This is a genomic window from Pseudomonas sp. GD03862, from assembly GCF_029840855.1.
GTDB lineage: Bacteria > Pseudomonadota > Gammaproteobacteria > Pseudomonadales > Pseudomonadaceae > Aquipseudomonas > Aquipseudomonas alloputida.
Window position 1 is genome coordinate 1 of record NZ_JAOCDI010000017.1, and the last position, 114,277, is coordinate 114,277.

A 114,277-nucleotide genomic window follows, 5' to 3' on the forward strand; every position below is an offset into this window, starting at 1 on the left:
CCATCGCAGGTCCCGACGACCATGTTCTGGTCCTTGACCTCGCTGTTGGGCACGATCTCCAGCGTGTAGGACGAAACCCCTTGGGCCTGGATCTTGGCCTCGATCTCGGCTTTCAGCTCCTCGCAAGGCTTGACGGCCGCCAGCGCAGACGTGGCGACAAGGGAAGCCAACACAGCGATAGCTACGCGAATCATGGAACGGCTCCTGGAAAGGGCAGTGGCGCTGCCGACGTTCTTTAGACTACAGCAAACCACCACCGTTGCACCGTTTCACCCCACCAATGCCGCATCCAGGCTGATCTTCGCATTCAAAACCTTGGACACCGGGCAGCCTTCCTTCGCCTTGTTGGCAATCTCCAGGAACTGAGCCTCGCTGGCCCCAGGTACCTTGGCCCTGAGCACCAGATGCACCGCGGTAATGGCAAAACCGTCAGCTTGCTTGTCGAGCGTCACCTCTGCAGCCGTGTCGATCCGCTCTGCGGTAAGCCCCGCCTCGCCGAGCATCATGGATAGCGCCATCGAGAAACAACCGGCATGGGCCGCGCCAATCAGCTCCTCCGGGTTGGTGCCGGGTGTGCCCTCGAAACGTGTGTTGAAGCCATAAGGGTTCTGCTTGAGTGCGCCGCTTTCGGTAGAAAGCAGGCCTTTTCCATCCTTCAGGCCACCTTGCCAGATCGCCGATGCTGTCTTTTTCATGATGCCTCCTGGTCACTGGGTTGCTTACCTAGGGTTCAGAGGCCTGCCGCCCGCCGCAAGTTCAGAGCAATATGCTTGCAGGCATTGAATCCAACGAACGCGCCCATACAGAGTCAAAAAGGCCTCTGGCCAATCACTTTTGCGGAGGCTCCATGACGCAGCTGCGTGACCTGAAGATTTCCACCCTGGACCTGGTGCCCGTACGCGCCGACGCTGGCCCCGCGCAATCGCTGCGCAACTCGCTGGACCTGGCGCAGCATGTCGAGCGCTTTGGCTATAACCGCTTCTGGGTGGCCGAGCACCACAACATGGACGGCATCGCCAGTTCGGCGACTGCGGTGCTGATCGGCTACCTGGCCGGGGGGACCTCACGTATTCGCGTGGGCTCTGGCGGGGTGATGCTGCCCAACCATGCGCCACTGGTGATCGCCGAGCAGTTCGGCACCTTGGCCAGCCTGTATCCGGGGCGTATCGACCTTGGTCTGGGGCGTGCGCCGGGTTCGGACCAGATGACGGCCTATGCCCTGCGACGCGACCGCGCTGGCGGCCCGGACGACTTCCCGGACGATGTCGAGGAGCTTTCGCGCTACCTCGGGCCACGCACTGATGATCAAAAAGTGATCGCCGTACCGGGGTACGACACCGACGTGCCGATGTGGTTGCTGGGATCCAGCCTGTTCAGTGCCCAGCTGGCGGGCATGCGCGGCATGCCCTACGCCTTCGCCTCGCATTTCGCGCCACGCTACATGCACGAGGCCATTCGCGTGTACCGCAACCATTTCAAGCCCTCGACCACGCTGGACAAGCCGTATGTGATGCTGGGCATTCCCATGGTGGTGGCGCAAACCGACGAGAAGGCCGAATACCTGGCCACCTCGGTCTACCAGCGCATCCTGGCGCTGATTCGTGGACAGAGCCTGATGCAGAAGCCACCCGTGGAAAGCATGGATGGGCTGTGGTTGCCCCATGAGCGAGAGACGGTGGGCAGCTTCCTGGGGCTGGCCATGATCGGCAGCCCGCAGAAGGTAAAGGCCAAGGTAGAAGTGCTGCTGGAACAGACGGGTGCGGATGAGCTGATCTTTACCTGTGACCTGTATGAGCATGCGGACCGCATTCGGTCATATGAGCTGACGGCGCAGGCCCTCAAGACCGAGTGACCCTCGTCGCGGGCTCGCCCGCTCCCATAGGTTGACTTGGGAGCGAGCAAGCCCGCGAATGAGCAAACACATTAGCCGCGGCGGTAAACAATCTCCTTGGTACCGGCCTCGCAGCTACCAATCACCTTGCCCGCCGGCTCGCCTTTCTTGACGATCTCCAGCTTGTAGCCAGTGACGCCCTTGGCATCCAGCTTGGCCGCAATTTCCGCCTTCAGTTCCTCGCACGGTTTGCCCGCTGCCAGCGCACCACCGGCCAGGGTCATCAGGCCCAGCGCCAGAATCAGTTTGTTCATCACTCGCGTTCCTTGTGCAGATGAAATCAGAAGGGGCCCCACCAAGGCGCCCCTTTTCTGAATACCTCATCACGCCGGGATCATACAACCCGACGTTGTTTCAGCTATTGGCGATACGGAAGCCGACCTTCAGCGTGACCTGGAAGTGCGCCGCTTTGTTGTCGCGGATATGGCCGCGGGTATCGACCACTTCGAACCATTCCAGGTGCTTGATGCTTTTAGCGGCTTCGGCCAAAGCATTGTTGATCGCCTCTTCGATACTGGTGGGCGAAGACCCGACAAGTTCGATTTTCTTGTAGGTGTGATGATCGGTCATGAGTGCTCTCCATGGGTGACAGTGAGATTCAGCCTAGCAGCGCAGGCCTGGTTTACCTGCGAGCGGTCACTGTCAGCGAAAGTTCGATCGCACTTTCACGCAGCCCAAGGGTCGCAATCTTACAGCCCATACTGCAAAGGAGAGTCAACATGCACCGCAACTCGCTGCGTAAAACGTCCCTGGAAAGCATGGAAGCGGAGATCGAGAGCCTTCTGAAAAGCTTGGAAAACCTCAAGCATGATGCGTCGGAAGAGTCCCAGAAGTCGGTGAAGGCAATCCGCAGCAACGCTGAAAGCGCACTGCGTCATTCGCGCAGCCTACTGAGCGATGCGTACGAGGAAGTGAAGCAGCGCACCCGCCAGACCGGCAAAGCCACCCGGGACTACGCCCAGGAACACCCCTACACCACCGCCGGTGTGGCCATTGGTGCGCTGGGCCTGCTGGCGGCCTACCTGATATGCAAGCGAAACTAAGCGCTCTGCCGCGCAAGTTCCGCCCTTAACCACTGCGCCAACTGCTCGGCGCGCCCGTCTGCGGCGCGCCGTGGCACCCACAATGCCAGCGCCGCCTGGGTAGGTGAAAAGCCCCAAGGCGCACTCAAACGGCCCGCCCGCAGGTCATCAGCGACGAGCGGCTGCGGTGCTATCGCCACGCCCAATCCGGCCACGGCAGCCTCCAGCAGGTAATACAGGTGCTCGAAGGCCTGGCCATAGTGAATGGCCGCCGGGTCCAGGCCCTGTTGCACCGCCCAGGTCGGCCAGGCTTGTGGGCGTGACGTGGTGTGCAACAAGGCTTCGCCCAGCAGTGCCTTGGCGGGTGCGCCCTGCAAGCGCTGGAAGCCTGCGAAATGCGGGCTGAGCACCGGCCCGATGCATTCCTCGGCCAGCACATGCACCTGCATGTCCGCCGGCCACGGTGGCTCGGCATACACCAGCAACGCATCCAGCCCAGGCCGCCGCGGGTCAAGGTCGCCCTCACCCGCCGACAGGTGCAAGCGCAGCTCAGGCAGATCCGCCTGCAACCGGCCCAGCCGCGGGATAAACCACCGCGCCAGCAGGCTGCCCGAGCAGCCCAGCACGAATGGCGCCTCGCTCACATCACGGCTGAGCTCGGAACACACGCTGCGCAGCCGGTCGAAGGCCTCACCGCTGGCATCGCGCAGACGCACACCGGCATCTGTGAGTTTGATGCCACGCCCGTCCTTGACGAACAGGGCTACGCCCAGATGCTCCTCAAGCACCTTGATCTGCCGGCTGACAGCGCCGTGGGTGACGTGCAGCGCTTCCGCCGCCTGGCTGACACTGTTCAGCCTGGCTGCAGCCTCGAAGGCGCGCAGGGCATTGAGGGGAGGGAGGTCGTGGGCCATTTTACCTGTGAGTTTTCCTGACAAGTTTACGCAATCTTATCGGTTTTCAGCCGAGCTTGCCGTGGTTAGAGTAAAGCCCATCACTCATTCACTACGCCTTGGAGCGCCCCATGACCCAGTCCCAATACCGCCCCGGCCCCGACGCCAATGGCCTGTTCGGCTCGTTCGGCGGCCGCTACGTGGCCGAAACCCTGATGCCACTGGTGCTGGACCTGGCCCGCGAATACGAAGCGGCCAAGGCAGACCCTAAGTTCCTTGAAGAGCTGGCTTACTTTCAGCGCGACTACATCGGTCGCCCCAACCCGCTGTACTTCGCCGAGCGCCTGACCGAGCATTGCGGCGGGGCGAAGATTTTCTTCAAGCGTGAAGAGCTCAACCATACCGGCGCGCACAAGGTGAACAACTGCATCGGCCAGGTGCTGCTGGCCAAGCGCATGGGCAAAAAGCGCCTGATCGCCGAAACCGGCGCCGGCATGCACGGTGTCGCCACCGCCACCGTCGCCGCGCGCTTCGGCCTGCCTTGCGTGATCTACATGGGCGCCACCGACATCGAGCGCCAGCAGGCCAACGTGTTCCGCATGAAGCTGCTGGGCGCCGAGATCGTGCCGGTTACCGCCGGCACCGGCACCCTGAAAGACGCCATGAACGAAGCCCTGCGTGACTGGGTTACCAACGTCGAAGACACCTTCTACCTGATCGGCACCGTGGCTGGCCCACACCCGTACCCCGCCATGGTCCGCGACTTCCAGTCGATCATCGGCAAAGAGACCCGTGCCCAGTTGCAAGAGAAGGAAGGCCGTCTGCCAGACAGCCTGGTTGCCTGCGTCGGCGGTGGCTCCAATGCCATGGGCCTGTTCCATGAGTTCCTCGAAGAGCCGAGCGTGCAGATCATCGGCGTTGAAGCCGGTGGCCACGGCGTACACACCGACAAGCACGCCGCCAGCCTGAACGGCGGCGTACCGGGCGTGTTGCACGGCAACCGCACCTACCTGCTGCAGGACCAAGACGGCCAGATCACCGATGCCCACTCGATTTCCGCAGGCCTGGACTACCCGGGCATCGGCCCGGAGCACGCCTATCTGCATGAGGTGAAGCGCGTCGAGTACGTCAGCATCACCGATGACGAAGCATTGGATGCGTTCCACGCAACCTGCCGTCTGGAAGGCATCATTCCAGCCCTGGAAAGCTCCCACGCCTTGGCCGAAGCGATCAAGCGCGCACCGAAGCTGCCCAAGGACCACCTGATGGTCGTGTGCCTGTCGGGCCGCGGCGACAAAGACATGCAAACCGTCATGAACCACATGGCCGCCCAGGAGAAACAGGCATGAGCCGTCTTGAACAACGCTTCGCCGAGCTGAAGGCCGAAGGCCGCTCGGCACTGGTCACCTTCGTCACAGCTGGCGACCCGGGCTACGACGCCTCGCTGCAGATCCTCAAGGGCCTGCCGGCTGCTGGCGCCGACGTGATCGAGCTGGGCATGCCGTTCACCGACCCGATGGCCGATGGCGTGGCCATCCAGCTGGCCACCCTGCGCGCCCTTGAAGCTGGCCAGACCTTGGCCAAGACCCTGCAGATGGTTCGCGAATTCCGTGTGGATAACCAGACCACGCCGATCGTGCTGATGGGTTACTACAACCCTATCCACCGCTTTGGCGTGGACACGTTCGTGGCTCAAGCCAAGGAAGCGGGCGTCGATGGCCTGATCATCGTCGACCTTCCGCCAGAGCACGACGCCGAACTGGCTACCCCGGCCCAGGCCGCAGGCATCGACTTCATCCGCCTGACCACCCCGACCACCGACGACGCGCGCCTGCCGCGCGTGCTGGAGCGCAGCTCCGGGTTCGTCTACTACGTGTCGGTGGCTGGTGTGACCGGTGCCGGTTCGGCGACCACCGAGCATGTGACCGAAGCCATTGCCCGCCTGCGCCGGCATACCGATCTGCCGATCAGCGTTGGCTTCGGCATTCGCACGCCGGAACAGGCTGCGAACATTGCCCGCTTGGCGGATGGTGTGGTGGTGGGCTCGGCACTGGTCGACAAGATCGCCCAGGCCAAAAGCGCCGATCAGGCGGTGACCGATGTATTGAGCCTGTGCTCGGCATTGGCTGAAGGGGTGCGTGGCGCACGCCGCTAAACCGCGTCGTCTGCTTCGCGGGTAAACCCGCTCCTACGGGGCCAGTGCCACCCTCTGGCTCTGCGATATCGTTGTAGGAGCGGGTTCACCCGCGAAGAGGCCAGCACAGGCAACCCCCGCCTAGCCCCCAAAAACCGATAGATTCAATGGCCGCACGGCCCCCATCCAGATCGCATGATCCCGGTGATCCGCCAGTTCATCCCCGGTTTCCGGATGCATGAATACCACCAGGCCCTTGCGGTACAGCGCCAACCAAGGCAAAACCACCCCCACCACTTCCGGCCCGAACGCCAGCTGGCAACTCCAGTCCGGATGCGGCCCAACCGGTTTCTGATGCATGCGCCCCATGGTCACCGGGAACAGCCGCGCCGCCTCCTCGCACAGTTCGCGGGCCTGCTCCATGGTGGCTGCGTCGTAATAAACGTGGGCGTGATAACCCTTGATCCTCTGCACGATAACTCCTGATTGCGGTCCAACCATCACCACCTGCAACGGGAGTGATGCAGTGAAAAACGCCGAAACCCCAGTGTTCAAACTGGTCCTGTTCGGGCCTGAAAGCAGCCTGGGCAATGCCCTGATGGTCGAGCTGCTGTCGCGCCAGCACGAAGTCATCGCCGTGGTCGACGACCTCAACCGCCATTCGCCGCGCCCGGGCCTGCACTTCAAGATAGGGGGGCTGGGTGATGCCCACCAGGCGGAGCAGGGCGCAGCGGGCGGCTCGGCGGTGATCGCCCTGTTACCAGCGCTGGCGCCGGGTGACCTGCCGGGGCAGGCACGCTTGAGCGAGGCGCTGGTGGCGGGGCTTGCGCGTACGACTATACGCCGGCTGCTGCTTGTGGGCGATTTCGATGTGCTGGATGAACCGGGCAAGTACAGCGAGGTGGAGCGGGAATGCGTGGCCCAGGTGGTTGATGGGTTGCAGCGCAGTGCCTTGCACTGGACGCTGATCAATGCACCGCAGGAACTGGCCGGGTTGGGCATGGAGCATTTTCGCAGTACCGAAGGCACGCTGGAGCCTGGGCTGGCTGAGCCGTTGCGGCGCTTGTCCAGGATCGCAGCGGGGATGGTGGACATGCTGGAGCTGGACTTGCACCGGGGCGAGCACCTGAACTTCGTGGTCTAAATTGCCGGGGGCTGCTGCGCAGCCCATCGCGACGCAAGGCCGCTCCCACATGGGCCGGCATGTGCAGTGTCTTTCTGGGAGCGGCCAAAATCTCGTAATAGCCGCGTTTCGAGCGCAAACTCCCCTCCAGCGGCCGACACAGCAACCCCCACATGGGCCGGTGTGCGCAGTGCCACTGTGGGAGCGGCCTTGTGTCGCGATGGGCCGCAAAGCGGCCCCAAAATCTCAAAGGCTGCGCTCCTGCTCCAACCAATCCACGAACCGCTCGATCAACGCCCCACGCCGCTTGCGCGGCGGTAAGACTACGTAATAGCCGCGTTCCGAGCGCAAACTCCCCTCCAGCGGCCGACACAGCAACCCTTGCTCCACCAACCCGTCCACCAGGTGCGCCCAGCCAATCGCCACCCCTTGCCCGGCAATCGCTGCCTGAATCAGCAAGGTATAGTTATCAAACCGCAGCTGCCCCGCCGGCGGTGAGCTTTCCACACCAAACCCACGAAATACCCCCGCCCAGTCAAACCAGCGGCTGGCCTGCTCGCCCTTCAAATGCAGCAGCGGCAATCGTTGCAAAGCCACAGCTGACAAGGCTTTGCCATGAGTCAGATGGGGGCTGCACACCGGGAACACTTCCTCATCGAATAGCCAGCGGCTTTCTCCTTGGTGAAAGCGTCCATCGCCAAACAGCACCGCCACATCAATGTCCGGGCGCAACATGCCCTGGCTGCGCTCACCCGTCACCAGACTCACATCCACCTGTGGATAAGCCTCATGAAAGCGCTGCAGCCTTGGCATCAGCCAGAACGCCGCAAAGGCAAAGTCGGTGGCGACCTGCAGCACTTCGCGCTGGCCGCGCCCGCCGGCCTGGGCAATACCGTCATCCATGGACTGCAGCCCCTGATGCACCTGTTCGAACAGCAACTGGCCAGCCTCGGTCAGCTCGATGCCCCGGTAAATGCGGTCAAACAGGCGCGTGCCCAACTGTGCCTCCAGGCGCTTCACCTGCTGGCTCACTGCCGGCTGCGTGGTACCCAACTCCAGCGCCGCAGCGGTAAAGCCACGCAGGCGCGCAGCAGCCTCGAATACGCGCAAGGTATCCAGCGACAACCCGGCAAGGTGCTCAAACATAAGCTTGGCTAATCCCAGTCATTGCCCGCCATGGGCTTTACCCATGTTATCCACAGTCGCATCTTGGTAGGCAAGCGGTTCGCATAACTCTCAACGATGGAAGCCACCATGACGCGTCCGAATATCCTGTTCATCATGGCCGACCAGATGGCCGCGCCCTTGCTGCCGATCTACGGCCCTTCGCCCATCAAGATGCCGCACCTCGGCCGCCTGGCCGAGCAAGCCGTGGTGTTCGACTCGGCCTACTGCAACAGCCCACTGTGCGCGCCATCACGCTTCACCCTGGTCAGCGGTCAGTTGCCCAGCCGCATTGGCGCCTACGACAACGCGGCCGACTTCCCTGCCGATGTGCCGACCTACGCCCATTACCTGCGTCGCCTGGGCTACCGCACCGCGCTGTCGGGCAAGATGCACTTCTGCGGCCCGGACCAGTTGCACGGCTATGAAGAACGCCTGACCAGCGACATCTACCCGGCCGACTACGGTTGGGCGGTGAACTGGGACGAACCCGATGTGCGTCCAAGCTGGTACCACAACATGTCCTCGGTGCTGCAGGCCGGTCCATGCGTGCGCACCAATCAGCTGGATTTCGACGAGGAGGTGGTGTTCAAGGCGCGCCAGTACCTGTACGACCATGTGCGCGAAAACGATGGCCGGCCATTTTGCCTGACCGTTTCGATGACGCACCCGCACGACCCCTACACCATTGCCAAACGCTACTGGGACCGCTACGAAGGTGTGGATATCCCCATGCCCCGTGCCGAGTTCAGCCAGGCAGCACTCGACCCGCATTCGCAGCGCCTGCTGAAAGTCTACGACCTGTGGAACAAGCCACTGCCTGTGGATAAGGTTCGTGATGCCCGCCGCGCCTACTTCGGCGCGTGCAGCTATATCGATGACAACATCGGCCAATTGCTGCAGACCCTGGAGGAATGCAACCTGGCCGATGACACACTGATCGTGTTTTCCGGCGACCACGGCGACATGCTTGGCGAGCGTGGCCTCTGGTACAAAATGCACTGGTTCGAAATGTCGGCGCGGGTGCCGCTGCTGATCCATGCGCCGAAGCGCTTCGCAGCGGGCCGGGTCACTGCCTCGGTGTCGACCTGCGACCTGTTGCCAACCTTGGTCGAACTGGCTGGCGGCGCTGTGGATAAAGACCTGCAGCTGGACGGCCGCTCACTGCTGGGCCACCTGCAAGGGCAGGGCGGTCACGACGAGGTGATCGGCGAGTATATGGCCGAAGGCACCGTCGGCCCGCTGATGATGATCCGCCGCGGGCCCTACAAGTTCGTGTACAGCGAAGACGACCCATGCCTACTCTATGACCTGAGCCGCGACCCGCACGAGCGGGAGAACCTCACCGGCAGCCCGGACCACCAGGTGCTGCTGCAGGCATTTGTCGATGAAGCACAACAGCGCTGGGACATCCCCAGCCTGCGCCAGCAGGTGCTGGCCAGCCAGCGCCGCCGCCGGCTGGTGGCCGAAGCGCTGGCCATCGGCAAGCTGAAAAGCTGGGATCACCAACCACTGGTGGATGCCAGCCAACAGTACATGCGCAACCACATCGATCTCGATGACCTCGAGCGCAAGGCACGTTATCCACAGCCCGCCCCCCTGGATTGAGAAGAGAGGCCGCCATGCACAAGTTCTCCGCCGCCGTGTTCGTCCTGGCCCTGAGCGCCACCACGGCCCACGCCGCAGACAGCGATGCGCAATGCAGTACCGTGAAAATGGCCGACCCCGGCTGGAGTGATATTGCCTCGACCAATGCCGTGGCACGCCTGTTACTGGAAAGCCTGGGTTACCAGGTGAAGATCGACAGCCTGGCCGTACCGATCATCTACGGCGGCCTCAAGGACGGCCAGGTCGACGCCTTCCTCGGCAACTGGATGCCGGCGCAGCAAGGCTTCCATGACAAGTTCATCGCCAACGGCGATGTGCAGCAGCTGTCGCGCAACCTGGAGGGAACCGAGTTCACCCTCGCAGTGCCCGACTATGTGTGGAATGCCGGGGTGAAGGACTTCGCTGACCTGCAGAAACACGCCGGGCAGTTCGACAGAAAGCTGTACGGAATCGGCTCCGGCGCCCCGGCCAACCTGTCGCTCAAGGCAATCATCGACAAGAATGAATTCAACCTCGGCCAGTGGAAGCTGGTGGAGTCCAGCGAGCAGGCGATGCTGGCCCAGGTCGACCGGGCGGTGAAGAAGCAGCAATTCATCACCTTCCTTGGCTGGACCCCGCACCCGATGAACGTGAAACTGAAAATGCATTACCTGACCGGTGGGGAAAAGTGGTTCGGCAGCAAGGGCGAGGTATACACGCTGACGCGCAAGGGTTATCCACAAGCCTGCCCGAATGCCGCGAAGCTGCTGGGTAACCTCAAGTTCACACTGGACATGGAAAACAGCATCATGGCCGAGGTGGTAGACAAGAAGATCAGCTTCGATGAAGCGGCCAAGGCCTGGGTGAAAGCGCATCCTGAACGGTTGGATGGGTGGTTGGCCGGAGTTACCACCAAGGCCGATGGGGATGCCCTGGAGGCCGTCAAAGCCAAACTGTAATCTCACAAAGCAACACACCAACCCTGTGGGAGCGGGCGCGCCCGCGAACACCGGCAAAGCCGGTGCCAAGCAACGCGTTGGCTTTTTCGCGGGCATGCCCGCTCCCACAGGGCTTGGCGACCCCTTAAGGATTGTGGATAACCCATGCATCGCCTCTCTTTACTGCTGCCCTTCCTCACCTGGCTTCCCCGCCAATCGGGCCGCAGCCTGCGCCAGGACCTGCTGGTAGGCCTGAGCGGCGCCATCCTCGCCCTGCCGCAATCCATCGCCTACGCCCTGATCGCCGGCCTGCCCGCCGAATACGGGCTTTACGCCGCCATCGTGCCGGTACTGATCGCCTGCCTGTGGGGTTCTTCCTGGTACCTGATCTGCGGCCCGACCGCTGCCATTTCCATCGTGCTCTACGCCAGCATCAGCTCGCTGGCCGTGGCCGGCAGCGCTGACTACATCACGCTGGTGTTGCTGCTGACCTTCCTCGGCGGCATTTTCCAGCTGCTGCTCGGGCTATTGCGCTTCGGCGCGCTGGTCAACTTCGTCTCCCATTCCGTGGTGCTCGGCTTCACGCTGGGTGCCGCCATCGTCATTGCCTTGGGCCAGCTACCCAACCTGCTGGGCATGGCCCTGCCCAGCCAGGCCACCGCGCTGATGACCGTACAGGACCTGGCCAGCCACGCAGGCGAGGTCGACCTGCCTTCCTTGCTGCTGGGCCTGGCCACCGTAGTGATCGGTGTGGCCTTCAAACTCTGGCGCCCACGCTGGCCGAGCCTGTTGATAAGCCTGATCCTGGTCAGCTTGCTGGCCTGGCTGATGCCGGGCTTCTTTGGCCATGTACCGCGGGTGGCAGCGTTCACCGGGCAACTCCCGCCTTTCAGCCCGCTGCCTTTGCTGGACGTGGAGCTCATGTTGCGTCTGCTGCCCAGCGCTGTGGCGGTAGGCATGCTGGGGTTGGTCACCAGTCTGTCGATTGCCCGTTCGTTGTCGGCACGTTCAGAACAACTAATCGACCCGGACCAGGAAATACGCGCACAGGGCCTGTCGAACATTGCCGGTGCATTTTTCTCTGGTTACCTGTCTGCCGGTTCCTTCACCCGCTCGGGCCTGAGCTACGAGGCGGGCGCCCGCTCGCCCATGGCCGGGGTGTTTTCAGCGCTGTGGGTGGCGTTGTTCGCGGTGACCGGCGCCGGCCTGATCGCGCACCTGCCGATACCGGCCATGGCCGGCAGCATTCTGCTGATCTGCTGGGGGTTGGTGGACCACCGAGGGATCCGTGCATTGTTCCGGGTCAGCCGCTCGGAGTTTCTGGTGATGGCGCTGACGGCTGCAGCGACATTGCTGCTGGAGCTGCAGACAGCCATCTATGCCGGCGTGCTGGCTTCGCTGTTCTTCTATTTGAAGCGCACCTCACGACCACGGATCCAACAAAGCCGTGAAGGGGACGCGGATGTATTGCGGGTAGGTGGGTCGATTTTCTTTGGTGCGGCGCATTACCTACAAGTGCGCTTGCAGCGCTGCCAAGGGCCGCATGTAGTGATCGATGCCCGGCAGGTGAATTTCATCGATTACTCGGGTGTGGACATGTTGCACCGCGAGGCGCGGCGGTTGCGGCGATTGGGGGGGAGTTTGACCTTGCACCGGGCCAGGCCGCAGGTGATCGAGGAGTTGCAGAAGCTGGAAGGGGTGGAGTTGTGCCCGATCCGGTTTGAGGAATGAGGTTGGGATTCTGGGGCTGCTTTGCAGCCCATCGCGACGCAAGGCCGCTCCCACAGAGGATCGGCGTACGACGTACTTTGTGGGAACGGCCTTGCGCGCGATAGGGCCGCCAAGCGGCCCCGGCCATCTCAGCCCCGAGCGAGTTGCCGGCGCAGTTCAGCCAACACCGGCGCCGTATCCGGCCTCACGCCACGCCAGATAAAGAAGGCTTCAGCCGCCTGCTCAGCCAGCATCCCCAACCCATCCAGTACCTTGGCAGCCCCCAGCTTGGTAGCCCACTGGCAAAACGGCGTCGGCTCCTTGCCATACATCATGTCGTAGCAAACCGTACGACCCGCCTCGACCAGGCTGTCGGCAATCGGTGGCAATTCCCCGACCAGGCTCGCCGAGGTGGCGTTGATGATTACATCCACAGGCTCCTGCAACCAGGCAAATCCGCTGGCCACCACCGGCCCCAGTTCATCGAACTCGCGCGCCAGCTGCTCGGCCTTTTCCACGGTACGGTTGGCAATCACCAGCGACTGCGGCTTGTGCGCCAGAATAGGCTCCAGCACGCCGCGCACGGCGCCACCGGCACCGAGGATGAGAATGCGCTTGCCCGCCAGCTCGACCCCGGCATTCACCGTCAGGTCGCGCACCAGGCCAGCGCCGTCGGTGTTGTCGCCCTGCAGGGTGCCATCAGCCAGCTTGCTCAGCGTGTTCACTGCGCCTGCGCGCCGGGCACGTGGGGTCAGGCTGTCGCACAGGCGGAAGGCCTCTTCCTTGAACGGCACGGTGACATTGCCGCCACTGCCTTGCTTGAAGAAGCCGCGCGCGCAGTCGCTGAACTCGTCCAGTGGCGCCAGCAGCGTGGCATATTCCAGGTCCTGACCGGTCTGCTCGGCGAACAGGCGGTGGATCAGCGGCGACTTGCTGTGGCCGATGGGGTTACCAAAAACGACGTACTGGTCCATGACGGCTCCTTGTTTATCCACAGGCTTACTGGCCGAGCCAGTCGCGGTCTTGCAGGAAGTACTCTGTCAGGCGCGCTTCTTCACTGCCGGGCGCGGCCTTCCAGTCATAGCCCCAACGCACCTGCGGTGGCAGCGACATGAGGATGGATTCGGTGCGGCCACCGGACTGCAGGCCGAACAGGGTGCCGCGGTCATAGACCAGGTTGAACTCCACGTACCGGCCACGGCGGTATTCCTGGAACTCGCGCTGCTGCGGGGTGTAGGGCGTGTTCTTGCGGCGCTGGACGATTGGCAGGTAGGCGTCGACGAAGGCATCGCCGATGGCGCGGATGAAGGCGAAGCAAGTGTCGAAGTCCCACTCGTTCAGGTCATCGAAGAACAAGCCGCCGATACCGCGTGGCTCGCCACGGTGCTTGAGGTGGAAGTAGCGATCGCACCAGGCTTTGTAGCGCGGGTACACGTCGGCGCCAAACGGCGCGCAAGCCTGCTCGGCCACTCGGTGCCAGTGAATGCAGTCTTCTTCGTTGCCATAGTATGGCGTCAGGTCAAAGCCGCCGCCAAACCACCATACGGCCTCTTCACCTTCCTTTTCGGCGATGAAGAAGCGAACGTTGGCGTGGGAAGTGGGCACATGCGGGTTGTGCGGGTGTATCACCAGCGACACACCCAAGGCTTCGAAGCCACGGCCTGCCAGTTCGGGACGGTGGGCACTGGCCGACGGCGGCAGGCCGCTACCAAACACATGGGAGAAGTTGACCCCACCTTTTTCGATCACTTTGCCCTCACCGATAACCCGCGTGCGGCCCCCGCCACCGGCTTCGCGCACCCAGGCGTCCTCGACGAAGCGGGCACCGCCGTCTTCTGTTTCGAGGGCAGAGCAGATGCGGTCTTGCAGGTCGAGCAGGTAGGCTTTCACGGCCTCGGTGCGGCTAGTCATCGGGTCACCAGGAACGGGCAGGGAAGAATTCGCCGCGTAGCATACCACCGCCAGCGCGCGCGCCGCAGTTGACGACGACCAAGCAAAGGCGTCCGATAGAAGGCCTTTCCCGATCCCGACTACAGGAGTGCGAGATGGCCAAGCGTATCCAGTTCAGCCAGCATGGCGGCCCGGAAGTGCTGCAGTTTGTGGAATTCGAACCCACCCCGCCTGGGCCACAGCAGGTGCGTGTGCGTAACCATGCGATCGGCCTGAACTTCATCGATACCTACTTCCGAAGCGGGCTGTATGCGCCGCCGTCCCTGCCTTCTGGCCTGGGTACCGAAGCAGCAGGTGTGGTAGAGGCCGTGGGCGAAGGCGTGTCCCGGCTGAAGGTAGGAGACCGTGTGGCACATGCCGGCGGCCCGCTGGGCGCCTACAGCGAGGTGCATACGCTACCGGAAGCCAACCTGGTCAAGCTGCCGGACACCATCAGCTTCGAGCAGGCGGCGGCGGTTATGCTCAAGGGTTTGACCGTACAGTACCTGTTGAAGCAGACCTATGAGGTGAAGGCGGGTGATGTGATCCTGTTCCATGCCGCAGCCGGTGGTGTAGGGTCGCTGGCCTGCCAATGGGCCAAGGCCCTGGGCGCCAAGCTGATCGGCACCGTGAGCTCTGCCGAGAAGGCCGAACGGGCCAAAGCGCTGGGGGCTTGGGCGACCATCGACTACAGCCGTGAAGACGTGGCCAAGCGCGTACTGGAGCTGACCGACGGCAAGAAATGCCCGGTGGTGTATGACGGCGTGGGTGCCGACACCTGGCTGACCTCGCTGGACTGCCTGCGCCCGCGTGGGTTGATGGTGAGCTTTGGCAACGCTTCCGGTGCGGTGAGCGGGGTGAACCTGGGGATCCTGGCGCAAAAGGGCTCGCTGTATGTCACCCGGCCGACCTTGGCCACCTATGCCAACAATGCCGAGAACACCCAGGCCATGGCCGATGACCTGTTTGCGATGATTACGAGCGGGAAGCTGGTTGTGGATATCCAGCAGCGGTATCCACTGAGCGAGGCGGCCAAGGCGCAGGCAGAGCTGTCGGCGCGGCGGACTGTAGGATCGACTGTACTAATCCCCTGAGCCACACACATCCCCTGTAGGAGCGGGTTTACCCGCGAAGAAGCCACCGCAATGGATGGCACCGGCTTTGCCGGTGTTCGCGGGCAAGCCCGCTCCCACAGGTACTGCGTCGGCTTCGATAGCTTCGCTATGCCTGTGAGGGTCGGTTTGTCGGCGGTGGAGACGACTCGATGCCATCGAGTATCGCCTCGATCACACCCTCTGCCATCTCAATCGCATGCAGGTTCGACCAGAACATGCCACGGCCTTCTTCACGCATGTAGTCCAAAGCTTTGTAGCCGGTTTCGTAAGCGCTGCGCAGGTAAAGGGCTACGTGGACCAGAGCGTCCTCGGCAGAAATGTTTGGGTTGACGGTGAAGAGTGGATCGTGGCCGGCATCGCAGTGGCCGAAGGGGCGGGTGGAGGTGCATGGGAGAGGTGGATCGGGGACTATTTTCTTCATCATTGGAAAATGCTCCTCAAGGCCGCCAACCCTCACTACCACGTGAATGGGTGGCGACTGTACGCGAGGTGGTAGACCTGGGCATTTTCCAATCCAGGCAGGCTCGAAAGCCTCCCACGCACAGCCACCATAGACTGTCATGGAAAAAATGCATCCGGGCTACCACACCCGATCGCCAAGTTATTCGGCGACGGATAGAGCCTAGAGGCAGAGGTTCCCACTTAGAAGGTGATGGAAGGAGACGCGGGTCGTAGGATATTTCCCAATCCTCAAACCGGACAACCATTCGAGACAAAATCAGAAAAATCTCCGGTGGCTAGGCCCGAACCTGTGGGAGCGGGCATGCCCGCGAACACGGGCGAAGCCCGTGCCAGGCACCGAGTTGTATTCTTCGCGGGCGCGCCCGCTCCCACAGGGGCCCGAGTCCCGAGCCAGGCCTGTGGATAGGTATCAACCCGGGCGAACGACTTCGCCGGTTGCCAGGTTGCGAATCACACTCGGGTTCTTCCGCCCGCCCAGCGCCCCGCCAAGCACCAGGTCCAACTGGCCATGGAAGTACTGCTCAACTCGCAAGCGGGTCTTCGCCGCCGGGCGCCCGCCAGGGTTGCACGAGGTGGAAATCAGCGGCCCCACCAGCGCGCACAGCTCACGCACCACCGGGTGATCACTGACCCGCAGCGCCACCGTGTCATGCTGCCCGGTCACCCATTCGGGCAACAGGTCCTGGTGCGGCACCAGCCAGGTGTTCGGCCCCGGCCAGGTGCTGCTCATGCGGTCGATCCAGTCTTCGGGGAAGTCCTCGAACAGGAAGTCGAACTGACGGATGTTGTCAGCGATCAGAATCAGCCCTTTATCCACAGGACGCGACTTCAGCGCCAACAGGCGATACACCGCATCCTCGTTCCATGGGTCGCAGCCCAGGCCCCAGACCGCTTCCGTCGGGTAGGCGATCACCGCGCCCGCCCGGATCTCACGTGCGGCTTGTTGCACACGAAAACTGCTCACCATTGCTGTTTCTCCGCCTATATACCTTGCATGTGAGCAGTGTACTTAGCCCGCGCGGGCAAACCAACGCCCGGCTTCATTGCTGACCCGGCCTTCCAGCTCCAGCTCGGTCAACTGCGCCAGCACGTCGGCCAGCGGCTGCTCGCTGCAGTGGGCCAGGCTTTCACTGGTCTGGGGTGCGGCATGCAGCAGGGCGAGCAGGGGGTGGTCGAATCTGTCCACAACCGCAGGCGGCAGGTTCTGCCAACCCTGCAAGCTTTCCAGGATCTGTTCCACAGTTTCCACCAGCAGCGCCCCATCACGGATCAGCTGGTGACAGCCCTTGGCCCCCGGGTGATGAATGGAGCCCGGAATGGCGTACACCTCGCGGCCTTGTTCCGCCGCCAGACGCGCCGTGATCAGCGAGCCGCTGGCGAGGCTTGCCTCGACCACCAGCACACCGAGCGACAGCCCACTGATGATGCGGTTGCGCCGGGGGAAGTTGCCGGGCAGCGGCCCGGCATCCAGGGGATACTCGGAAACCAGCGCGCTGCCGTTGTCGATCATCGCCTGCGCAAGGTCCCGATGGCGCTGTGGATAAAGTTTTTGCAACCCCGTCCCGAGCACGGCAATCGTGCCGCCGCCAGCCTGCAACGCGGCCCGATGAGCGGCACCGTCGACACCTACCGCCAGCCCGCTGGTAATGGTGAAACCAGCCTGCGCGAGGTAGCGGGAAAATGCCCGGGCGGTGTCGAGCGCCGGGGGTGTGGCACGTCTGCTGCCCACGATGGCCAGCTGAGGACGATCGAGCAAGGCAGGTTCGCCAGCGACAAAAAGCAGCGGCGGGGCATCGTCGATTTCTGCCAGCAAGGCTGGGTAGTCTGGGCCGTCCCACATCAGCAAATGCTGGCCAGGGCGCTCCAGCCAAGCCATAGCAGCCAGTGCGCCATCGCGTACCTCGGCACTGCGCCGGGCATCGATGGTGGCTTGGGGAATGCCCAACGCTCGCCAGGCCGAAGCGGGAGCACTGAGCGCGGAGGAGGCACTGCCGAAGGCTTCGAGCAACGTTCGAAAGCGTCGCAGTCCAGCATCGGGGAGGCGATGCAGGCGTAAGCGTGCCTCCAGTTCGGCAGGCGGGCAGGGCGACGAATGGTGACTGGGCATTGAGATCATCCTTGATCGAAAGGGGGCCAATTACGTGGCACAACCTGTGGATAACTCTGTGAGTAACACTTTGAAAAGCTGTCCATTGATTGGGGGCTATCAAGCCCATAGTCACCCTAGACGAGCTTGCCAGGTGCCGAAATCCCCGTTTCCCTTTATTATGTGTGCTCAGTTTTCAACCGAACGCACAGTGACTGCCTGACCTTATGGCCATCTTGAACATTCTCGAATTCCCGGACCCGCGCCTGCGCACCCTCGCCAAACCGGTGACGGAGTTCGACGACGCCCTGCGTCAGCTGATCGACGACATGTTTGAAACCATGTACGAAGCCCCTGGCATCGGCCTGGCCGCTACCCAGGTGAACGTGCACAAGCAGGTTGTGGTCATGGACCTCAGCGAAGACCGCAGCGAACCGCGCGTCTTCATCAACCCGTCGGTCGAAGAGCTGACCCATGACATGGGCCAGTACCAGGAGGGCTGCCTGTCGGTACCGGGCTTCTACGAGAACGTCGACCGTCCGCTGCGTGTCCGGGTCAAGGCCCAGGACCGCGACGGCAAGCCGTTCGAACTGGAATGCGAAGGCCTGCTGGCGGTGTGCGTACAGCACGAATTCGATCACCTCAACGGCAAGCTGTTCGTCGACTACCTGTCGCAGCTCAAGCGCGACCGGATCAAGAAGAAGCTGGAAAAGCAGCATCGCCAGCAAGCCTGATCCCCACCTTCCTGAAGGCTTGCTCCGGCAAGCCTTTTTCTTTTTTGAAGCGAGAACTCCATGCGCATCGTCTTTGCAGGCACTCCAGAGTTTGCCGCCGAACACCTCAAGGCCCTGCTCGACAGCCCCTACGAGATCGTGGCCGTCTACACACAGCCCGACCGCCCGGCCGGCCGTGGCCAGAAGCTGATGCCAAGTGCGGTCAAGGCACTGGCCGTGGCCCATGACATCCCGGTGTTCCAGCCGCAGACCCTGCGCAACGCCGATGCGCAGGCCGAACTGGCCGCACTCAAGCCAGACCTGATGGTAGTGGTCGCCTACGGCCTGATCCTGCCGCAGGTGGTGCTGGATATCCCGCGCCTGGGTTGCATCAACAGCCACGCTTCCCTGCTGCCACGCTGGCGCGGTGCCGCGCCGATCCAGCGTGCCGTGGAAGCCGGCGACGCCGAAAGCGGCGTGACCGTGATGCGCATGGAAGCCGGCCTGGACACCGGGCCGATGCTGCTCAAGGTAGTCACCCCGATCAGCGCCGAGGACACCGGCGGCACCTTGCACGATCGCCTGGCCGAAATGGGCCCGCCCGCAGTGGTTCAGGCCATCGCCGGCCTGGCTGACGGTTCGCTGCAAGGCGAAATACAGGACGATGCCCTGGCCACCTACGCGCACAAACTGAACAAGGACGAAGCGCGTATCGACTGGACCCGCCCAGCCGTCGAGCTGGAACGCCTGATCCGCGCCTTCAACCCATGGCCGGTGTGTCACAGCACTCTGGATGGTGAAAGCGTCAAGGTGCTGGCCGCCAACCTGTCCACAGGCCAAGGCGCCCCGGGCGAGATACTTTCCGCCAGCAAGGACGGCCTCGTAGTTGCGTGCGGGGACCAAGCCCTGAGCCTGACCCGCCTGCAACTGCCTGGCGGCAAGGCATTGAGCTTCAGTGACCTGTTCAACAGCCGCCGCGAGAAGTTCGCCGCCGGCAAGGTGCTGGGCCAATGAACCCACGCCTCGCCGCCGCCCGTGCGCTTGCTGCTGTGCTCAGCGGCAAGGCTTCGCTGAACAGCTCGCTGCCGGCGCAACTGGACAAGGTAGATGAACGCGACCGCGGCCTGACCCAAGACCTGGCGTTCGGCACCGCACGCTGGCAGCCACGCCTCGACCTGCTGGCCGCACAGCTGCTGCAAAAACCCTTCAAAGCAGCCGATGCCGATGTTCAGGCGCTGCTGCTGGTCGGCCTGTACCAGCTGTTCTACACGCGCATTCCGGCCCATGCCGCCATCGGCGAGACCGTGGGCTGTGCCGACAAACTGAAGAAGCCGTGGGCCAAGGGCCTGCTCAATGCCGTACTGCGCCGTGCACAGCGCGAAGGCGAGGAACTGCTCGCCGGCATGGAGCGCGACCCGGTGGTGCGTACCGCGCACCCGCGCTGGCTGCAGAAGGCGCTGAAAGCCTTCTGGCCAGAGCAGTGGGAGGCCATCTGCGCCGCCAACAATGCCCACCCTCCGATGATTCTGCGGGTCAACCGCCGTCACCATAGCCGCGATGCCTACTTGGCACTGCTGGCCGAAGCAGGCATTGGCGCCAGCGCATGTCAGTACAGCCGGGATGGCATCGTGCTGGCTGAAGCCTGCGACGTGCGCGGCCTGCCAGGCTTCGCCGAAGGCTGGGTGAGCGTGCAGGACGAAGCCGCGCAGCTATCTGCCGACCTGCTGGAACTGGCCCCCGGCCAACGCGTGCTCGATGCTTGCTGCGCACCGGGCGGCAAGACCTGCCACCTGCTGGAGGCCGAGGCTGGCCTGGCGCACATGGTGGCCATCGACCTCGAAGCCAAGCGGCTGACCCGCGTGCGAGAAAACCTCGACCGCCTGCAGTTGGACGCCGAGCTGATCGCCTGCGATGCCCGCGACACTGCCAGCTGGTGGGACGGCAAGCCATTCCAGCGCATTCTGCTCGACGCGCCGTGCTCGGCCACCGGCGTGATTCGCCGCCACCCGGACATCAAGATGACCCGCCAAGCCGACGACATCCCGGCTTTGGCCACGCTGCAAGGCGAGCTGCTCGATGCCCTGTGGCCGACCTTGGAAGTGGGCGGCATGCTGCTATACGCCACCTGCTCCACATTGCCGACCGAGAACACTGAAGTGATCAAAGCCTTCCTCGCGCGCACCCCGGGCGCTCGTGAGCTGGACCTGGCGACCGAAGCCGGCCTGCGCCAGCCCCACGGCCGTCAGTTGCTGGCCCAGGAAGGCGGCCACGACGGTTTCTACTATGCCAAGCTGATCAAGATCGCCGCCTCGCGCGGATAAGAACAAAGGATAGGGAGTAGCGCATGAAGATCATCATCCTCGGCGCAGGGCAGGTAGGCGGTACGCTGGCTGAACACCTGGCCAGCGAAGCCAACGACATTACCGTGGTCGACACCGACGGCGACCGCCTGCGCGACCTCGGCGACCGCCTGGACATCCGCACCGTCCAGGGCCGTGGCTCACTGCCGACGGTACTGCGTCAGGCCGGTGCCGACGACGCCGACATGCTGGTGGCGGTAACCAACAGTGACGAGACCAACATGGTTGCCTGCCAGGTGGCCTATTCGCTGTTCCATACCCCGACCAAGATTGCACGGGTGCGCGAATCGTCCTACCTGACCCGCGAAGAGCTGTTCGACAACGACCATATCCCGGTCGACGTTCTGATCAGCCCCGAGCAGGTGGTGACCAATTACATCAAGCGCCTGATCGAACACCCAGGCTCGCTGCAGGTGATCGATTTCGCCGAGGGCAAGGCCCAGCTCGTGGCAGTGAAGGCCTACTATGGCGGCCCGCTGGTCGGCCAGCAATTGCGCCAGATCCGCGCGCACATGCCCAACGTAGATACCCGCGTGGCGGCCATCTTCCGCCGTGACCGGCCGATCACCCCGCGTGGCGACACAGTGATCGAAGCCGACGACGAGGTGTTCTTCATTGCCGCGAAGAAGGATATCCGTGCGGTGATGGGCGAACTGCGCCGCATCGACGAAACCAATAAACGCATTGTCATCGCCGGCGGCGGGCAGATCGGCGAGCGCCTGGCGGAGGCCATCGAAAGCCGATATCAGGTGAAGATCATCGAGATGAGCCCGGCGCGTTGCCGGCACCTCTCCGATACCCTGGAAAGCACTGTGGTGCTGCAGGGCAGCGCCTCGGACAAAGACCTGATGCTCGAAGAGAACATCGCCGACGCCGATATTTTCCTGGCCCTGACCAACGATGACGAAGCCAACATCATGTCGTCCTTGCTGGCCAAGCGCCTAGGCGCAGGCAAGGTGATGACCATCATCAACAACCCGGCTTATGTCGACCTGGTACAGGGTGGCGATATCGACATTGCCATCAGCCCGCAGCTCGCCACCATCGGCACACTGCTGGCGCACGTCCGTCGTGGCGACATCGTCAGTGTGCACTCGCTGCGCCGTGGTGCAGCCGAGGCTATCGAGGCGGTGGCACACGGTGACTCGAAGTCGAGCAAGGTGGTCGGCAAGGCAATCGAGGACATCACGCTGCCACCGGGCACCACTATTGGTGCGATCATCCGTGATGAAGAGGTGATGATTGCCCATGACGACACCATGATCGAATCAGGGGACCATGTGATCCTCTTCGTTGTGGATAAAAAGCATATTCGCGATGTGGAGAAGCTGTTCCACGTCGGCTTGAGTTTCTTCTAGGAGAAGAGGGCATGCGCGAATCGCTGGAGAAGATGCTGGCCAAAGGTGTGGATAACCCGCTGCTGAGGTTTGGCCTGGGCAAGGCCTGGCTGGATGAAGGCAACGGCGCTGAAGCAGCGGTGCACCTGGCGCGCTGTGTAGAGCAGGACCCGAAATACTCGGCAGCATGGAAGCTGCTGGGCAAGGCCTATCAGCTGCAGGGCGAGCTGGCGGCGGCGCGCAAGGCGTGGGAAGACGGGATCGTGGCGGCGCAGGCCCATGGTGACAAGCAGGCCGAAAAAGAAATGACCGTATTCCTGAAGAAGCTCAACAGAGCAGCGGGTTGACGCGGCCCCTGTAGGAGCGGGTTTACCCGCGAATGCGATGTTGGATTCACCGACGCATTCGCGGGTAAACCCGCTCCTACAGGGGCGGTGAATGGCTTAATACCAGCGCGGCTCGCCAGCCGGGCGCTTCTTGAAGCGCTTCATGCTCCACATGTACTGGCTGGGGTACTCGCGCACATAGCGTTCGACCACCTTGCTCATCGCCGCCGCCGACACATTCACATCGGTGCTGTACATCTCTTCCGGCGCAGCTTCGAGGAACACCTTGAAGCCCGAGCCATCCGGCAACCGCAGCGCATGCAGGAACACACCTACCGCCTTGCCACCGGCCAGCATGTTCGGCACGAACTTGCTGGTCAGCGCCTGGGTGCCGAGGAACGGTACGAACACGCCCGCCGATTCCGCCGGCTCCGGGTCGGCAGGAATACCCACCTGGCCACCACGGCGCACTTCCTTGATCACGCTGAGGATGCCTTCCTTGGTCGACGGTGCCACGCGATTGCCCATCTGTACGCGCTGCTCGCGCAGCAGGTCATCCACCGCCTTCAGCTTCGGCGGGCGGTAGAAGATGATCGGTTTGCACTGGTTGCAGTAGAAGTGGTTCAACACTTCCCAGTTGCCCAGGTGGCTGGTGATGCCGACCACGCCTTTACCCGAGGCCAGGGCCTGCTCCAGCACTTCCAGGCCATGCACTTCCTTGACCAGCTCCAGCGAGCGTTGCGGCGGCCAGATCCAGGCACAGGCACTTTCGACAAAGGATTTACCGATATCCCGCAGCGCCTGGCCCACCAGTTGCTCACGGGCAACCGGGTCCATCTCCGGGAAGCATTTGGCCAGGTTGATCCGTACCACGTTGCGCGAACTGTTGGGGATTTTCCACATCAGCCAGCCAATACCGGCGCCGACACGCTGCACAGCGCCCCAGGGCAGCTTGGCAAACAGGCGCAGCACCCCGACCATCAGGGCGCCCTTGAACTTTTCCACAGGCGAATTCCTTATTTCAGCAAGGCGCGCATTGTAACCCCTCAGCGCAACAAGGCGGCGTAGCGATCGCAGTCGGTGGTGTGGTCCATGACCATGCCGGTGGCCTGCATGAAGGCGTAGCAGATGGTCGGACCGACGAACGTGAAGCCAGCTTTCTGCAAGGCCTTGCTCATTGCCTTGGCTTCATCGGTAACAGCTGGCACGTCGCCGCGCGCCTTGAAGTGGTTGATCTTCGGCGAGCCGCCGACGAACGACCACAGCCATTCGGCGGGGTTATCCACAGCCAGCCAGGCCTGGGCATTGCGCCGCGCAGCCTTGAGCTTGAGGCGATTGCGGATGATGCCTGCATCCTGCATCAATTCTTCGATGCGTTCGTCGCTCATGGCCGCCAGCTTTACCGGGTCGAAGCCGTACATCACCTCGCGATAACGCTCGCGTTTGCGCAAAACGGTAATCCACGAAAGCCCCGCCTGGAACCCTTCGAGCAAAAGCATCTCGAAGAGCAACGCCGGGTCGCGCTGTGGCATTCCCCATTCCTGGTCGTGGTAGGCCTGGTACAACGGATCGTCGGTACACCAAAAGCAGCGTGGCATAAGGCTCCAATGAGTAGAGGGCGAGGCGAATCAGGTTATACTCCCGCTCTTTACATCCGCATCCCCAGATACAGGTGAATTTCGTGAGCCAGCCTACGCCAGCCGTGCGTACCTTCCAAGACCTGATCCTCGCCCTGCAGAACTACTGGGCAGCTCAAGGTTGTGTGGTACTTCAGCCCTACGATATGGAAGTAGGCGCCGGCACTTTCCACACCGCTACATTCCTGCGCGCCGTGGGTCCAGAAACCTGGAACGCCGCCTATGTGCAGCCTAGCCGTCGTCCTGCCGACGGGCGGTATGGCGAAAACCCCAACCGCCTGCAGCACTACTACCAGTTCCAGGTGGTGCTCAAACCGAACCCGGCCAACTTCCAGGAGCTGTACCTCGGCTCGCTGAAAGCCATCGGTCTGGATCCGCTGGTGCACGACATTCGTTTCGTCGAAGACAACTGGGAATCGCCGACCCTCGGCGCCTGGGGTCTGGGCTGGGAAATCTGGCTCAACGGCATGGAAGTCACCCAGTTCACCTACTTCCAGCAGGTTGGCGGCATCGAGTGCTACCCGGTCACCGGTGAAATCACCTACGGCCTGGAGCGCCTGGCCATGTACATCCAGGGCGTCGATTCGGTGTACGACCTGGTGTGGGCCGACGGCCCGTTCGGCAAGGTCACCTATGGCGACGTGTTCCACCAGAACGAGGTGGAGCAGTCGACCTACAACTTTGAACATGCCAACGTCGACAAGCTGTTCGAACTGTTCGATTTCTACGAAAGCGAAGCCAACCGCCTGATCAAGCTGGAGCTGCCGCTGCCGACCTATGAAATGGTCCTGAAGGCCTCGCACACCTTCAACCTGCTGGACGCCCGCCGCGCCATCTCGGTAACCGAGCGCCAGCGTTACATCCTGCGTGTACGTACCCTGGCCCGGGACGTGGCGCAAAGCTATCTGCAAGCCCGCGCACGCCTGGGCTTCCCGATGGCCACCCCTGAACTGCGTGACGAAGTGTTGGCTAAGCTGGAGGCTGCACAATGAGTGCTCAAGATTTCCTGGTAGAACTGGGCACCGAAGAGCTGCCACCCAAGGCCCTCGCCAGCCTTGGCGACGCCTTCCTGGCCGGTATCGAAAAAGGCCTGCAGGCTGCTGGCCTGAACTACACCGGCAAGCAGGTGTACGCCGCGCCGCGTCGTCTGGCCGTGCTGATTCGCCAGCTGGACGTGCAGCAGCCTGACCGCAGCATCAACATCGACGGCCCGCCCCTGCAGGCTGCCTTCAACGCCGAAGGCGAGCCGACCCAGGCTGCGCTGGGCTTCGCCAAGAAGTGCGGTGTGGAACTGGCCGAGATCGACCAGAGCGGCCCCAAGCTGCGCTTCTCCCAGCACATCCCGGGCAAGGCTACCGTTGGGCTGCTGCCGACCATCGTCGAAGATTCGCTGAACGACCTGCCGATTCCCAAGCGCATGCGCTGGGCGGCCAGCCGTGAAGAGTTCGTGCGCCCGACCCAATGGCTGGTGATGCTGCTGGGCGATCAGGTGGTCGATTGCACCATCCTGTCGCAGAAGGCCGGGCGTGAATCCCGTGGCCACCGCTTCCACCATCCGGAAAACGTGCTCATCACCACCCCGGCCAACTACGTCGAAGACCTGCGCAAGGCCTACGTCCTTGCCGACTTCGCCGAGCGCCGCGAGCTGATCAGCAAGCGTACCGCAGAGCTGGCCATGCAGCAGGAAGGCACGGCCATCGTGCCACCGGCGCTGCTGGACGAAGTGACCGCTCTGGTCGAGTGGCCGGTGCCGCTGGTGTGCTCGTTCGAGGAGCGTTTCCTCGAGGTGCCGCAAGAAGCCCTGATCACCACCATGCAGGACAACCAGAAGTACTTCTGCCTGCTGGACAGCGAAGGCAAGCTGCTGCCGCGCTTCATTACCGTGGCCAACGTCGAAAGCCGCGACCCGAAGCAGATCGTGCAAGGCAACGAAAAAGTCGTGCGCCCGCGCCTGACCGACGCCGAGTTCTTCTTCAAGCAGGACAAGAAGCAGCCGCTGGAAACCTTCAACGAGCGCCTCAAGAACGTGGTGTTCCAGGCTCAGCTCGGCACCGTGTACGACAAGGCCGAACGTGTTTCCAGGCTGGCCGCCTTCATTGCTCCGCTGATCGGCGGCGACGCCCAGCGCGCTGGCCGTGCCGGCCTGCTGTCGAAGTGCGACCTGGCCACCGAGATGGTCGGCGAATTCCCTGAAATGCAGGGTGTTGCCGGTTACTACTACGCGCTCAACGACGGTGAGCCGGAAGACGTAGCCCTGGCCCTGAACGAGCAGTACATGCCGCGCGGTGCAGGCGCCGAGCTGCCGCAGACCCTGACCGGTGCTGCCGTGGCCATCGCCGACAAGCTCGACACCTTGGTGGGTATCTTTGGCATCGGCATGCTGCCTACCGGCAGCAAGGACCCGTACGCCCTGCGCCGAGCTGCTCTGGGCGTGCTGCGTATCCTGATCGAGAAGCAACTGGACCTGAACCTGACCGGTGCGGTCGAGTTTGCGGTCAAGCAGTTCGGCGCCAAGGTCAAGGCCCCCGGCCTGGCCGAGCAAGTACTGGAGTTCATTTTCGACCGCCTGCGCGCACGTTACGAAGACGAAGGCATCGACGTCGCCACGTACCTGTCGGTACGCGCACTGCAGCCAGGCTCCGCCCTGGACTTCGACCAGCGCGTACAAGCCGTGCAGGCGTTCCGCAAACTGCCGGAAGCCGAGGCCCTGGCCGCGGTGAACAAGCGCGTGTCGAACCTGCTGAGCAAGGCCGAAGGTGCCATCGCCGAGCAGGTCGAGCCGAAGTACTTCGACAATGCCAACGAGTTCTCCCTGTACTCGGCCATCCAGCAGGCTGACCAGGCCGTGCAACCGATGGCTGCAGCACGTCAGTACAGCGAATCGCTGGCCCGCCTGGCGGCCCTGCGTGACCCGGTCGATGCCTTCTTCGAGGCGGTCATGGTCAACGCCGAAGACGCCAAGGTACGTGCCAACCGTTATGCCCTGCTCAGCCGCCTGCGCGGCCTGTTCCTGGGCGTGGCTGACATTTCGCTGCTGGGGTAAGCCTTGAAACTGCTGATTCTCGACCGTGACGGGGTGATCAACTACGACTCCGATGCGTACATCAAGACGCTGGAAGAATGGGTGCCGATCCCCGGTTCGGTCGATGCGATCGCGCAGTTGAGCAAGGCGGGCTGGACGGTGGCCGTGGCCACCAACCAGTCCGGCATTGCCCGTGGCTACTACCCGCTTGCAACCCTTGAGGCCATGCACGCGCGCCTGCGCGCGCTGGTGGCCGAGCAGGGCGGCGAGGTGGGCCACATCGTGTATTGCCCGCATGGGCCGGACGAAGGGTGCGATTGCCGCAAGCCCAAGCCCGGCATGCTGCGGGCGATCGCCGAGCATTACCAGATTGGCCTTGAAGGCGTCTGGTTCGTCGGCGACAGCAAAGGTGACCTGGAGGCCGCCCTGGCCGTCGGTGCACAACCCGTGCTGGTGAAGACCGGCAAGGGCGAGCGGACCCTGGAAAAAGGCGTCCCGGAAACTACACTGATTTTCGACGATCTGGCAGCTATCGCCAGAGAACTAATTTAAACAGTGCGCCTTCTGGCGCATTTTTCTCAGGCGGGCATGCCCCGCAATGGTACAAGCCACTATGTCGATCCTGCAGGCGATCAGAATCTTTCTTTTTTACCTGCTGCTGGGCACCAGTTCGCTGCTGTGGTGCTCGCTGAGCTTCTTCGTCGCGCCGTTCCTGTCGTTCCCCAAGCGCTACAAGTTCATCAACGTGTACTGGTGCCGCTGCGCGCTGTTTCTGGTGCGCACCATCCTGGGCATCGACTACAAGATCACTGGCGCCGAGAACGTGCCAGCTGAGCCTTGCGTGATTTTGTCCAATCACCAGAGCACCTGGGAAACCTTCTTCCTTTCCCAGTACTTCTCGCCGCTTAGCCAGGTGCTCAAGCGCGAGCTGCTGTATGTACCGTTCTTCGGCTGGGCCATGGCCATGCTGCGGCCCATCGCGATCAACCGCGACAACCCCAAGGAAGCGTTGCGCCAAGTGGCGAGCAAGGGTGACGAACTGCTCAAGCAGAAGACGTGGGTGCTGATTTTCCCAGAAGGCACCCGTGTGCCGTTCGGCACCATCGGCAAGTTTTCCCGCGGCGGTACGGCACTGGCCGTGAATGCCGGGCTGCCAGTGCTGCCGATTGCCCACAACGCCGGCAAGTTCTGGCCCAAGACCGGTTGGGGCAAGCGCGCCGGTACAATCGAAGTGGTAATTGGTGAGCCGATGTACGCCAACGGCACAGGGCCACGTGCCATCGCCGAACTCAACGACCGCGCTGCAGCTTGGAACGAAGCGACCCAGCGGGCCATGGGATCGCTGCCGCCAGCGGCGGAAAAACCTCAGGAGCAGATGGCTTGACCTTCTGTGGATAACTTGTGTGCAGTTTTTGGATTAAATGCTTGAATTGATATCTAAGTGTATGAATTTGCTAGTTATTTCTTTGTATGAATTTTTTCTGAAAATCGTGCATAAGTTTTTTTGAGGCATAAAAAAACCGGCTTTTACAGCCGGTTTTTTTATGGCATGTGGACATCAGACTTTGTCGATATCTACATCCTTGGTTTCTCTCAGACAGAAGATCCCAACCACCAGGCTGATCCCGGTCACCAGCACCGGGTACCACAGCCCGTAGAAGATATCCCCGGTATAGACCACCAGCGCAAACGATACGGTAGGCAGGAAACCACCAAACCAGCCATTACCAATGTGATAGGGCAGCGACATCGAGGTGTAGCGGATGCGGGTCGGGAACAGCTCGACCATCACCGCCGCCAACGGGCCATAAGTCATGGTCGCGATCAGGATCATCGCCACGATCAGTACCACCACCATTACCTGGTTGACCTGCGCAGGGTCCGCCTTGGCCGGGTAACCAGCCTGCTCGATTGCAGTACGCATGGCGGTTTCGTCAAAGCCGTTGATGGTCTTGTCACCGATGTTGACCACCACCTCACTGCCGGCCACGCTTACCGAGCTGTACGGCAGGCCCTGCTTGACCAGGAAGGTCTTGACCTTGTCGCACGGGCTGTCAAAACGAGCCTTGCCCACTGGGTCGAACTGGAATGTGCAGCCTTGCGGGTCGGCGGTGACCACGATCGGCGCCTGACGGCTGGCAGCGTCGATCTGCGGGTTGGCGTAGTGGCTCAGCGCCTTGAACAGTGGGAAGTACAGTACCGTGGCCAGCAACAGGCCGAGCATCAGGATCGGCTTGCGGCCGATACGGTCGGACAACCAGCCGAAGAACACGAAGAACGGTGCGCCAATCACAACGCTGATGATGAGCAGGGTGTTGGCCTGAGCCGAGTCCATTTTCAGCATCTGGGTCATGAAGAACAGAACGTAGAACTGCGCCGTGTAGAAGGTCACGGCCTGCCCCGCGTTGATGCTGAACAGGGCGGTAAGCACCACTTTCAGGTTTGGCCAGGAGGTGAATGACTCACGGATGGGCGACTTGCTGACCTTGCCCTGAGCCTTCATTTTCACAAAGGCCGGCGACTCGTGCATGCTCATGCGAATCCAGGTGGAGATCGCCAGCAGCACGATCGACAGCAGGAACGGCAAGCGCCAGCCCCAGGTTTCGAACTGGTCGCCACTGATATACCGGCTACCCAGCACCACCAAGAGCGACAACAACAGGCCCAGCGTTGCGGTGGACTGGATGAAACCAGTGTGCAAGCCCCGCTTGCCGGGCGGCGCATGCTCGGCCACGTAAGTGGCTGCACCGCCATACTCGCCGCCCAGCGCCAGCCCTTGAAGCATGCGCAGGATCACCAGGATGATCGGTGCGGCGATGCCGATGCTGGCGTAGGTGGGCAACAACCCCACAGCGAAAGTGGACAGGCCCATCAGCACGATGGTGACCAGGAAGGTGTACTTGCGCCCGATCATGTCACCCAGGCGGCCGAACACCAGCGCGCCAAACGGCCGCACCAGAAAGCCCGCAGCGAAGGCCATCAGGGCGAAGATGAAAGCGGTGGTATCGTTCACGCCAGCGAAGAACTGCTTGCTGATGACCGCTGCCAGCGCACCATAGAGAAAAAAGTCATACCACTCGAAAACCGTCCCGAGGGATGACGCGAAAATGATCTTGCGTTCTTCACGGCGGCTGGAGCTGCTGGCCGCCGCCCCCTGCTCTTGGATGTAATCCGACATCGTTGCTGTCCTCGGCCCTTAGGCCACAGTGATTATTCTTGTTGTTCCACTGTCGGCGACTTCTGACCGCAAGCCGCCGGTACTGCACGCACCCGGGTCAGGGCGTCGGTAACGCGTCTTGGTTCAGGTAGGTCTGGGTAGCAGCTCCTTTGAGGATCAGTTGCGCCGCCTTTTCGGCGATCATCAGGGTGGGGGAACACGTATTGCCGGAAGTTATCTGCGGCATGATCGAAGCATCGGCTACACGTAGACCGGGGATGCCATGCACGCGCAGCTGGTTATCCACAACGTCCATGGCACCGTTGCCCATGCGACAGGTACCGACCGGGTGGAAGATGGTGGTGCCGATCTTGCCAGCGGCCTCGAACAGTTCTTCCTCGCTTTGCAGCGCCGGGCCCGGCAAATATTCCTTGGGCTCGAAAGCGGCGAGGGCAGGGGCCTGGACGATGCGCCGGGTAAGGCGAATGGCATCGGCAGCAACCCGCAAGTCCTGCGGAGCACTGAGGTAATTGGGGTCGATCCGCGGCGTGCTGTTCATGTCGGTGCTGCAGATGTCGATGCGCCCGCGGCTGGCCGGGCGCAGGTTGCACACCGAGGCAGTAAAGGCCGGGAACTGATGCAACGGCTCACCGAAGCGTTCCAGTGACAGCGGCTGCACGTGATACTGAAGGTTGGCGGTGGCCTGTTCAGGGCTTGAACGCACGAACGCGCCTAACTGGCTCGGCGCCATGGCCAGCGGCCCGCTACGGTCGTAGAGGTAACGCAGGCCCATGCCCATCTTGCCCCACAGGCTGTTGGCGATCTGGTTCAAGGTACGGGCGTTGCGGATCTGGTAGATCAGGCGCAGTTGCAGGTGGTCCTGCAAGTTGCCACCAACGCCTGGCATGTCGTGGCGAACACCAATACCCAAGCTTTCCAGCAACTGACGCGGGCCGATGCCGGAGCGCTGTAGGATGCCCGGTGAACCTACCGCCCCAGCACAGAGGATGATCTCGCGGCGCGCCGCAAACTCATGCCAGGCCCCTTGCCAGAGCGCCTTCACCGCCCTTGCGCGGGTGTTGTCGAGCAGTACCTGGTCAACCTGCACGCCGGTCAGCACAGTGAGGTTGGCGCGATCCTTGATCGGCCGCAGGAAAGCTTTGGAAGCATTCCAGCGCACACCACTGCGCTGGTTGACCTGAAAATATCCACAACCCTGGTTGTCGCCGGTGTTGAAATCGTCGACCTTGCCAATACCGCTCTGCTCGGCGGCATCTCGGAAAGCATCAAGGATCGGCCAGCTGTAGCGTTGCCGCTCGACCCGCCATTCGCCCTCCGCGCCGTGGTGCTCGCTGGCGCCTGCAAAGTGGTTTTCGCTGGCCTTGAACAGCGGTAACACATCTTTCCACGCCCAGCCGTCGTTGCCTTGCGCGGCCCAATGGTCGTAGTCGGCGGCTTGGCCCCGCATGTAGATCATGCCGTTGATCGACGAACAGCCACCTAGCACCTTGCCCCTTGGATAACCCAAAGCGCGACCGCCGAGGCCAGGTTGTGCCTCGGTCTTGAAGCACCAGTCTGTGCGCGGGTTGCCGATGCAGTAGAGGTAACCAACGGGAATGTGGATCCAGGGATAATTGTCACGACCACCCGCCTCCAGCAGCAGCACGCGGCAGGAAGGGTCGGCGGACAAACGATTGGCCAGTAGGCATCCGGCAGGACCGGCCCCTACGACCACGTAGTCGAAGACAGAATCGGCTGATGGCATGTGCAACCTCGCGCCTGTTTTTTATTCTTGTCCCGATCCATCTTAGTGAGTAATTTCGTGGATGAAACACGAGATTTCGCGCAGCCGCTGTGCGTTTTAGCACAGTGGCAAGCCTGTACCGACCTCTTCACGGACTCGCCCGCAGCTCAGGGATCACGTTACCTTCAGGGTGTTCACCGCACCTGTGGGGCATGCCCGTGAAGAGGCCGGAACGAACTGCCATAAAGGACAAGCATGTTCGACTGGAATGATCTGCGGTTTTTCCTCGAGTTGCAGCGCAGCGGCCGCCTGCTGACCGCCGCCAAGCGCCTGAACACTACCCACAGCACCGTGGCCCGCCATATCGAGAGCATCGAGCAGAGCCTGGGGACCGCGCTGTTCGTGCAACATGCCCAGGGGTACGAGCTGACCCCCTCGGGCCAAGCCCTGCTCAAGCATGCCGAAGCCATGGAGAACGTCGCCCTGCTGGCACAGGAGGAAATCACCCAGGCCATCACCCCGCTGGGCAAGATTCGCCTGGGGGTAACCGAAGGCATCGGCATCATGTTCTTCACCCCACGCATGAACGCGTTGTTCGAGCGCTACCCCGGCCTGGAGGTGGAACTGGTAGCGGTGCCGCGCTTCGTCAGCATCCTCAACCGCGAGGCAGAAATCAGCATCCATCTGGAGCGGCCCAACGCCGATCTGCTGATCACCCGCAAACTCACCGACTACCGCCTGGCGCTATACGCCAGCCAGGCCTACCTGGACCGCGCGCCGCCACTGCGCCACCGCGAAGACCTGGCCCGGCACAGCTGGATCGGCTACGTTGACGATTTGCTGTTCAGCCAGGAACTGCTGTTTCTCAACAGTTTCTGCCGAGCACCCAACGTGGTGTTTCGCAGCACCAGCGTGATCGCCCAGCAAGCCGCCGCCCGCGCCGGGCTGGGCATCGCCGTGCTGCCCAACTACATGGCCCGCCACGACCCGACACTGGTGCGCGTGCTGCCGGGTGAAACCATCCAGCGCAGCTACTGGATCTGCACCCGCCGTGAGCTGCACAAGTCTGTGCGCCTGCGGGTGGTGTGGGATTACCTGCTGGCGTTGTGCGCGGCCGAACAAAGCGAGTTGCTAGCCGAGTAGTGCCTTGCCGGCCAACAACAGGGCAGCGGCCCAACCTGCCACGGCAAACATCTGCTGCAGACGCGGCCCGGCCAACCTGGCTGCCAAGGGCCGCGCCAGCAGCAGACCGAGCACTGCGCCGACGGCAAACGGGGCGCCAACCTGCCAGTGCATGACGCCCGCAAGGCTGGCGCTGACCACACTGCCGGTAGAGACCAGGGCAATCACCGCCAGCGAAGTGGAAACGATGCTGGCCATGCGCAGGTTGGTGTAGCGGTTCAGGGCAGGGATGATGACGAACCCCCCACCCACGCCCAGCAAGCCGGACAACAACCCGGACAAGGCTCCCGTGAATGCCAGTGCGCGCGCACAGGGCAGAGTCCAGCGCAAACGCCCCTGCAGCGGGTTCAGCACACACGGCTCGATAAAGCGATGAGCGTCATTGGCTTCGCCACGCAGTTCTTTGGCCGCCTTGCGCCAGATGCGCAGGCAGGCATAAACCAGCACGCCGGCGAATACCACCTGCAACGGTGCATTCGGCAGGCGGTGCGCCAGCATCAGCCCGAACGGCGCTGCTGCCACACCAACCAACGCAATGAACAGCGCAGCCCGATAACGCACCAGCCCTTGTCGCAAGCCCAGCACCGCACCCACCGCTGCAGCCATACCTACAGCCAACAGGCCCACCGGTGCCGCTTCGACCATCGATAGCCCCAGGCCGAACACCAGCAAGGGTACTGCGAGAATGCCACCGCCTGCGCCGGTCAGCGCCAGCACCGCGCCGATGATTGCGCCCAGGCCCGCCCCTAACAGTTGATGCTCGATCACTGCCCACCCTCGGCTACCAGCTGCGGGCGTGCCAACCACTCGCGCCCCTTGAGCATGCCTTGCCAGTACAGCGGTGGCAGCGCCTGTGCCTTGAGCAGCCAGGCCAGGCGGGTCGGCTTGCGGCCATCCAGTAACCAGTTGGGGAAGCTCGGTGCCAGCTTGCCGCCATAGGTGAACTCGGCCAGGACGATCTTGCCGCGCTCGACGGTAAGCGGGCACGAGCCATAGCCGTCGTACTGAGCCAGGGTCGCCAGCCTGCCCAGCGCCACCAGCACATTGTTGGCGACCACCGGTGCCTGCTTGCGCGCCGCAGCGGCGGTCTTGGCATTGCTGGTGTTAGCCACGTCACCTAGGGCATGAACGTTGGTGTATTTGCGATGGCGCAGGGTATGCGGATCGACGTCAACCCAGCCGGAGCTATCAGCCAAGGGGCTTTCGCGAATGAAGTCTGGCGCCACCTGTGGCGGTACCACGTGCAGCATGTCGAAGGCCTCGATGCGCGTTTCGCTGCTGCCATCGGGCAGGGTACGCAAGAATGTAGCGCGCTTTCCCGGGCCGTCTACTGCAACCAACCTGTGGGAGAAGTTGAGGTCGACGGCGTATTTCTCGATGTACTTCATCAGCGCGGGCACATAGTCGGCGACACCGAACAGTACGGCACCCGCATTGTAGAAGCTGGCTTTCACCGCCCCCAAATGGCCATGGCGCAGCCAGTGGTCGCAAGACAGATACAGCGCCTTCTGTGGTGCACCGGCGCACTTGATCGGCATGGGCGGCTGGCTGAACAACGCGCGTCCTTGCTTGAGCTTTTGCACCAGTTCCCAGGTATAGGGTGCCAGGTCGTAGCGATAGTTGGAGGTGACACCGTTGCGGCCCAGGGTCTCGCTGAGCCCATCAATGGCCGCCCAGTCCAGCTTGAGGCCGGGGCAGACGATCAGCTGTTCATAGCTGATGGCGCGACCATCATCGAGGATGACCAACTGGGCCAATGGGTCGAATCCCTTTACCCGCGCCTTGACCCAGCGCACACCGCGAGGAATGGTCGACGCCATGGTGCGGGCAGTGCTGGGTGCCTTGAACACACCGGCACCGACCATGGTCCAGCCGGGTTGGTAGTAGTGCACTTCGGCAGGGTCGATCAAGGCGACGTCCAACGATGGGTCGCGGCTGATCAGGCTGGAAGCAGTGGCGATCCCGGCGGCACCGGCACCGACGATGACCACCTTGTGGTGGTCGGTATTGGCAGGGGACAACAAGGCAGGCATGGCGGTAAATCCTGGAAATCTGATTATGGGGGCAGGGCGCTTACAGCTTGTTCAGCGGGATCTTCAGATAGCTCACACCGTTCGCCTCCGGTGGGGGCAGTTGGCCGCTACGCATGTTCACCTGCACTGAAGGCAGGATCAGCACAGGCATTTCGAGCGTCTTGTCGCGGGCTTCGCGCATGGCAACGAAGCTGTCCTCATCGATACCCTGATGGATGTGAATGTTGTGGGCGCGCTGCTCGGCGACAGTTGTGACGTACTGCATGTCGCGGCCACCTGGCAGGTAGTCGTGGCACATGAACAACCGCGTCTGATCGGGGAAAGCCAGCAGGCGACGGATTGAGCGGTACAAGGTGCGGGCATCGGCCCCGGGGAAGTCGCAGCGGGCGGTGCCATAGTCGGGCATGAACAAGGTGTCTCCAACGAACACCGCGATCTCGCCGGCATCTTCGATCATGAAACTCATGCACGCGGGTGTGTGCCCAGGCGTGTGCAACGCACGGGCCTGCAGGTTGCCAATCCGGAAACCTTCCTCGTCTTCGAGCAGCACATCGAACTGGCTGCCATCACGGGCGAAGCCGGGCTCTGCGTTGAACAAGGCGCCAAACACTTTCTGCACCTGGGTAATGTGCGCGCCAATTGCGGTATGGCCGCCCAGCTTTTCCTTCAGGTAGGCAGCGGCTGAAAGGTGGTCGGCGTGTACATGGGTTTCCAGCACCCACCGCACACTGGCATTCAGCTCGTTCACACGCTCGATCAGGCGATCAGCCGAAGCGCTGCAGGTGCGCCCGGACTTGGGGTCGTAATCCAGCACGCTGTCGATCAATGCGCATTGTCGGGTTTCACGGTCCATGACCAGGTAGCTGATGGTCGAGGTCGCCTCGTCGTAGAAGGCGTCCACGTGAAGGTTGTTGCCGATGATCATCACGTTCTCCAATTTATCCGCCCCGCCTTGTACAGGCGTAGGCAGTGACAGGAGCTTTATCAAGATGCATGCCAGGCTTTTTGCCACTCACTGGCCAATAAAACCGGCCAGTTGCAGACTGCTGCCGGCAAAACTGGCAGCCCAGTTGGCAGTCGACTGACAGCCAATGGCAGTGTTTGGCAGTCCTTGCTACCCTGCGTCGGCCATCCATACGGTGCCGTCATGCCTGAAGCCCATCCCCTCATCCTAGCTCTGGTTTCCTACCTCGAGCACGATGCCCTCCCGACCATCGTGTTGGACACCGACTACAACATCCTCGCGGCCAATGCGGCCTATCGCCGTCAGTTTGGGCGGCATGATCAGGCCCCACTGGGCGAGAAGTGCCACAGGGTTTCGCATCACTACGCTGTGCCGTGCGACCAGGCTGGCGAACATTGCCCGATGCGCAAGGCGTGGGACAGCAAGGTACCGGAGCGGGTATTGCACATTCATCACACACCACGCGGCCCGGAGCATGTGGATGTCGAGTTGCGGCCGATCCTGGATGAACAGGGCAAGGTAGTGGCCTTTGTCGAACGCCTCACCACCATCACCCTCGCCTCGGCGCAGCCTCAGGAGCAAGGGTTGGTCGGCCGCGCGCCAACCTTCAAGGCCGCGCTGGCCAGCCTGCAGCGTGCGGCACCGGCGCAGATCCCGGTGTTGTTGCAGGGGGAGTCGGGGACCGGCAAAGAGCTGTTCGCCCGCGCAGTGCATATGGGCAGCCCCAGGGCCAACGGCCCACTGGTGGTGGTCGACTGCACCGGCCTGACCGAGTCGTTGTTCGAGAGTGAACTGTTCGGCTATGAGAAGGGTGCGTTCACCGGGGCGAATCAGCGCAAGATCGGCTTGGCCGAGGCGGCGCATGGCGGCACCCTGTTCCTCGATGAAATTGGTGAAGTGCCGCTGGCGATGCAGGTGAAGTTGCTGCGCCTGATAGAGTCCGGGAGTTTCCGTCCCGTGGGCAGCCTGCGCACTGTGCATTCGGATTTCCGCCTGATATCGGCCACCCATAAACCACTTAAACAAATGGTCGCGGATGGCTCCTTCCGGGAAGACCTGTATTACCGCATCAGCGGCTTCCCGATTCGTCTGCCTGCATTGCGCGAACGGGTGGAAGATCTGCCGCTGCTCGCACAGAGCCTGCTGCAGCGCATGGCCGGCCAGCCGACGCCCAGGCTGAGTGAAGACGCCTTGCAGCAACTTGCGTTGCATCCGTTTCCGGGCAATATCCGCGAGCTGCGCAACATTCTGGAACGCGCGCGTTTGTTTGCCGATGACGGAGTAATCAGACCGGAGCATTTACCGGAAGACACTGGGCTGACTGGCGCGGCTAAAGGAAGCGGCCGTCGCAATGACTTGGGTGAGCTGGCGCAGGCGCTGGAGCAGTTCAAAGGCTCGCGCAGTGAACTGGCCAGTCATCTTGGCATGAGTGAACGCACGCTGTATCGCCGCTTGAAAGCGCTCGGGCTGAACTGAAAGAACGCCAGACTTTACCGGACCTTTACCTGCGCCCTGACATTGAAAGGGAAAAATCGTGGTCTGATCAGTTAACCGAACCTGGCACTCAATACCTGCCAGGCGATTAACAGGCAGAGGACCGCATCAAATGAAGAAAGCCCTAACCGTGATCTGCGCCGCGCTCATGCTCAGCACACCGCTGGCAAGCTTCGCGCAACCGGGCCCGCCTGATCGGCATGATGGCGGCCCATCGCACCAAGGCAACCCGCCACATGGTCAACCACAGCACCAGGGCCGACATGACAATGGCCGCGGACCTGCTTACCGTGATCCAAACTTCCGCCCACAACAAGGCATGCCGATACCTCATAAGCAGTGGCAGCGTGGTCATGCCGTTGATCCACATTACCGTGGGGACCGTTACTGGGTAACTGACTGGAAAGCGCGCCACCTGTATGCGCCACCTCGTGATCATCGTTGGCTGTATGTGAATGGCGACTATGTGCTGGTGGCCATTGCCAGCGGTGTGATCGTGAACATTCTCACCGGCTACTGATTGTTTGCAGGCACTAAAAAGCCCGCATCAGCGGGCTTCTTAGTGTCTGGCGAATTACACCTGATCAGAAGTCCAGGTTCGACACCGACAGCGCGTTACTTTCGATGAAGTCACGACGCGGCTCGACCGCATCACCCATCAGGGTGTTGAAGATCTGGTCAGCGGCGATGGCATCTTCGATAGTGACCTTGAGCATACGGCGAACGGTCGGGTCCATGGTGGTTTCCCACAGCTGGTCCGGGTTCATCTCACCCAGCCCTTTGTATCGCTGAATCGTATGGCGCTTGGTGGTCTCGTTCATCAGCCAATCCAGGCCCTCTTTGAACTCGACGATTGCCTTGCGGCGTTCACCGCGCTGCACGTACGCACCTTCACCCAACAGGCTCGAAAGCTTGGCACCAATGTTGACTACGGTACGGTAGTCATTGCTGCCGAAGAAATCGCGGTTGAAGGTGATATAGCTGGCCAGACCGTGAGAGGTAATTTCCACTTCAGGCAGCCATACGTTGCGCTCTTTGTCTTCACGCAGGCTGGCGTTGTAAGCCAGGCCAGACTTCTGGCTGGAGTTCAGACGCGCCTGGAACTGGGCCAGCCAGGCCTGCATCACTGCGTGGTCACCCAACTGCTCCAGGGTCACCTCAGGCAGGTAGACAAAGTGCTCAGTCAGCTCTTCGGGGTACAAGCGCGACAGGCGCTTGAGAGTCTTCATGACACTACGGAACTCATTCACCAGCGCTTCCAGCTGCACACCGGAAACTGCTGGCGCCGATTCGTCCAGGTGCAGGCTGGCATCTTCCAGAGCCGACTGGGTCATGTACTCTTCCATGGCCTCATCGTCCTTGATGTACTGCTCCTGCTTGCCTCGTTTCACCTTGTACAGCGGCGGCTGGGCAATATAGATGTAACCACGCTCGACCAGCTCCGGCAGCTGACGGAAGAAGAAGGTCAGCAGCAGCGTACGGATGTGCGAACCGTCAACGTCAGCATCGGTCATGATGATGATGTTGTGATAACGCAGTTTCTCGATGTTGTACTCTTCGCGGCCGATGCCACAGCCCAGCGCAGTGATCAGCGTGCCCACTTCCTGGGACGAAATCATCTTGTCGAAGCGCGCTTTCTCGACGTTGAGGATTTTACCCTTCAGCGGCAAGATCGCCTGGGTACGACGGTTGCGGCCTTGCTTGGCCGAGCCACCCGCAGAGTCACCCTCCACCAGATACAGTTCGGAGAGAGCAGGATCCTTCTCTTGGCAGTCGGCCAGTTTGCCCGGCAGACCCGCGATATCCAGCGCACCTTTACGGCGGGTCATTTCACGGGCTTTACGGGCGGCTTCACGGGCGCGAGCCGCGTCGATCATCTTGCCAACGACGGCCTTCGCCTCGTTCGGGTTTTCCAAGAGGAAATCGGCGAAGTACTTGTTCATCTCCTGTTCCACGGCGGTTTTCACCTCCGAGGAGACCAGCTTGTCCTTGGTCTGCGAGCTGAACTTCGGGTCCGGTACCTTCACCGAGATGATTGCGGTCAGGCCTTCACGGGCGTCGTCGCCAGTGGTTGCCACCTTGTTCTTCTTGGCCAGGCCTTCCTGCTCGATGTAGCTGTTAAGGCTACGGGTCAGCGAGGAACGGAAACCCACCAGGTGGGTACCGCCATCACGCTGCGGAATATTGTTGGTAAAGCACAGCAGGTTTTCGTTGAAGCTGTCGTTCCATTGCAGGGCGACTTCAACACCCACGCCATCGTCACGCTGAACGTTGAAGTGGAACACCTGGGAGTTGACCGGCGTCTTGTTGGTGTTCAAGTACTCGACAAACGCACGCAGACCGCCTTCGTACTTGAAGAACTCTTCCTTACCGCTGCGCTCATCCTTCAGCAGAATGCCAACGCCCGAGTTAAGGAACGACAGCTCGCGGATGCGCTTGGCCAGGATGTCCCAGCTGAAGTGAATGTTCTTGAAGGTTTCAGCCGATGGCTTGAAGTGGATGTGGGTACCCGTGGTTTCACTGTCACCAACAACCGCCATGGGCGCTTGTGGAACACCGTGAACGTAAGTCTGTTCCCAGATCTTGCCGCTACGGCGAACGGTCAGAACCAGCTTCTCGGACAGGGCGTTCACAACCGACACACCTACACCGTGCAGACCGCCGGATACTTTGTAAGAGTTGTCGTCGAACTTACCGCCGGCGTGCAGCACAGTCATGATGACCTCGGCTGCGGAAACGCCTTCTTCCTTATGCACATCGACCGGAATGCCGCGACCGTTGTCGCGCACACTGATAGATTCGTCCGGGTGGATGATGACAGTGATGTCATCGCAGTGACCGGCGAGGGCTTCGTCGATCGAGTTGTCGACCACCTCGAAGACCATGTGGTGCAGGCCACTACCATCATCGGTGTCGCCAATGTACATGCCGGGACGCTTGCGTACGGCATCCAAACCTTTCAGCACCTTGATGCTGGAGGAGTCGTACGTTTGATTTTCGCTCATGCCTTCACTCCCGATGGTCGTGGGTCTGGGTGATACGGCCTTGTTCCACGTGGAACAAAGCAACTGGCGTTTCCGTCTGCCAGCCTTCCCTCAGTAATTCGTGATCTACACAGGTGATGAACACCTGGCAGCGTAATTCTTCAAGCAAGCGGCACAGTGCGCGGCGATGCTGGTCATCCAGTTCGGACGGCAAGTCATCCACGAGATAAATACAGTGACCGCGGCGAGCCTGACTAACGAGGTGGCCTTGGGCAATGCGCAATGCGCATACCACCAACTTTTGCTGACCACGCGACAGGATGTCGGCTGCATTGTTGCCAGCCAACCGCAAACGCAGATCAGCACGCTGCGGACCGGCTTGGGTATGGCCCATCTGCTGATCGCGAAGGAGGGAGGAGGCGAGCACTTCTTGCAGTTCCCGGTCCTTGTCCCAGCCTCGGTAGTAGCTCAGGGTCAACCCGTCCAGCTCGACCAGTTCGCTCAGGGTTCGCTCGAAGACGGGCTTCAAGGCCTTGATGTAGTTGCGACGGTATTCATCTATTTCCGCGCTAGCCAGGCACAATTCCCGGTCCCAGGCGGCTTGCGAAGCTGGGTCAAGTGTACCATGACGCAACCATGAGTTCCGCTGCCGCAGCGCCTTCTGAAGGCGTTGCCAGGCTGGCAGAAAACGAGGTTCCACGTGGAACACCCCCCAGTCCAGAAACTGGCGGCGTATTTTTGGGGCACCTTCCAGCAGCCGGAAACTGTCTGGGTTGATAAGCTGAAGCGGCAGTAACTCAGCCAATTGCGCGGCGCTGCGCGCATTCTGCCCATCAATGCGAATAGTAAACTCCCCTTGTCGCTCACGGGACACACCCAGGTTGCTCGTACCACCCTCCGTCAGCTGAACCTCGCCGAACACAGTACAGGCAGCCTGTTCGTACTGAATAACCGGATTCAGGCGGGTGCTGCGAAATGAACGGGCCAGGCCGAGCAAATGCACGGCTTCGAGCACGCTGGTCTTGCCGCTGCCGTTGGCGCCGTAAAGGATGTTGATGCGGGGGGAGGGTAAGAGTGTCACCGGGTGCAAGTTGCGCACCGCGGTGACCATGATACGTCGAAGGGACATTTCGCCTGCTACAGGTTACAGGCGCATCGGCATGACAACGTAGGAAGAATCGTCATTGCCAGCTTCCTGCAGCAGCGCACTGCTGTTTGAATCGGACAAGATCAGACGAACTTGCTCAGTAGTCATCACGCCCAGCACGTCCAGCAAATAGCTGACGTTGAAACCGATCTCCAGCGAGCTACCGTCGTAGTCCACGCTGATTTCTTCTTCAGCTTCTTCCTGCTCGGGGTTGTTAGCCTGGATCTTCAGTTGACCGGCAGCCAGCTGCAGGCGAATACCGCGGTACTTTTCGTTGGAAAGAATCGCAGTACGGCTGAAGGCTTCACGCAGCGCCTGGCGGTCTCCGACGACCAGCTTGTCACCGCCTTTGGGCAGTACGCGCTCGTAGTCCGGGAATTTGCCGTCCACCAGCTTGGAGGTAAAGGTGAACTCGCCAGTAGTGGCGCGGATGTGATGCTGACCCAGCACGATGCTGACCATGCCTTCAGGATCGGTCAGCAGGCGCGCCAACTCCAGGATACCTTTACGCGGCACGATGACCTGGTGTCGATCTTCCTGCTCGATCGGCGCGCTCATCGAGCAAAGCGCCAGGCGGTGACCGTCGGTGGATACAGCGCGCAACGTGTTGCGGGAAACCTCAAGCAGCATGCCGTTGAGGTAATAGCGCACATCCTGCTGGGCCATGGCGAAGCTGGTTCGCTCGATCAGGCGGCGCAGCTTGCTCTGCTCCAGGTTGCAGGTCAGCGAACCCGGGCCTTCTTCCACAGTCGGGAAGTCATTGGCAGGCAGGGTCGACAGGGTGAAGCGGCTGCGGCCGGCCTTTACCAACAATTTCTGCTCATCGACCTTGATATCGATCAGGGCGTCGTTAGGCAGGCTTTTGCAGATGTCCATCAGCTTGCGCGCAGGAACAGTGATCTCGCCAGGCTCGGCCGGCTCTTCCAGTTGCACGCGGCCTACCAGCTCGACTTCCAGGTCGGTACCGGTCAACGACAGTTGCTGGCCTTGTACGACCAGCAATACGTTGGACAGGACCGGCAAGGTCTGACGGCGCTCGACGACACCGGCGACCAGTTGCAGGGGTTTCAACAGGGCTTCGCGTTGAATGGTGAAATGCATGGTCTAGTCCCTTGCCTTCAATTAGCTGCGCAGACGGCCATCAGGTCGTCAGCGTCCGCAGCAGGTTCTTGTAGTCCTCGCGGATGTCCGCGTCGGATTCCTTCAGTTCATTGATTTTGCGGCAGGCGTGCAGCACGGTCGTATGGTCGCGACCACCGAACATGTCGCCGATTTCCGGCAGACTGTGGTTGGTCAACTCCTTGGACAGGGCCATGGCTACCTGACGCGGGCGCGCGACAGAACGCGAACGACGCTTGGACAACAGATCGGAGATCTTGATCTTGTAGTACTCAGCGACGGTACGCTGAATGTTATCCACACTGACCAGTTTGTCTTGCAGCGCCAACAGATCCTTGAGCGATTCACGAATCAGCTCGATGGTGATGTCACGCCCCATGAAGTGCGAGTGAGCGATAACCCGCTTCAGTGCACCTTCCAGCTCACGGACGTTGGACCGGATGCGCTGAGCGATGAAAAAGGCTGCGTCATGCGGGAGCTCGACTTTGGCCTGGTCGGCCTTCTTCATCAGAATCGCTACGCGGGTCTCCAGCTCTGGTGGCTCGACAGCCACCGTCAGGCCCCAACCAAAGCGCGACTTCAGACGCTCTTCCAGGCCTTCGATTTCCTTGGGATAGCGGTCAGAGGTAAGGATTACCTGCTGGCCGCCCTCAAGCAAGGCGTTGAAGGTGTGGAAAAACTCTTCCTGCGAGCGCTCTTTGCGAGCGAAGAACTGGATATCGTCGATCAACAACGCGTCCACCGAGCGGTAGAAGCGCTTGAATTCGTTGATGGCATTGAGTTGCAGCGCTTTAACCATGTCCGCGACGAAACGCTCCGAATGCAGGTACACCACCTTGGCGTTCGGATTTTTCTTCAGCAGATGGTTACCCACAGCATGCATAAGGTGGGTTTTACCCAAACCCACACCGCCATAAAGGAACAGTGGGTTGTAGCCATGCTTAGGGTTGTCCGCAACCTGCCAGGCAGCCGCGCGGGCGAGCTGGTTCGACTTACCTTCGACGAAGGTGTCAAAGGTAAAGGTCCGGTTCAGGTAACTGGTGTGCTTGAGCGCACCTTCAACCTGCACGGTGCGTTGTTCAGCCCGGCCACCACCACTGGGCGGCGCCGCAGCGGGCTCGGCCATGGCATCAAAGCTGTCACGCGAAGACGTCTCGACCAGTACAGGCTCGGCTGCAGCCACGGCAACGGGTTCAACCGCTGCGGCCGGGGCCGTCTTGTGTGCCTGAGTCTGCGCCAGCGAAGCCGCAACGGCAGCGCTGACCGGCGCGTTGGGCGCAGCCCTTGGGGCCGAGCTGCGACGGCTACCTATTAATAAGGAAAGGGCTGGTGCAATGCCGCTACCGTTCTCACCCAACAGCTCGAGCAAGCGACCCAGGTACTTTTCATTGACCCAATCGAGAACGAAACGGTTAGGCGCATAGACGCGCAACTCGTCGCCTTCGGCTTCGACCTGTAGCGGACGGATCCAGGTGTTGAATTGCTGGGCAGGCAGTTCATCGCGCAGAAGCTCCACGCACTGCTGCCAAAGTTCCACTGACACGGATATCCCCTGAGTTTGAAAGCCGGATGAGGCAAAAACAAACCGCCATTGTACCGGTCGAGCGTTCAGTTATCCACATGTGGACACGTTAGGAACCACGACAAAACAGCCATTTATCGACCAAAACGGCTTTTCGCCTCTGTGAATAAGCCCTGTGGATAAACGACCATGAGGGCTATGCACAACCCCACCCCTTAGCCTGTTGATAACTCCTCTGTGGATAACAGGTGTTTTCATCCACAGCTTTCGCTCACGATGGGAACAAGCGCAGCACGGGATCAGAACAAAGTTGTAAAACTCTGTACACCCCGTAATTCATGGGCCAGCGCAGGTTATCCACAGAAGGTTATCCACTTAAGAGTTATAAGTTCTTCAAAAAAGCTTTTTATATGTCTCTTCTTTTTTTTCATGTTGTCCCTGATCCGTGTGTCCGATCAAGCACCCCTTGGGCACTGATCAACAGGCACCGTCCATCACATGCTCTATATGGAAAGACTGGTTGGAAATTGACCTATGGGCTTGCTTTCTCTAGAATCGCCGGTCTCTTAAAAAGGGGGCCATCCCGGCCCGTCGTCGACAAACCAGGTAACACGCCATGAAACGTACTTTCCAACCAAGCACCATCAAGCGCGCCCGCACCCACGGTTTCCGTGCCCGTATGGCTACCAAGAACGGCCGTGCTGTTCTGTCGCGTCGTCGTGCCAAAGGCCGTAAGCGTCTGGCCATTTGATTTTTCGGCACAGGTGGTGAGTCAGGACTTCAGTCGGGAAAAGCGACTGCTTACACCCCGGCATTTCAAAGCGGTCTTCGACTCCCCAACCGGCAAGGTTCCAGGGAAAAACCTGCTGATCCTTGCTCGCGAGAACGGTCTCGATCACCCACGCCTTGGCTTGGTAATCGGCAAGAAGAGTGTCAAGCTCGCCGTTCAACGCAACCGCCTCAAGCGCTTGATGCGCGATTCCTTTCGTCTGAACCAGCAATTGCTTGCCGGTCTGGACATCGTGATCGTCGCGCGCAAGGGATTGGGTGAGATAGAAAACCCGGAATTGCACCAACACTTTGGCAAGCTCTGGAAACGCCTGGCGCGCAGCCGGCCGACACCAGCAGTCACCGCCAATTCCGCAGGGGTAGACAGCCAAGATGCGTAAACTGGCACTCGTTCCGATCCAGTTTTACCGTTATGCCATTAGTCCTCTGATGGCCAATCACTGTCGGTTTTTCCCCAGTTGCTCCTGTTACGCGTATGAAGCCATCGAAAACCATGGCATCTGGCGTGGTGGGTGGCTGGCCGTTCGTCGCCTGGGGCGTTGTCATCCGTGGAATGACGGCGGTTTCGACCCCGTTCCACCCGCTCCTTCCTCCCGAACTTCTTCGATAGCCGAGTAATCATGGATATTAAACGCACGATCCTGATCGCCGCGCTGGCAGTCGTGTCCTACGTCATGGTCCTGAAGTGGAACGATGACTACGGCCAGGCTGCCCTGCCGACTCAGAATACTGCTGCCAGCACTGTTGCTCCGGGCTTGCCCGATGGCGTGCCGGCCGGTAACAACGGTGCCAGCGCCGATGTACCGAGCGCCAACGCCGAATCGAGCCCTGCCGAACTGGCACCGGTCGCACTCAGCAAGGACCTGATCCGAGTCAAGACCGACGTTCTGGAACTGGCTATCGATCCGGTCGGTGGTGACATCGTCCAGCTGAACCTGCCGAAGTACCCACGCCGTCAAGACCACCCGAACATTCCATTCCAGCTGTTCGACAACGGTGGTGAGCGTGTTTACCTGGCACAAAGCGGTCTGACCGGTACCGACGGCCCGGATGCCCGCGCCAGCGGCCGTCCCCTGTATGCCGCCGAACAGAAGAGCTACCAGCTGGCCGATGGCCAGGAACAACTGGTGGTAGACCTGAAGTTCAGTGACAACGGTGTCAACTACATCAAGCGTTTCAGCTTCAAGCGCGGTGAGTACGACCTGAATGTCAGCTACCTGATCGACAACCAGAGCGGCCAGGCCTGGAACGGCAACATGTTTGCCCAGCTCAAGCGTGATGCCAGCGGCGATCCGTCCTCCAGTACTGCCACCGGCACCGCTACCTACCTGGGTGCTGCCCTGTGGACAGCTTCTGAGCCTTACAAAAAGGTCTCGATGAAGGACATCGACAAAGGTAGTTTGAAAGAAAATGTGTCCGGCGGCTGGGTTGCCTGGCTGCAGCACTACTTCGTGACCGCCTGGATTCCGGCCAAGTCGGACAACAACGTTGTCCAGACCCGCAAGGATAGTCAGGGCAACTACATCATCGGCTACACCGGCCCGGTTATCAGCGTACCGGCTGGCGGCAAGGTCGAAACCAGTGCCCTGCTGTACGCCGGCCCGAAGATCCAGTCCAAGCTGAAAGAGTTGTCCCCAGGCCTGGAATTGACCGTCGACTACGGCTTCCTGTGGTTCATCGCCCAGCCGATCTTCTGGCTGCTGCAACATATCCACAGCCTGCTGGGTAACTGGGGCTGGTCGATCATCGTGCTGACCATGTTGATCAAAGGCCTGTTCTTCCCGCTGTCGGCTGCCAGCTACCGCTCCATGGCGCGTATGCGTGCCGTTGCACCTAAGCTCGCCGCACTCAAGGAACGCTTCGGTGACGATCGCCAGAAGATGTCCCAGGCGATGATGGAGCTTTACAAGAAAGAGAAGATCAACCCACTGGGTGGCTGCCTGCCGATCCTGGTGCAGATGCCGGTATTCCTGGCCCTGTACTGGGTATTGCTGGAAAGCGTGGAAATGCGCCAGGCCCCATGGATCCTGTGGATTACCGACCTGTCGATCAAGGATCCGTTCTTCATCCTGCCGATCATCATGGGCGCCACCATGTTCATCCAGCAGCGCCTGAACCCGACTCCGCCGGATCCGATGCAGGCCAAGGTGATGAAAATGATGCCAATCATCTTCACCTTCTTCTTCCTGTGGTTCCCTGCCGGTCTGGTGCTGTACTGGGTTGTGAACAACTGCCTGTCGATTTCGCAGCAGTGGTACATCACTCGCCGTATCGAAGCAGCTACCAAAAAAGCTGCTGCTTGACGGGCTAATACGCTAGCCTGTGAATAAAAAACGCCCCCTAGTGGGGCGTTTTTGCTATCTGTCGTTTTTGTCGTAGAGGCTTTCGAGCATGAACACTGTGCGTGAAACCATCGCCGCCATCGCCACGGCCCAGGGCCGGGGCGGTGTGGGAATTGTCAGGTTGTCCGGCCCTCTGGCTGCCAAGGCCGGCCTGTTGATCACCGGCCGCACCCTGACCCCGCGGCATGCCCATTACGGTCCGTTCCGCGACGATGAAGGGCTGGTGCTGGACGAAGGGATTGCTCTGTTCTTCCCAGGGCCTAATTCGTTCACTGGCGAAGACGTGCTGGAACTGCAGGGACACGGTGGCCCTGTGGTCTTGGACATGCTGCTGCAGCGCTGTGTACAAGTCGGCTGTCGTCTGGCCCGCCCGGGCGAGTTCAGCGAGCGCGCCTTCCTCAACGACAAGCTCGACCTGGCGCAGGCTGAAGCCATCGCCGACCTGATCGAAGCCAGTTCCAGCCAGGCAGCGCGCAACGCCCTGCGCTCGCTGCAAGGGGAATTCTCCAGGCGTGTGCACAGCCTCACCGAGGCGTTGATTGCCTTGCGTATTTACGTCGAGGCGGCAATCGATTTTCCTGAAGAAGAGATCGACTTCCTCGCCGATGGCCACGTGCTGTCGATGCTTGATGCCGTGCGCAGCGAGTTATCCACTGTGCAGCGCGAGGCCGGGCAGGGCGCCTTGCTGCGTGACGGCATGACGGTAGTCATTGCCGGCCGGCCGAATGCCGGTAAATCGAGCTTGCTGAACCAGCTGGCCGGGCGGGAAGCTGCCATCGTCACTGACATCGCCGGCACCACGCGGGATATCCTGCGCGAACATATCCACATCGACGGCATGCCGCTGCACGTTGTCGATACTGCTGGCTTGCGCGATACCGATGACCATGTGGAAAAGATCGGTGTGGAACGCGCCCTGAAGGCCATTGGCGAGGCAGACCGCGTTCTGCTGGTAGTCGACTCCACTGCGCCCGAGGCCAGCGACCCGTTCGCTTTGTGGCCTGAGTTTCTGGCTCAGCGGCCGGACCCGGCCAAGGTCACGCTGATTCGCAACAAGGCCGACCTGAGTGGTGAGCGGGTAGCGCTGGAACAGTGCGCTGACGGCCATGTGACCATTACCCTGAGCGCCAAGGGCGACGACACAGGGCTGCAACTGCTCCGCGACCATCTGAAAGGCTGTATGGGTTATGAGCAGACTGCAGAGAGTGGCTTCAGCGCCCGCCGGCGCCATCTGGATGCCTTGCGCCAGGCCAGCGAGCACCTGGAGCACGGCCGTGCTCAATTGACCTTGGCGGGCGCGGGAGAGCTTCTGGCTGAGGACTTACGGCAGGCACAGCATGCGCTGGGGGAGATCACAGGAGCATTCAGCTCGGATGACCTGCTTGGGCGGATTTTCTCCAGCTTCTGCATCGGCAAGTAATCCACAGCCACGCAAGGCCAAGCGCCGCTCCTTAGGGAGCGGCTTTTTTTTGCCTGAAATTCGTTGCAGAAGATGAATGCAGGCCGCTGACCCAAGCACCTGTGGGAGCGGGTGGACTCGCGAAGAAGCCCTTACAAGCACGGAATGTCGGCGGATGTACCGACCCTTTCGCGAGCTTGACCGCTCCAAACCGACCATGCCTGGTTGCTAGCGCGATGAATTTTCCATGCTCGGCCTAAAAACTGTGCTCAGGAGCCCTGTGGAAAAGTCGCCTTCAGCTCAGTTGATAAGCGGGCTTTTTTCTGAGGAAAAACCCGCCTGTGGGTAAACAGCCATTTAATCCACAGGCTAAATGACGTTATCCAGAGCCCTCATGGCACTCCAGACACAGGGTTTAATTTCTCTCTACATAGCGCCATTATTGGGATGCAGGACTTTATCCACAGAAGTCGCTGTGCATAAGAATAAACATAAAAACAAAGCTTTTTAAATTTCTTCTCTCTGATTTCTGTTGTTTGCCACTCATCCACAGACTGGTCAAAATTTGCTCAGACGGTTTCTTTACTGGGGGTGAAGTCCCTATACTTGTCCGCTTACCTTCTCTATTCGCAAAAACAGGCACGAGGTGCGTGGTGGATTTCCCTTCCCGTTTTGACGTGATCGTCATCGGCGGCGGCCATGCCGGTACCGAGGCTGCGCTTGCGTCTGCACGCATGGGTGTGAAAACCCTGCTGCTGACCCATAACGTGGAAACCCTCGGTCACATGAGCTGCAACCCCGCCATCGGCGGTATTGGCAAAAGCCATCTGGTCAAAGAGATCGATGCGCTCGGCGGCGCCATGGCGCTGGCCACCGACAAGAGCGGCATCCAGTTCCGCGTTCTGAACAACCGCAAGGGCCCGGCCGTACGTGCCACCCGTGCACAAGCCGACCGCGCCATCTACAAGGCAGTGGTACGTGAAATCCTGGAAAACCAGCCAAACCTGTGGATATTCCAGCAGTCCTGCGACGACCTGATCGTCGAGCAGGACCAGGTCAAAGGCGTGGTGACCCAGATGGGCCTGCGTTTCTTTGCCGAATCTGTGGTGCTGACTACCGGTACCTTCCTCGGCGGCCTTATCCACATTGGTCTGCAAAACCATTCCGGTGGTCGCGCCGGTGATCCACCTTCGATTGCCCTGGCCCACCGCATGCGTGAACTGCCGCTGCGCGTCGGCCGCCTGAAAACCGGTACCCCGCCACGCATTGACGGCCGCTCGGTGGACTTCTCGGTAATGACCGAACAGCCAGGGGATACGCCGATCCCGGTGATGTCGTTCATGGGCAATGCCGAAATGCACCCGCGTCAGGTGAGCTGCTGGATAACCCACACCAATGCGCGCACCCACGAGATCATTGCCTCGAACCTCGACCGTTCACCGATGTACTCGGGCGTGATCGAAGGTGTCGGTCCGCGCTACTGTCCGTCGATCGAAGACAAGATCCACCGCTTTGCCGACAAGGAAAGCCACCAGGTGTTCATCGAGCCGGAAGGCTTGAACACCCATGAGTTGTATCCCAACGGTATTTCCACTTCGTTGCCGTTCGACGTGCAGTTGGAGCTCGTGCGTTCCATCCGTGGCATGGAAAACGCCCACATCGTGCGCCCGGGCTATGCCATCGAGTACGACTACTTCGATCCCCGCGACCTCAAGTACAGCCTCGAGACGAAAGTCATCGGCGGCCTGTTCTTCGCCGGGCAGATCAACGGCACCACCGGGTACGAAGAAGCCGGCGCCCAGGGCCTGCTGGCCGGGACTAACGCCGCACTGCGGGCGCAGGGCCGTGACAGCTGGTGCCCGCGCCGCGACGAGGCATACATCGGCGTACTGGTGGACGACCTGATTACCTTGGGTACCCAGGAGCCGTACCGCATGTTTACCTCGCGTGCCGAGTACCGGCTGATACTGCGCGAAGACAACGCCGACCTGCGCCTGACCGAAAAGGGCCGTGAACTGGGCCTGATCGATGACCAGCGCTGGGCCGCGTTCTGCGCCAAGCGCGACGGTATCGAGCGTGAGGAACAGCGCCTGAAATCGACCTGGGTTCGGCCGAATACCGAGCAAGGCCAGGCCATTGTGGATAAGTTCGGCACTCCGCTGAGCCACGAGTACAGCCTGCTCAACCTGCTGGCGCGCCCCGAAATCGACTACGCCGGCCTGATCGAAGCGACTGGCGGTGACGTAATCGATCCACAGGTTGCCGAGCAGGTCGAGATCCGCACCAAGTACGCCGGCTACATCGACCGCCAGCAGGATGAAATTGCCCGACTGCGCGCCAGCGAAGACACACGCCTGCCTGTGGATATCGACTACACGACGATTTCCGGCCTGTCCAAGGAGATACAGGGCAAGCTGAGCCAGACCCGTCCGCAGACGCTGGGCCAGGCTTCGCGTATCCCGGGCGTGACCCCGGCGGCGATTTCCCTGTTGCTGATTCACTTGAAAAAACGCGGCGCTGGCCGCGAATTGGAGCAAAGCGCTTGAGTTCCCTGGTCACCCCTCAACACGCTGAAGAGTTGTCCACAGGTGCGCGCCAGCTTGGTGTCGAGCTGACTGCCGAGCAGCACGAGAAGCTGCTTGGCTACCTGGCTCTGTTGATCAAATGGAACAAAGCCTACAACCTGACTGCTGTGCGCGACCCGGACGAGATGGTTTCGCGTCACCTGCTCGACAGCCTTAGCGTCATGTCTTTTATCCACAACGACCGTGATAACTGGCTGGATGTCGGCAGCGGCGGTGGCATGCCCGGCATCCCGTTGGCTATCCTGCATCCACACAAGCGCGTCACCGTGCTGGACGCCAATGGCAAGAAAACCCGTTTCCTGACACAGGTGAAAATGGAACTCAGGCTGGACAACCTCACGGTTATCCACAGCCGGGTCGAGGCCTTCCAGCCGGCACAACCGTTCGACGGAATCATCTCCCGCGCTTTCAGCAGCATGGAGAACTTCACCAACTGGACCCGCCACTTGGGCGACACCGGGACGCAATGGCTTGCAATGAAGGGGCTGCATCCTGCCGATGAACTGGTAGCATTGCCCGCAGACTTCACAGTGGAAAGCGAACAGGCCCTGACCGTTCCGGGTTGCCAGGGCCAGCGCCATCTGCTGATACTGCGCCGCAAGGCATGACTGGGAACACTCGCAACAATGGCTAAGGTATTCGCAATCGCGAACCAGAAAGGTGGTGTGGGCAAGACAACCACCTGTATCAATCTCGCCGCCTCGCTGGCTGCGACCAAGCGTCGTGTCCTGCTGATCGACCTCGATCCGCAGGGCAACGCCACCATGGGCAGCGGTGTGGACAAGCACGAGCTCGAGCATTCGGTCTACGACCTGCTGATCGGGGAGTGCGACTTGGCCCAGGCTATGCACTACTCCGAGCACGGAGGCTTCCAGTTGCTGCCGGCCAACCGTGATCTGACCGCCGCTGAGGTGGTGCTGCTGGAAATGCAGGTCAAGGAGAGCCGTCTGCGCAACGCCCTGGCACCCATTCGCGATAACTACGACTACATCCTCATCGACTGCCCGCCGTCGCTGTCGATGCTCACGCTGAATGCTCTGGTCGCTTCCGATGGCGTGATTATCCCCATGCAGTGCGAGTATTACGCACTGGAAGGTCTCAGCGACCTTGTGGATAACATCAAGCGCATCGCCGCGCGGTTGAACCCGGAGTTGAAGATCGAGGGCCTGTTGCGGACCATGTACGATCCGCGCCTGAGCCTGAACAACGATGTTTCGGCGCAGTTGAAGGAGCACTTTGGCCCTCAGCTGTACGACACGGTCATTCCGCGCAACATTCGCTTGGCCGAGGCCCCCAGCTTCGGCATGCCAGCCCTTGCTTACGACAAGCAATCGCGGGGCGCACTGGCGTACCTGGCCCTGGCTGGGGAACTGGTACGCCGTCAACGCCGTCCATCACGCACTGCACAAACAACTTAAGGAATCCGTATGGCCGTCAAGAAACGGGGTCTCGGACGTGGGTTGGATGCACTGCTCAGTGGTCCTTCCGTCAGCGCGCTCGAAGAGCAGGCTGTAAAGATCGACCAGAAAGAACTGCAACACCTGCCGGTCGAGCTGGTCCAGCGCGGCAAGTACCAGCCTCGCCGGGACATGGACCCGGAGGCGCTGGAAGAGCTTGCGCACTCGATTCGCAACCATGGTGTGATGCAACCGATCGTGGTACGCCCGATTGGCGACAACCGATACGAGATCATCGCCGGTGAGCGCCGTTGGCGCGCCACCCAGCAGGCCGGCCTGGACACGATCCCGGCCATGGTCCGCGAAGTGCCCGACGAAGCCGCCATCGCCATGGCATTGATCGAGAACATCCAGCGCGAAGACCTCAACCCGCTGGAAGAGGCCATGGCCCTGCAGCGCCTGCAACAGGAATTCGAGCTCACCCAGCAGCAGGTGGCTGACGCTGTGGGCAAGTCGCGGGTGACCGTGGCCAACCTGCTGCGCCTCATCACCTTGCCCGATGCGATCAAGACCATGCTCGCCCACGGTGACCTGGAGATGGGGCACGCCCGTGCATTGCTGGGCCTGGAAGAAAATCGTCAGGAGGAGGGGGCGCGTCATGTTGTCGCACGTGGCCTCACCGTGCGCCAAACCGAGGCACTGGTCCGTCAGTGGCTCAGCGACAAGCCTGATCCGGTCGAACCGAGCAAACCTGATCCGGATATCGCACGCCTTGAACAGCGGCTCGCAGAGCGCCTGGGCTCGGCCGTGCAGATCCGTCATGGCAACAAGGGCAAAGGCCAGTTGGTTATTCGCTACAACTCGCTTGATGAGTTGCAAGGCGTGCTCGCTCACATCCGCTGAAACAATTCCTGTTGTAGCGCGAAGTCGGAAATCACTACCGAAGAGTTGAATAGGGGTTAATCCACCCCTATACTCTGCGCGCATTTTGTCGGCACAAATTATGCCAAGTCATAGCTGACTTGTTGGTCGACTTCCGAGGAGCAGTTGTGATGGAAATACGCACGCCAAACCGCCTGCCTTTCCATCGCTGGGCGGTTTTTCCGGTACTGCTGGCTCAATTTGTCGTACTGCTGCTGGCAACCTTGGTGTTGTGGCAGTGGAAAGGGTCGGTCAGTGGATATTCAGGCCTTTGCGGAGGTTTGATTGCCTGGCTGCCCAATGTGTATTTCGCCTGGAAGGCTTTTCGCTTCAGCGGGGCTCGGGCGGCACAAGCTATCGTCAAGTCGTTTTACGCTGGCGAGGCAGGCAAGATGATTTTGACGGCAGTGCTTTTTGCACTGACCTTTGCAGGAGTGAAGCCACTGGCGCCGCTAGCAGTATTCGGCGTCTTCGTGTTGACCCTTTTGGTCAGCTGGTTCGCGCCCCTGCTGATGAATAAAAGACTTTCGAGACCTTAGGGCGTTTGAGGCAACCATGGCAGCAGAAACCGCTTCGGGCTATATCCAGCACCACTTGCAGAACCTGACCTACGGTCAACTACCAGACGGCAGCTGGGGCTTCGCCCATTCGGCTGCAGAAGCCAAGGCAATGGGCTTCTGGGCGTTCCACCTGGACACCCTGGGTTGGTCCGTCGCGCTGGGTCTGATCTTCCTGTTGATCTTCCGCATGGCGGCCAAGAAGGCGACTTCCGGCCAACCTGGCGGTCTGCAGAACTTCGTTGAGGTGATGGTCGACTTCGTCAACGGCAGCGTGAAGGACTCCTTCCACGGCCGTAGCCCGGTAATCGCACCACTGGCGCTGACCATTTTCGTCTGGGTATTCCTGATGAACGCCGTCGACCTGATACCGGTCGACTGGATTCCTCAGCTGGCCATCCTGATTTCCGGTGACCCGCACATTCCGTTCCGCGCCGTGTCGACCACCGACCCGAACGCGACCCTGGCCATGGCCTTCTGCGTCTTCGCCCTGATCATCTTCTACAGCATCAAGGTCAAGGGACTGGGCGGCTTCATCGGTGAGCTGACCCTGCACCCGTTTGGCAGCAAGAATATCTTTGTGCAGATCCTGCTGATTCCGGTCAACTTCCTGCTGGAATTCGTCACCCTGATCGCCAAGCCGATCTCGCTGGCACTGCGTCTGTTCGGCAACATGTATGCTGGCGAGCTGGTGTTCATCCTGATCGCTGTAATGTTCGGCTCCGGCCTGCTGTGGCTCAGCGGCCTGGGTGTGGTGCTGCAATGGGCGTGGGCTGTGTTCCACATCCTGATCATCACCCTGCAAGCTTTCATCTTCATGATGCTGACCATCGTCTACCTGTCGATGGCTCACGAAGATAACCATTAAGACCGCCTGGCGTGTCTGATAGCCTTCCCTGCCTGTACGGGGGGAGGGCTTAAAAAGTCCGCAAGGGCATGCTGTACCAAACGATTTGTTTTACCGCTTCAAACTAAAAACCTAACCAATACGACGTAAAAGTCGGGAGGAAAGATGGAAACTGTAGTTGGTCTGACCGCTATCGCTGTTGCTCTGCTGATCGGCCTGGGTGCTCTGGGTACCGCCATTGGTTTCGGCCTGCTGGGTGGCAAATTCCTGGAAGGCGCTGCTCGTCAGCCAGAAATGGTTCCGATGCTGCAGGTCAAAATGTTCATCGTTGCCGGTCTGCTCGACGCCGTAACCATGATCGGTGTTGGTATCGCTCTGTTCTTCACCTTCGCGAATCCGTTCGTTGGTCAGATCGCCGGCTAATCACTCGTCACCACGAGTTGATGGCTGTATGAATTAAGACCGAGCGAGGTGTTGGCGTGAACATTAATGCAACCCTGATTGGCCAATCCGTTGCTTTCCTGATTTTTGTACTCTTCTGCATGAAGTATGTATGGCCTCCGGTCATCACTGCTCTGCAAGAGCGCCAAAAGAAGATTGCCGACGGCTTGGACGCTGCCAACCGCGCAGCTCGCGACCTGGAGCTGGCCCAAGAGAAAGCGGGTCAGCAACTGCGTGAAGCTAAAGCACAAGCAGCCGAAATCATCGAGCAAAGCAAGAAACGCGCTGCTCAGCTTGTCGAGGAAGCCCGTGAACAGGCCCGCGTCGAAGCTGACCGTGTGAAGGCTCAGGCTCTGGCCGAGATCGAACAGGAACTGAACAGCGCTAAAGACGCTCTGCGTGCCCAAGTGGGTGCTCTGGCCGTTGGTGGTGCTGAAAAGATCCTTGGCGCCACAATCGATCAAAACGCGCATGCGGAGCTGGTTAACAAACTGGCCGCTGAAATTTAAGCGAGGGCGATCATGGCAGAACTGACCACGTTGGCCCGACCTTACGCTAAGGCTGCCTTTGAGCATGCCCAGGCCCATCAGCAACTGGCCAATTGGTCAGCCATGCTCGGCCTGGCTGCTGCGGTGTCGCAAGACGACACCATGCAGCGCCTGCTCAAGGCCCCGCGACTGACGAGCGCAGAAAAGGCCGCCACGTTCATTGACGTGTGCGGTGACAAGTTCAATGCACAGGCACAGAATTTCATTCATGTTGCCGCGGAAAACGACCGTCTCCTGCTTCTGCCGGAGATTGCCGCCCTGTTCGACCTGTACAAGGCCGAGCAAGAGAAATCCGTGGACGTGGAAGTCACCAGTGCCTTCGCGTTGAACCAAGAACAGCAAGACAAACTCGCCAAGGTTCTCAGTGCACGGTTAGGCCAGGAAGTGCGCCTGCACGCGTCGGAGGATGCCAGCCTGATTGGCGGCGTCGTCATCCGCGCCGGTGACCTGGTAATCGATGGCTCTGTTCGCGGCAAAATCGCGAAACTGGCCGAAGCATTGAAATCTTGAGTTTGAAGGGGCAGCAGAGCAATGCAGCAACTCAATCCTTCCGAAATTAGTGAAATCATCAAGGGCCGCATCGATAACCTCGATGTGAGCTCCCAAGCCCGTAACGAAGGTACCGTCGTTTCGGTATCCGACGGTATCGTGCGGATCCACGGTCTGGCCGACGTCATGTACGGCGAAATGATCGAGTTCCCTGGCAGCGTCTACGGCATGGCCCTGAACCTGGAGCAAGACTCCGTAGGTGCAGTGATCCTGGGTGCCTATGACACCCTCGCCGAAGGCATGAGCGCCAAGTGCACCGGCCGCATCCTGGAAGTTCCGGTTGGTAAGGAACTGCTGGGTCGCGTCGTTGACGCACTGGGTAACCCGATCGACGGCAAAGGTCCTCTGGGCAACACCCAGACCGACGCAGTCGAGAAAGTGGCTCCAGGCGTGATCTGGCGTAAGTCGGTAGACCAGCCTGTACAGACTGGTTACAAATCCGTCGACGCCATGATCCCTGTCGGCCGTGGCCAGCGTGAGCTGATCATTGGCGACCGTCAGATCGGCAAGACCGCCATGGCCATCGACGCCATCATCAACCAGAAAGACTCCGGTATTTTCTGTGTTTATGTTGCAGTCGGCCAGAAGCGTTCCACCGTTGCCAACATCGTTCGCAAGCTGGAAGAAACCGGCGCCCTGGCCAACACCATCGTGGTTGTTGCCAGTGCTTCGGAATCCGCCGCACTGCAATTCCTGGCGCCATACGCCGGTTGCACCATGGGCGAGTTCTTCCGCGACCGCGGTGAAGACGCACTGATCGTTTACGATGACCTGTCCAAGCAGGCCGTTGCCTACCGTCAGATCTCCCTGCTGCTGCGCCGTCCACCAGGACGCGAAGCATACCCAGGCGACGTGTTCTATCTCCACTCCCGTCTGCTGGAGCGTGCATCGCGCGTTTCGGAAGAGTACGTCGAGAAGTTCACCAACGGTGCTGTTACTGGCAAAACCGGTTCCCTGACCGCTCTGCCGATCATCGAAACCCAGGCTGGCGACGTTTCTGCGTTCGTTCCGACCAACGTGATTTCCATCACCGACGGTCAGATCTTCCTGGAATCGGCCATGTTCAACTCGGGCATCCGCCCTGCAGTTAACGCCGGTGTTTCGGTATCCCGCGTAGGTGGTGCCGCTCAGACCAAGATCATCAAGAAGCTGTCCGGTGGTATTCGTACCGCTCTGGCTCAGTACCGTGAACTGGCTGCATTCGCCCAGTTCGCGTCCGATCTGGACGAAGCGACCCGCAAGCAGCTGGAGCATGGTCAGCGCGTTACCGAGCTGATGAAGCAGAAGCAGTACGCGCCGATGTCCATCGCGGACATGGCTCTGTCGCTGTACGCCGCTGAGCGTGGCTTCCTGATCGACGTAGAAGTCTCCAAGATCGGCAGCTTCGAGCAAGCTCTGATCGCCTTCTTCAACCGTGATCACGCTGAACTGATGGCGAAGATCAACGTGAAGGGTGACTTCAACGACGAAATCGACGCAGGCCTGAAAGCCGGTATCGAGAAGTTCAAGGCCACCCAGACCTGGTAAGCCGCAGCGGGGGCTCAGGCCCCCGCTTGCTAACCTGATAGGTGATACATGGCAGGCGCAAAAGAGATTCGCAGTAAGATTGCGAGCATCAAAAGCACGCAAAAAATTACCAGCGCCATGGAGAAAGTGGCGGTCAGCAAGATGCGCAAGGCACAAATGCGCATGGCTGCTAGCCGTCCTTACGCGGAACGTATCCGCCAGGTGATCGGTCATCTGGCCAACGCCAACCCGGAATACCGCCACCCGTTCATGATCGAGCGCCCTGTAAAGCGCGCTGGTTATATCGTGGTGAGCAGTGACCGTGGTCTGTGCGGTGGCTTGAACACCAACCTGTTCAAGGCCCTGGTCAAGGACATGAGCGCAAACCGCGAACAGGGCGTGGAAATCGACCTGTGCGTGATCGGCAGCAAGGGTGCGACTTTCTTCCGCATCTTTGGCGGCAACGTCGTAGCAGCGATCAGCCACTTGGGCGAAGAGCCATCGATCAACGATCTGATCGGCTCCGTCAAAGTGATGCTGGACGCCTACCTGGACGGCCGTATCGATCGCCTCTCGGTGGTTTCGAACAAGTTCATCAATACCATGACCCAGAAGCCGACGGTCGAGCAATTGGTACCGTTGGTGGCAACCCCGGATCAGGATCTCAAGCATCACTGGGACTACCTGTACGAACCCGACGCAAAAGAGCTGCTGGACGGCTTGATGGTGCGCTACGTGGAGTCGCAGGTTTACCAGGCGGTGGTCGAGAACAACGCTGCTGAACAAGCGGCCCGGATGATCGCCATGAAGAACGCCACAGACAACGCCGGTGATTTGATCAAAGAGCTTCAGTTGATCTACAACAAGGCGCGTCAGGCTGCGATCACCCAGGAGATCTCGGAAATCGTCGGCGGCGCTGCCGCGGTTTAACGGTTCACATATTCAGAGGATCCAGCTATGAGTAGCGGACGTATCGTTCAAATCATCGGCGCCGTCATCGACGTGGAATTCCCACGTGACGTCGTGCCGAGTGTATACAACGCGCTTAAAGTACAAGGCGCGGAAACCACCCTGGAAGTTCAGCAGCAGCTGGGCGACGGCGTGGTTCGTACCATTGCGATGGGCTCGACCGAAGGCCTGAAGCGCGGTCTGGATGTCGTTGACACCGGCGCTGCCATTTCCGTTCCAGTTGGTAAGGCCACCCTGGGCCGTATCATGGACGTACTGGGCAACCCGATCGACGAAGCCGGCCCGATCGGCGAAGAAGAGCGTCGCGGTATCCACCAGCCAGCGCCTTCGTTCGCTGACCAGGCAGGCGGCAACGACCTGCTGGAAACCGGCATCAAGGTTATCGACCTGGTTTGCCCGTTCGCCAAGGGTGGTAAAGTTGGTCTGTTCGGTGGTGCCGGTGTCGGCAAGACCGTAAACATGATGGAACTGATCCGTAACATCGCCATGGAACACAGCGGTTACTCCGTGTTCGCTGGTGTGGGTGAGCGTACTCGTGAGGGTAACGACTTCTACCACGAGATGAAGGACTCCAACGTTCTCGACAAGGTAGCGCTGGTCTACGGTCAGATGAACGAGCCACCAGGAAACCGCCTGCGTGTAGCGCTGACCGGCCTGACCATGGCCGAGAAGTTCCGTGACGAAGGTAACGACGTTCTGCTGTTCGTCGACAACATCTATCGTTACACCCTGGCCGGTACCGAAGTATCCGCACTGCTGGGCCGTATGCCTTCTGCAGTAGGTTACCAGCCGACCCTGGCTGAAGAGATGGGCGTTCTGCAAGAGCGCATCACCTCCACCAAGGAAGGTTCGATCACCTCCGTACAGGCCGTATACGTACCTGCGGACGACTTGACCGACCCGTCGCCAGCGACCACCTTCGCCCACTTGGACGCCACCGTCGTTCTGTCCCGTGACATCGCCTCCCTGGGTATCTACCCAGCGGTCGACCCACTGGACTCGACTTCGCGCCAGCTGGACCCGAACGTGATCGGCAACGAGCACTACGAGACCGCTCGTGGCGTTCAGTATGTTCTGCAGCGCTACAAAGAGCTGAAGGACATCATTGCGATCCTGGGTATGGACGAACTGTCCGAAGCCGACAAGCAACTGGTAGCCCGCGCTCGTAAGATCCAGCGCTTCCTGTCGCAGCCGTTCTTCGTGGCAGAAGTCTTCACCGGTTCGCCAGGCAAGTACGTTTCCCTGAAAGACACCATCGCTGGCTTCAGCGGCATCCTCAAAGGTGACTACGACCACCTGCCAGAACAAGCGTTCTACATGGTCGGCAGCATCGACGAAGCGATCGAGAAAGCCAAGAAACTGTAATTCCTGCGCCCCGCAAGGGGCGCTATCAGGTTGAGGCAAGCAGATGGCTATGACAGTCCATTGCGATATCGTCAGCGCGGAAGGAGAGATCTTCTCCGGCCTGGTCGAGATGGTGGTTGCGCACGGTAACCTGGGTGATCTTGGTATCGCTCCAGGCCATGCGCCGCTGATCACCAATCTCAAGCCTGGTCCGATCACGCTGACCAAGCAGGGTGGCGCACACGAGGTGTTCTACATCTCTGGTGGTTTCCTCGAGGTTCAGCCGAACATGGTCAAGGTGCTTGCCGATACCGTGCAACGTGCTGCAGACCTGGATGAAGCTCAGGCTCAGGAGGCCCTCAAGGCTGCCGAGAACGCCCTGAATCTGAAAGGCGCGGACTTCGACTACGGCGCCGCCGCCGCACGTCTGGCCGAGGCCGCAGCCCAGCTGCGTACCGTCCAGCAAATGCGCAAAGGCAAGTAATCGGCCACGGCTGATAACTTCTGTTGCGATTGAGTAAAAGGGTAGCCTCGGCTACCCTTTTTCTTTTTCTGTTTTCTCCCCCGGTCTTTCACTGACCGCCCAGGATTGGTAGCCAGTAATGTCACTCGATATCGTTATTCTCGCCGCCGGCCAAGGCACCCGCATGCGCTCGGCGCTGCCCAAAGTGTTGCACCCGGTGGCTGGCAATTCCATGCTCGGCCATGTTATCCACAGCGCGCGCCAACTTCAGCCGCAAGGTATTCACGTGGTCATTGGCCATGGTGCCGAGCTGGTTCGCGAGCGGCTGGCTGCTGACGACCTGAATTTCGTCATGCAGGACAAACAGCTGGGTACCGGTCATGCTGTTGCCCAGGCACTGCCAGCGCTGACCGCTGACACCGTGCTGGTGTTGTACGGCGACGTGCCGTTGATCGAAGTGGAGACCCTGCAGCGTCTGTTGGCCAAAGCCAACGATCAGCAGCTGGGGCTTCTGACAGTCACCCTCGACGATCCGACCGGCTATGGCCGGATTGTGCGTGACGAGCAGGGCAAGGTAACTGCCATCGTTGAGCACAAGGACGCCAACGACGCGCAGAAAGCGATCAAGGAAGGCAACACCGGCATTCTGGCCTTGCCGGCCGGGCGCCTCGCCGACTGGATGGGCCGCCTGTCGAACAACAACGCCCAGGGCGAGTATTACCTGACTGACGTAATCGCCATGGCAGTGGCCGATGGCTTGGTGGTGGCCACTGAGCAGCCACACGACGCTATGGAAGTGCAGGGCGCCAACGACCGCCGCCAGCTCTCCGAGCTGGAGCGTCACTACCAGTTGCGGGAAGGCCGCCGTCTGATGGCTCAGGGGGTTACCCTGCGTGATCCGGCACGCTTCGATGTTCGTGGTGAAGTAAGCGTTGGTCGTGACGTGCTGATCGACATCAACGTGATTCTCGAAGGCAAGGTGGTCATCGAAGACGATGTGCAGATCGGCCCTAACTGCGTGATCAAGAACACGACCCTGCGCAAAGGCGCGGTGGTCAAGGCCAACAGCCACCTCGAAGGCGCCGTGATGGGAGAGGGCAGCGATGCTGGCCCGTTCGCCCGCCTGCGCCCGGGCAGCGTACTGGACGCCAAGGCCCATGTGGGTAACTTCGTTGAACTGAAAAACGCCCACCTGGGTGAAGGGGCCAAGGCTGGTCACCTGACCTACCTGGGGGATGCCGAAATCGGTGCGCGCACCAATATCGGCGCCGGCACCATCACCTGCAACTACGATGGCGCCAACAAGTTCAAGACCGTGATGGGTGAAGACGTGTTCATCGGTTCGAACAACTCGCTGGTGGCGCCTGTGGAAATCAAGGCCGGCGCGACCACCGCAGCCGGCTCGACCATCACCCAGGCTGTAGAAGCGGGTGACCTGGCTGTAGCCCGTGCGCGCCAGCGCAACATTTCGGGCTGGAAGCGCCCGGAGAAGATCAAGAAGAGCTGAGTTATTCTCAGCCGTTTCGATCGAAAGCCGACTTATGTGAATAAGTCGGCTTTTTTATTGGCGCGGCTGCGCCTATAGGACCGCCTCAAAGCAGAAGCAAACAATCCACAGGTCAGCGACAGCTTGACGAATCGCGCGTCTTAGGTTTTGATTGCAACCACTAACTTTCGAATCGAAACTTAAACGCACATGTCGAAACGAAACACACCACAACGGCGACACAATATTCTGGCTTTGCTCAGCGAGCAGGGTGAGGTAAGTGTGGACGCGTTGGCCAAGCGTTTCGCCACCTCGGAAGTGACCATTCGCAAAGACCTCGCCGCCTTGGAAACCAACGGCTTGTTGTTACGCCGCTACGGTGGTGCGGTGCCGGTGCCGCAAGAGTTGCTCGGTGAACCGGCACAACCCGTCTCTTCCTATAAAAAGGCCATTGCGCGTGCCGCCGTGGGGCGTATCCGCGAACATGCACGCATTATCATCGACAGCGGCAGCACCACGGCGGCAATGATCCCCGAACTGGGGCGCCAGCCAGGCCTGGTGGTGATGACCAATTCGCTGAATGTGGCCCGTGCAATCTGTGACCTCGAACACGAGCCGGTGCTGCTGATGACCGGTGGCACCTGGGACCCGCATTCCGAATCGTTCCAGGGCCAGGTCGCGGAGCAGGTACTGCGCTCCTACGATTTCGACCAATTATTCATCGGTGCCGACGGCATCGACCTCGGCCGGGGTACCACCACCTTCAACGAGCTGCTTGGGCTGAGCCGGGTCATGGCCGAAGTTGCCCGTGAAGTGATCGTGATGGTCGAGTCGGACAAGGTGGGGCGCAAGATCCCTAACCTCGAGCTGCCCTGGGGCAGTGTGCACACCCTTATTACAGATGAACGCCTGCCAGCAGCAGCGCGCGAACAAATTCAAGCCCGCGGCATCAACCTGATCTGCGCCGCGATCAGCCAGGAGCAATAAAACATGTGTGGAATCGTTGGTGCTGTCGCCGAGCGTAATATCACAGCCATCCTGATCGAAGGCCTCAAGCGTCTTGAATACCGCGGTTACGACAGCGCCGGTTTGGCTGTACTCACCCAGAACGGTGAACTGCAGCGCCGCCGGCGCATCGGCAAGGTCAGCGAGCTGGAGGTTGCTGTTGCTGATGACCCATTGGCAGGCCAGCTGGGTATTGCCCACACCCGCTGGGCTACTCACGGCGCGCCGACTGAAGGCAACGCCCACCCGCACTTCTCGGGCAATGATGTGGCCGTGGTGCACAACGGCATCATCGAGAACCACGAGGAACTGCGCGAAGAGCTGAAGGGGCTGGGCTATGTCTTCAATTCGCAGACCGATACCGAAGTCATCGTCCACCTGATCCACCACACCCTGAAGAGCATTCCAGACCTGACCGACGCCCTTAAGGCGGCGGTGAAGCGCCTGCACGGCGCTTACGGCCTGGCGCTGATCAGTGCCAAGCAGCCGGACCGCCTGGTGGCCGCGCGCAGTGGTAGCCCGCTGGTTATCGGCCTGGGCCTTGGCGAGAACTTCCTGGCTTCCGACCAGCTGGCGCTGCGTCAGGTTACTGACCGCTTCATGTACCTGGAAGAAGGCGACATCGCTGAAATCCGCCGTGATCAGGTCTCTATCTGGGACCAGCAGGGCAACAAGGTCCAGCGCGAAACCGTGCAATATCACGAAGGTGCCGAGGCTGCCGACAAGGGCGCTTACCGCCACTTCATGCTCAAGGAAATTCACGAGCAGCCAAGCGTTGTTCAGCGCACGCTTGAAGGCCGCCTGGGCAAGGACAACGTGCTGGTCCAAGCCTTTGGCCCGCAAGCTGCCGACCTGTTTGCCAAGGTGCGCAACGTGCAGATCGTTGCCTGTGGCACCAGCTACCACGCCGGTATGGTTGCGCGTTACTGGCTGGAAAGCCTGGCCGGCATCCCTTGCCAGGTAGAAGTGGCCAGCGAGTTCCGTTACCGCAAGGTGGTGGTGCAGCCGGACACTCTGTTCGTCTCCATCTCGCAGTCCGGCGAAACCGCCGATACCTTGGCCGCACTGCGAAACGCCAAGGAGTTGGGTTTCCTCGGCAGCCTGGCGATCTGCAACGTGGGTATCAGCTCGCTGGTACGCGAGTCGGACTTGACCCTGCTGACCTTGGCCGGCCCTGAAATCGGCGTGGCTTCGACCAAAGCATTCACCACCCAGTTGGTTTCGCTGATGCTGCTGACCCTGGCCCTGGGTCAGGTGCGCGGTACGCTGGAAGCCGGTGTCGAAGCTGAGCTGGTTGAAGAGCTGCGTCGACTGCCAACCCGCCTGGGCGAAGCCCTGGCCATGGATGCCACCGTCGAGAAAATTGCCGAGCTGTTCGCCGACAAGCACCATACCCTGTTCCTCGGCCGCGGCGCGCAGTACCCGGTGGCGATGGAAGGTGCTCTCAAGCTTAAAGAAATTTCCTACATCCACGCCGAAGCTTACCCAGCAGGCGAGCTGAAGCACGGCCCGCTGGCTCTGGTGGACAACGACATGCCGGTGGTTACCGTTGCACCAAACAACGAACTGCTGGAGAAGCTGAAGTCCAACCTGCAGGAAGTGCGTGCCCGTGGTGGCGAGCTGGTCGTGTTCGCCGACGAGCACGCTGGCATGACCAATGGTGAAGGCACCCACGTGATCAAGGTGCCGCACATTGCCGACGCCTTGGCGCCAATCCTGTACACCATTCCGCTGCAGTTGCTGTCTTATTACGTGGCCGTGCTTAAGGGGACCGACGTTGACCAGCCGCGCAATCTGGCCAAGTCGGTGACTGTCGAGTAACGGGTAGTCAGGTGTTGATCAGCTGTTTTTGAATAATAAAGGTTGTCACAAAACAATAAAGGTTGTCACAACGTAATAAAGGTTGTCACAAGGCAGGCTCTGACCGCACATCGGGCCGGAGCCAGGCCTTGGAGATTCGGGTGACAATCCTCTACCCAACGCTGTGACTGTTGTCCTGGCTTAGCCCGCTCTCTGGGGTGTCCCCTGTGCACGACACCTGTCCTCGTCCCGGTCGAGCGGGTCGCCCAATTTTGAGCGACTCGAACAATGGCATCCATGCCCATAGCTCCGGTCAAGGCTGCACATCGCAAGCTGATGACCCAGGCAAAAATAGATAAGAAAATTCAATCGGGTCGTGGGTGTGGAGTCAGAGATTCCTATAAGCCATGGATCAAAGTGTGGGAGATCAAATCAAAGGGTGTCTCTCATATGATCGCGGGGGTTAAAATTCACCGCACACACCACCTGCTGTCCAATGCAGAGCGAGATTACTTAACTGTACTTGAGCACGATGCCTCGATCATCGATATCCGAGAGCAGTATCCTCTGCTGACACAGGCTGAGACCCAAGCAATTGCCTCAAGTATTAACTGTCGCCACCCTGTATATCCTGGCACGCAAATACCTGTCGTTATGACGACGGACTTTCTCGTTACCTTCTTAGATTCCTCTGGCGAAACAAGGCTAGCTGCTCGATCAGTGAAATACCGAAAAGAGTTTGAGCAAGCTGATCTTCAGGCGCGTAATCGAATAGCAGAAAAGCTAGCCATCGAAGAAAAATACTGGGCAATGAGGGGAGTGGACTGGAAGCTGGTCCTGCATGAAAACCTCTCAAAGATAAAATTAGCGAACCTCAAGATTCTCAGGACATACGCCAGTATTCACCCCTCGTTACCGACGGAGAAGAACATCGGCAATTTGCTTGGATACATTGAGGAGGCAAAGACGGATCAAATACCGTTAAAAATTCTTTTGGATAAAGCGTCTCGTGACCTTTACATTGAATATATGGGGGTAAAGCGCCTCTTCCATCACCTGCTATGGAACGGTCGTTTAGAGTCAGATCTTACCTCGAAAATAATAAGCATGTCGCAGCCGTTGCACGTATGGCCGAATCAAAGGTCAGCGGCTTTGTCTCTGCCAAACGAGGTTTCCCATCATGCTTGATCTTAAAATCAACAGCATTGTCACTCCTGGCGAAGAACCTAGCCTACTAAAAAAAGCGGTTCGGATTTTAGGCATAGATGATGATTCTGTAATTGTGATTGAGCTGAGTACGAATCCCAGCAAGCCGTGGCAGATCGAGCGGTCCGTTTTGATTGACGATATTGACGCAGGGCGCGCAATCTTAAGTCGAGAAATGGTGCCCTTACATCTGCTCAGAAGTGATGATGAAATTAGTGAAAATGAAAAATCGAGCCGAAATCGTAACTGGAGCCTTATAAGAGGGTTAGTAGAAGATCGCTCCGCCTTGGAAATTCTTGGACCGGGTTTTGGAAAGCTGGTTGCTAGGCATGCCCTAGAGGCAGGAGTAGAGCGTAAACAGATATACCGGCTTCTATACCGCTACTGGAGCATGGGGCAGACACCTAACGCGTTTCTATGGAACACTAGTGCTTGCGGTGGTCGGGGAAAGAAAAAGGATCGATCCTCAGGCATTATCCCCGGTAGGCCGCGTAAGTATCGTGGTGTCGTTGTCAATGATGGTGGTGCCATCACGCTCGAACCGCGCCATCTCTCTCATATCCGTTTGGCTTACGGGCGGGTTGCTAGCGGCAAATGCGGCACCCTGAAAGATGCACATAAGTGGATGTTAAACAAATTTTATAGAGAGACTCTGCCAGACGGCTCGAAAGGAAATATTGTACGCGGCAGTTACCCGACTACTACCCAGCTCAGATATCACGGTAAGCTTTTTTTCGATGATCTTTATAAACTTAAGGTGCGTGGCGGTTCTGTTCGATACAACAAAGATCATCGTGCTATCGTTGGCGCAGCTTCCCAAGGCCTGATGGGTGCGACCCATCGATATGAGATAGATTCCACCATCGCTGATGTATATTTAGTGCATCGCGTTAACAGGCTATGGCTCATAGGACGCCCCATACTTTATGTGGTCGTCGATACCTTTACTAGAATGATTGTAGGGATTCACGTGGGCCTTGAGGGTCCCAGTTGGAATGGGGCTCGACACGCGATATACAATGCTTGCACCCCAAAGGTCGATTTTTGCAAGCGATACAATGTTGAAATAGATGAGGCTGACTGGCCGTGCTCGCACTTGCCAGTCGAAATTGTTGCTGACCGGGCCGAACTTCTAAGTGAGGCTGGGGCAACGCTGTCGCAAAGCTTGGGACTAGCGGTGCAAATTTTGCCCCCCTTTAGGCCTGATTGGAAAGGGATCATCGAAAGCCGCTTCCGTCTGATCAATGAACACCTGGACTTGAAATTTGTTCCAGGCGGAGTAGATGCTCGTAAAATGGAGCGTGGTGATAGGGACTACCAACTCGATGCGATTTTGGATATCGACGAGTTCACAGAAATGGTTATTGTAGGGGTCTTGGCACACAATAAGAGCCTACGCATACCACACCTATTAAGTCGCGAGATGATTGCCGACGGTATAGAAGCGACGCCTATAGCAGTTTGGAATTGGTCTAAAGCTAATAGTCCTATCAATTCTAAAGTGGTTTCTCCGGCTGAGTTGAAAATTGCTTTACTGCCCTCTCAAGAGTGTCGTATCAGTCGAGGCGGTATTGTTTTCCAAGGCGTCCAATATACATGTCAAACAGCCTTGCGTGAGGAGTGGTTGGAGCGCTCGCACAATCTGCGGACGAAGTATGTTCGAGTATTCTACGATCCTAACTCTATTGAAAATTGTTGGATCAAGTCCGAAGCAGGTTTTGAGGCTTTAACTATTGTACCGCAGCAACGGCAGAAATATGGTGGACTCCGTATGGAGGAGGTTCTTGATATGGTCCATGTCTTGAACCAAGTATCGCCGGATGCCCGTTATGACAGTGACAATACTGCGGCGCTGGTAAGGGGGCGGCAAGAGGAAATCCTTGACCGGGCCAAAGCCAAACGTGCCGCACAGGGTGACCCGAAATCGAATGCAGATTTCAAGCGGGACAAACGTGCCAAGCGTGCGACCGAAGCTCAGACCGAGCGCGATTCCCATACCGCTGATCTGAATCAGCTACGCGTTGTGGATCACACGCCCCTTGCGGGAGAAAATTCTAGGCCAGTCACCGGCAGGCCCAGTTCCACAAGAAGCGCGGCGTTTCTGAAACTGGTAGTCAGCGAGGGTAGCGAGACAGAGACATGAACGATTTGACCTTCTCCCCCGCAGAATATATTCCTACAGGCATGCCTCAATATGATGGCAACCCGCTGATTGAATGCTTGCCTAGAATTCTCTCGGATGTTGATGTGGTGAGGCGTGTTGGGAACCTTCCGCCGAAGCCCGACGAGGCCGAACGAGCGTTGCCACCGAAGCTTCGCGGCCATGGGATCAACCGGCTCAAAGATGTTGTGGTTCCATTCGAAATCCACTTGCGCCTCGAAGACCTATTCAGCCAGCTGATCCGCTACGGCTATTCGGGCCGCAATCCGCTGTTGGCATCATCTGTTAGGCATCGATTGCCTTCCTCAGCAGATGCCAAGCGCCATGGATTCATGTCCACCGCTGAGACGATGACCCTGATTGGCTTGAGTGGTATGGGCAAGACCACAGCGCTTAATTCCATAGCAAGGCTTTATCCGCAGGTGATCAGTCACAGCAGATATAAAGACGCGATTCTCATCGAAACCCAGGTTGTGTGGCTAAAGATTGAGTGCCCTCACGATGGCTCGTTGCGCGGTTTTTGCGCAGCATTCTTCTCTGCACTGGACGCTGCGTTAGGTGTCGAAAAATACTCTCGCAGGGGCGGTGCCGCCAACAGCATCAGCGTAATGCTCCAGCACATCAGTCAGCTGTGCAAAACCTTTTTTATCGGTGCTTTGATAATTGATGAAATGCAGCATCTTTGCTCGTCGCGAGGGGGGCAGGATCGGGAAAAGTTACTGAATTTCTTCGTAACTTTATCCAATGATGCGGGCGTTCCGCTTGTCTATGTAGGGACCAACGCAATGCTTCCGCTTTTTTCTGGTGTGTTGCGTAATGCCCGAAGAGCGGCGGGGATGGGACCAATCGCCTTTGACCGTTTCAGCGAAGACGATCCGTTTTGGCATCACTTGGTGTCCCAACTCTGGGCCTATGACTGGACGGAATCTTGCGCTCCCCTGACGAGTGACCTCCTGTCCAAGATCTATGATCTCACCCAGGGCAATACAGATTTCCTAGCGAAACTGCTTATGCTTGCGCAGCGTCATGTTATTTGGGAAGGAATCGACGCCATTACGCCAGCCGTGCTTCAGCAGGTGTATGACAATCAAATGAGGCTTTTGCACAAGCCCATCGAGGCCCTTCGAAGCGGTGATCCTCTTCAGATTGCTGATTTCGAGGACATGATGCCTACAAAAGACCAAATCGCTCAGATGATGAGCTACGACTTGGCTCGCCGGGCGGACCGGGCTCATCTTTCGCTACTTACACAGACCGCGATAGCACCTTCACCTCTAGCAAAGGACAAATCGGTGCCGAAGGCTCCGAGTCGTACGGTCGTACCGGTTGCTGACGGCGCGTTAACTAACGTGCATTTTTCGAAGGACGAAGACCTTCAGGCTCAGCTCGAACAGCGCGGCTGGGTGGATAGGGATTCTTCCTGGTAATTTGACGCAGGGGAGCTCAGGGCAGTGGCTAACCTTCTGTTCTTCCCCCAGCCGTTTCCGGATGAGTCGCTCTATAGCCTGGCCGTGCGCTATCACAAGCTAGCAGCGAATCAGGGATACCGAGCGACCAGCCAAGAGCTGTTCGGTAGCTACTCGCGTACCTGCGGTTCCATCCTGCCGTGCTGCTTAGAGGCTCTGTCTGAACGTCTCAGAGGCGCCTTCTCTGTAGGAGAGCTGATCGAGCGCTTCACGCTTTTACCGCTTTTTCTGCCTTTTTTGGACGACGAGAAGGGCCGCGATGCTGCCGTTCTAATGGGAGGTAATCGAGGTACAGGCCTCAAGATGGCCTTGGGCATTACAGCATCGCGTTTCCTCCAACACGCCTCGTTTAGGTATTGCGAGAGCTGCGTCAGAGAGGACATTCTGGAGTGCGGCTCAGCTTATTGGCATCGTATTCACCAAGCATCGGGCACTTGCATTTGTCCACGCCACAGCGAAGTACTACAGGCGATTAGATTCCCCGGATGGTCAGATTGGCGTTGTATGTTGCTTCCGGGGGAATCTGCTGGAACGCCGGTTATGGACTGTGGTGACCACAGCGGGGCCGTTGCCATTGCCCACATGCAGCTGTGGGGGCTAGACCATCCCAATGAGATGAAAACGATTCTGGCTGGAAATTTGCTCAGGAACCGTTTGGACGAGATGGGTTTTATCAGGTCTGGACGAATTAGAGAGCAGATGCTGAGAGATTTTTTAACCAGGCGACTTCGGTGCAGTCCTAGCGCCGCCGAATTCGAAGAAATGGTTCGATCCGCTGAGTGGGTCTTTCAGATATTGCGGCGACAAGGTCGAACCGTGCAGCCTTTCAAGTTCTATTTTCTCTGCTGGCTCCTTGATCTAGAGCTGGAGCACCTGAAGACCTACCGTCTAGAGGACGTTAATCGCGCTGGTATTGTGGTCCGGCCTGATGAACCGAATAACCTCATCCCTGACGATGACCTTCACGCCCGGCGAATAGCGTTTGCGAAGAGTACGAATCTCAAATGTCATGACAAGCCGGGCTATCAGTGGTTGTACCGCCACGACAGGGAATGGTTGGCCCGTTATGTTGCTGGGAACCCCTACCACAGAGACCGAAGAATTTTGATCGATTGGCAATCCAGGGACTCGGCCCTTGCGTTGGAGCTCGCTAAAGCGAAGACGATGATTCTTTCTGTAGACGGAAAGCCTCAGCAGGTCACCCGCGCTGCTCTATGTAGGCGTGTCCTAAACGCTCATGCTTTCCTCAAGATGCCGGACCACTTTCCGATGAGCACTAGGTTGATGGCGGGTTTACTTGAGTCTACTCATGACCATCAGCTACGTAAAATCCGGTGGGCAATTCGAGAATACTCGCTGACTGAAAACTGTGCGATGAGTGTTTTATACCGTTATGCAGGAATAAGAATATCTCGCGTATCCGAAGATGAAGTCTTTACGCAGATACGTGACGATATGGATTAGTTTTCATGGCTTCGTGCAAAAGTTTATTGAATATGACTGTTTTCTTCTCCCGCAGCACGTCTTGCTCATCCTTATTATTTAGCAAGTTGAAATAATTTTCAGCGGTGTGGCATCCAAGAAACACATAGATAGGATATTTGTCGCTGGTAGAGATACTGGCATGGGTGAGTCTCGAAGTTATGCCCATTTCTTCGTTGATCAGTTTGGAAATATTCAGCTGGGTTTTTTCGAATGCGCTAGTTCGATTTATCATGAGGCTTGCATATGCGACAAAGTCTGCCATTCCATCCTTGATCATAGGGCCGCTATAGTCCAAAAGGTCTGCGACAAATTTGGCATACATATGACGGTTTGATCCGAATTCTCGCTTTTGACGTTTTGACCATGTGTTAAGCTTGCTGCACTTGGCTAGGTGATTAATCTCGTGCTTTTTCATTGGTATTGAGCAGGTCGGACATGTCTCGATTAGAGCGCGGGCATGAGTACTGCACACCTGTACGGAACCCAATACGTGCCTGCGATGAATATAGGGGCTTCCGCAATTATCCAAGTCTTCGCGAACACAATCTGGACAAACCTTTTCCCAAGTTTTCGGTGTGACGATTGCGGTCGCTCGATGACGCCCGAGGGCAGCTATCATAGGATACAAAGTGTGATCGCTTAAGGCTAGGTCCGAAATCTTGTGCTCGTCTAGCAGCTTTGGGTAATAGAATTCTTGATGCGGCCGCCACTCTGTTTGCAACTTCCCCAAAGTCTTATTAATTCCGAACCCAATACGAGGTTTCGCTTTTATATAGAAATCTTCAGTTTTCAACGATTTAATGCCTAGGAGCTCATTGCCGCGCTTAAGCGCAGATGCGATATATTCTCCAGGTAATGGTGTGAAAATTTTCATGCAATGATGTTCTGGAAGACGAGTGGTATGGCATTTTAGTTAGAAGACACCGGTACTGCATACACGTTAGTGATCGTTTTGGGCTAAGGTGTGAAGGTTAAAGGGCGTCGGGCGTGCTTGGGAATCAAATTTGATCTAGTCTGACAGCCAACGCACAAGAGGAGGTCGATGCAATGAATCCTACAAGCACGCCCCCACCTGTTGAATCGCAGGCTTTTGCACCAACGTTCCACTTGGTTCATACCGACCTTGATGAGTTGAGCCAGCTGGAGCTCCTGCGTCTTGTCCAAACAGGATTTTTTTTCAGCGACGTGAAATGCATGGTCGAGTCCTCAAGCCTATTCAAGGCTCGTAACCTCGTCAGGCGAATCACAGGAATATCGACCAGAAGCGTTCACCGTCTGAGCCATTCCGTTCAGGCCCATCGCCTGGATGCCCAGCAGAGCGCGGTGGCGTTTCAATATGCGAAAGGACTGGAGCTTGCGTCGAAGGTATTTGGCTCTCAGATGCTCGCGGAGCAGTGGCTTTGTCGGCCGTGCGGCCGTTTGATGGGGTTTGTACCCTTCGAGATGCTCGACACGTCGCTCGGATTCAGCGTGGTAGCGGACTATCTTGAGCGTCTTCGCCTGGGTGTCTATCAGTAGTGTGCCTGAGGGGAATTGGTATGCCGTGTAGACGCAACGCTACCTCCATCTGCAAGCCGGACTTACAACCTTGTAATCCCCGTATCACTCAATTGACAGCGACAAAATCCTAATCTTCAGTCACGTCTATTGGAGTGATTGAAATGAAAGTCATCAAAAGCATCGCGGCCATCCTGGCCATAGTGGCCTCCTCAACCGCGCTCGCCGAAGGAGGATCCGACCGTCTATACGGGAAGATGATTCAGGCCAATGAGCAAGCTATGCGAGCTTATGCGGCCGTCAATGATATGAAGCCACCGGAGGTGATCCATTATCGCTACGGGATGCGGCTCGACGTGGCGAGAGTAATCAGCATGACATCGACCAAGGCGAGCTGTGACGTGATGCCAGCACAGATGAACTACGAGGATTCCAATGGAGACCTGAAAATCCTTGAGTACCGGACCGCTGGTATCGGTTGCCGGGGCCAGAACTGAGCACTGATCGAGCGGGCAGGACTTAGGCTGATAAAAGCCGGGTTGAAGCGTCAATTCCGGCGATTGATCGCCTGGTTACCGGCTTTCATGACTGGTGGAGTACGATGAGAATTGGTAGCTCAGGCAGGACAGCCCAATGACTCAATCAGCGCGCACCACGGTCAAGTGCCTTGATCCCGGCGACGGCTCCGGCGATGTGATTGTGGAACTACCCGACGACATTCTGCGCGAGCTCGGGGTCACGACGGGCGACAGACTCTCCATCGAGCTTATCAACGGCGATATCGTACTCAAGCCAGTCCGCGAGCGCCGTGAATCTGATTAGCTACGCTTTGCAGGCCCTCTGTGTCGTCGTGTTGAGCTGATGAAACTTTCTAGCGGGGATTTATGGGACGGCAGTCAGCCTACTGCCGTCCTTCTGGTCGGTGCGTTATTTGGCTGGATAGTTGGCGACTACTTGGTCCTCGCCGCTTTTGGTCAAACCAATAACCTGGTAGGCATGGCTTACACCATCAACCTCCATGCCTGGGGATCCAGCTGGCATTCCTGGCACGGCGATCCCTACCAGATCGTTCCGCTCCTTGAGTTCTCGAATCTGCTCAGCTGGCACGTGACCTTCAACAAACTTTCCGTCAATCACGGCTGTATGGCAGGACGCTAACCGAGGCGCTACGCCCAGCTTCTGTTTCACTGCGCTCATGTCCGTCTCAACATGGTCGGTCACTTTGAAACCATTGGCTTCTAGGTGCGCGATCCACTTCTTGCAGCAACCGCAGTTCGCATCTCGGTGAACGTCGATGGACAATGGCTCGGCGGCGTAGGCCGCCGAGGCCACCAGCAGCCCAGCGATTGCGGCTAGCCGAACGAGTATCCGGTTAGTTGGCATGAGTGTGCTCCTTACCGTCTTTGTGAACATGCGTCTTTGTCGACGATTTCGGGTGGGCGTCCGAATGGGCTTCGGCCGCATTGTGGTCACCGTGATGATCTGCCGCTTGGGCGGCGCCTGCGGGTGCAGCTCCATGGTCGTGAGCTGTCTGAGCATGGTCGTCATCTGCCGCTTCGTCGTGATCGCCACGCTCGGCATGACCGCTCCCGCCGTGCTGGCCCTCATGATTATGCATATCGCTTTCACCGCCGCCGTGCTGATGGCCGCCGCTCGTGGCCACCAACGCCTTGTACTGCTCAGGATTCATTTGGGGCAGTTGGTCAAGGAACGCGACTATTCCCCAGATGTACTCATCACCCATGCTCTTGCCCCAGGCGGGCATGCCGGTGGCTTTGATGCCGTGCTTGATCGTCCAGAATGCGGCAGCCGGGTCGTCTCCGACACCCACCTTGGTGAGGTCAGGTGGCGACGGGTATAGCGCTTGGCTGAGTTCTGTCTTTCCAACGCCAGGGGCGAGGTGGCACCCAATGCACATGGCGTTGTAGTTGCCTGCGCCTGCCTTGATCAACGCAGCATTCTTCAGGTCAGGCACTTCAATGTCTCGCGCTCGAACCTCAATCGACCGGTCGCGAGCCATGGCGAGAAACGAATGGACAGCCGGGAAGTGAGGATCATCGGCGCCGACATTCACCAAGCCGAAATACGCGGTGCCCAATACCGCAGCACTTCCGACAGCACCGGCCACAAGCAGCGTTGTAATTGTTCTTTTCATGTTGGAATTCTCAGAACCACATCCTGATACCGGCAACGAAGCGTGCCTCATCAACATCTCCACCCTCGTCTCGGATGAAGTCAGCGGTTTTGCCGTAGGAGCGGCTCCAGGTAACGCCTATGTACGGGGCAAACTGGCGGACGATTTCATACCGTAGACGCAGCCCGACTTCGGTATTGGCCAGACCCGATCCAACACCGCGCTCAGGATCGTTCTTGCCATAGAAGTTCGCCTCAGCCGTGGGCTGCAAAATCAAGCGATTGGTCAGCAGGATGTCGTATTCGCCTTCAAGACGCGCAGCAGTCTGGCCGTTTTCGCCGATGAACGCCGTAGCTTCGGCCTCGAAGTCATACAAGGCCATGCCCTGAATACCAAAGGCTGCCCAGGTCTGCGGTGATTCCGGTTTGAAATCCTGACGGACCCCGGCGACCACGTCCCACCAAGGACTGACCGAGCGCCCGTATAGCAGTTGCAGCTCAGCATCTTCGGTTACCCCGTTGGTGCGCTCGCCTTCCGACCGAACCCAGAGTCGATTGATGTCGCTACCTACCCAGCCAGATGCATCCCAAGCCAGGGTGCTGCCCTCATCGGCGTCCTGGTATTCGAGCTGGTCCAACAGGAAGAAGCTGTTGATTCCGCTGTCGTGCACCTGGTGGCCACCCAAAGGCGGAAAGGCTGCCTCGCGGTCGGCATCAGTGAGCACTGGAATCGGCGTGCGGCTCGTTGTGGTCGGAGAAGTCGCTGAACCAGGATTCATCTGGGAATGGTCCATGCCCTTCATCGAACCGTGATCCATGCCCTTCATGTTTCCATGGCCCATTTTGCTGTGGTCCATCTTGCTATGGTCCACCGGGCTGGATTTGCTCTGGCTTTGAGCATGCCCCATCTGGCTGTGATCAACAGGGGCAGGCTGTTTCTGCTGTTTGCTCATCCCCATCTTGCTGTGATCCATCGCCGGCATCGATTCGGACGGAGCAGCATCCATTTGCATGGAACCGTGCCCCATTTTCGAATGATCCATGCCCGAGTGATCCATTTCTTCAGCGGCGAAGCTGGGCGTTACGCCCAGCATGCCGATTGAAACAGTCAGGGCCAGCAGCGAAGGCCGCCCAAGGCTATTGACCATCTTTCCCTGCCTTAGCTTTGTCGCTGCCATGCGATTCCATCATTTTGTCGTGGTCCACGCCTTCCATCGAGCCATGGTCCATCCCCTTCATCGAGCCGTGGTCCATACCTTCCATGGACCCATGGTCCATGCCTTCATGGTTCATGCCCTGGCCCTGCTTGTCCTGCGAACCTTTGGCTTTACCGGCCTCGGTGGATTTCTGGGAATGCTGATCGTGGTTGTCGCTAGACCACGACGACGGGGCATAAACAGCCAACATGCCGACCATCGCAGCAGAGAGGAAAAAGGCGCTTCGTTTCATTGGTTTGCTCATCTCAAATCTCCAGTTCATTCGTCCACACGGACTTCTCGGAACATGCCCATTTCCATGTGGAACAGTAGGTGACAGTGATAGGCCCAACGTCCCAAGGCATCTGCGGTGACGCGATAGCTTCGTTTTGAGCCAGGTGGCATGTCGATGGTGTGCTTGCGAACCATGAAGTTGCCGTTCTCGTCCTCCAGATCACTCCACATACCGTGGAGATGGATGGGGTGAGTCATCATGGTGTCGTTGACCAAGGTGATGCGAAGACGCTCGCCATATTTCAACCGCAGCGGTTCAGCGTCGGAGAATTTGATACCGTCGAACGACCATGCGAACTTCTCCATGTGGCCGGTAAGGTGCAGTTCGATTGTGCGTCCAGGCTCTCGACCATCGGGATCGATGAAGGTGCTCCGCAAATCGGCGTAGGTCAGCACTCGGCGCCCGTTGTTGCGCAGGCCAATTCCCGGATCGTTCAGCTTCGGGGTCGGCGACATGGTCTGCATATCGACCAACGGGTTGTTGGTCTCGGAAGTCGGATGGCTCTGCATTGCACCGCTCATGCCGGCCATGCCCTCATGACCCATCCCAGCCATCTTGCTGTGATCCATGCCGGCCATGTTGCCGTGGTCCATTCCAGCCATCTTGCTGTGGTCCATGCCGGCCGTGCTGCCATGGTCCATTCCAGCCATCTTGCTGTGGTCCATGCCGGCCATGTTGCCATGGTCCATTCCAGCCATCTTGCTGTGGTCCATGCCGGCCATGTTGCCGTGATCCATTCCAGCCATCTTGCTGTGGTCCATGCCGGCCATGCTGCCATGGTCCATCCCAGCCATCTTGCTGTGATCCATGCCGGCCATGTTCCCTTGGTCCATGCCAGCCATGCCGCCGTGATCCATTCCGCCCATGCTGCCGTGGTCCATGCCCATATCGCTCATGGCGATGATCGGGCGTGGATCTACCTCCGGTACGGGCGCTTGCAAGCCTTCACGAACCGCCAGGGTGCCTCGGGAGTACCCGGTGCGGTCCATAGATTGCGCGAAGATCGTATAGGCCTGCTCGTTTTCAGGTTCGACGATGACATCGAAGGTTTCGGCAACGGCGATCCGGAACTCATCGACCGATACGGGTTTGACGTACTGGCCGTCGGCAGCCACAACCGTCATCTTGAGCCCAGGAATCCGGACATCGAAATAGGTCATGGCCGAGCCGTTGATGAAGCGCAGACGGATCTTCTCGCCGGGCTTGAAGATGCCCGTCCAGTTGCCGTTCGGCGCTTGGCCGTTCATGAGGTAGGTGTAGGTATACCCACTAACGTCAGCCAGGTCGGTGGGGCTCATCTTCATTTCAGCCCACATCTTCCGATCCGCTACAGCGGCCGACCAGCCTTTCTCGCTCACATCGTCAACGAAGTCGCTAACTGTGCGCTTATGGAAGTTGTAGTAGTCAGATTGCTTCTTGAGTTTGGAGAGCACCCGCGCCGGGTCTTCATCCGTCCAATCGCTGAGCATGACGACATAATCACGGTCGTACACAAACGGCTCCGGATCCTTGGCATCAATCACCAACGCCCCATAGACCCCGGACTGTTCCTGGAGGCCTGAGTGGCTGTGATACCAGTAAGTGCCGTTCTGGTGGACCTTGAACTTGTATTCGTACATGCCATCGGGAGCGATGCCGTGGAAGCTCAAGCCCGGCACACCGTCCATGTTGGCGGGCAGGATGATGCCGTGCCAGTGAATGGAGGTGTCCTGTTTCAGCCGGTTGCGTACGCGCAGCGTCACGGTGTCGCCTTCGCGCCAACGCAGGATCGGCCCTGGCACGGAGCCGTTGATGGCCATGGCCGTACGAGCTGCACCCGTGATGTTGACGGGCAGTTCGCCAATATACAGATCGAAGTCCGTGCCGCTCAGCACGTTCGGTTGGCCAGGGCTTGTCACGGCCCAGACCGGCGCGCGCCACATGCCGAGCCCACCCAGAAGTCCGGTAGCGGCCAGGCCTTTGACGAATGATCGTCTCGTGGTTTTGCTTTGCATGCCGTTGCGTCCAGTCAGGTAGATCGCTGATATCCAGGCTGCTCGATGGCGCAGCCCTTGGGTTCATTGGAGCTCTCACCAGTCTCGTAGACTTTCGCCACTGCGCGAGGCTGATGAGAGGCCGTAGTCTGAAACTGCCATAGTTCAGATTCCGGAGTGATTACATTTCTGTAAGCTCGGATCAGCAGCTTTCGTGGCCGGCATGCTTGCTGGACTGGGCGGCGACTGGCGCCTGCTCTTTCTTCTCCTGCGCAACTTGGAATGCCTGCATGGAGCTTTGGCGAGCCGCTTCCATCCGCGCAAAGGTCCGGTCCGCGCCGCCCTCTGCCAGGGCGATGCCTGCCATGCCGAAGGTAACGACCATCACAATTGCTTTGACCATGTTCATCTGGAGATCCTCAGTGGGTTCTGCGCCTCATGGCGTCAGGTACAGGGTCAAGTTAGCTTCGCGGTGCTGTCAGAAAACTGATCTCGACATTACTTTTCCGTCAGCTTCTGGTTGGACGACTTTTTTCCTGCAAACTGGAGATGCACCCCGCGTGGATGAGAGCAGATGAAATTACTCGTAGCCGAAGATGAGCCAAAAACCGGTGTCTACCTCCAGCAAGGCCTGACAGAAGCTGGCTTCACCGTTGACCGGGTGATGACAGGCACTGACGCCTTGCAACAGGCACAGAGCGAAGCGTATGACTTGCTGATCCTCGACGTGATGATGCCGGGGCTCGATGGCTGGGAGGTCCTGCGCAAGATCCGTGCGGCGGGGCAGGATGTGCCGGTCCTTTTCTTGACAGCCCGAGACGGCGTAGACGACCGCGTGAAAGGCTTGGAACTGGGCGCGGATGATTACCTGGTGAAGCCCTTTGCGTTCTCGGAGCTGCTGGCTCGGGTTCGCACGTTGCTGCGCAGAGGCAACGGTGGTTCTGCTCAAACCACTATGAAGATGGCAGACCTTGAGGTAGACCTGCTCAAGCGTCGAGCTACGCGAAACGGCAAGCGGATTGACCTTACTGCCAAGGAGTTTTCCCTGTTGGAGCTGCTCATGCGCCGTCGCGGCGAGGTCCTCCCAAAGTCGCTGATCGCTTCTCAGGTCTGGGACATGAATTTCGACAGTGACACCAACGTGATCGAGGTCGCGATTCGCCGACTGCGGGCCAAGATTGATGACGACTTCGCGCCAAAGCTCATCCATACCGCCCGAGGCATGGGCTACATGATGGATGTGCCGGAGTGATGCGCCCGCAATCATCGCTCGTCAAGCGACTGACCCTGATGTTCATGTTCGCGGTGACTGCTGTTCTGGTGGTTGCCGGCGTGGCTTTCTACGGGCTCAGTCAGCACCATTTCCGGATGCTGGATGAGCAGGCACTTTCCGAAAAGCTGGAGTCAACGCGTCATATCCTGTCCATCTCAGCAGCGCGAGGCGGGCTCGACGATCAGGAGCAGCAGCTGCGGGCATTGCTCGGCGCACATCAGGATCTATCGGCGAAAATCACCAAGGCTGACGGTACGGTCCTTTTTTCAGACCCCAAAGCCTCCAAAATTCCTCAGCGGTTCGAGCAGGCGCACCGGGGTGCGGTCTGGGAATGGCAGGATGAATCGCAGAACTTTCGCGGCATTACCGCCCAGCTGACCATTGCAGGCGAGCCGGAACCGGTGACGGCCGTGCTGATGCTCAATGTCACCACTCACGCCCATTTCTTTGTCACCCTTCAATGGTGGTTCGGAATTGGCCTGGTGATCAGCGCGATTGTGAGCGCAGGCTTGGGCTGGGTCGTTGCCAAGAGTGGGCTTCGGCCTGTTGGGCAAATCACTAAAGTGGCCACCGGGATGTCGGCAAGATCGCTCCGCGAGCGCATTCCGCTGGAGCCCGTGCCGCTGGAGCTTCAGGAGCTCATCCTGTCTTTCAACGGGATGCTGGGACGGTTGGAGGATGCATTCGTTCGGTTGTCCAACTTCTCTGCCGATATCGCTCACGAGTTGAGAACGCCAGTCAGCAACCTTCTGACCCATACCGAAGTGGTGCTCACCAAGAAGCGTGACCTGGATGCCTATGAGGAAAACCTCTATTCGAACCTGGAGGACCTCAAACGCATGTCGCACATGATCGACGACATGCTTTTCCTCGCCAAGGCGGATAACGGTCTGATCGTGCCCGAGCAGATTGATGTGGAACTCTCCGACCTCGTATCCAAGCTGTTCGAGTACTACCAGTTCCTGGCTGAGGATCAAGGCATCCAGCTGACCCTACACGGGCAGGGTAAGGTTCGTGGCGATCGCCTGATGATTGACCGAGCGCTTTCCAACCTTCTATCCAACGCGTTGCGCTACACCCCGGAAGGCAACGAGATATCAGTGCAGATCGAGCAGACGCCTGAAAGCGTGACGCTTTCCGTGCGTAACAGCGGGGTAACCATCGACCCCCAGCACATTGGCAAGATCTTCGACCGATTCTATCGAGCCGATCCAGCCAGGCGCGAAGGCGGCCCAAGCAATGCAGGCCTGGGGCTGTCGATAACCCGCTCTATCATCGAGGCTCATAGTGGACGAATCTGGTGTACTTCAGCGGAAGGTGTCACAACTTTCTTCATCAGTCTCCCAGCCTCCAAGCGGTTGGTTAGTGCAGCCTCAACCCCTTAATGCTGAACTCATCCCGGTAACCTATACTCGCCCATCATGAATCGGTTCATTCGACTGCTCACCATCCTGATGCTTATCGTGGCGCTTCCGCTTAACGGGATGGCGGGCATCGATTCGGCGACTGAACCTTGCCCAATGCAGGCCATGGGCATGGAAACGATGGCGGGTATGGATCATGACTGCTGCCAGGACCAAGACCTGGGTAAGACTGGCGATCACGCCAAATCCTGCAAGGTCGGCCAGGAGTGCAGGACTGCCAGTACCGTACAGCTCAGCTTCCTGACGCCTGGGCTGACCTTTGCTAAGCCACGACCTGCCGATACCTACGCGGTAGGCATAGCGACAGGCTCTCCCCCCGATCCATGGCGGCCTCCCCGCGTCTGATTCCCTCTTAATTTCACACCGTCGTTCCGCCTAGCAGCGGGGCGATGGCACGCGCCTGGGCGCTGATCTTTCGAGGAATCATTTGATGACTCCCCAACGTTTTCAGGGACGGATAACCACGGCCGTCCTGTTAATACTGCTGCCGGCTGTCTCGGCTCAGGCTGCAACGCTGTCGCTGGATGAAGCGCTGCAACTGGCTGAACGCAACGCTCCCTCTCTACAGGCCCGCCAGGAGCAGGCATCAGCTGCGCGCAGCGCGGTCATTCCAGCGGGCGAACTACCCGATCCGCGCCTGAATCTTGGGGTACAAAACCTGCCGGTTGAAGGCGCCGATCGCTGGAGCATGAACAGAGACTTCATGACCATGCAGGTGGTTGGCCTGTCCCAAGAAGTACCGAACCGGGACAAACGCAAAGCTCGCATAGAGACAGCGCAGGCCACGGTCGAGCGAGCCGATGCCGAGGCGAGCTTCGAACGCTTGAAGGTTAGGGCGGCAACCGCACAGGCTTGGGTTACTGCGTACACCGTGCAGCGAAAGCTTGAACAGTTCGACGCTTTCTACAAAGAGAACCAGCTGCTGGCTTCTACGGTACGAGCGCGCCTGGCCGGAGGCGCAGGCTCAACGGCCGATACGTTGGCTCCCAAACAGGAATTGGCACAGTTGGACGAGCAGAAAGATGTTTTGTTGAGTCAAGCAGCTCAAGCGCGAGCCGCGCTGAAGCGCTGGATTGGGCAGGACGCCGAAGTAGGCGCGCCGACCTTCCCTGTCTGGACTGTAGACGCAGCTGAATACCTGCACTCCGTCCATGCCCATCCGGAGCTCAATACCTACAACGCCATGACACGCGAGGCTCAAGCCCAGGTACACCAGGCTCAGGCGGAAAAGAAATCGGATTGGTCCTGGGGAGTGGATTATCAGCGCCGTGGTCCGGACTTCAGCAATATGGTCAGCCTGCAAGTCAGCTTCCAATTGCCATTGTTCACCAGCTCACGGCAAGACCCGATGATTGCGGCACGACGCGCACAAGTTCGCCAATTGGAAGATGAGCAGGACGCTGCCCTACGCGAGCATCAAGCCCAGCTTGAAACAGACCTTGCCGAGTACCAACGCTTGCAACGGGCAGTGCGGCGCAGTCGCGAAACACTTTTGCCCCTGGCCGAGGACCGGGTACGCCTCGCTCTGGCGGACTACCGCGCCGGTAAGTCGCCGTTGAGTGAAGTGCTGTCGGCACGCCGGCAGCGTGTGGAGGCACTGCTACAGGATGTGGACCTGCAAGGACAGTTGGCGGCAACAGCAGCGCGTCTGCATTTCGTTTATGGAGAGGTGCGGGCATGAGGAATAGGTCGATTGGTTTCGTCGTGGCTGCTGCCCTTGCTATTGGGATAGGCGCGGGCTTCTGGCTAGGTGGGAGAGGTGCGTATTCGCCATCGCAGCCAGTAGGTGAGGAAAAAAAAGCGCTGTACTGGTACGACCCGATGTATCCCCAGCAGCACTTCCCGGCGCCCGGAAAATCGCCGTTCATGGACATGCCGCTCGTGCCCAAGTATTCGGATGACACGGCTGGCGAGGAGCAGCCTGCGGTTCAGGTCTCGGCTGGGCTCCAGCAAAACCTTGGGATTCGATTGGCAACGGTGACGGCTGGCCGGCTAGAACGGACCCTAAGTGTGAGCGGCGTTCTGACGTTCGACGAACGCGACTTCAGCGTGTTGCAGGCCCGTACTGGCGGTTACGTCGAACGCGTCTATGGTCGAGCGACGGGCGACATCGTTGCCAAAGGGGCTCCTCTAGCCGATGTGCTGACCCCGGAGTGGGCGGGTTTGCAGGAGGAATACCTGGCGCTGCGGCATTCCGGTGACGCTCAGCTGACGGCGGCGGCACGACAGCGGCTCGTGCTCGCCGGCATGCCGGCCGACCTGATCAACCGGGTCGCGAGCACTGGGAAGGTGCAGCTTTCGGTCACACTCTCCGCACCCACTGCCGGTGTAATCCAGGCTCTCGATTTGCGACCCGGCATGACGCTGACGCCGGGGGCTACTTTGGCAAGGATCAATGGAGTGGCCAACGTCTGGCTGGAAGCGGCTGTGCCGGAAGCCCAGGCTCAAGGCCTTCGCGAAGGCCAGCCTGTGCAGGCGCAATTGCCAGCGTTCCCAGGCGATCCCATACCGGGCAAGTTGACTGCGCTATTGGCCGATGCCGATTTGCAGAGCCGCACGTTGCGCCTGCGTATCGAGTTGCCCAACCGAGATGGGCGGCTTCGTCCTGGGATGACCGCTCAAGTGGCTCTCCATCCCGGCGAGTCTGCCGAGCAAAGCCTCTTGGTGCCTGCCGAGGCGGTCATCCGCACCGGCAAGCGAGACCTGGTGATGCTGGCTGAAGACGGTGGTCGCTTCCGGCCGGTGGAAGTCGTGTTGGGCCAGGAGAGCAAAGGCCAAGTTGCGGTGTTGCAGGGTCTTCAGGCAGGACAGCGCATCGTCGCGTCCGGGCAATTCCTGTTGGACTCCGACGCTAATTTGAAAGGCATCGAGGCGGCGACGGTGCAGGATAGTCAGCCTAATGCGGGGCCAGCCCTGCATGAAGCGGATGGCCGTGTCGTGCAGATAGACGGCACCCAGCTCACCGTTGCCCACGGTCCTTTCATCACCCTGGGCATGCCAGGGATGACCATGACCTTCCCTGTGGCTGAGCAGTCTCTCCTTGATGGCCTCAAGATCGGTGCGCAGATTCGCTTTGGCATACGCGAACGGGACGAGGGCATGGTCGTTGAGCAGATCAAAGTGTTGGAGGGCCAACCATGATTGCCAAACTGATCCGCTGGTCGGTAGGCAACCGTGTGCTGGTGCTCCTCGCCACGCTGTTTCTGGTGGCATGGGGCTTCGTCTCGGTGCGTAGCCTACCAATCGACGCCTTGCCCGACCTGTCGGACGTGCAGGTGATCATCCGCACGTCCTACCCAGGCCAGGCTCCCCAGATCGTTGAGAATCAGGTGACCTATCCGCTGACCACTACCATGCTCTCGGTTCCGGGGGCCAAAACGGTTCGCGGCTTCTCCGCCTTCGGTGACAGCTTCGTCTATGTGCTGTTCGAGGACGGCACCGATCTGTATTGGGCGCGCTCACGGGTGCTTGAGTACCTGAGCCAGGCGCAATCGCGATTACCTGCGGCAGCCAAGCCGGTACTGGGCCCTGACGCCACCGGGGTGGGCTGGATTTATCAGTATGCGTTGGTCGATCGCAACGGCGGCCATGACCTGTCGCAACTGCGCAGCCTGCAGGACTGGTTCCTGCGCTTTGAACTCAAGACGCTGCCGGATGTCGCTGAGGTGGCCACCATCGGCGGTATGGTCAAGCAGTACCAAGTCGTCCTCGATCCGCTGCGTATGGCCAGCCTCGGTATCACCCAGGCTGAGGTGGTGGAGGCTATAGGCAAGGCCAACCAGGAGACCGGTGGCGGTGTATTGGAGCAAGGCGAAGCGGAACTCATGGTACGTGCGGCCGGTTACCTGCGATCGCTGGATGATTTCAGAGCGATACCCCTGCGACTGGCTACCAAGGGCGTGCCGGTGATATTAGGCGACGTCGCTACGGTGCAGATAGGTCCGGAAGCCCGCAGAGGCATAGGCGAACTGGACGGCCTCGGCGAAGCCGTAGGAGGTGTGGTGATCCTGCGCAGCGGGAAGAATGCTCGTGAGGCCATCGCGCACGTCAAGGCCAAGCTGGAAACCCTGAAGAAAGCCCTGCCAGCCGGGGTGGAACTTGTCACCGTCTACGACCGCAGCCAGTTGATAGACCGTGCCGTGGAGAACCTCAGTCACAAGCTGATCGAGGAATTCGTGGTAGTGGCGTTGGTATGCGCAGCGTTTCTCTGGCACCTGCGCTCGTCGTTGGTGGCTATCGTGTCGCTGCCCGTGGGAATCCTGATTGCGCTGATCGTCATGCGTCATCAGGGCATCAACGCCAACATCATGTCCCTTGGCGGAATCGCTATTGCCATCGGTGCAATGGTGGACGCTGCCGTGGTCATGATCGAGAACGCCCACAAACGTGTTGAGGCTTGGCATGCCCGGCATCCTGGTCAACCGTTGCGAGGCGAAGCGCATTGGAGGGTAATGACAGAGGCGGCCGTCGAGGTAGGACCGGCACTGTTCTTCAGCCTCATGATCATCACGCTTTCGTTCATCCCGGTGTTCACGCTGCAAGCCCAGGAAGGGCGACTCTTTGCACCCCTGGCGTTTACCAAGACCTACGCAATGGCAGCGGCGGCTGGGTTATCAGTGACACTGATACCGGTGCTGATGGGGTACTGGATCAGAGGGCCACTTCCTGCGGAACAGCGCAACCCGCTCAACCGGGGCCTCATCCGGCTGTACCGTCCGGCATTGGAGGTCGTCCTGCGCCGGCCTCTGGTTACCCTCGCTGGAGCATTGCTCATCCTGCTCAGCAGTCTGTGGCCCTTGAATCATCTTGGGGGCGAGTTCCTTCCTCCGCTCGATGAAGGTGATCTGCTCTACATGCCTTCAGCCTTGCCTGGACTCTCGGCGCAGAAAGCTTCAGAGCTGTTGCAGCGAACGGATCGTCTGATTCGCACCGTTCCCGAAGTGGCCAGTGTCTTTGGTAAAGCCGGCCGCGCCGAGTCAGCTACCGACCCGGCACCGCTGGAGATGTTCGAGACCACCGTTCGGCTCAAGCCCAAGAGTGAATGGCGTCCAGGAATGACCACGGAAAAGCTCATCGAGGAGCTTGACCGCACTGTGCGTGTGCCTGGGCTGACCAACATCTGGATCCCGCCCATCCGCAACCGCATCGATATGCTGGCCACCGGCATCAAGAGCCCAATCGGCGCCAAGGTTGCCGGCAGTGACCTGGACCAGATAGACCGGGCTACCCTCGCTGTGGAGCGGGCAGCGAAAAAGGTACCTGGAGTGACTTCGGCGCTGGCAGAGCGTTTGACTGGTGGCCGCTACATTGATCTGGATATCGACCGCCATGGCGCTGCCCGTTACGGTCTGAACATCACCGACGTACAGGCCATCGTGGCCGGCGCCATTGGTGGCGAAACCATCGGGGAAACGGTTGAAGGCTTGGCCCGATATCCCATCAGCGTGCGCTATCCACGCGAATGGCGTGATTCGGTGGAGGCGTTGCGTCAGCTGCCGATCTACACCTCGCAGGGCGGCCAGCTGACGCTCGGCAGCGTGGCGCGCATACGTATCACCGATGGTCCGCCAATGCTGAAGAGCGAGAATGCTCGCCCCTCGGGCTGGGTGTACATCGATGTGCGCGGCCGGGACCTTTCGTCTGTTGTTGCAGACCTACGCCAAGCGATCGACAGCGAGGTAAAGCTCGATCCAGGTATGAGCTTGAGCTACTCCGGCCAGTTCGAATACCTGGAGCGGGCGAACGCCCGTCTGGCCTGGGTGGTGCCAGCGACGCTGGCCATTATCTTCGTGCTGCTCTACCTGACCTTTGGCCGCCTCGGTGAGGCGCTGCTCATCATGGGCACGCTACCGATCGCGCTAACCGGAGGCGTTTGGCTGCTGTACCTGCTGGGCTACAACCTGTCGGTGGCCACTGGCGTTGGTTTCATCGCCCTGGCCGGCGTAGCGGCGGAGTTTGGGGTGATCATGCTCATCTACCTGAATAACGCTTGGGCTGAGCGTCAGGCCAAAGGCGAAAGCACACGAGCAGCGCTGCTCGACGCGATCCGTGAGGGCGCGGTGCAACGCATCAGGCCCAAGGCAATGACTGTGGCGGTCATCGTTGGAGGCCTGCTTCCCATCCTCTGGAGCAGCGGTACCGGCAGCGAGGTCATGAGCCGCATCGCGGTGCCCATGGTGGGCGGCATGCTCACCGCCCCCTTGCTTTCCCTTTTTGTAATCCCAGCGGCGTACTGGCTGATCCGTCGCCGCGAACTTGCTGTAGCTACCCTCAACCTCTCAGGAGAAATCCAGTGAAAAAGCTAATTGTCATCGCAGGCCTGGTCACCGCTTTCGTCGCCAGTGCGCATGCCCAGGACATGGATGGAATGGACATGAAGAAGATGCCAGCCTCCGCCGAGGGTGGCCAAGGCAGCCAGGCGGCACCCACTGCGCATGCTGAGGGGACAATAAAGGCGCTGGATCCTCAAAGCGGGAAAATCACCTTGGCGCACGGCCCGGTAGCAGAGCTCAAATGGCCGGCGATGACCATGGGCTTCCAAGCTGAGTCTGCACAGCTGAAGGGCTTGAACGTAGGAGACAAGGTGAAATTTGGGTTCCGTATGGAGGGAAGTGTCGCGAAAATCGTGAGCATCCAGAAGCAGTGATTGAAAAGCCTTGGATGATCGGGCACGCCTTCATACCGAGATGATTCGGACAAGCTTACAGAAATGTAATCAATCTTCAGGCCCCCGTCAGGTCGAACGCTACATACCGTCATGAGACGGTGCACTGGCATCTCATCGACCCGATACCGGAGATATGATCATGAACAGTAGCTTTGATGAATGCATCTCGGAATGCATGCGCTGCGCGCTGGCCTGTGAAGTCTGCGCGTCAGCCTGCCTGCGAGAGCAGGACGTAAAAATGATGGCTGACTGCATCAGGCTGGACAGGGATTGCGCAGATATGTGCAAGCTGGCGGCCACCTTGATGACACGAGAAAGCATGCTCGCCAAGGAATTTTGTGCGTTGTGCGCAAGGATTTGCCGCGCCTGCGGGGAGGCGTGCGGTAAGCATAAGGCAGACCACTGTCAGCATTGCGCACAGACCTGTTTGGCCTGCGCTGCATCCTGCGAAGCAATGGCTGCGTAAGCGTTTTCGCCCAGTCAGCTTTCCATGCGCCTGACAAAGGATATGGATACGTCGTTAACCGTCTGGCTAGGGAGACGGGTAGACCGCTGATGTTGAGCATGCGCTCTGGCGGAGCCTAGCTTGGGTAGCCATTCACCAAGGCGCTGCCTTACGGATCTGATGACAAAAAAGCCCGCCTCGGCGGCGGGCTATCAGATGTCTCCCAGGGGAGGCTGTAGGCCAACAAGTCTCGGAGCAAGCATTTGTAGGATACGCCTCTTGGCTCACGCCCACCAGCCAGCTTCGGCCGGAGCGAATGGTTCTACGTCGAGGGCATTGGAAACGGCTTATGTAGGCCCCGTCAATTGGCAGGGCAATCCGCAAAGACAAAGCAGGCCGATTATCCCCTGGCGGTATACCCCCAGGCAGAGTCAAAGGCAAAGCTAGGGGGGAAATCTAGCGGGTACCCCGATTTGAGGGCAGAATCACCAGCTTCACCTACGTTGCACTGGGTTGAGGGGCAGTTTGAAACTGCTATCTAGCGCGACAGCGACCATCGCCGCCATGAGCAAGAGCATCACAGGTGCGCCTTGAGTACTCAGCACAAAGGCCGTAGTAAACGGCCCCGCGGCCTGCGCCAAGACCATTGGGCGAGCTAATGCTCCCATGCGTGCGCGATACCCTTGCCAAACAGCACCAGAGGCAGGATGACTCTGGCAATAGTGAGAATCCCGATGCCGGCGCCCTACAGCGCTGCTGCAGGGAATGCCAGCCAAGGCACGCCAGGAATGAATAAGCAGATGCCGATGAAGCTCACCAACACGCCGGCACGGCCGACCAGGTTGGGTGAAGATGCCGAGCAAGCGAGAACTCCAATACTCTTGCCACCACCTGGGCCGGCCCAATGACCATCCCAACCGCCAACACCGTGACCGTTGGAAGGCCAAGTTCCTTGAGCGAGGTGAGAAGATGCACAGAGAGGGTGGCCATGACGAAGGCAATGACCGTGAGTAGCCCTGCAACGAACCAGAAAAGCCGGCGGGCGCCATCATCGTTGAGCGGCGACTGAGCCTGCTTGGTGCTGTAGTCGGGAAATTAACCTCATCGCCGGCGCACAGTATCAGAGGTAAGCCATGGCGCTGTTAAAAACAATGTCCGCTGAGCGTGCGTCAGCTCTGGCATACGCTTGGCCTTCCGTTACCTGTTGATAATCTATGCTATACCTCATGTCCAGCACACCTCATACGTTTAGTGAGGAAACGCGCGCTAAGGGTCAAAAACAGTATGGCTCGACTTACATGCATGATCCCTGGCTCTGTTTTCATGACTAAGTAGCGGGCGATCAACGCTTCTCAAGCACATAGCCCACACCGCGAAGCGTATGGATCAGCTTCGTCTCGAAAGGGTCATCGATCTTGGCTCTAAGTCTTCGAACCGACACTTCTACAACGTTTGTATCGCAGTCGAAGTTCATATCCCAGACCTGTGAGATGATCTGTGTGCGGCTGAGCACCACGCCGGTATTGCGCATTAGGTAGTGCAGAAGTGCAAACTCTTTCGTCGTCAGATCAATACGCTGGCCGTCCCTGAAGGCCCTGTGACGGCTCTGGTCTAGCTCCAGGTCAGCGACACGAATGATCTCCACAGATGCAGGGTGTTCAGACCTGCGCATTAAGGCGCGAACCCGGGCTAGCAGTTCTGGGAACTCAAATGGTTTGATCAGGTAGTCATCTGCACCGTTCTCCAAACCCCGGACCTTATCTGCCAAACGACTTCTCGCCGTGAGCATCATGATGCGGGAGGGGCAATTCTTACGCCTCAAAAGCTCAAGTACCTGCCACCCATCCATTTCTGGCAGATTGATATCAAGAATAATCAACTCGTATTCGTGTTGCTTGGCTTGGAATAGCCCATCTGACCCGGTATGCACGCAATCGACGACATAACCGCATTCTGTAAGGCCTTGACGCACATATTCCGCAGTTTTTACTTCGTCCTCAATTACCAGAATTCGCATGGGATTTTGTCTCGATATCACTGAGCAATTAACCGCGCACGCGCGCCGGCATTATTGAAAGGAATGGTAAATCAAAATGAGCGGGGTGGGGCCTAAATGACGGATTTGTAATTTCCAGGTAATATGATTGATAGTCTGGAGGTATATCTTTTCGCGGTTTGGGTTTGACAGGTGCGGGCCCTCTCTCCAATAGGTAATTTGACCTTATGAAGTATGTGGTTGTTTTCTTCTTTGTGTTGACTTTGTTCCGTTCAGATGACGGCGAAGTTACTCATGTCGAGGAAACTGGTCATTGGTGCAGCCATGAGTTTCACCGGCATGCAATGCGTACACTCGAACGGTTGATTGAATTTTAGGTAAAAAAAAGGCGCCCAAAGGGCGCCAAATATCCACCTTTTACCAAAGGAGCACTTAAGCCACTCAAGGTGAATTCGTAATGCACATTTTTCTGAAGAGACCAGTTTACGAATAAACTGATCCCCTTAGAGAATCACAGGATCGAAAGCGGGTACTCAATGATCACACGAGTTTCATCCAGATCCGATTCGAATGCAGTGGCACGCGTGGTGGCCTGGCGCAACCGGAAGGACAGGTCTTTTGCTGGACCGGTTTGCACGACATATTTAACCTCTACGTCACGCTCCCAACGTTTCTGATTGGTTAGCGGATCACCGTTGGCGTCGGTGCGCATGTAGAACTGGTTGGCGTTCGAGTAGTCTGCGCCCGAGCCTCTGGCGTAGCGGGTCATGAACGTCAGACCAGGAATGCCATAGCTGGTGAAGTTCAGGTCGTAGCGCAGCATCCAGGAACGCTCTTTCGGTGAGTTGAAGTCGCTGTACTGGATAGAGTTGTCGACGAAAATCGAGTCTGACTGACGCAGGTAGTCGAAATCATCGTCGCCGTTGTTGCGTTGGTGCGACAGGGCCAGGGTGTGAGCGCCGTAACGGACCCCGACCTTGGCACTCCAGATATCGTTGTCAAACTCGCCTAGGCGCTGCTTCCCTTCATCCACGGCTTTGTAATAGTTGAAGCCGCCAATCAGCGCAAGGTCGTCATTCAGTGGATAGGCGAAGCTGGTGCCAGCGTAGTACTGGTTCCAGACTTCTTTCAACTGACTGGCGTATACGCTCACGGTCCAGTTATCGTTGATCGCGTAATCACCGCCACCGTAGCCTACCCAAGGCGAGTTAACCGGGCCACCGTAGAAAGTTGCGAAGTTATCATTCAGATTGCTGGAGACCGGCTGGCTCATCGCATGCAGTCGGCCACCCTGCAGGGTGAGGCCCTGGATGCTGGTGTTCTCAACGGTCACACCGCGGAAGCTTTCAGGCAACAGGCGCGAGTCGCCTGATGCAACAACTGGCGTCGACGGGAAAACATCACCCACTTTCACGACCGTATCAAACAAGCGAACTTTAGCCGCCCCGCCAACCTTGGTGTATTCGTCGCGAGCTTCGCCTTTGTTATCAACAGGCATGACGTCGAATGAACTACGACCGCCGTTGCGCCCGTCACCAGTATCGAGCTTAAGCCCTATCATGGCAAAGGCATCAACACCAACGCCGACCGTCCCTTGGGTAAAACCAGAGTTGAATTTGGTGATGATCCCGTGCGCCCAGGCCTCGGAGTAGCCATTGGTGTTGCCCTTGCCGCTGTTGTAAGTGGGGGCTGAGCTGTCGCGGTTATCACGATTGAAATAGAAGTTGCGGTTGAGCACTGTAAGGCTGCTACCTTCGATGAAACCTTCGGGCTTATCTTCAGCTTGAGCAGTAACTGCATAGCTTCCAGACAGCGCCGAAACTGCCGCCAAATACAGTGGTACTTTGATTTTCATCCGATGCTCCTTTGATTTACGGCAGTTTTTATTATGTTTTCCGGCGCGGGTGTCGTTATAAGTTCTGAGCCGACGGCGCGCCTCGCGTAGCGCCGAGCTCATATTTGCAGGCGGAAGATAACGGGATGGTGATAGGAAAATTACAATTTCGTCATCTGGTCGTTATTTTGGTCATTGACGCCGCATGCTAGCCATCTCTCGCGTTCGCAATGAAATTCGGTGGTTCGACTGTGTCATCAGCGTTTTCGGGCATTACAAGCTTTTCTTACGAAATTGTAATTTTCTAGCCACCCCTCTGATAGCTACCGCTCTTTAGAGTGCCATCACCTAATCCAGTGGGGCTTGGCAGCTATTTCGGCGTTCTGGCCAAGCTAACGAAGTTTGTGCACGAGGACCAAGAAAGTGCTCCGGTATAACCGCAATGTCTTATCCAAGACCTACGTCTCACCGTGGAAAATTGCCGCTCTCTGTGCGGTGATTTCCGGGTTGCTGGCACCCACCGCATTTGCCCAAAGCATCAGCTTGCCCCAAGCGCTGTCGACGGCAATGGATGCCAACCCAGACCTCGCGGCGGCACGTCAGGAAATCGGCATCGCGGACGGTGCGCGCAAGCAAGCCGGGCTGATTCCAAACCCCGAAATCTCGTATGAGATGGAGGACACACGGCGTAACACCAGCACAACGACCGTTACGCTAAGTCAGACCTTGGAGCTCGGTGGTAAGCGGGGAGCCCGCGTAGATGTCGCCACATACGGCCAGAGTGTTGCACAACTGGAACTGGACCGACGCGTGAATGGTCTGCGTGCAGACGTCGTGCAGGCGTTTTACGCTGCATTACGAGCCCAAACCGGACTCGACCTCGCTAAACAGTCCCTTGAACTTACTGAGCGCGGCCTTCGCATTGTCGATGGTCGAGTTCGCGCAGGTAAATCTTCACCTGTGGAGGCTACCCGCGCCCAGGTTCAACTGGCTGAAGCCCGGTTGCAGGTCCGTCGCGCCGAAACGGAAAAAGCGAATGCTTACCAGCAACTCGCCCAAGTCACGGGGAGTTCTGTGACCATATTCGATCGCCTTGAATCACCAACCTTGTCTCCTGGCTTGCCGCCGCGCACTGAAGAGTTGCTGGCAAAGCTCGATCAGACTCCGGAAATGCGGCAGGCAGTGGTGGAGATTGATAAGAGCGATGCCTCGCTTGGCGCAGAAAAAGCTCAGCGTATTCCAAACCTCACGGTAAGCGTGGGTAGCCAGTACGACCGCTCGGTGCGCGAGCGAGTCAATGTCGTTGGTCTGTCCATGCCTTTGCCGCTGTTTGATCGTAACCAAGGCAACATTCTTTCCGCTTCTCGACGTGCCGATCAGGCCCGCGACCTGCGTAACGCTGTCGAGTTGAGACTGCGCGCCCAAACCCAAACCGCGCTGAACCAGTGGTCCACCGCCATGCAAGAAGTTGAGTCCTACGACAAGACCATTCTGCCCTCAGCCCAGCAGGCCGTGGATACCGCAACCCGCGGATTCGAGATGGGGAAATTCGGCTTTATCGAAGTACTGGACGCCCAGCGCACCTTGATCCTTGCTCGTGGCCAGTATCTCGACTCGCTGGCAGCGGCGACCAATGCGCGTGCGCAAGTAGAAAGGGTTTATGGCGAAGTAGGCTCGACCGCCGGCGCACGCTGAACGGGGCATACATTTTTCTCGGCACTCGGCGTTTAAACCTGCCGGTGCCTACGATCAGCAGGAGTAGCAATGGAAAACAAACGCAAGATCGCCCTCGCGGTAGCCGCTGTGGCAATCCTTGGATTTGGCAGCCTCGCCTGGAACAGCAGTTCCGATCAACAAGCGGCGACTAACGCAGAACATGGTGCTGACGATGGTCATGGCCATGACAAGAAGGCCGGATCAGCTAACAAAGAGAACAGTGAAGCGGAGCATAGTGAAGATGGGCACGGTGAAGAAGGTCATGGCGAGGAGGGCCACAGTGAAGAGGGCGGTGAGGAAGAAGGTAAGCTAACCCTTAGTGCTGAACAGATCAAAGCAGCTGGCGTGACTCTGGAATCGGCAGCGCCTCGTGATTTGGGAACCGTCGTGAGCTTCCCGGGTGAGATTCGTTTTGACGAGGACCGCACTGCGCACGTTGTTCCTCGCGTTCCAGGCGTTGTCGAAACAGTCCAGGCGAATTTGGGTGAGTCCGTCAAGAAGGGTCAAGTCCTTGCGGTGATTGCCAGCCAGCAGATCTCTGACCTGCGCAGCGAGCAACAAGCCGCTCAGCGTCGTGTCGAACTTGCGCGCGTGACTTTTAGCCGAGAGAAGCAGCTCTGGCAGGACAAGATTTCTGCGGAGCAGGACTACCTCCAGGCTCGCCAGGCGCTGCAGGAAGCCGAAATCTCTCTGGCCAACGCCAAGCAAAAAGTCAGCGCGATCGGTGCCTCGGTCAATTCGGTAGGCGGTAACCGTTACGAACTCAGGGCTCCCTTTGACGCCGTAGTGGTGGAGAAACACTTGACCGTCGGGGAAGTCGTCAGCGAGGCGACTAACGCCTTTATTCTGTCCGACCTTAACCAAGTTTGGGCCACTTTCGCTGTACCGCCTTCCGATTTGGCCAAGGTCACTACCGGCCGCGCCGTGAAGGTTTCCTCACCTGACATGAACGTGGAGGTCGAGGGCAAGGTGGGTTATGTCGGCAGCCTGTTGGGCGAGCAAAACCGAGCAGCGACCGTCCGCGTTACGTTGACCAATCCCAACGGGGCCTGGCGTCCTGGTCTTTTCGTGAACATCGCAGTCACGTCCCAGACTGATCGCGTGGCGGTGGCTGTCCCGGAACACGCCGTGCAGACCGTTGAGGACAAACCATCGGTCTTCGTACGCACCGCCGAGGGCTTCGACACCCGCCCAGTAAAGCTGGGCCGCCGTGACAGTGGGTACGTGGAAATCACGGACGGCATCGAAGCGGGCGCTCAAGTGGCTACCAATGGCAGCTTCACACTCAAGTCTGAGCTCGGCAAAGCCTCTGCCGAGCACAGTCACTGATGCGAACTGACAGGATGATTTCTTATGTTTGAACGTATCATCAGATTTGCCATTGAACAGCGGATCGTTGTAATGATCGCGGTCCTGATCATGGCCGGTATCGGCATCTACAGCTACCAAAAGCTGCCGATCGATGCCGTTCCTGACATTACCAACGTCCAGGTGCAGATCAACACTGCAGCGCCTGGCTATTCCCCATTGGAAACCGAGCAACGGATCACGTTTCCAGTTGAAACGGCCATGGCTGGTCTTCCAGGTCTTCAGCAGACCCGTTCGCTGTCTCGCTCGGGCCTGTCTCAGGTGACCGTGATTTTCAAGGACGGCACCGACATCTTCTTTGCCCGCCAGCTGATCAATGAGCGGCTACAGGTTGCAAAGGAACAGCTGCCAGAGGGCGTAGATGCCGTCATGGGCCCGGTCTCAACCGGCCTCGGCGAAATTTTCCTGTGGACCGTTGAAGCCGAAGAGGGCGCGGTCAAAGAAGACGGTACGCCCTACACGCCCACCGACCTGCGGGTAATCCAGGACTGGATCATCAAGCCTCAGCTGCGCAACGTACCTGGCGTGGCAGAGATCAATACCATCGGTGGCTTTGCCAAGCAGTTCCTGGTTGCGCCGGATCCGAAGCGCCTGGCTACCTACAAGTTGACCCTGAATGATCTGGTAGCCGCGTTGGAAAGCAACAACGCCAACGTAGGCGCCGGTTACATCGAGCGTAATGGTGAGCAGTTGCTCATTCGTGCACCGGGCCAAGTCGGCAACATCGAAGACATCGCCAACATCGTAATCACCAGTGTGGATGGTGCACCGATTCGCATCAGCAACGTCGCCGACGTCAGCATCGGTAAGGAGCTTCGTACTGGTGCTGCCACTGAGAATGGCCGCGAGGTCGTGCTCGGTACAGTATTCATGCTGATCGGTGAGAACAGCCGCACTGTGTCCCAAGCTGTCGCAGCGAAGCTTGCGGACATCAACCGTACTCTGCCAAAGGGCGTGGTTGCGGTCACCGTTTACGATCGTACCAACTTGGTTGAAAAAGCCATTGCGACGGTGAAGAAGAACTTGGTTGAAGGTGCGATCCTGGTTATCGCCATTCTGTTCCTGTTCCTCGGCAACATCCGTGCAGCGTTGATCACCGCGATGGTGATCCCGCTGTCCATGCTGTTCACCTTCACAGGGATGTTCAATAACAAGGTCAGTGCCAACCTAATGAGTTTGGGCGCACTCGACTTCGGCATCATCGTCGACGGGGCCGTGGTCATCGTGGAGAACGCGATCCGTCGATTAGCACATGCGCAGCACAAACATGGCCGTATGCTCACCAAAACCGAACGCTTCCATGAGGTCTTTGCTGCTGCCCGCGAAGCGCGTCGGCCACTGATCTTCGGGCAACTGATCATTATGGTGGTGTACCTGCCTATCTTCGCCCTCACCGGCGTGGAGGGCAAAATGTTCCACCCCATGGCATTCACCGTTGTGATGGCGCTATTGGGTGCAATGATCCTCTCCGTTACCTTCGTGCCGGCAGCGATCGCCATGTTCGTCACTGGCAAGGTCAAGGAGGAAGAGGGCGTTGTTATGCGCACTGCGCGGCTGCGTTATGAGCCTGTGCTGCAGTGGGTGCTTGGGCATCGGAATATCGCTTTCTCCTCAGCAGTAGCACTGGTCGTTCTCAGCGGTGTACTTGCCAGTCGCATGGGGAGCGAGTTCATCCCAAGTCTCAGTGAGGGGGACTTCGCTCTTCAAGCCTTGCGCGTACCTGGTACTAGCCTCAGCCAGTCGGTGGACATGCAGGAGCGTTTGGAAAAAGCAGTCATCGAGCAGGTACCGGAAGTTGAGCGTATGTTCGGCCGAACCGGTACGGCTGAAATCGCCTCTGACCCAATGCCACCGAATATCTCCGATGCTTACGTCATGCTCAAACCAAAGGACCAATGGGCCGATCCCGACAAGTCGCGGGAGGAGCTCATTGCCGAGGTTCAAAAGGCGGCAGCCAGTGTCCCGGGCAGTAACTATGAACTCTCCCAGCCTATCCAGCTTCGTTTCAACGAACTGATCTCCGGGGTGCGCAGCGATGTTGCGGTGAAGGTTTATGGTGACGACATGGACGTGCTCAACAGCACGGCCAATAAGATCGCCGCAGCGCTCAAAGCGGTACCAGGCTCCTCGGAGGTCAAGGTTGAGCAGACCACAGGTCTGCCAGTGCTGACCATTAACATCGACCGGGAAAAAGTAGCACGCTACGGCCTGAACATTGCGGACGTGCAGAATTCGATCGCGATTGCTGTGGGTGGTCGTACAGCGGGAACGTTGTACGAGGGTGATCGCCGATTCGACATGGTGGTGCGCCTGCCTGAGGCTGTACGCACCGACGTCGCGGGTATGTCTAGTTTGCTGATTCCTGTGCCTGCCAATGCGGCTCAGGACGCTAATCAGATCGGTTTCATTCCACTTTCGCAGGTCGCTAAGCTGGACTTGCAGTTGGGCCCGAACCAGATCAGCCGCGAGAACGGTAAGCGCTTGGTTATTGTAAGCGCCAACGTCCGGGGCCGTGACCTTGGGTCGTTCGTTGATGAGGCGGCATCTACCTTGTCAACGAAGGTGGAAATTCCAGCAGGCTACTGGACCAGTTGGGGCGGTCAGTTCGAGCAGCTGCAGTCGGCAGCCAAGCGCCTGCAGATTGTGGTTCCGGTTGCCTTACTGCTGGTAATGACCTTGCTGTTCTTGATGTTCAACAACCTGAAGGACGGCATGCTGGTCTTCACCGGTATTCCATTCGCTCTCACTGGCGGGGTCGTGGCCCTTTGGCTGCGTGATATCCCGCTCTCGATCTCGGCAGGGGTAGGCTTCATCGCACTCTCCGGCGTCGCGGTACTGAACGGCCTGGTGATGATTGCCTTCATTCGCGGATTGCGAGAAGAGGGGCGAACGCTCAGGCAGGCAGTCGATGAAGGCGCACTCACCCGACTGCGACCAGTGTTGATGACAGCCTTGGTGGCGTCCCTGGGCTTCATCCCAATGGCCTTGGCCACCGGTACCGGTGCGGAGGTTCAACGGCCTCTGGCTACAGTGGTAATTGGTGGGATCCTTTCCTCCACCGCGCTGACTTTGCTGGTCCTGCCGGCCCTGTATCATTGGGCACATCGCAAGGATGAAGACGGCGACGAGGCAGAAGCCGTAAGCTGATTCCCCCAGATACAAAAAACCCACAACACGCGTTGTGGGTTTTTTGTTTTATATGAAATAGATGCACTTACCTTTCAAAATTGTAAGTTTCTCGTCATGCCGGTGATGCCTCTGCGTTGCTAAAGTTACGCCCGAGATGATTTGAATTTGAGAGGTTCCTATGAAAAAGCTAGTCGTTGCTGCTGCACTTGTTATTTTCTCGATGGCTTCGCAGGCTTATACTTACTCTGAAAGCAAGCAGCTGCAATACATCAAGGAGCATCAGACTGCTGTAGCGAATTATGCCGAGAGAAATGGCAAACCGATGCCGGAGATCCAGGACTACAATTACGGCATGAAGATCGATGTTGCGAAATTCGTGCGTCAGTCCCAAGACCCGCGCACCTGCCAAGTTTACCCGCGATTGATGACCTTCGAGGACTCTCAGGGTACGCTTAAGACGGTTCGCTACTCCATGTACTCGCAATGCATCAACAACAAGTAGTAATTGCTGTGAGTAGAATACTTAGAGAATTCATAAATGCCAGGCAGTGCCTGGCATTTTTTATTGAGCTCGATGAACGTCATTTAGGCTAGATGCTTTAATGACTGCCCCTGGGTTAGCTGGGAAATAAATCTCAACTACACAACAGTAATGTCTTCCAACTGCATAGGGCAGTTTATAGTCTTGCCCCCCAGAAGGGACGAGTTATGAAAAGTTCGCTTGAACGCCCAGATGACCAAGCAGAGCATGAAGGGCTGAGCCATGAGCACGACGGCATCTTTGGCATGAACACCGAGCTGGTTTTCGCGCTGATCTGTGGTGCCCTGCTCGGAGCCGGAGCGCTCGCAGGAAAACTAGGGCTGATCGACTGGCTGCCGCTGGTTCTGTACCTGTCTCGGCGTTGCTCCTGTCCGGTCGGATCAATGAGGTTGGCCGAAGGATCACCAGGGCGCCGCCGCGAGCGTTGATACTGCCAATCATCGGCGTCGACATCATCTATGCCGGGGTGTTGATGCAGAGGCCTCAGAACCAGCGAGATGTCGTTCAGGCCTGGTTGAATGTGCTCAATCGGCCCCTCTGATCTACCCTGGTCGCCGCTCGAATTCCTCGGAGTTCTACAGCAGCGAGAAGTCCGAAAACATCCAGTACCCAGCAAAGTGGCCTCGTGACAGCTCATTCTACCTGTCCCGGCGCTTACTCGACAGCAATGCTGAGCTGCCTGCCAACCTGGGTGTGTCGAGATCACCGAAGCGAACGCCAGTCAGCTGTTGCTGTGCCGTTGGAAAGACGCCAAGCAAGGTACCGAAGGTCTGGTCGGAGACAGTAATGCGGAAACGCCTCGTACAAACGAAGGTAAAATTCCAGACACAAAAAAAACCAGGTTTTACCCTGGCTTTTTTGTCGATTGCTTTCGTCATTTAAAGTCCTATTTAACCGCCGTTTAGTTATCAGCTTTTTCCTTACCATTCTTGCTTTCTTTCTTTTGCTCTTGGGCAATTTGTTGTTTGTTCTGATCCGAAGAGTCATCGCTCCATAGGCGAGCCTGTTCATTTCGGAAGTTTTCCTGGAACTGTTTCGCTCGCTCGTAACCACCTTCAGCGTAAGCGGTACTCACGAGACCAAGCAGCAGGCTGCCAATAGCGATAGATTTAGCAAATTTCATTGTGTGCCTCGGTTCTCACTAGGCCTGCCTGACTGGCGGCCTTTGTTGGTTTGTAGTTTAGGAGCGCGAAGCTAACGACAAGGTGAGTCAAGAATTACAATTCCGTAATTTAGGCGGCTGGCGAGATGCGCCAAATCTGCAAACCTGGAAGGATCATGTCTATCTCGCTTGTGTCGAGGGTCACGTTGATATCTAAACAAATAAACCACTGCGGCGTTACCGGCCGCTCGGGGAGATAGCCATGAATGAGATTGAGCCTTGGCTGTTGCCATCGGTGACTTCCGTCGAAGCACTGAAAAACTCACCTTTCAGCTCGATGAGCTGGCTTCCCAAACCAGGGCTTGCAGCGCCGTTCTGGAAAAGTCGAGTGAGCTTGTGGAGGAGGTTGATCTCGTCAGTAGGCAGATTCAGGAGGAGGTGCGAAAGGCTGAGAAAGCCTGGTCCAATGCCGAAGAGGTCGCCATACGCGCTGCTGCAGAGGCATATTCCGCTGCCGCTCGTGGCGTCGAGACCGCCATCCAACCGCTGATTTCGGAGCTTACTGTCGCGACAAATCAGCGGATGCCTCGATCCTGGAGCTAACGGTGCTGGCTAAGCGTTATGTCATGGTAGTGGCGACAGCATTCTTCATACTGGCACTGATCTATGTGTACTCGACCATGCAGTCCATAGAGGCCGCCGGCAGTGTGAGCGCTCAGGAAAAAGTGAATGCCCAATACTTCTCCCACCTGTGAAGAAACGCTAATCCAGAAGAGCAAAAGATTATAAAGCCGGTAATTCTGCGGTCGCCCATGGACCCTGTGGTGCTTAGGCATTGATGCATTGCATCAGACAAAAGGCCCGTCGATTGACGGGCCTTTGCAAGTGAGCGCGGTTCAATCAGCGGTCATTGTTGGCTGCTTTAGCTGGGCTTCGGGAAGTGGAGGTGGAACCAAGTGAAATTTTCCTCGGTCACTTCCACGCTCGCCGAGCCTTGATGTAGGCCCATGATCGACTGCACGATGGCAAGGCCAAGACCGGTCCCCCCTTCGCTTCGTGCTCGGCTCTTATCCACGCGGTAGAACCGTTCAAACAAATGCGCATGGTGTTCCTTGGCGATCCCGCGGCCCGGGTTGCCAACACTCAAGGTCGTGCCGCTACCACCGTGTTGCACTTTCACATAGACCGTACGACCGCGAGGGCAGTAGCGAATCGCATTCGACACCAGATTCGAGACGGCGCGTTGAATCATCAGGCGGTTCCCGCGCACCACGTCATCACTGCCAGAGATCTGCAGCTGGATCTCGCCTTCCTCTGCCGAAATGCTGAAGAGATCGCACACTCGCTTAACCTCGTCGACTAGGGACACGGGTTCAAACTCCACCATGGATGCCGGATGACTGACCTGAGCAAGGAACAGCATGTCGGAAACCATGCGGCTCATGCGGTCCAGCTCTTCTGTGCACGACTCCAGCACCTCCCTGTACTCGGAAAGCGATCGTTCTCTGGTTAGCGCAACTTGGGCTTTACCCATCAGGTTGGAAAGCGGCGCTCGCAGTTCGTGAGCAAGGTCGTCAGAAAACTGCGAGAGCTGCTGAACTCCGTCATCCAGGCGAGCCAGCATGATGTTGATACCGTCGGCGAGCTCTTTGAGTTCTGCCGGCATCCCATTAGTCGGCAGACGATGGTCAAGGCTCTCGGTGGAGATCTTCGAAGCGACCTTCAGGAACTTGGTCAGAGGCAGCAGACTTCTGCGGACTGTCCACCAGCCGATTGCGAGGATCAGCGCGATGATGAGCGGGGAAATCATCAGGGCCCAGGTGAGCAATGCATCAAGCAGCGCTTCATTGGACGACTGGTCCATGGTCATGTAGACACTGACTTCGGTTCCGTCGCCCAAACTCATGGTGCGAGAAGCTGTCAGCAAGGGGCGGTCCTGGGTGTCGCGCCACTCATGCTCCTTCGGCTGTGCGGATGGTTGGAACTTGTGCACCTCCACGTTCACCTGCTTCGAGCCGATCGAGAGAAGAGGCGTTTCACTCTGCGCCGACTCGAAGATGCTGACGTACAGGTTGTTGTGGCCCATCACCAGATCCACAAGCTGATGTGCGTCTGCGTTGACGCCTGAGATGTCGGAGATCATAGACAGGTTGTGAGCCATGCCCGCCATCTTGACTTCCAGGTCACTGCGAGCATTACGCTCTAGCGCCTGGCCTACCATCAGATACCCGAAGGTGGCGAATAGAAGCAGCAACGCTGCGCTCATCAACCCCACTTTTAATCCCAGCTTTGCAGCCAGGCTGAAAGGCCTCATGCGCGTTCCTCAAAAACGTACCCTACGCCACGAAGCGTGTGAATGAGCTTGGTTTCAAACGGGTCATCGATCTTTGAGCGAAGGCGCCGGATAGCGACATCGATGACGTTGGTATCGCAGTCAAAATTCATGTCCCAGACCAACGAAATGATCTGAGAACGAGTCAGCGCTTCGCCCGTCCTGCTCATCAGCAGGTGCAGGAGCGTAAATTCCTTTGTGGTGAGATCGATGCGTGTGCCAGCGCGGAAAACGCGATGGCGCACTGAGTCGAGTTCTAAATCGGCAATTTTTAGCGATCTCTTCTCGACTAATTCATCACCACGCCGCTGCAGCGAACGGATACGAGCGAGCAGCTCTGGGAATTCAAAGGGTTTGACAAGGTAGTCGTCAGCGCCGCCATCCAAGCCTTTGAGCTTGTCGTTGATGCGACCGCGGGCGGTTAGCATGATGATGCGGACCCGGCTGGTTTTCCTGATGGTTTCCAAAAGGTCCCAACCGTCGATGCCTGGAAGGTTGACGTCCAGCAGAACCAATGAATAGACGTTAGTATTGAACAAGTGCAGGGCGTCGACACCATTGTGCACGATATCTACGACATACCCGCTTTCGGATAAGCCCTGCTGAAGATATTCGGCAGTTTTAATTTCGTCTTCCACAACTAGAACGCGCATAACTTATCTCAAGGTGTGAGGAAGGATTTGCCTAATCCGTCAAGACTATGGTTGCAGGCAGTTTGAAGGTTCGGCTGATATGCATGGCATCTTGAAGTCGCTACCTTTGTCCATACGCCGGGGTCACCTGAGGACGCTTGAATCTTAACGCGAAGACGCTGGCCGCGGCGAAATCCTACAAATTTGTAATGTAGCCGCAAGATTGCTGACAGTCATGACGGCTCTCCCTAGTGAGCTTAGCGGATTCTGTGGCCTTCAGCGGTTTGCAGCCTTCACGCCTGACAAGCGAATTCGGCCGAGAGGGGTGGTGTTTCTGCCAAGCTGCTCTGCTTTGTGGCGTTTAATCCTTCAAGCTCAAGCTACGAGTGATGACAAGCCACCGATCATTCTACCCATTGAAACGGGCTTCAACCGGCGATCATGCTTGGCTTTTCATCTTACTTGAGCAAGGATAATTACTTTACAAACTATTACATGTCCAAATTGTAATTTCACAATCATCTTATCGTTAGCCGCTTTTGCTAGTTTAACAACAGCACACAGGCAGCGCTGCTTTGGGCCAGTCTCATCTGAAGCAGCATGGCGGGAGTAACGGAACCCTGCTCACGCCAATGCATTCACCTTGGAACCATACGCTCCTTTGGTAAGGTGAATTTTAGCGCCCCGCCATGGGCGCTTTTTTTATTAATGGACTTCTCATGAAAGCAACTATATCGGCTATTGCTGCGTTCATGCTTTCTCTGCACTGCCGAAAAATGCCCAAAGTAGCGTTCAGATCAACGACGATCTTGAGCAGTCTGCCAGAAAGGCCAGAAAGGCTACAGAACGCTATGCTCAGAGCGTGAAGAAACCCATTCCCGAGCTTTAAGACTACGCTTACGGTATGGATTTGGACGCTGGCAAGCTGGTGTATGTCTCGCCTAGCGTTCGGTACTGCGGGAATGTGAGAAGCATGATGACTTACGAGGACTCCAAGGGCGAACTGCACATGGTTCGCTACCTCGTAAGGTGAGTGCATCAACAACCGGTAAGCGGACACCGAGTGCTTTCTGCACCCGGGTTATAGCAACTCGATGCCAAATCGCCTTAGGAGCAGGGCAAATCCTCCGAAGCTTGCCATAGTGATGAGGATGCTGGTGATAAGTGTCGGCCAGAAGCCCAACTTGGGCAGCAGTGCCGGAAATGCGATAAACATCGGCAGCGTTGGAATCACATACCAGAACGTGTACCACGCATGGTTGGAAATCTTCTCTATGCTTTGGTTGTCCAAGTAAAGCCAGATGAGCGTCAATACGGTGACCAATGGCAGGGCGGCAACCAAGCCGCCCAGCTTGTCACTGCGCTTTGCCAGCTCAGACACGAGCACCACTATTGCGGCAGTGACTAAGTACTTCGTGATGATCCAAGACATCGCTGAACCTACTTGAGCTAGTGGAATGGGTCTGCCGGGATCATTCACCCGGCACTCATGAAGTGCTTCTGCTATCGCCAATCCATCCTTACCTCATCCTCGACCACACTACCCCCGACGTTGAAGGCGGTGTGTTGATCAGGTGTCTACCGGCCGATCAATGCGACGGCGAAGGGACGTTCTCGTGGAAAGCTGCGCGCTCGATCTGAATGGTGCAGTGATGGATTTCGAACGCGTCGCTGACTGCATCCACGACGGCCGCTAGCACAGCATCTCCATCTGCTGCGTCTCGGACGACCACGTGCGACGTCATCACGTTGCTTCCGCTGCTGACGGCCCAAACGTGCAAGTCATGGACATCCGTGACGCCGTCGACCTTGAGGATCGTGGCCTCGATTGCCGCCACGTTGAGTCCCCGGGGTACACCTTCCATAAGAATTCCCAAGCTCTCTCGAAGCAATTGCCAAGTCCGCGGCAATACCCAAAGGCCGATCGCTACGGCGACAACCGTGTCGACCCAGGTCCAGCCGGTAAAGCGGATAATGAGGGCGGCGATGATCACACCCAACGATCCGAGCATGTCGCTCCAGACTTCGAGGTAGGCGCCTTTGACGTTGAGGCTCTCGTTGCTGGCAGATGCCAGCAGTCGCATTGAAATCAGGTTGATGATCAGGCCGGCAATCGCGATCCACATCATTGTCCCGGTGGCGATCTCCGCTGGCATGAAGAAGCGCTGGTAGGCCTCGTACAAGATGTACATCGCCACCAGGAAGAGCAGCACGGCGTTGAACGTGGAGGCTAGGATCTCCAACCGCGCATAGCCAAAGGTTCTTTTCTGATCCGCCGGCCGCTTGGCGATCTGAAGCGCAATCAACGAAATTGCCAAAGCGGCTGTGTCGGTGAACATGTGAGACGCATCCGACAGCAACGCCAGGCTGCCGGTAATCCATGCGCCGATCACTTCAGCGATCATGAAACTACCGGTCAGGACCAATGCCATGACTAGTTTCTTCTGATGCCCCTCACGAACCGCGGCGCTGCCATGATCATGATTCGATCCCACGTATTTCTCCTTCCACAGGGTGGTGGTCGCGTTGGATTTCCAGTGTGGCCAAGCGCTAAGGGGTTGCCTGGCCGCACTGGCTGCAGAATTTTGCTCCTGCTGTCAGGGACGAGCCGCAGGCCGTGCAATCACTCGATAGTGGTGTTCCGCAGTTTAGACAAAAGCGTGCAGACGGGGCGTTCGCGGTCCGGCAGTGCTTGCAAGTCTGCAGATCTTTGACTGGGGCTTGAGCTATTGCGCGCCCACCCCCAATCACCTGGTCATTACCGTCGCAGGTTTGCTGCTGCTCATAACGACCATGCCGGTCATGTCGATCACTCCAGTGCCCACTACCGTGGTGCTTGCCACCGCCGTGGGTTCCGCGGCCGTGGTGGCCCCCCAGTAAATTTTTGAGAAAACTCATGGTATTCGTCCCTCATCGACAGGTGACATCAGCACGGGCAAAGGTGAAAGAAATGTTCTGCTCGCTAGAATGACTTTTAAGTTAAAGTAAAGGTTCAAAATTAGCGTATGGCAAAACGTAGCTGGTTTGTTTGTGAATTTTAATTTAATTAATCGGGCGGCATTAACCACCCAAAGAGTCAGACCTATCCATTTTTTATCATAGCCTGGGCAGTTCCAATCAAAAAAGTCATTATCGCGATCATGTCAGCATTGTAATCGCGAAGTCATCATGACGTTATCGTGTAGCGGAAATAATGCGCCTGGCGAGAGTTTATTTCTCATCAATCCCATGCCTCACACATCTTAAGCGTCCTCAGGCTAAAGGGACCAAGGTCTCAGACCTTCTCTACGCCCTGATTCGCTATGTCTGTCGGAGGCTTGCCATTTAGCTCCCGGCTATTCATGACCAGCGCCATGGATGAGCAGCTTCTTAGAGTTTGATAATGACACCTTCTAAATCCATTCATACCCTGTTCAGTAAATGGATCCATGCTATTCGCAATGTTAGACAGGAAGGCATCAGCACCAACTTACTCATCGCGCTAGTAACTTTCTGGTTATTGCTATTCGCGAACGCTGAGTTTTGGCGTGTGCTCTGGCGCCTGGCATTCAACACCGAGGAAGTAAACTGGCCGCTCGCCGCCAGCCTGCCAGTCGTGGTATTCGTTTGGGTGTTCACCGTACTTAGCTTGGGGTCATGGTCAAGATTCGCAAAACCTATGCTATGTCTAGTGCTGATCAGCGCGGCGTTAGCCAGCTACTTCATGAGTGCTTACGGAATTGTCATTGATTACACGATGTTCACCAACGTCGTGGAGACCGACGTCAGTGAGGTATCTGAGCTACTGAACTGGAAACTTGGCCTTTGGGTGGCAATGGTAGGGGTATTGCCCGTCTACCTGATCTGTCTGGTGCCCCTGCGACGCAAGCCCTGGACCAACGCGTTGGGTAGCAGACTCATCGTCCTGGCGCTCGCACTGGTAGCCCTTGCTGGTATCGTGCTGAGCCAGTACCAATCTTATGCCTCCCTCCTACGCAACAACCGGGAGATCCGGCTCATTCTGGTTCCCACCAATTTGTTTGCTGCCGGTCATGGTTACCTGAAACGCAAGCTGGCCACACCGAAAGCGCTGACCTCCATCGGTACCGACGCCGTGGTGACCAGGCAGGGAGCGGCTCGTAAACCCAAGCTGCTGGTACTGGCAGTCGGGGAGACCGCACGTTCCGCCAACTTCTCCCTGAATGGCTACTCCCGCGATACCAATCCTGAGCTGGAAAAGCGCAATGTCATCAGCTTCTCGAATGTGAGTTCTTGCGGCACCGCCACCGCGGTTTCGCTGCCATGCATGTTCTTGGACGTCGGTAGGGATGATTACAAGGACGGTTTGGCCAAGAGCCGCGAAGGGCTGCTCGATGTGCTTCAGCGCGCAGGCATCAGTATCATGTGGGCTGATAACAATTCGGGCTGCAAAGGGGTCTGTGATCGGGTGCCAAACCACAAGGCTACCCAACACGCAGATGCTCAGCTGTGCAGTAGCGACGAGTGCAAGGACGGTGTATTGCTCTCTGAGATGGAGGGCTTCATCAAGCGTCAGGAAGGCGATGCAGTCCTGGTGCTCCACTACAAGGGTAGTCACGGCCCGGCCTACTACAAGCGCTACCCCACGCAGTTCGAGAAATTCGGGCCGGTTTGCGAGACCAATGAGCTCGACAAATGTGAGCAGCAGGAAGTGATCAATGCCTATGACAATTCGATCCTCTACACCGACTACGTCACGGCTGGGCTGATCGATATTCTGGCCGCGAACAGCAAATTCGACACTGCGCTGATGTACGTTTCGGACCACGGGGAGTCACTGGGAGAGGGTGGTCTTTACCTGCATGGGCTGCCCTATGCGATGGCCCCAGATGAGCAAACCAAGGTGCCATTGGTGCTCTGGATGTCTGATTCTCTCGCGAAAAGCGAACGCCTCAATGTGGGCTGCTTGAAAGCACAGACGAGCTCGCCACTGAGCCACGACAACCTGTTCCACACCGTACTCGGGATGATGAACGTCCAGACATCCTCGTATCGCTCAGCTCTTGATTTTACTGCCCCTTGCAAGACTTTGACCGGAAGCACCTACTCAGGCCTCTAATGCTGCAACGGGCTGAACACGTGAGGTCGATAGCGATTCCACATCGAGCTGCTTTGACAGCAGCCAGAAGCTCGACTAACTACATAGCAGTACTCAACAACCCAAGCGGAAAAGGAAATTTGCATGAGCATCAAGCCAGGCCCTAAACGCACCAACGAAGATGGCACTCCGGACAAGAGGCAGCGGGTCACGCCTGAGAAGCAGAAGGATCACCCAGACCTGAAACCCCACAAGCATAAAAAGGGGGAGTAGGGCAGAAAAGCAGCTCTTCGGAGCTGCTTTTTTATCTGCAGACAGTGTCCTGAAAAGCTCTCTAGCCCAGGAATGTCAGGCATGAAAGGACGGCTGAAGCCACCTGATGCCACTACCACAGCACGCGTAGTGAAATTCGCTCCGTTGGCGGTGCGAACCTCAAATGCCTTGCCCTTCTGTACGACCGCCACCACTCGGGTACCGCCCTGAAAAGGGAGCTGAAACTCGGCGGCGTATGCCTCCAGGTACTGCACCACTTCATTTCGCACCGGGTAGTCCTTGGGATCGCCAAGAAACGCTCGCCCCGGCAGCGCTGAGTACTCCGATGGTGAGAACAACTGCAAGCTTTCGTAGTAGTTACGCCAGTTACCGCCCGGGGATGTCTGCTCATCCAAGATGAGGTAATCCAAGCCGTGCTGCTGTAAATGCCAGCCAGTCGCCAAACCTGCTTGCCCACCACCGATAACGACCACATCCAGAACGCGATCCAACTCATTCATATATGCGCACTCATGCATATTTAAAGGCAAAAAAAGGCCGGACTACGGACAGCAGATCGATACTAGACCTTTGGTTCGCTGGAGCAGGCCCTCCAGTCGCTCGACGATCGACCCACCATTTACTTCATAGAACACCTGCCGACCCACCTTGGTGGCCTTCACGGTCTTGGCGTCATGCAATACCTGCAGGTGCCTGGAGATCACCGAGCGCTCCTGTGGCAGCTCTTTGGCGATTTCGCCGACATCCGCCCGGCCGAGCAAAAGTACGCGCTTGAAAACCGCGACTCTGGAAGGCTCGCAAAGCGCTTTGAAGAAGGTCTCGTCTAGCGACTCGATGGCGGCTTCGATGGCTTGAGCACGGAGATTTTGGTTGGTCGTCATGCAGCCAATATATGTGCATGAACGCGCACATGTAAAGCCACCCATCATCGAGGGGTTGCGACACATTCGAAAAATCGTATATTCGAAAAACCATATACACTCAGGGTACCAAGTGATGACTGGCAAGACCCGCGTTCTGTTTGTTTGCACCGCAAACGCCGCTCGCTCCCAGCTCGCCGAAGCTTTGCTCCGGCACACAGACCCTGTGCATTTCGAAGCTTTTAGCGCAGGTACCCAGCCTGGCCAAGTCGATCCGCGCACCTATGACGCCCTCGAATATCTCGATATCGATACCAAGGCTCTACGCAGCAAGTCCATCGACGAGTTTGCAGGGGAACGGTTCGACTACTTGATTACGCTCTGCGACAAGGCAGCCCATGAGTGCCTTACTTTGCCTGCCCTCGGCGAGGTTCTGGCGTGGAACTTCGAAGACCCTGTTACCAGTGACCAACACGATGCCTTCCGACGCAAGCATCACGAGATTCATGAGCGCATCAAAATGTTCGTCCTCGTGAAAACTAAACACTGAGAATTGCTATGACTGACTCGCTGACACCTACCAAGGTTTTCAAATGCCTCGCCGACGAGAACCGCATTCGGATGATGCTGCTGATCGCTCGCGAGGAAGAACTCTGCGTCTGTGAACTGACCTGCGCGCTGGAAGAAAGCCAGCCCAAGGTTTCCCGCCACCTGGCGCAACTGCGCACGTGTGACCTGCTGGAAGACCGGCGTCAGGGCCAGTGGGTTTATTACCGCCTGCATCCATCGCTTCCCGGCTGGGTACGTGAGGTCCTGGCGACGACGCTGGAGGCCAACCGCGAATGGCTGAGTGCTAGCACTAAACGACTGGACACAATGGGTGACCGCCCTCAACGCGTCGCCTCCTGCTGCTGATCATTGCCGAGAAAAACCGATGAAAGTTCTGTTCCTCTGCACCGCCAATAGCTGCCGCAGCATCCTCTCCGAGGCTGTTTTCAATCATCTGGCCCCGGCCGGCATGAAGGCCTACAGCGCCGGCAGCCAGCCAAAGGGTGGTGTGCACCCGCTGTCCATCACCGCGCTGCAGCGTGCTGGTATCTCCACCGAGGGCCTCAGCAGCAAGTCAAGTGACGCGCATGCCGAGCTGGCACCGGACTTTGTCATCACCGTCTGCGACAAGGCCGCTGGCGAAGCCTGCCCCGTGTTCTTCGGACCAGCAGTGAAAGCCCACTGGGGGCTTTCTGACCCTTCTGACCAGCAGGGCAACACCGCCGAACTGGACGCAGCGTTCGACGTCACGCTTGAGCAGATCAAACGACGCCTCAATGCATTCCTCGCGCTGCCTTTCGAACAATTGGATGCCGCCCAGCTTAAGGCCGAGCTGGCCCGTATCGGAACGCTCTGACGTTTAGGGAGATCCACCATGAGCAAAAGCCGACTTTCCTTTCTAGACCGCTACCTGACGGTGTGGATCTTTCTGGCCATGGGCCTGGGCATTGGTCTGGGCAGCCTGTTCCAGGGATTGCCTGCGTGGCTGAATAGCCTGTCGGTAGGCTCGACAAACATCCCCATCGCCATTGGCCTCATCGTAATGATGTACCCACCTCTGGCGAAGGTGAAATACGAGGAGTTGCCACAGGTATTCAAGGACAAGCGCATCCTTGCCCTGTCGCTGATCCAGAACTGGGTGATCGGCCCGGTCCTGATGTTCGGGCTGGCCGTTGTCTTCCTTTCCGACAAGCCTGAGTACATGACCGGCCTGATCCTCATCGGCTTGGCACGCTGCATCGCCATGGTGCTGGTGTGGAACCAGATCGCCGGTGGCAACAACCAGTACGTGGCGGGTCTGGTCGCCTTCAACAGCATTTTCCAGATCCTGTTCTTTAGCGTGTACGCCTGGATCTTCCTGGGGCTGTTGCCGCCGCTGTTTGGCCTTGAAGGTAGCGTCATTGAGACCAGCTTCCTCGATATCGCCCAATCGGTGCTGATCTACCTGGGCATCCCGTTCCTGGCTGGTTTCCTGACCCGCAAGATCCTGATCAGCAGCAAGGGTGAAGCTTGGTATCAGGAGCGCTTCATTCCAAAGATCAGCCCACTGACGCTCGTGGCCTTGCTGCTGACGATCGTCGCGATGTTCAGCCTGAAGGGCGACATGGTGCTGCAACTGCCGCTGGATGTGCTGCGCATCGCTATCCCGCTGACCATCTACTTTGTGGTGATGTTCTTCATCAGCTTCTGGATGGGCAAGCTGTTGGAAGCTGACTACCCACGTACCACTGCGCTGGCGTTCACTGCAGCGAGCAACAATTTCGAACTGGCCATTGCCGTGGCCATCGCCACCTTCGGCCTTGCCTCGCCGGTCGCGTTTGCCACCGTCATCGGGCCCTTGGTGGAAGTGCCGGTACTGATCTCCCTGGTGGGCGTGGCCTTGTGGCTCAAGCGCCGCTGGTTCGATCAGCCATCTGGCGCCTTGACTCAGGAGTAAATCATGACCGAACACCATATCCCGAATATCGACAACGATCTGGTCGACCTGCCGACAGCAGACAAACTGGCAGTCGAGCAAAAGTCCACCCATAACCCTCGCATCCTGCTGCTGTACGGATCGACCCGCGAACGCTCGTTCAGCCGCCTGCTGACGGAAGAAGCGGCACGCCTGCTGGAGCACTTCGGTGCCGAGACGCGGATCTTCAATCCGACCGGGCTGCCACTAGCGGATGACGTGCCCGATGACCACCCCATAGTCAAGGAGCTGCGCGACCTGGTGCTGTGGTCGGAAGGCATGGTCTGGTGCTCGCCAGAGCGCCACGGCGCGATGACTGGCGTGTTCAAGTCGCAGATCGACTGGATTCCACTGAGCATGGGCGCCGTGCGCCCCACTCAAGGCAAAACCCTCGCGGTGATGCAGGTCTGCGGCGGCTCGCAGTCTTTCAACGTGGTCAACCAGCTGCGCGTCCTCGGCCGCTGGATGCGCATGTTCACCATCCCTAACCAGTCGTCCGTGCCGAAGGCCTATCTGGAATTCGACGAGGCGGGTCGCATGAAACCCTCTTCGTACTACGACCGTGTTGTCGACGTAATGGAGGAGCTGGTGAAGTTCACCCTGCTGCTTCGTGATCGCTCCGACTACCTGGTCGATCGCTACTCCGAACGTAAAGAGTCGGCTGAAGAACTATCCAAGCGTGTCAATCAACGATCCATTTGAGGCTTTGTGAGCATGCAATTGCACCCGTATTCAGTGTTGGCTAATTCCGAACTGGTCGGCCAGCTGATCTTCACTCCGTGCCCAGGTACCAAGGAGACATCGGTATCTCAGGCTCTGGCAACGTTGCACGATGCCGGCGCAAGCGCGCTGGTAACCCTGATGCCGAGTGAAGAACTGCTGCAGAACGAGATCGATCTGCTTCCCGAGGAGTGCCAACTGCTGGGCCTCGAATGGTTCCACCTGCCGGTCGAGGATGACGAAGCGCCCGGTGAGCCGTTTGCGGCCGCCTGGAAGGCTCACCGGGAACGCCTGAAAGAGCTGGTGATGACCGGTAAGACGATCGCCATTCACTGCAAGGGCGGCTCTGGCCGCACCGGCCTGTTTGCCGCCCGCCTGATGATCGAGTGCGGCATCCCTGTGCAGGAAGCTGTTTCCCAGGTCCAGGCCCTGCGTCCACGTGCGATCCAGAACCCTGCGCACGTTGGGTATATCAACCAGTTCAGCGACACCCTCTGACCTTTCGCTAATCGCGATTCGAGAACAAGAACATGGCTATCAAAGTAGGTATCAATGGGTTTGGCCGTATTGGTCGCTTGGCGCTTCGCGCCTCCTGGGACTGGCCGGAATTCGAGTTTGTGCAGATCAATGACCCGGCCGGTGACGCCGAGACCCATGCCCATCTGATCAACTTCGATTCGATCCACGGACGCTGGCACCGTGAAGCCCGCGCAGAGGGCGACGCGGTAGTGATCGAGGGCAAGCGCATCAAGGTCACCGCCAACAAGACCATCGCGGACACCGACTGGTCGGGCTGCGACTTGGTCATCGAGGCCAGCGGCAAGATGAAGTCGGTAGCCGTACTCCAGGCCTACCTGGATCAAGGCGTCAAACGTGTGGTCGTCTGCGCTCCAGTGAAGGAGAAAGGCGCACTGAACGTGGTGATGGGCGTCAACCAGCACCTATTCGACCCGGCGCAGCATCGTATCGTCACCGCCGCTTCCTGCACCACTAACTGCCTGGCCCCGGTGGTCAAGGTGATTCACGAGAACCTGGGCATACGCCACGGCTCGATCACCACCATTCACGACCTCACCAATACCCAGAGCATTCTGGATACACCGCACAAGGACCTGCGTCGCGCCCGAGCCTCGGGCATGAGCCTGATCCCGACCACCACGGGATCTGCCACCGCAATCGCCGAGATCTTCCCCGAGCTACGCGGCAAGCTGAATGGTCACGCCGTACGTGTACCACTGGCCAACGCCTCGC

111 protein-coding genes and 3 pseudogenes are annotated in these 114,277 nt (G+C 58.6%); 74 read left to right on the top strand and 40 right to left on the bottom strand.

Annotation, left to right across the window (positions count from 1 at the left end):
- The coding region (locus N5D53_RS13130) for a DUF1161 domain-containing protein (RefSeq protein WP_279840425.1) at nt 1-194 on the bottom strand (194 nt) is incomplete at its 3' end.
- Between the two features lie 75 nt (nt 195-269).
- Nucleotides 270-695, bottom strand: a complete 426-nt coding sequence (locus N5D53_RS13135) for an OsmC family protein (protein WP_003253070.1) — start codon at nt 693-695, stop codon at nt 270-272.
- 152 nt (nt 696-847) lie between these two features.
- Here N5D53_RS13135 and N5D53_RS13140 point away from each other — a divergent pair, with 152 nt between their 5' ends.
- Entirely contained in the window at nt 848-1,852 is a 1,005-nt protein-coding gene (locus N5D53_RS13140) for an LLM class flavin-dependent oxidoreductase (RefSeq protein ID WP_279840426.1), read from the top strand.
- A 71-nt stretch (nt 1,853-1,923) separates the two neighbouring features.
- Here the strand turns inward: N5D53_RS13140 and N5D53_RS13145 are convergent, their stop codons facing one another.
- Together N5D53_RS13145 and N5D53_RS13150 are read right to left on the bottom strand one after the other, a co-directional pair.
- On the bottom strand, nt 1,924-2,145 hold the full coding sequence (locus N5D53_RS13145; RefSeq protein ID WP_020191565.1) for a DUF1161 domain-containing protein: 222 nt from the start codon (nt 2,143-2,145) through the stop codon (nt 1,924-1,926).
- Nucleotides 2,146-2,245: 100 nt separating this feature from the next.
- A complete protein-coding gene (locus N5D53_RS13150) occupies nt 2,246-2,461 on the bottom strand; it encodes a dodecin (protein WP_104960532.1) in 216 nt (71 codons plus the stop codon).
- Between the two features lie 149 nt (nt 2,462-2,610).
- On the opposite strand from N5D53_RS13150, the gene N5D53_RS13155 reads away from it, so the two are divergent.
- Nucleotides 2,611-2,934 carry a DUF883 family protein gene (locus N5D53_RS13155; RefSeq protein WP_014589231.1) on the top strand — a complete coding sequence of 108 codons (324 nt, stop codon included), beginning with the start codon at nt 2,611-2,613 and terminating at the stop codon, nt 2,932-2,934.
- Here N5D53_RS13155 and N5D53_RS13160 read toward each other — a convergent pair.
- Nucleotides 2,931-3,827 carry a LysR family transcriptional regulator gene (locus N5D53_RS13160; protein ID WP_129931866.1) on the bottom strand — a complete coding sequence of 299 codons (897 nt, stop codon included), beginning with the start codon at nt 3,825-3,827 and terminating at the stop codon, nt 2,931-2,933. The genes N5D53_RS13155 and N5D53_RS13160 overlap by 4 nt on opposite strands.
- Before the next feature lie 110 nt (nt 3,828-3,937).
- Between N5D53_RS13160 and trpB the strand changes: the two genes are divergently transcribed.
- Entirely contained in the window at nt 3,938-5,155 is a 1,218-nt protein-coding gene (gene trpB / locus N5D53_RS13165; RefSeq protein WP_010951489.1) for a tryptophan synthase subunit beta, read from the top strand.
- Nucleotides 5,152-5,961, top strand: coding sequence for a tryptophan synthase subunit alpha (gene trpA / locus N5D53_RS13170; protein ID WP_020189869.1), 810 nt, complete (start codon nt 5,152-5,154; stop codon nt 5,959-5,961). The genes trpB and trpA overlap by 4 nt, the downstream gene beginning before the upstream one ends.
- A 120-nt stretch (nt 5,962-6,081) precedes the next feature.
- On the opposite strand, the gene N5D53_RS13175 is transcribed toward trpA, so the two are convergent.
- A complete protein-coding gene (locus N5D53_RS13175; RefSeq protein WP_020189868.1) occupies nt 6,082-6,414 on the bottom strand; it encodes a DOPA 4,5-dioxygenase family protein in 333 nt (110 codons plus the stop codon).
- 52 nt (nt 6,415-6,466) lie between these two features.
- On the opposite strand from N5D53_RS13175, the gene N5D53_RS13180 reads away from it, so the two are divergent.
- Nucleotides 6,467-7,084: an NAD(P)H-binding protein gene (locus N5D53_RS13180; RefSeq protein ID WP_020189867.1), complete on the top strand. Its 618-nt coding sequence runs from the start codon at nt 6,467-6,469 to the stop codon at nt 7,082-7,084.
- A 225-nt stretch (nt 7,085-7,309) separates the two neighbouring features.
- Here N5D53_RS13180 and N5D53_RS13185 read toward each other — a convergent pair whose 3' ends face one another.
- Nucleotides 7,310-8,209 (bottom strand): LysR family transcriptional regulator, encoded by a 900-nt coding sequence (locus N5D53_RS13185; protein WP_064492532.1) that lies wholly within the window; start codon nt 8,207-8,209, stop codon nt 7,310-7,312.
- A gap of 108 nt (nt 8,210-8,317) precedes the next feature.
- Between N5D53_RS13185 and betC the strand changes: the two genes are divergently transcribed.
- The 3 genes from betC (at nt 8,318) to N5D53_RS13200 (ending at nt 12,483) form a co-directional block, all read left to right on the top strand.
- Nucleotides 8,318-9,835 (top strand): choline-sulfatase, encoded by a 1,518-nt coding sequence (gene betC, locus N5D53_RS13190; RefSeq protein ID WP_143495421.1) that lies wholly within the window; start codon nt 8,318-8,320, stop codon nt 9,833-9,835.
- Nucleotides 9,836-9,849: 14 nt separating this feature from the next.
- Nucleotides 9,850-10,773, top strand: coding sequence for a choline ABC transporter substrate-binding protein (choX, locus tag N5D53_RS13195; RefSeq protein ID WP_129931863.1), 924 nt, complete (start codon nt 9,850-9,852; stop codon nt 10,771-10,773).
- Nucleotides 10,774-10,917: 144 nt separating this feature from the next.
- The gene (locus N5D53_RS13200) at nt 10,918-12,483 is read left to right on the top strand and encodes a SulP family inorganic anion transporter (RefSeq protein ID WP_279840428.1); all 1,566 of its coding nucleotides are present in this window, start codon (nt 10,918-10,920) and stop codon (nt 12,481-12,483) included.
- Between the two features lie 128 nt (nt 12,484-12,611).
- Here the strand turns inward: N5D53_RS13200 and aroE are convergent, their stop codons facing one another.
- Entirely contained in the window at nt 12,612-13,436 is an 825-nt protein-coding gene (gene aroE / locus N5D53_RS13205) for a shikimate dehydrogenase (protein ID WP_279840429.1), read from the bottom strand.
- Between the two features lie 25 nt (nt 13,437-13,461).
- A complete protein-coding gene (gene hemF, locus N5D53_RS13210) occupies nt 13,462-14,373 on the bottom strand; it encodes an oxygen-dependent coproporphyrinogen oxidase (protein WP_104960527.1) in 912 nt (303 codons plus the stop codon).
- A gap of 134 nt (nt 14,374-14,507) precedes the next feature.
- Here hemF and N5D53_RS13215 point away from each other — a divergent pair, with 134 nt between their 5' ends.
- A complete protein-coding gene (locus tag N5D53_RS13215) occupies nt 14,508-15,485 on the top strand; it encodes an NADPH:quinone reductase (protein ID WP_129931862.1) in 978 nt (325 codons plus the stop codon).
- Nucleotides 15,486-15,612: 127 nt separating this feature from the next.
- Here the strand turns inward: N5D53_RS13215 and N5D53_RS13220 are convergent, their stop codons facing one another.
- The 3 genes from N5D53_RS13220 to dprA all read right to left on the bottom strand — a co-directional run bounded on the left by N5D53_RS13220 (nt 15,613) and on the right by dprA (nt 18,075).
- Nucleotides 15,613-15,930: a hypothetical protein gene (locus tag N5D53_RS13220; RefSeq protein ID WP_104886844.1), complete on the bottom strand. Its 318-nt coding sequence runs from the start codon at nt 15,928-15,930 to the stop codon at nt 15,613-15,615.
- A 447-nt stretch (nt 15,931-16,377) separates the two neighbouring features.
- Nucleotides 16,378-16,935 (bottom strand): L-threonylcarbamoyladenylate synthase, encoded by a 558-nt coding sequence (locus tag N5D53_RS13225; protein WP_014859478.1) that lies wholly within the window; start codon nt 16,933-16,935, stop codon nt 16,378-16,380.
- A gap of 42 nt (nt 16,936-16,977) precedes the next feature.
- The gene (dprA, locus tag N5D53_RS13230) at nt 16,978-18,075 is read right to left on the bottom strand and encodes a DNA-processing protein DprA (protein WP_104960525.1); all 1,098 of its coding nucleotides are present in this window, start codon (nt 18,073-18,075) and stop codon (nt 16,978-16,980) included.
- Nucleotides 18,076-18,281: 206 nt separating this feature from the next.
- Here dprA and def point away from each other — a divergent pair, with 206 nt between their 5' ends.
- Genes def through N5D53_RS13255 form a run of 5 tightly spaced genes read left to right on the top strand, consistent with a single transcriptional unit; the run spans nt 18,282 to nt 22,811 of the window.
- Nucleotides 18,282-18,788, top strand: coding sequence for a peptide deformylase (gene def, locus N5D53_RS13235; RefSeq protein WP_003253111.1), 507 nt, complete (start codon nt 18,282-18,284; stop codon nt 18,786-18,788).
- A 60-nt stretch (nt 18,789-18,848) separates the two neighbouring features.
- Nucleotides 18,849-19,781, top strand: coding sequence for a methionyl-tRNA formyltransferase (gene fmt / locus N5D53_RS13240; protein ID WP_064492538.1), 933 nt, complete (start codon nt 18,849-18,851; stop codon nt 19,779-19,781).
- Nucleotides 19,778-21,088, top strand: coding sequence for a 16S rRNA (cytosine(967)-C(5))-methyltransferase RsmB (gene rsmB / locus N5D53_RS13245; protein WP_064492539.1), 1,311 nt, complete (start codon nt 19,778-19,780; stop codon nt 21,086-21,088). Before fmt ends, rsmB begins: the two co-directional genes overlap by 4 nt.
- A gap of 23 nt (nt 21,089-21,111) precedes the next feature.
- Nucleotides 21,112-22,485 (top strand): Trk system potassium transporter TrkA, encoded by a 1,374-nt coding sequence (gene trkA / locus N5D53_RS13250; RefSeq protein WP_010951472.1) that lies wholly within the window; start codon nt 21,112-21,114, stop codon nt 22,483-22,485.
- Nucleotides 22,486-22,496: 11 nt separating this feature from the next.
- Nucleotides 22,497-22,811, top strand: coding sequence for a tetratricopeptide repeat protein (locus tag N5D53_RS13255; protein ID WP_047603763.1), 315 nt, complete (start codon nt 22,497-22,499; stop codon nt 22,809-22,811).
- Nucleotides 22,812-22,907: 96 nt separating this feature from the next.
- Here N5D53_RS13255 and N5D53_RS13260 read toward each other — a convergent pair whose 3' ends face one another.
- On the bottom strand, nt 22,908-23,795 hold the full coding sequence (locus N5D53_RS13260) for a lysophospholipid acyltransferase (RefSeq protein ID WP_003253121.1): 888 nt from the start codon (nt 23,793-23,795) through the stop codon (nt 22,908-22,910).
- A gap of 41 nt (nt 23,796-23,836) precedes the next feature.
- Nucleotides 23,837-24,388 carry a DNA-3-methyladenine glycosylase I gene (locus tag N5D53_RS13265; protein WP_104960523.1) on the bottom strand — a complete coding sequence of 184 codons (552 nt, stop codon included), beginning with the start codon at nt 24,386-24,388 and terminating at the stop codon, nt 23,837-23,839.
- Between the two features lie 83 nt (nt 24,389-24,471).
- On the opposite strand from N5D53_RS13265, the gene glyQ reads away from it, so the two are divergent.
- From glyQ to N5D53_RS13285, 4 genes are read left to right on the top strand one after another with little or no spacing between them, the layout of a single operon-like run.
- Complete coding sequence (glyQ, locus tag N5D53_RS13270; RefSeq protein ID WP_003253126.1) at nt 24,472-25,419, top strand: glycine--tRNA ligase subunit alpha; 948 nt, start codon at nt 24,472-24,474, stop codon at nt 25,417-25,419.
- Nucleotides 25,416-27,470 (top strand): glycine--tRNA ligase subunit beta, encoded by a 2,055-nt coding sequence (gene glyS, locus N5D53_RS13275; protein WP_104960522.1) that lies wholly within the window; start codon nt 25,416-25,418, stop codon nt 27,468-27,470. Before glyQ ends, glyS begins: the two co-directional genes overlap by 4 nt.
- Nucleotides 27,471-27,473: 3 nt before the next feature.
- A complete protein-coding gene (gmhB, locus tag N5D53_RS13280; RefSeq protein WP_003253129.1) occupies nt 27,474-28,001 on the top strand; it encodes a D-glycero-beta-D-manno-heptose 1,7-bisphosphate 7-phosphatase in 528 nt (175 codons plus the stop codon).
- A gap of 46 nt (nt 28,002-28,047) precedes the next feature.
- Nucleotides 28,048-28,833, top strand: a complete 786-nt coding sequence (locus N5D53_RS13285) for a lysophospholipid acyltransferase family protein (RefSeq protein WP_010951467.1) — start codon at nt 28,048-28,050, stop codon at nt 28,831-28,833.
- 174 nt (nt 28,834-29,007) lie between these two features.
- Here N5D53_RS13285 and N5D53_RS13290 read toward each other — a convergent pair whose 3' ends face one another.
- Nucleotides 29,008-30,627 (bottom strand): MFS transporter, encoded by a 1,620-nt coding sequence (locus tag N5D53_RS13290; RefSeq protein ID WP_104960521.1) that lies wholly within the window; start codon nt 30,625-30,627, stop codon nt 29,008-29,010.
- Nucleotides 30,628-30,724: 97 nt separating this feature from the next.
- Nucleotides 30,725-32,371, bottom strand: coding sequence for a GMC family oxidoreductase N-terminal domain-containing protein (locus tag N5D53_RS13295; protein WP_279840439.1), 1,647 nt, complete (start codon nt 32,369-32,371; stop codon nt 30,725-30,727).
- A gap of 234 nt (nt 32,372-32,605) precedes the next feature.
- On the opposite strand from N5D53_RS13295, the gene N5D53_RS13300 reads away from it, so the two are divergent.
- Nucleotides 32,606-33,493, top strand: coding sequence for a LysR family transcriptional regulator (locus N5D53_RS13300; RefSeq protein WP_020192717.1), 888 nt, complete (start codon nt 32,606-32,608; stop codon nt 33,491-33,493).
- Here the strand turns inward: N5D53_RS13300 and N5D53_RS13305 are convergent.
- Genes N5D53_RS13305 through N5D53_RS13315 form a run of 3 tightly spaced genes read right to left on the bottom strand, consistent with a single transcriptional unit; the run spans nt 33,482 to nt 36,490 of the window.
- Nucleotides 33,482-34,300 (bottom strand): sulfite exporter TauE/SafE family protein, encoded by an 819-nt coding sequence (locus tag N5D53_RS13305; protein WP_121160898.1) that lies wholly within the window; start codon nt 34,298-34,300, stop codon nt 33,482-33,484. The two genes, N5D53_RS13300 and N5D53_RS13305, sit on opposite strands and share 12 nt — an antisense overlap.
- Nucleotides 34,297-35,565, bottom strand: coding sequence for an FAD/NAD(P)-binding oxidoreductase (locus tag N5D53_RS13310; RefSeq protein WP_010951462.1), 1,269 nt, complete (start codon nt 35,563-35,565; stop codon nt 34,297-34,299). Before N5D53_RS13310 ends, N5D53_RS13305 begins: the two co-directional genes overlap by 4 nt.
- A 40-nt stretch (nt 35,566-35,605) precedes the next feature.
- Nucleotides 35,606-36,490 carry an MBL fold metallo-hydrolase gene (locus tag N5D53_RS13315; RefSeq protein ID WP_010951461.1) on the bottom strand — a complete coding sequence of 295 codons (885 nt, stop codon included), beginning with the start codon at nt 36,488-36,490 and terminating at the stop codon, nt 35,606-35,608.
- Nucleotides 36,491-36,712: 222 nt separating this feature from the next.
- Here N5D53_RS13315 and N5D53_RS13320 point away from each other — a divergent pair, with 222 nt between their 5' ends.
- Both N5D53_RS13320 and N5D53_RS13325 read left to right on the top strand, forming a co-directional pair.
- Nucleotides 36,713-38,005: a sigma-54-dependent Fis family transcriptional regulator gene (locus tag N5D53_RS13320; protein WP_003253147.1), complete on the top strand. Its 1,293-nt coding sequence runs from the start codon at nt 36,713-36,715 to the stop codon at nt 38,003-38,005.
- A gap of 130 nt (nt 38,006-38,135) precedes the next feature.
- Nucleotides 38,136-38,543 (top strand): RcnB family protein, encoded by a 408-nt coding sequence (locus N5D53_RS13325; protein WP_010951459.1) that lies wholly within the window; start codon nt 38,136-38,138, stop codon nt 38,541-38,543.
- A 64-nt stretch (nt 38,544-38,607) separates the two neighbouring features.
- On the opposite strand, the gene gyrB is transcribed toward N5D53_RS13325, so the two are convergent.
- From gyrB to dnaA, 4 genes are read right to left on the bottom strand one after another with little or no spacing between them, the layout of a single operon-like run.
- Entirely contained in the window at nt 38,608-41,028 is a 2,421-nt protein-coding gene (gene gyrB / locus N5D53_RS13330; protein WP_121160864.1) for a DNA topoisomerase (ATP-hydrolyzing) subunit B, read from the bottom strand.
- 4 nt (nt 41,029-41,032) lie between these two features.
- Nucleotides 41,033-42,136, bottom strand: a complete 1,104-nt coding sequence (recF, locus tag N5D53_RS13335) for a DNA replication/repair protein RecF (RefSeq protein WP_003253154.1) — start codon at nt 42,134-42,136, stop codon at nt 41,033-41,035.
- A gap of 15 nt (nt 42,137-42,151) precedes the next feature.
- Complete coding sequence (dnaN, locus tag N5D53_RS13340) at nt 42,152-43,255, bottom strand: DNA polymerase III subunit beta (RefSeq protein ID WP_020192712.1); 1,104 nt, start codon at nt 43,253-43,255, stop codon at nt 42,152-42,154.
- 40 nt (nt 43,256-43,295) lie between these two features.
- Nucleotides 43,296-44,816 (bottom strand): chromosomal replication initiator protein DnaA, encoded by a 1,521-nt coding sequence (gene dnaA / locus N5D53_RS13345; RefSeq protein ID WP_010951427.1) that lies wholly within the window; start codon nt 44,814-44,816, stop codon nt 43,296-43,298.
- Between the two features lie 595 nt (nt 44,817-45,411).
- On the opposite strand from dnaA, the gene rpmH reads away from it, so the two are divergent.
- From rpmH to N5D53_RS13470, 25 genes are all read left to right on the top strand, one after another.
- Nucleotides 45,412-45,546 (top strand): 50S ribosomal protein L34, encoded by a 135-nt coding sequence (gene rpmH / locus N5D53_RS13350; RefSeq protein WP_003253163.1) that lies wholly within the window; start codon nt 45,412-45,414, stop codon nt 45,544-45,546.
- A gap of 13 nt (nt 45,547-45,559) precedes the next feature.
- Entirely contained in the window at nt 45,560-45,964 is a 405-nt protein-coding gene (rnpA, locus tag N5D53_RS13355) for a ribonuclease P protein component (RefSeq protein ID WP_003253166.1), read from the top strand.
- Nucleotides 45,957-46,202 carry a membrane protein insertion efficiency factor YidD gene (yidD, locus tag N5D53_RS13360; protein WP_003253169.1) on the top strand — a complete coding sequence of 82 codons (246 nt, stop codon included), beginning with the start codon at nt 45,957-45,959 and terminating at the stop codon, nt 46,200-46,202. The genes rnpA and yidD overlap by 8 nt, the downstream gene beginning before the upstream one ends.
- A gap of 2 nt (nt 46,203-46,204) precedes the next feature.
- Nucleotides 46,205-47,887 carry a membrane protein insertase YidC gene (gene yidC / locus N5D53_RS13365; protein WP_010951425.1) on the top strand — a complete coding sequence of 561 codons (1,683 nt, stop codon included), beginning with the start codon at nt 46,205-46,207 and terminating at the stop codon, nt 47,885-47,887.
- An 88-nt stretch (nt 47,888-47,975) separates the two neighbouring features.
- Complete coding sequence (mnmE, locus tag N5D53_RS13370; protein WP_104962843.1) at nt 47,976-49,346, top strand: tRNA uridine-5-carboxymethylaminomethyl(34) synthesis GTPase MnmE; 1,371 nt, start codon at nt 47,976-47,978, stop codon at nt 49,344-49,346.
- A 632-nt stretch (nt 49,347-49,978) separates the two neighbouring features.
- Complete coding sequence (mnmG, locus tag N5D53_RS13375; RefSeq protein WP_064491478.1) at nt 49,979-51,871, top strand: tRNA uridine-5-carboxymethylaminomethyl(34) synthesis enzyme MnmG; 1,893 nt, start codon at nt 49,979-49,981, stop codon at nt 51,869-51,871.
- Nucleotides 51,868-52,518, top strand: a complete 651-nt coding sequence (gene rsmG, locus N5D53_RS13380) for a 16S rRNA (guanine(527)-N(7))-methyltransferase RsmG (RefSeq protein WP_020192710.1) — start codon at nt 51,868-51,870, stop codon at nt 52,516-52,518. Before mnmG ends, rsmG begins: the two co-directional genes overlap by 4 nt.
- Nucleotides 52,519-52,536: 18 nt before the next feature.
- Nucleotides 52,537-53,328 (top strand): ParA family protein, encoded by a 792-nt coding sequence (locus tag N5D53_RS13385; protein ID WP_003253182.1) that lies wholly within the window; start codon nt 52,537-52,539, stop codon nt 53,326-53,328.
- A gap of 9 nt (nt 53,329-53,337) precedes the next feature.
- Nucleotides 53,338-54,210 carry a ParB/RepB/Spo0J family partition protein gene (locus N5D53_RS13390; protein WP_104962842.1) on the top strand — a complete coding sequence of 291 codons (873 nt, stop codon included), beginning with the start codon at nt 53,338-53,340 and terminating at the stop codon, nt 54,208-54,210.
- A 149-nt stretch (nt 54,211-54,359) separates the two neighbouring features.
- Nucleotides 54,360-54,767 carry a F0F1 ATP synthase subunit I gene (locus N5D53_RS13395; protein WP_010955890.1) on the top strand — a complete coding sequence of 136 codons (408 nt, stop codon included), beginning with the start codon at nt 54,360-54,362 and terminating at the stop codon, nt 54,765-54,767.
- Between the two features lie 16 nt (nt 54,768-54,783).
- Nucleotides 54,784-55,653, top strand: coding sequence for a F0F1 ATP synthase subunit A (gene atpB, locus N5D53_RS13400; RefSeq protein ID WP_010955889.1), 870 nt, complete (start codon nt 54,784-54,786; stop codon nt 55,651-55,653).
- A 144-nt stretch (nt 55,654-55,797) separates the two neighbouring features.
- Nucleotides 55,798-56,055, top strand: a complete 258-nt coding sequence (atpE, locus tag N5D53_RS13405) for a F0F1 ATP synthase subunit C (RefSeq protein WP_003097235.1) — start codon at nt 55,798-55,800, stop codon at nt 56,053-56,055.
- Between the two features lie 56 nt (nt 56,056-56,111).
- Entirely contained in the window at nt 56,112-56,582 is a 471-nt protein-coding gene (locus tag N5D53_RS13410; RefSeq protein WP_003253189.1) for a F0F1 ATP synthase subunit B, read from the top strand.
- A gap of 12 nt (nt 56,583-56,594) precedes the next feature.
- Nucleotides 56,595-57,131 (top strand): F0F1 ATP synthase subunit delta, encoded by a 537-nt coding sequence (locus N5D53_RS13415; protein WP_003253191.1) that lies wholly within the window; start codon nt 56,595-56,597, stop codon nt 57,129-57,131.
- 21 nt (nt 57,132-57,152) lie between these two features.
- On the top strand, nt 57,153-58,697 hold the full coding sequence (atpA, locus tag N5D53_RS13420; RefSeq protein ID WP_010955887.1) for a F0F1 ATP synthase subunit alpha: 1,545 nt from the start codon (nt 57,153-57,155) through the stop codon (nt 58,695-58,697).
- Between the two features lie 48 nt (nt 58,698-58,745).
- Nucleotides 58,746-59,606, top strand: a complete 861-nt coding sequence (gene atpG / locus N5D53_RS13425; RefSeq protein WP_003253195.1) for a F0F1 ATP synthase subunit gamma — start codon at nt 58,746-58,748, stop codon at nt 59,604-59,606.
- 27 nt (nt 59,607-59,633) lie between these two features.
- Nucleotides 59,634-61,010: a F0F1 ATP synthase subunit beta gene (gene atpD, locus N5D53_RS13430; RefSeq protein ID WP_003253197.1), complete on the top strand. Its 1,377-nt coding sequence runs from the start codon at nt 59,634-59,636 to the stop codon at nt 61,008-61,010.
- A 43-nt stretch (nt 61,011-61,053) separates the two neighbouring features.
- Nucleotides 61,054-61,473, top strand: a complete 420-nt coding sequence (locus N5D53_RS13435; protein WP_010955886.1) for a F0F1 ATP synthase subunit epsilon — start codon at nt 61,054-61,056, stop codon at nt 61,471-61,473.
- Nucleotides 61,474-61,591: 118 nt separating this feature from the next.
- Nucleotides 61,592-62,959: a bifunctional UDP-N-acetylglucosamine diphosphorylase/glucosamine-1-phosphate N-acetyltransferase GlmU gene (glmU, locus tag N5D53_RS13440; RefSeq protein ID WP_104962841.1), complete on the top strand. Its 1,368-nt coding sequence runs from the start codon at nt 61,592-61,594 to the stop codon at nt 62,957-62,959.
- A 189-nt stretch (nt 62,960-63,148) separates the two neighbouring features.
- Nucleotides 63,149-63,925 (top strand): DeoR family transcriptional regulator, encoded by a 777-nt coding sequence (locus N5D53_RS13445; protein WP_003253204.1) that lies wholly within the window; start codon nt 63,149-63,151, stop codon nt 63,923-63,925.
- Nucleotides 63,926-63,928: 3 nt separating this feature from the next.
- Nucleotides 63,929-65,764 (top strand): glutamine--fructose-6-phosphate transaminase (isomerizing), encoded by a 1,836-nt coding sequence (gene glmS, locus N5D53_RS13450; RefSeq protein WP_020190289.1) that lies wholly within the window; start codon nt 63,929-63,931, stop codon nt 65,762-65,764.
- Between the two features lie 267 nt (nt 65,765-66,031).
- On the top strand, nt 66,032-66,931 hold the full coding sequence (locus tag N5D53_RS13455; protein ID WP_049798467.1) for a TnsA endonuclease N-terminal domain-containing protein: 900 nt from the start codon (nt 66,032-66,034) through the stop codon (nt 66,929-66,931).
- Nucleotides 66,924-69,092, top strand: coding sequence for a Mu transposase C-terminal domain-containing protein (locus tag N5D53_RS13460; RefSeq protein ID WP_129931854.1), 2,169 nt, complete (start codon nt 66,924-66,926; stop codon nt 69,090-69,092). The genes N5D53_RS13455 and N5D53_RS13460 overlap by 8 nt, the downstream gene beginning before the upstream one ends.
- A complete protein-coding gene (locus N5D53_RS13465) occupies nt 69,089-70,537 on the top strand; it encodes an ATP-binding protein (protein ID WP_104886850.1) in 1,449 nt (482 codons plus the stop codon). Before N5D53_RS13460 ends, N5D53_RS13465 begins: the two co-directional genes overlap by 4 nt.
- 24 nt (nt 70,538-70,561) lie before the next feature.
- Nucleotides 70,562-72,040 carry a TniQ family protein gene (locus N5D53_RS13470; protein ID WP_013974897.1) on the top strand — a complete coding sequence of 493 codons (1,479 nt, stop codon included), beginning with the start codon at nt 70,562-70,564 and terminating at the stop codon, nt 72,038-72,040.
- Here the strand turns inward: N5D53_RS13470 and N5D53_RS13475 are convergent.
- Nucleotides 72,012-72,935 (bottom strand): TniQ family protein, encoded by a 924-nt coding sequence (locus tag N5D53_RS13475; RefSeq protein WP_241799391.1) that lies wholly within the window; start codon nt 72,933-72,935, stop codon nt 72,012-72,014. The genes N5D53_RS13470 and N5D53_RS13475 overlap by 29 nt on opposite strands.
- 173 nt (nt 72,936-73,108) lie before the next feature.
- Between N5D53_RS13475 and N5D53_RS13480 the strand changes: the two genes are divergently transcribed.
- The 3 genes from N5D53_RS13480 (at nt 73,109) to N5D53_RS13490 (ending at nt 74,380) form a co-directional block, all read left to right on the top strand.
- Complete coding sequence (locus N5D53_RS13480) at nt 73,109-73,579, top strand: antitoxin Xre/MbcA/ParS toxin-binding domain-containing protein (protein ID WP_044047197.1); 471 nt, start codon at nt 73,109-73,111, stop codon at nt 73,577-73,579.
- A gap of 143 nt (nt 73,580-73,722) precedes the next feature.
- Nucleotides 73,723-74,055 carry a DUF2790 domain-containing protein gene (locus N5D53_RS13485; protein WP_044047196.1) on the top strand — a complete coding sequence of 111 codons (333 nt, stop codon included), beginning with the start codon at nt 73,723-73,725 and terminating at the stop codon, nt 74,053-74,055.
- A 136-nt stretch (nt 74,056-74,191) separates the two neighbouring features.
- Nucleotides 74,192-74,380, top strand: a complete 189-nt coding sequence (locus N5D53_RS13490; protein WP_016489899.1) for an AbrB/MazE/SpoVT family DNA-binding domain-containing protein — start codon at nt 74,192-74,194, stop codon at nt 74,378-74,380.
- Between the two features lie 105 nt (nt 74,381-74,485).
- On the opposite strand, the gene N5D53_RS13495 is transcribed toward N5D53_RS13490, so the two are convergent.
- The 6 genes from N5D53_RS13495 to N5D53_RS13520 all read right to left on the bottom strand — a co-directional run bounded on the left by N5D53_RS13495 (nt 74,486) and on the right by N5D53_RS13520 (nt 79,564).
- Nucleotides 74,486-74,941, bottom strand: coding sequence for a DUF411 domain-containing protein (locus N5D53_RS13495; RefSeq protein WP_177413593.1), 456 nt, complete (start codon nt 74,939-74,941; stop codon nt 74,486-74,488).
- Entirely contained in the window at nt 74,931-75,713 is a 783-nt protein-coding gene (locus N5D53_RS13500; protein ID WP_129931852.1) for a cytochrome c, read from the bottom strand. The genes N5D53_RS13495 and N5D53_RS13500 overlap by 11 nt, the downstream gene beginning before the upstream one ends.
- Before the next feature lie 10 nt (nt 75,714-75,723).
- Nucleotides 75,724-76,839 carry a copper resistance protein B gene (locus N5D53_RS13505; protein WP_129931851.1) on the bottom strand — a complete coding sequence of 372 codons (1,116 nt, stop codon included), beginning with the start codon at nt 76,837-76,839 and terminating at the stop codon, nt 75,724-75,726.
- Entirely contained in the window at nt 76,829-77,152 is a 324-nt protein-coding gene (locus N5D53_RS13510; protein WP_129931850.1) for a hypothetical protein, read from the bottom strand. Before N5D53_RS13510 ends, N5D53_RS13505 begins: the two co-directional genes overlap by 11 nt.
- A 14-nt stretch (nt 77,153-77,166) precedes the next feature.
- Complete coding sequence (locus N5D53_RS13515; protein ID WP_129931849.1) at nt 77,167-79,176, bottom strand: copper resistance system multicopper oxidase; 2,010 nt, start codon at nt 79,174-79,176, stop codon at nt 77,167-77,169.
- 181 nt (nt 79,177-79,357) lie between these two features.
- Nucleotides 79,358-79,564, bottom strand: a complete 207-nt coding sequence (locus tag N5D53_RS13520) for a co-regulatory protein PtrA N-terminal domain-containing protein (protein ID WP_060519770.1) — start codon at nt 79,562-79,564, stop codon at nt 79,358-79,360.
- A gap of 165 nt (nt 79,565-79,729) precedes the next feature.
- Here N5D53_RS13520 and N5D53_RS13525 point away from each other — a divergent pair, with 165 nt between their 5' ends.
- The 7 genes from N5D53_RS13525 (at nt 79,730) to N5D53_RS13560 (ending at nt 88,985) form a co-directional block, all read left to right on the top strand.
- A complete protein-coding gene (locus N5D53_RS13525) occupies nt 79,730-80,407 on the top strand; it encodes a heavy metal response regulator transcription factor (protein ID WP_129931848.1) in 678 nt (225 codons plus the stop codon).
- Nucleotides 80,407-81,813 (top strand): heavy metal sensor histidine kinase, encoded by a 1,407-nt coding sequence (locus N5D53_RS13530; protein ID WP_129931875.1) that lies wholly within the window; start codon nt 80,407-80,409, stop codon nt 81,811-81,813. Before N5D53_RS13525 ends, N5D53_RS13530 begins: the two co-directional genes overlap by 1 nt.
- Nucleotides 81,814-82,282: 469 nt before the next feature.
- A complete protein-coding gene (locus N5D53_RS13540) occupies nt 82,283-83,533 on the top strand; it encodes a TolC family protein (protein ID WP_129931846.1) in 1,251 nt (416 codons plus the stop codon).
- Entirely contained in the window at nt 83,530-84,993 is a 1,464-nt protein-coding gene (locus N5D53_RS13545) for an efflux RND transporter periplasmic adaptor subunit (protein WP_129931845.1), read from the top strand. Before N5D53_RS13540 ends, N5D53_RS13545 begins: the two co-directional genes overlap by 4 nt.
- The gene (locus tag N5D53_RS13550) at nt 84,990-88,148 is read left to right on the top strand and encodes an efflux RND transporter permease subunit (protein WP_241799393.1); all 3,159 of its coding nucleotides are present in this window, start codon (nt 84,990-84,992) and stop codon (nt 88,146-88,148) included. Before N5D53_RS13545 ends, N5D53_RS13550 begins: the two co-directional genes overlap by 4 nt.
- A complete protein-coding gene (locus N5D53_RS13555; RefSeq protein ID WP_129931843.1) occupies nt 88,145-88,498 on the top strand; it encodes a copper-binding protein in 354 nt (117 codons plus the stop codon). The genes N5D53_RS13550 and N5D53_RS13555 overlap by 4 nt, the downstream gene beginning before the upstream one ends.
- 160 nt (nt 88,499-88,658) lie before the next feature.
- Nucleotides 88,659-88,985: a four-helix bundle copper-binding protein gene (locus N5D53_RS13560; RefSeq protein ID WP_129931842.1), complete on the top strand. Its 327-nt coding sequence runs from the start codon at nt 88,659-88,661 to the stop codon at nt 88,983-88,985.
- 1,321 nt (nt 88,986-90,306) lie between these two features.
- On the opposite strand, the gene N5D53_RS13565 is transcribed toward N5D53_RS13560, so the two are convergent.
- Nucleotides 90,307-90,981, bottom strand: coding sequence for a heavy metal response regulator transcription factor (locus N5D53_RS13565; protein ID WP_129931841.1), 675 nt, complete (start codon nt 90,979-90,981; stop codon nt 90,307-90,309).
- Nucleotides 90,982-91,471: 490 nt separating this feature from the next.
- Nucleotides 91,472-92,815 carry an OprD family porin gene (locus N5D53_RS13570; protein ID WP_013974881.1) on the bottom strand — a complete coding sequence of 448 codons (1,344 nt, stop codon included), beginning with the start codon at nt 92,813-92,815 and terminating at the stop codon, nt 91,472-91,474.
- 402 nt (nt 92,816-93,217) lie between these two features.
- Here N5D53_RS13570 and N5D53_RS13575 point away from each other — a divergent pair, with 402 nt between their 5' ends.
- From N5D53_RS13575 to N5D53_RS27665, 6 genes and pseudogenes are all read left to right on the top strand, one after another.
- On the top strand, nt 93,218-94,489 hold the full coding sequence (locus N5D53_RS13575) for a TolC family protein (RefSeq protein ID WP_080563836.1): 1,272 nt from the start codon (nt 93,218-93,220) through the stop codon (nt 94,487-94,489).
- Nucleotides 94,490-94,558: 69 nt separating this feature from the next.
- The gene (locus tag N5D53_RS13580) at nt 94,559-95,839 is read left to right on the top strand and encodes an efflux RND transporter periplasmic adaptor subunit (protein WP_129931840.1); all 1,281 of its coding nucleotides are present in this window, start codon (nt 94,559-94,561) and stop codon (nt 95,837-95,839) included.
- A gap of 24 nt (nt 95,840-95,863) precedes the next feature.
- Nucleotides 95,864-99,025 carry a CusA/CzcA family heavy metal efflux RND transporter gene (locus tag N5D53_RS13585; RefSeq protein WP_129931839.1) on the top strand — a complete coding sequence of 1,054 codons (3,162 nt, stop codon included), beginning with the start codon at nt 95,864-95,866 and terminating at the stop codon, nt 99,023-99,025.
- A gap of 160 nt (nt 99,026-99,185) precedes the next feature.
- The gene (locus tag N5D53_RS13590; RefSeq protein ID WP_129931838.1) at nt 99,186-99,509 is read left to right on the top strand and encodes a DUF2790 domain-containing protein; all 324 of its coding nucleotides are present in this window, start codon (nt 99,186-99,188) and stop codon (nt 99,507-99,509) included.
- Between the two features lie 206 nt (nt 99,510-99,715).
- Nucleotides 99,716-99,904, top strand: a pseudogene (locus N5D53_RS13595) (hypothetical protein); the annotation flags it as partial.
- Nucleotides 99,892-100,363 (top strand): annotated as a pseudogene (locus N5D53_RS27665) (phospholipid carrier-dependent glycosyltransferase); the annotation flags it as partial. The pseudogenes N5D53_RS13595 and N5D53_RS27665, both read left to right, overlap by 13 nt.
- A gap of 86 nt (nt 100,364-100,449) precedes the next feature.
- On the opposite strand, the gene N5D53_RS13605 reads toward N5D53_RS27665, so the two are convergent.
- Nucleotides 100,450-100,671 carry a hypothetical protein gene (locus N5D53_RS13605; protein WP_104886864.1) on the bottom strand — a complete coding sequence of 74 codons (222 nt, stop codon included), beginning with the start codon at nt 100,669-100,671 and terminating at the stop codon, nt 100,450-100,452.
- 258 nt (nt 100,672-100,929) lie between these two features.
- On the opposite strand from N5D53_RS13605, the gene N5D53_RS13610 reads away from it, so the two are divergent.
- Both N5D53_RS13610 and N5D53_RS13615 read left to right on the top strand, forming a co-directional pair.
- A complete protein-coding gene (locus N5D53_RS13610; protein ID WP_177410001.1) occupies nt 100,930-101,253 on the top strand; it encodes a hypothetical protein in 324 nt (107 codons plus the stop codon).
- A 2-nt stretch (nt 101,254-101,255) separates the two neighbouring features.
- Complete coding sequence (locus N5D53_RS13615) at nt 101,256-101,405, top strand: hypothetical protein (RefSeq protein WP_177410002.1); 150 nt, start codon at nt 101,256-101,258, stop codon at nt 101,403-101,405.
- A gap of 167 nt (nt 101,406-101,572) precedes the next feature.
- Here N5D53_RS13615 and N5D53_RS13620 read toward each other — a convergent pair whose 3' ends face one another.
- Nucleotides 101,573-102,964: a heavy metal sensor histidine kinase gene (locus N5D53_RS13620; protein ID WP_129931837.1), complete on the bottom strand. Its 1,392-nt coding sequence runs from the start codon at nt 102,962-102,964 to the stop codon at nt 101,573-101,575.
- Nucleotides 102,961-103,635, bottom strand: a complete 675-nt coding sequence (locus tag N5D53_RS13625; RefSeq protein ID WP_104886866.1) for a heavy metal response regulator transcription factor — start codon at nt 103,633-103,635, stop codon at nt 102,961-102,963. The genes N5D53_RS13620 and N5D53_RS13625 overlap by 4 nt, the downstream gene beginning before the upstream one ends.
- A 698-nt stretch (nt 103,636-104,333) precedes the next feature.
- On the opposite strand from N5D53_RS13625, the pseudogene N5D53_RS27670 reads away from it, so the two are divergent.
- A pseudogene (locus tag N5D53_RS27670) lies at nt 104,334-104,666 on the top strand (DUF2790 domain-containing protein).
- Nucleotides 104,667-104,695: 29 nt separating this feature from the next.
- On the opposite strand, the gene N5D53_RS13635 reads toward N5D53_RS27670, so the two are convergent.
- The 3 genes from N5D53_RS13635 to N5D53_RS13645 form a co-directional block, all read right to left on the bottom strand.
- The gene (locus N5D53_RS13635) at nt 104,696-105,046 is read right to left on the bottom strand and encodes a DUF3147 family protein (RefSeq protein WP_129931836.1); all 351 of its coding nucleotides are present in this window, start codon (nt 105,044-105,046) and stop codon (nt 104,696-104,698) included.
- 157 nt (nt 105,047-105,203) lie between these two features.
- Nucleotides 105,204-106,109: a cation diffusion facilitator family transporter gene (locus tag N5D53_RS13640; protein WP_104886868.1), complete on the bottom strand. Its 906-nt coding sequence runs from the start codon at nt 106,107-106,109 to the stop codon at nt 105,204-105,206.
- Nucleotides 106,110-106,164: 55 nt separating this feature from the next.
- Nucleotides 106,165-106,365, bottom strand: a complete 201-nt coding sequence (locus N5D53_RS13645; protein ID WP_241799402.1) for a zinc ribbon domain-containing protein — start codon at nt 106,363-106,365, stop codon at nt 106,165-106,167.
- Between N5D53_RS13645 and N5D53_RS13650 the strand changes: the two genes are divergently transcribed.
- Both N5D53_RS13650 and N5D53_RS13655 read left to right on the top strand, forming a co-directional pair.
- Nucleotides 106,303-106,494 carry a hypothetical protein gene (locus N5D53_RS13650; RefSeq protein WP_241799404.1) on the top strand — a complete coding sequence of 64 codons (192 nt, stop codon included), beginning with the start codon at nt 106,303-106,305 and terminating at the stop codon, nt 106,492-106,494. The two genes, N5D53_RS13645 and N5D53_RS13650, sit on opposite strands and share 63 nt — an antisense overlap.
- A 502-nt stretch (nt 106,495-106,996) precedes the next feature.
- Nucleotides 106,997-108,691: a phosphoethanolamine--lipid A transferase gene (locus N5D53_RS13655; RefSeq protein WP_104886870.1), complete on the top strand. Its 1,695-nt coding sequence runs from the start codon at nt 106,997-106,999 to the stop codon at nt 108,689-108,691.
- Nucleotides 108,692-108,900: 209 nt separating this feature from the next.
- Here the strand turns inward: N5D53_RS13655 and N5D53_RS13660 are convergent, their stop codons facing one another.
- Both N5D53_RS13660 and N5D53_RS13665 read right to left on the bottom strand, forming a co-directional pair.
- Nucleotides 108,901-109,443, bottom strand: a complete 543-nt coding sequence (locus N5D53_RS13660) for an NAD(P)/FAD-dependent oxidoreductase (RefSeq protein ID WP_231386153.1) — start codon at nt 109,441-109,443, stop codon at nt 108,901-108,903.
- 42 nt (nt 109,444-109,485) lie between these two features.
- Complete coding sequence (locus N5D53_RS13665; protein ID WP_129931835.1) at nt 109,486-109,824, bottom strand: metalloregulator ArsR/SmtB family transcription factor; 339 nt, start codon at nt 109,822-109,824, stop codon at nt 109,486-109,488.
- Between the two features lie 115 nt (nt 109,825-109,939).
- Between N5D53_RS13665 and N5D53_RS13670 the strand changes: the two genes are divergently transcribed.
- The 7 genes from N5D53_RS13670 to N5D53_RS13700 all read left to right on the top strand — a co-directional run.
- Nucleotides 109,940-110,353: an arsenate reductase ArsC gene (locus N5D53_RS13670; protein ID WP_129931834.1), complete on the top strand. Its 414-nt coding sequence runs from the start codon at nt 109,940-109,942 to the stop codon at nt 110,351-110,353.
- 8 nt (nt 110,354-110,361) lie between these two features.
- A complete protein-coding gene (locus N5D53_RS13675; RefSeq protein WP_129931833.1) occupies nt 110,362-110,718 on the top strand; it encodes a metalloregulator ArsR/SmtB family transcription factor in 357 nt (118 codons plus the stop codon).
- Between the two features lie 19 nt (nt 110,719-110,737).
- Nucleotides 110,738-111,208, top strand: a complete 471-nt coding sequence (locus N5D53_RS13680; protein ID WP_104886873.1) for an arsenate reductase ArsC — start codon at nt 110,738-110,740, stop codon at nt 111,206-111,208.
- Nucleotides 111,209-111,226: 18 nt separating this feature from the next.
- Complete coding sequence (gene arsB / locus N5D53_RS13685; RefSeq protein ID WP_129931832.1) at nt 111,227-112,288, top strand: ACR3 family arsenite efflux transporter; 1,062 nt, start codon at nt 111,227-111,229, stop codon at nt 112,286-112,288.
- A gap of 3 nt (nt 112,289-112,291) precedes the next feature.
- On the top strand, nt 112,292-113,008 hold the full coding sequence (gene arsH / locus N5D53_RS13690; protein WP_013974858.1) for an arsenical resistance protein ArsH: 717 nt from the start codon (nt 112,292-112,294) through the stop codon (nt 113,006-113,008).
- Between the two features lie 12 nt (nt 113,009-113,020).
- Nucleotides 113,021-113,524 carry a cyclin-dependent kinase inhibitor 3 family protein gene (locus tag N5D53_RS13695; RefSeq protein ID WP_013974857.1) on the top strand — a complete coding sequence of 168 codons (504 nt, stop codon included), beginning with the start codon at nt 113,021-113,023 and terminating at the stop codon, nt 113,522-113,524.
- A 32-nt stretch (nt 113,525-113,556) separates the two neighbouring features.
- On the top strand, nt 113,557-114,277 hold a 721-nt coding region (locus N5D53_RS13700), incomplete at its 3' end, for a glyceraldehyde 3-phosphate dehydrogenase NAD-binding domain-containing protein (RefSeq protein ID WP_279840456.1).

Coding starts and splice junctions, on each gene's coding strand:
- N5D53_RS13135 (WP_003253070.1), bottom strand. CDS start 695: ATGAAAAAGACAGCATCGGCGATCTGGCAAGGTGGCCTGAAGGATGGA.
- N5D53_RS13140 (WP_279840426.1), top strand. CDS start 848: ATGACGCAGCTGCGTGACCTGAAGATTTCCACCCTGGACCTGGTGCCC.
- N5D53_RS13145 (WP_020191565.1), bottom strand. CDS start 2,145: ATGAACAAACTGATTCTGGCGCTGGGCCTGATGACCCTGGCCGGTGGT.
- N5D53_RS13150 (WP_104960532.1), bottom strand. CDS start 2,461: ATGACCGATCATCACACCTACAAGAAAATCGAACTTGTCGGGTCTTCG.
- N5D53_RS13155 (WP_014589231.1), top strand. CDS start 2,611: ATGCACCGCAACTCGCTGCGTAAAACGTCCCTGGAAAGCATGGAAGCG.
- N5D53_RS13160 (WP_129931866.1), bottom strand. CDS start 3,827: ATGGCCCACGACCTCCCTCCCCTCAATGCCCTGCGCGCCTTCGAGGCT.
- trpB (WP_010951489.1), top strand. CDS start 3,938: ATGACCCAGTCCCAATACCGCCCCGGCCCCGACGCCAATGGCCTGTTC.
- trpA (WP_020189869.1), top strand. CDS start 5,152: ATGAGCCGTCTTGAACAACGCTTCGCCGAGCTGAAGGCCGAAGGCCGC.
- N5D53_RS13185 (WP_064492532.1), bottom strand. CDS start 8,209: ATGTTTGAGCACCTTGCCGGGTTGTCGCTGGATACCTTGCGCGTATTC.
- betC (WP_143495421.1), top strand. CDS start 8,318: ATGACGCGTCCGAATATCCTGTTCATCATGGCCGACCAGATGGCCGCG.
- choX (WP_129931863.1), top strand. CDS start 9,850: ATGCACAAGTTCTCCGCCGCCGTGTTCGTCCTGGCCCTGAGCGCCACC.
- N5D53_RS13200 (WP_279840428.1), top strand. CDS start 10,918: ATGCATCGCCTCTCTTTACTGCTGCCCTTCCTCACCTGGCTTCCCCGC.
- aroE (WP_279840429.1), bottom strand. CDS start 13,436: ATGGACCAGTACGTCGTTTTTGGTAACCCCATCGGCCACAGCAAGTCG.
- hemF (WP_104960527.1), bottom strand. CDS start 14,373: ATGACTAGCCGCACCGAGGCCGTGAAAGCCTACCTGCTCGACCTGCAA.
- N5D53_RS13215 (WP_129931862.1), top strand. CDS start 14,508: ATGGCCAAGCGTATCCAGTTCAGCCAGCATGGCGGCCCGGAAGTGCTG.
- N5D53_RS13220 (WP_104886844.1), bottom strand. CDS start 15,930: ATGATGAAGAAAATAGTCCCCGATCCACCTCTCCCATGCACCTCCACC.
- N5D53_RS13225 (WP_014859478.1), bottom strand. CDS start 16,935: ATGGTGAGCAGTTTTCGTGTGCAACAAGCCGCACGTGAGATCCGGGCG.
- dprA (WP_104960525.1), bottom strand. CDS start 18,075: ATGCCCAGTCACCATTCGTCGCCCTGCCCGCCTGCCGAACTGGAGGCA.
- def (WP_003253111.1), top strand. CDS start 18,282: ATGGCCATCTTGAACATTCTCGAATTCCCGGACCCGCGCCTGCGCACC.
- fmt (WP_064492538.1), top strand. CDS start 18,849: ATGCGCATCGTCTTTGCAGGCACTCCAGAGTTTGCCGCCGAACACCTC.
- rsmB (WP_064492539.1), top strand. CDS start 19,778: ATGAACCCACGCCTCGCCGCCGCCCGTGCGCTTGCTGCTGTGCTCAGC.
- trkA (WP_010951472.1), top strand. CDS start 21,112: ATGAAGATCATCATCCTCGGCGCAGGGCAGGTAGGCGGTACGCTGGCT.
- N5D53_RS13255 (WP_047603763.1), top strand. CDS start 22,497: ATGCGCGAATCGCTGGAGAAGATGCTGGCCAAAGGTGTGGATAACCCG.
- N5D53_RS13265 (WP_104960523.1), bottom strand. CDS start 24,388: ATGCCACGCTGCTTTTGGTGTACCGACGATCCGTTGTACCAGGCCTAC.
- glyS (WP_104960522.1), top strand. CDS start 25,416: ATGAGTGCTCAAGATTTCCTGGTAGAACTGGGCACCGAAGAGCTGCCA.
- N5D53_RS13285 (WP_010951467.1), top strand. CDS start 28,048: ATGGTACAAGCCACTATGTCGATCCTGCAGGCGATCAGAATCTTTCTT.
- N5D53_RS13290 (WP_104960521.1), bottom strand. CDS start 30,627: ATGTCGGATTACATCCAAGAGCAGGGGGCGGCGGCCAGCAGCTCCAGC.
- N5D53_RS13295 (WP_279840439.1), bottom strand. CDS start 32,371: ATGCCATCAGCCGATTCTGTCTTCGACTACGTGGTCGTAGGGGCCGGT.
- N5D53_RS13300 (WP_020192717.1), top strand. CDS start 32,606: ATGTTCGACTGGAATGATCTGCGGTTTTTCCTCGAGTTGCAGCGCAGC.
- N5D53_RS13310 (WP_010951462.1), bottom strand. CDS start 35,565: ATGCCTGCCTTGTTGTCCCCTGCCAATACCGACCACCACAAGGTGGTC.
- N5D53_RS13315 (WP_010951461.1), bottom strand. CDS start 36,490: ATGATCATCGGCAACAACCTTCACGTGGACGCCTTCTACGACGAGGCG.
- N5D53_RS13320 (WP_003253147.1), top strand. CDS start 36,713: ATGCCTGAAGCCCATCCCCTCATCCTAGCTCTGGTTTCCTACCTCGAG.
- N5D53_RS13325 (WP_010951459.1), top strand. CDS start 38,136: ATGAAGAAAGCCCTAACCGTGATCTGCGCCGCGCTCATGCTCAGCACA.
- gyrB (WP_121160864.1), bottom strand. CDS start 41,028: ATGAGCGAAAATCAAACGTACGACTCCTCCAGCATCAAGGTGCTGAAA.
- recF (WP_003253154.1), bottom strand. CDS start 42,136: ATGTCCCTTCGACGTATCATGGTCACCGCGGTGCGCAACTTGCACCCG.
- dnaN (WP_020192712.1), bottom strand. CDS start 43,255: ATGCATTTCACCATTCAACGCGAAGCCCTGTTGAAACCCCTGCAACTG.
- rpmH (WP_003253163.1), top strand. CDS start 45,412: ATGAAACGTACTTTCCAACCAAGCACCATCAAGCGCGCCCGCACCCAC.
- yidD (WP_003253169.1), top strand. CDS start 45,957: ATGCGTAAACTGGCACTCGTTCCGATCCAGTTTTACCGTTATGCCATT.
- yidC (WP_010951425.1), top strand. CDS start 46,205: ATGGATATTAAACGCACGATCCTGATCGCCGCGCTGGCAGTCGTGTCC.
- mnmE (WP_104962843.1), top strand. CDS start 47,976: ATGAACACTGTGCGTGAAACCATCGCCGCCATCGCCACGGCCCAGGGC.
- N5D53_RS13385 (WP_003253182.1), top strand. CDS start 52,537: ATGGCTAAGGTATTCGCAATCGCGAACCAGAAAGGTGGTGTGGGCAAG.
- N5D53_RS13390 (WP_104962842.1), top strand. CDS start 53,338: ATGGCCGTCAAGAAACGGGGTCTCGGACGTGGGTTGGATGCACTGCTC.
- N5D53_RS13395 (WP_010955890.1), top strand. CDS start 54,360: ATGGAAATACGCACGCCAAACCGCCTGCCTTTCCATCGCTGGGCGGTT.
- atpB (WP_010955889.1), top strand. CDS start 54,784: ATGGCAGCAGAAACCGCTTCGGGCTATATCCAGCACCACTTGCAGAAC.
- atpE (WP_003097235.1), top strand. CDS start 55,798: ATGGAAACTGTAGTTGGTCTGACCGCTATCGCTGTTGCTCTGCTGATC.
- N5D53_RS13415 (WP_003253191.1), top strand. CDS start 56,595: ATGGCAGAACTGACCACGTTGGCCCGACCTTACGCTAAGGCTGCCTTT.
- atpA (WP_010955887.1), top strand. CDS start 57,153: ATGCAGCAACTCAATCCTTCCGAAATTAGTGAAATCATCAAGGGCCGC.
- atpG (WP_003253195.1), top strand. CDS start 58,746: ATGGCAGGCGCAAAAGAGATTCGCAGTAAGATTGCGAGCATCAAAAGC.
- atpD (WP_003253197.1), top strand. CDS start 59,634: ATGAGTAGCGGACGTATCGTTCAAATCATCGGCGCCGTCATCGACGTG.
- N5D53_RS13435 (WP_010955886.1), top strand. CDS start 61,054: ATGGCTATGACAGTCCATTGCGATATCGTCAGCGCGGAAGGAGAGATC.
- glmU (WP_104962841.1), top strand. CDS start 61,592: ATGTCACTCGATATCGTTATTCTCGCCGCCGGCCAAGGCACCCGCATG.
- N5D53_RS13445 (WP_003253204.1), top strand. CDS start 63,149: ATGTCGAAACGAAACACACCACAACGGCGACACAATATTCTGGCTTTG.
- glmS (WP_020190289.1), top strand. CDS start 63,929: ATGTGTGGAATCGTTGGTGCTGTCGCCGAGCGTAATATCACAGCCATC.
- N5D53_RS13455 (WP_049798467.1), top strand. CDS start 66,032: ATGGCATCCATGCCCATAGCTCCGGTCAAGGCTGCACATCGCAAGCTG.
- N5D53_RS13460 (WP_129931854.1), top strand. CDS start 66,924: ATGCTTGATCTTAAAATCAACAGCATTGTCACTCCTGGCGAAGAACCT.
- N5D53_RS13465 (WP_104886850.1), top strand. CDS start 69,089: ATGAACGATTTGACCTTCTCCCCCGCAGAATATATTCCTACAGGCATG.
- N5D53_RS13475 (WP_241799391.1), bottom strand. CDS start 72,935: ATGAAAATTTTCACACCATTACCTGGAGAATATATCGCATCTGCGCTT.
- N5D53_RS13480 (WP_044047197.1), top strand. CDS start 73,109: ATGAATCCTACAAGCACGCCCCCACCTGTTGAATCGCAGGCTTTTGCA.
- N5D53_RS13485 (WP_044047196.1), top strand. CDS start 73,723: ATGAAAGTCATCAAAAGCATCGCGGCCATCCTGGCCATAGTGGCCTCC.
- N5D53_RS13490 (WP_016489899.1), top strand. CDS start 74,192: ATGACTCAATCAGCGCGCACCACGGTCAAGTGCCTTGATCCCGGCGAC.
- N5D53_RS13495 (WP_177413593.1), bottom strand. CDS start 74,941: ATGCCAACTAACCGGATACTCGTTCGGCTAGCCGCAATCGCTGGGCTG.
- N5D53_RS13500 (WP_129931852.1), bottom strand. CDS start 75,713: ATGAAAAGAACAATTACAACGCTGCTTGTGGCCGGTGCTGTCGGAAGT.
- N5D53_RS13505 (WP_129931851.1), bottom strand. CDS start 76,839: ATGGTCAATAGCCTTGGGCGGCCTTCGCTGCTGGCCCTGACTGTTTCA.
- N5D53_RS13510 (WP_129931850.1), bottom strand. CDS start 77,152: ATGAGCAAACCAATGAAACGAAGCGCCTTTTTCCTCTCTGCTGCGATG.
- N5D53_RS13515 (WP_129931849.1), bottom strand. CDS start 79,176: ATGCAAAGCAAAACCACGAGACGATCATTCGTCAAAGGCCTGGCCGCT.
- N5D53_RS13520 (WP_060519770.1), bottom strand. CDS start 79,564: ATGAACATGGTCAAAGCAATTGTGATGGTCGTTACCTTCGGCATGGCA.
- N5D53_RS13525 (WP_129931848.1), top strand. CDS start 79,730: ATGAAATTACTCGTAGCCGAAGATGAGCCAAAAACCGGTGTCTACCTC.
- N5D53_RS13530 (WP_129931875.1), top strand. CDS start 80,407: ATGCGCCCGCAATCATCGCTCGTCAAGCGACTGACCCTGATGTTCATG.
- N5D53_RS13540 (WP_129931846.1), top strand. CDS start 82,283: ATGACTCCCCAACGTTTTCAGGGACGGATAACCACGGCCGTCCTGTTA.
- N5D53_RS13545 (WP_129931845.1), top strand. CDS start 83,530: ATGAGGAATAGGTCGATTGGTTTCGTCGTGGCTGCTGCCCTTGCTATT.
- N5D53_RS13550 (WP_241799393.1), top strand. CDS start 84,990: ATGATTGCCAAACTGATCCGCTGGTCGGTAGGCAACCGTGTGCTGGTG.
- N5D53_RS13560 (WP_129931842.1), top strand. CDS start 88,659: ATGAACAGTAGCTTTGATGAATGCATCTCGGAATGCATGCGCTGCGCG.
- N5D53_RS13565 (WP_129931841.1), bottom strand. CDS start 90,981: ATGCGAATTCTGGTAATTGAGGACGAAGTAAAAACTGCGGAATATGTG.
- N5D53_RS13570 (WP_013974881.1), bottom strand. CDS start 92,815: ATGAAAATCAAAGTACCACTGTATTTGGCGGCAGTTTCGGCGCTGTCT.
- N5D53_RS13580 (WP_129931840.1), top strand. CDS start 94,559: ATGGAAAACAAACGCAAGATCGCCCTCGCGGTAGCCGCTGTGGCAATC.
- N5D53_RS13585 (WP_129931839.1), top strand. CDS start 95,864: ATGTTTGAACGTATCATCAGATTTGCCATTGAACAGCGGATCGTTGTA.
- N5D53_RS13590 (WP_129931838.1), top strand. CDS start 99,186: ATGAAAAAGCTAGTCGTTGCTGCTGCACTTGTTATTTTCTCGATGGCT.
- N5D53_RS13605 (WP_104886864.1), bottom strand. CDS start 100,671: ATGAAATTTGCTAAATCTATCGCTATTGGCAGCCTGCTGCTTGGTCTC.
- N5D53_RS13620 (WP_129931837.1), bottom strand. CDS start 102,964: ATGAGGCCTTTCAGCCTGGCTGCAAAGCTGGGATTAAAAGTGGGGTTG.
- N5D53_RS13625 (WP_104886866.1), bottom strand. CDS start 103,635: ATGCGCGTTCTAGTTGTGGAAGACGAAATTAAAACTGCCGAATATCTT.
- N5D53_RS13635 (WP_129931836.1), bottom strand. CDS start 105,046: ATGTCTTGGATCATCACGAAGTACTTAGTCACTGCCGCAATAGTGGTG.
- N5D53_RS13655 (WP_104886870.1), top strand. CDS start 106,997: ATGACACCTTCTAAATCCATTCATACCCTGTTCAGTAAATGGATCCAT.
- N5D53_RS13660 (WP_231386153.1), bottom strand. CDS start 109,443: ATGAATGAGTTGGATCGCGTTCTGGATGTGGTCGTTATCGGTGGTGGG.
- N5D53_RS13665 (WP_129931835.1), bottom strand. CDS start 109,824: ATGACGACCAACCAAAATCTCCGTGCTCAAGCCATCGAAGCCGCCATC.
- N5D53_RS13670 (WP_129931834.1), top strand. CDS start 109,940: ATGACTGGCAAGACCCGCGTTCTGTTTGTTTGCACCGCAAACGCCGCT.
- N5D53_RS13675 (WP_129931833.1), top strand. CDS start 110,362: ATGACTGACTCGCTGACACCTACCAAGGTTTTCAAATGCCTCGCCGAC.
- N5D53_RS13680 (WP_104886873.1), top strand. CDS start 110,738: ATGAAAGTTCTGTTCCTCTGCACCGCCAATAGCTGCCGCAGCATCCTC.
- arsB (WP_129931832.1), top strand. CDS start 111,227: ATGAGCAAAAGCCGACTTTCCTTTCTAGACCGCTACCTGACGGTGTGG.
- arsH (WP_013974858.1), top strand. CDS start 112,292: ATGACCGAACACCATATCCCGAATATCGACAACGATCTGGTCGACCTG.
- N5D53_RS13695 (WP_013974857.1), top strand. CDS start 113,021: ATGCAATTGCACCCGTATTCAGTGTTGGCTAATTCCGAACTGGTCGGC.